This is a genomic window from Dactylosporangium sp. NPDC000521, assembly GCF_042898305.1.
Classification (GTDB): Bacteria; Actinomycetota; Actinomycetes; order Mycobacteriales; family Micromonosporaceae; genus Dactylosporangium.
Map to the genome: position 1 here is coordinate 56,321 of NZ_JBIAYW010000001.1, position 111,529 is coordinate 167,849.

Genomic DNA, 111,529 nt, shown 5'->3' on the forward strand with positions numbered 1-111,529 from the left:
CATCAGCCCGTTGTCCGACTTCAGGTGTTTGAAGTAGACGGCCATGTTCTTTCCGGCCTCTTCGTAGCAGTACTGCGCGTCGCCGAACGTGCGGCCGTACAGGGCCAGGAATGGGAGGGCCATGTAGACCCCGTCGCACCAGAGTTGGCCCTTCGCGTTGATGTTGTGGATCAGGGCGCCGTCGGTGGTGCGCGGGTAGGTGTTGAGCCGCCGCCGGACCTGCTCGGCTGCGGTGCGGTATTTCCGCAGCCCGGTCTCGTTGTACAGCAGCGGCAGAAGTTGTGCGGGGCGCATCGCGTCGAGGCTGTTGAACTGGTTGGTGACGCCGCTGTCAGTGACGAACCGGTCGACCCACGCCTTGATGTAGTCGAAGTACTTCGACTCGCCGGTGCGCCGGTAGAACAGGTACTGGCCGTACAGGTACAGGGCCTTGTGGTACTCCCATCCGCCGAAGGCCGCGGGGGTGAACCGTGCCATCGTCGAGTCGACGATGGCACGCGAAACGTCAGCGGGCAGCTCCGCCGCTCGGGCTTCGCCCGGCAACGCCAGAGCACCCAGTGCAGCGGCTGATCCCGCCAGTACGGACCGTCGGGACAGGTTCATGACGTACTCCTTCTGCTTCGGCTATTCAAAGAACTTCAGGCTGTAGCCGACATCGGTGGTAGCGCCGGGAACGTTGGCGCGCCGATAGGTGGTCTTGCTCCACCAGACGGCCGTGCCGGTGTACCAGTAGCGGTTCGACCAGGAGTACGGCGTACCCTTGGCGACGGCATGGAACATCGTCGCGAACCGCCGGCCGGACGGCGGACTGGCCGCGATGTCCCCACGCTCCAGCACGAAGGTGTGGTGCCCGGGGCCGTCGACCTGCAGCGTCGGGTCCCACCCGGACATCATGTTGTCGGAGTGCGAGCCGAACAGGCAGCCGTTGCTCTTGTACCAGTCCCACACGTTCGTCGGATCCCCGCCGGCGCGTAGTCGCAGGTCGGCCAGACAATAGCGACTGCTCCAGCTGCCGTTGGCCGAGTACACGATGTGCAGCTGCCCGTTGGGGTCGAGAATCGGCTCAGGAGCCTCGTTGATGTAGGGGTTGCCGACAACGCGCTCCCAGGACTCCCGTGGCTGTGAGATGACGTAGCGACCGCCGGTCGTGGTGGTGGGGCTGCTCATCCGCGCGATGTAGAGGTTCTGTTCGACGTTGGTGTCACCGGCCCATCCGGACCACACGAACCATCGCTGCCCCTGGAACGTGAACGGCACGCCGTCGATCGCCCACTTGTCACCGGGCAACGCCACTTTCGTGGCAGGGGTGTAGCTGGAATCCGGGCTGGTCGAGCTGATGTGGTACATCCGGTGTGCACCGCTGCGCCCGGCCGCGAAGTAGATCTGGTAACGCCCGTCCTGGTAGACGATCTCCGGTGCCCATACCTCGCCGAGGTTGCCGGTGTCGCGCCAGACCTGGCGTTTGGGCGCGGTGGCGATGCCGGCGAGCGTGGTGGCGGACCGGACCGCGATGCCGCCGTCGACGGATTTGGCGGAGACGTAGAGCCCACCGACCTTGATGACACTGGGGTCGGCACCACCGAGGGTGGTGGCGGCGGCGTCGGCGTGCCGCACGAAGGTCAGGCTCAGTCCGAGCGTGACAGCGCCGGCGAGCGTGAGCGCGCCGAGGCCTTTGAGGCGGCGGGAAAGGGTTGTCATCGGGAGATCTCCATCCAGTCGATCGATTGGGTGAAGGTCCGCGTCAGCGGCTGTCCACCCGGGACGGGTCGCGGCCCGAGGATCAGGTCCATCGGGTCGGTCGGGATGACGGGCGGGCCGGTGATCGTCGTGAACAGCCGCCCGCTGGGCTATGCGGTGACCGACAGCTCGATGAGCTCCGCGTCGCCGGTGGTCCAGCCCGGCACTGCCACCGCGACGTACCGCGCGGACAACGGCCCGCTGAAGGTGGCGTAGGCCGCGCCGTCGGTCGAGGTCTCGATGCGCGCCGCACGGCGGGTGCCGCTGGTCCAGGTCAGCGACACGTTCGCGACGGCGCGTGACACGCCCAGGTCGACGACCATCCGCCCGTTGGGGCCGGGGCGCCAGGCGGTGCCGGGGTTGCCGTCGACGGCGTACGACGGTTCGCCCATGCCGGCGGGCAACGGCGAGGTGGGGAACGTGGCGCGTCCGCGGGCCAGGTCGGAGGTGGGGGTGACCGGTCCGCTGACCGGCACGGCGAAGCTTCGGCTTTCCCCGGCGGGCACCTGGGCGCGCGCCGACCAGGCGCCCGCCGCGAGGTTCAGGTCGACAGCGGCGCCGGTAGGTGCGGTGATGGTGACGTGGTGTGAGTCGGCGACGGAGAACCGGGTGCCCGCCGGTGCGCGGCCGGTCAGGGTGAACCTGGCGGGACGGACGGCGCCGGTGCCGGCGGGCACCGAGGCGGTGAGGTCCAGGCCGCCGTCCGTGCGGACGACCGACACTCCGCGGTACAGCCGGTCGCCGCGCGGCAGGGTCAGCACCACGCTGTTCACGGCGGTGGGGGAGAGGTTGAGCAGGGTGAGGTACCCGTCGGCGTCGCTCAGGCGCAGGGTGGCCGGCCCGCCGGTCGGAAGCCGTCGGCTTGCCGCGGCAGCCAGGTCGGTACCGGTGCCGGTGTATCCCTCGATGAGGTTGGCGGGTGGGATGGTGATGCTCGCCGCGGACGCCGTGATAGGGCTGGCGGCGCCGTGCGCGACGAGGCCGGCGCGGCCGTCGATGCCCGCCCAGGCGCCCAGTGTCGCGGTCGCGGGTGCGGTGACCGCGGTGGTCCAGGTGGTGCCGTTCGTCGAGGTCTGGATGAGGTACGAGGTGGCGTAAGCGGCCTCCCAGCGCAACCGCACGCCGGTGAGCTGAACGGTGGCGCCGAGGTCGACGGCGAGCCAACTGTCGGCGCGGGTGCGTTCCTCGCGCGAGACCGCCCACCGGGTGCCGGCGTCACCGTCGACAGCGTTGGCGGCCGGGTAGGCCGGGTCGGCCGATGACGCGGTGACCGTGCGGCCGCGCGCCCGGTCGGTGCCCGCGGCGTCGAGGGCCTCGAAGGAGAACAGCGAACAGCCGTATGCGCCGGCGGCCGACCGGCCGAGGAAGCGCACATGCCGGGCAGCGCGAGCGGTGAATGTGACCTCGTCGGTGCCGCCGTCGCCAAGCCCGGGAGGGGGTGTCACGGCACCGCCGGGTCCGGTGAAGGTGCGGCTGCCGTCGAGGCCGGGCACTCCCGGCATGTTCAGGTTGAACAGGGTCAGCGAGGATGGACCAGGCCCGGCGTAGACGACGGTGCCCGTGGGGAGGGTGGCGTAGCCGGCCCACCCGGCGGCGGTCTGCAGCACCGTGATGGTGGCGTCGACGCCGTCGCGGGCCGCGACGTACGCGCCCGTCCACTGTCGGGTCGGCGCCGCGGTCTGGGCCGGGAGGAAGGCCGGCGCCCGGGTGTCGATCAGCCAGTTGTCGTGTCCGGGTTGCCACAGGAACCGGACGTAGCCGGGCTTCGTGACGGCGGCCGCGAAGCCGGTGATGCTCTGGTGCGCGGTCAGCCCGACGGCCGGGCCGAAGTCGCGCACTCCTGCGGCGGCCGCGAAGAACTCGCCGCTGGTCACCGGTTGCACCGGGGTCGCGCGCCAGCGGTGGAACAGGTAGGCGATGGCGAGTTCGGCGCGGGCCTCCGGCTCGTACTTCTCCTCGCCGCTGAACTTCGTCAGCCGGTTCTCCGGCGCGTACTTGAGGTACGGCATCAGCCGCGCCGCGAGGTCGGCCTCGGCGCGGGCGGCGTGCGGGTCGCCCTGGACCTGGGCGAGGAACGCCAGGGGCAGCACGTCGCGACCGTACAGGTGGTAGCGGTCGGCGACCATCGGCATCACCGGCTCGCCCGCGTCGCTGGCCAGCAGGCGCAGCGTGGCCCACAGCTCCCGCCCGTTGGGCTGGCGGGTGAGGACCTGCGGCAGGGGCTTTCCAGCCGCGAGGAAGTGCGCCGCGGCCCGTCCCGCGGTGCGCCACAGTTCGGCCTGGTAGTGCGGGTTGACCGACTCGTGGTTCTCCACCACGAACGTGTCGTGCAGGTTGTGCGCGACGTTCCAGGAGCTGACCGGGCGTCCGTCGATCACGGCCGGGTTGGCCCGGTCGGCGGCGGGCAGCCCGCTGGCGTTGGCGGCCCAGAACACGAACCGCTCCTGCCAGCGGGCGGCCTCGGCGTCGCCGGCCGGGGCCCACGCCAGCCCGGGCGCGATGGCCTGCGCGTAGACGCCCATCTCCTCGAGCTTGGTGTCGCCGGTGTAGCCGCCGCTGCTGCCGTTCGGGCTCCACGAGCCGCTGAGCGGGTCGTTGCCGGTGCCGAGCCCGTACGCGTAGGCGGCCTGCCCGCGGGCGATGGCCTCGACGTTCGCCCGGGTGGTCGCGTTCAGGTCCGCCCACAACAGCCGGGCGGCGAGCACGAAGTACAGCTCGAACGTCGAGTCCCAGAACAGCCGACGCCCCCACTCGGCGCCTCCGGCCAGCCGGTTCGTCGCGGCGAACCTGGTGATCGTGGCGACGGTGCGCGTGCGCAGGGTGGCAGCGTCGACACCAGCGAGGGCCGCGTCATAACCGTCGGTCGTCAGGAGCACGGCGTTGCCGAGGACGGCGGCGAACCGGAAGTCCGCGGCCCGGTACGCGCCGATCGACGCATCCCACTGTTGCTGCACCCAGCGGGTGTGCACGAGCAACAGGCGGTGGTACTCCTCGGCGACGGGGTCGGCGACGGCGGCCGCCGCCGGCAGCGCGGTCGCGGGCAGTGCGAAGGCACCACCGGCGGCGCCGAACGCGGCAAGCAAGGTGCGGCGGGTCAGCATGCCAGTACAGTCGCAACGCGACCGAGTTGGGTCAATATCTGCAAGGAAAGTTTACAAAACCTGCCGCTCCGCCGAACCCCACGCTTCGAGCTGGCACAGGACCACGATCACGATGCCCAGTTCCATGGCGAGCGGTTCGAGATGGCGCGAGATCTCCGCCATCTCGTGGAATCGCTGAGACGTCGGTTGTCCTGCCGTCAGGACCTGCGCCGGATCAATGACGACCAGCTGTACGGCGAGTTCAACGGCAGCGCGGCGGATCTGGCGGCTGACGTTCGCGAGCGTCGGAGTGCGGGCGTCATTGACGACCGGCGGAGCCTCGCTGATGTCGCCCATTCGGCCATCGCCGACTTCCCTGCCGCAGCGCACGTACTCCCGGATGTCTGAACGCGAGCTTGGTGCCGCCCTCGGCGTGTGGTGTCGGCCTGAGGTCGCCGGGGTGACCGGGAACCGCCCGAGCGCATTGTCCGGTGTGGACACTCGCCACGCGGGGCCGTTCGACGCGGTTGGCCTCCGTGACGCGCGCCGCGATGCAGTGCGGAGCGCGGTGGGGGCTTGACGTCTTATTGAAAATGAATATCGTTACGGATAACCCCGCCCCGGGCGGGAGACTGAGGAGGATTGGTATGCGGGTTCGTATCCCGTTGCTGGGTGCTGCCACGACGGCGTTGACGGTCGCGCTGCTGGCCGTCGGTACCCCGGCGCAGGCGGCCGGAGTGGTGCTGTCGCAGGGCCACGTCGACGCCGTCGACGTGGCCTTCGAGGACGGTGCGTTCGAGCTGTCGGTGCATGACGAGACGGTCGATCCGGATGTCGAGCGTGACCCGGCGTCCGTCGTGTTCAAGGTGCCGTCGCAGGCCGCGGTCACGGTGCCGGCGGACCCGGCCTACGCGTTCCTGGGCTCGCCGGGTTCGACCGTCTACGTGCTGCCCGAGGTGCAGGACCCGGCGCTGCTGTGGGCAGGACTCGCCACGGAGGAGCTGGAACCGGGCGTGTTCGCTGGTGACAGCGTCCGGATCCGGTTCCGGCAGGTGCTCGGCCCGGACGGGTTCAGCCTGTTCGCCACCGACCCGGCCGGCGCGCCGCTGGTCGCGGTGGACAGCGAGAACGGCCTGCCCGACATCGTGACGCTGCCGGTGGCGACCCATGCGCACTACAACTGGGCGTTCGAGCGGCCAGGCACGTACCGGATCAAGGTCGACGTCACTGCGCGGCTCGCGTCCACGGGCGTGACGGTCACCTCCGACCCGGTGTGGCTGAAGTTCGTCGTCTGCGCGTGATCCCCGTTCATCGATCGAGAAGGAAGCTCATGAGACTGTTCCGCCGGTCCGTCGCCGTGATGGCGGCCGCCGTGGTGCTGCTGGGCCTGGCCGCCACGCCCGCGTCCGCCGCCACCATCCAGTCCGGGCACATCGACGGCCTCGACATCGACTACGTCAACGGCGCACTGAGCCTTGACATCAAGACGTACAGCCCGGTCAATGACGACCTGTCGCCGTCCGGCACGACGCTGCGGCTGCTGTCGTCGTCGGCGATCACCGTGCCGTCCGGCGCCGCCTGGTCGTGCCTCGGCGCGGCCGGTTCCACGGTGTACGTGGCGCCGCAGACCCAGAACGCGAACCTGCTCTACGCCGGCTGGAACGCCGAGGACGTGCCGGCCGCGCAAGGTCCGGTGAAGCTGGAGCTGGTGAGCTGGACCGCCCCGGCCGGTGGATGGTTCGCGCTGTACACGACCGCCGGTTTCCCGGCGACGCCGACGTTCCGGCTCAGCACGAACACCGCCGCCGGTTGCCCGGTGGCGGTGTGGCCGGGCGGCATCGCCGCCGGTACGCACGCCCACGGCAACTGGGCGTTCTCCCAGCTCGGCACCTACACGCTGACGTTCAAGGCGACCGCGCAGAACGGCGCCGGCGCGACGTCGGGCAACGTCACCTACACGTTCCAGGTGGGCTGAGCGCGACCGGTCCGCCCGGCCGCACCGGTCGGGCGGACCGGCTTCCTCCACTGGCCCTCTGGACAGAACGGTTATTGAAAGTGAAAATCGTTTCGATGTCGAAGTCAGCTGATCTTTCGCTGCACGGCCGCAGGCGCTTCGGCGCGGTGCTCGCCGCGGTCGGGGTGCTGGTCGCGATGCTGGGTTCGGCGGCGGTACCGGTGAGCGCCGCCACCGGTGCGCCGGCGCCGCCCAGCCGCCAGCGGACCGTGCTCAACGACGTGCACACCGACCTGTTGTTCGTGGACCACGCCGACGGCGGGCTCGACGTGCGTACCCGCATCGGCAACGGCGACGAGGCGACGTTCGCCGACCCGGCCGACGTGCTGGTGCAGCTGTTCGACACCGACGCCTCGAGGCTGGCGGTGCCGGACCTGCCGGACTACGCGTTTCTTGGCGCCGCGGGCGACCCGATGTGGTTGGCCCCGGAGATCCAGGACTACGCCCTGGTGTGGCCGGGCTGGTCCACCGAGGGCATCGAGCCGGGCGCGATCGCCGGTGACTCCGTGCGGTTCCATCTGCGGGAGGTGCGCGGGCCTGGGCGGGTCGAGGTGTTCGCGTCAGGTCCGGTGGGGGAGCCGTTGCGCTACTTCAGCTCGACGGATCCGGCGTACACCAGCGGCTCGTGGCCGGTGATGACGCACGCGCACGCGAACTGGGTGTTCACCGCCCTCGGCCGGTACGTGCTCACGTTCGAAGTCACCGCGACACACCCGGACGGCCGGACGATCAGCTCCGGCCCGGTCGAGGTCGCCTGGTTCGTCGGCGGCACATCGACGGCCGACATCCCTGCCACACCGACGTCGACCAGCCTCACGCCGCCGCGGGCCACCTCGGCGGCAGGCGAGCCGGTCACCCTCGCCGCGACGGTCGAACCGGCGGGTGCGGACGGCTGGGTGGAGTTCCTCGACGGCGATACCGTCCTGGGCCACGAGCCGGTCACGGCGGGCGCTGCCACCTTCACCGCCACCGGTCTCGCCGTCGGCGGGCACCAGCTGGCGGCCCGGTTCGTCCCCAGGTACAGCACCGACTTCACGCCGTCGGCCGCCCCGGCCGTCGCCCACCAGGTCACCGGCGGATCTCCGTCCGCCGCACCGAGCTCGTCGCCGGTCCCCAGTTCGACGCCCTCCCGCACGGCCGCGCCGGAGGCGACGACCACCACGCCCGCGACGACACTTCCGGCGACGAGTACGGCCGCGCCACGCCCGACATCGTGCGCGCCGACCACCCGTCCCAGCGGCGTCGTCATCTCCTCAGGACACGCCGACGTCGCCGTCCGCCTGGAGAGCGGCAGACCCGTCACGAGGATCAAGGACGGCACCGGCGGCGGCGCACCGGTCTGGCGTCCTCCGTCGGATGTGGTGTTCCATCTCGGTGACGCGGCGACGGCGACGGTGCCGGCCGGACCGTTCGACTTCCTCGGCGGCCAGGGCGCGAAGGTGTGGCAGGTGCCGCAGACCCAGAAGGCGGGCGTGCCCTGGCTCGGCTGGAACACGGAGGAGGCCGGCCAGAGCGGCGGGCCGGTCACCTGGAGGCTCACCGGCGTCGACGGCCCCGGCACGGTCGCGGTGTTCGAGTACGACGCGTTCGGCCAGCCGAAGGTCATCTTCAACAGCAAGGACGGTCTGCCGGACAGCCTCGACGTGCCGACGGGCACCCACGCGCACGGCAACTGGGCGTTCACCAAGCCCGGCGCGTACCGGTTGTCGTTCAGCCACACCCTCGGCGGCACGACCGCGACCTCCGTGGTGACGTTCGCGGTCGGCGGCACCGACCCGAAGACGCTGCTGCCCCGCACGACGAGCACCGGCTGTGCCGCCGCGGACGGCCGGCTGCCCCGCACCGGGGCGGCGCTGTCGCCGCTGATCGGCGCCGGCGCGGCCATGGTCGGCGCCGGCGGAGTTCTGGTCGCGCTGACGTACCGGCGCCGGAGGACGACGTGAACGGCCGGCGCGTCCTCGGCACGCTGATCACCCTGGCCACGGTCGCCGGCTGCGGCGTCGTCCCGTCCGGCGACGCCGCCGTCAGGGTGGTCGCGACCACCGAGATCCTCGCCGACCTGGTGCGTGCGGTCGGAGGGGACCGGGTCACCGTCGACTCGGTCGTGCCGCCCGGCGGTGACCCGCACTCGTACGAGCCGACCCCCAGCGACGCGAAGACGATCGCGAAGGCGGATGTGACGTTCACCAACCATCTGCTGCTGGAGGAGCACGCGCTCATCAAGGCGATCGACGCGAACGCGCCGAAGGACGCACCCAACGTCTCCCTCGCGGAGTCCGCGGAGGCGTACGGCGCGCAGGTGATCCCTCTCGTGGAGAACATCGCCCTGGATGTGCCGTGGGTCGGGCTCGCGGTGCGTGGTAGCGGCGCCGCCCGCGGCGCGTCCCGCGCGTCGGAGATCAGGCTGACCGCGACACAGCTCGACGGGCCGGGGCGGCTGGCGGTGTACCTGACGCACGCGCTGGGTCAGCCGGAGGTCTACGTCGACTCCGCCGACGGGCTGTCCCCGGCCGACACCGTGGTGCTGCCCCCCGACGCGCACACCCACGTCAACTGGGCGTTCAGCACGCCGGGGATCTACCGGCTGGCCCTGTCCGCGGCCCTGTCCAACCCCGACGGCGTCGTACAACCGGTGGCGGCGGGTACGTTCACGTTCGCTGTCGGCGTGGACCCGCACACCGTGGCACGCGGGGCCACCGTGCTGGACCGCGGCCACACCGATGTGGCCGTCGACCTCGACCGCGGCGAGATGTACGCCTGGACCGACGCGGGCACGCCCGGCACGCAGCAGGCCGTGCCCGCCGCCGACGTGGTCATCGACGTGCCCAACCGTGCCCTGGACACCGTGCCGGACGACCCGCGGTTCGCGTTCCTCGGCAGGGCCGGTCAGAGCATCCACCAGCTGCCGCAGGCGGTCCTCGGCAAGCACGTCCACGGCGAGATCGACCCGCACCTGTGGCAGAACGTGGCCAACGCCAAGGCGTACGTGCAGATCATCCGTGACACCCTCGTCACCCGCGACCCGGCCGGCGCCGACGGCTACCGGCGCCGGGCCACGGACTACCTCGCCGAGCTCGACCGGCTCGACCACGACGTGCGCGCCAGGATCGCCACGATCCCCGCCGGCCGCCGGCAGCTCGTCACCACCCACGACGGGTTCGGCTACCTCGCCAGGGCTTACGGGCTGACCGTCGCCGGGTTCGTCGTGCCCAACCCGGCGCAGGAACCCAGCGCCGCGCAGGTCCGGAAGCTCACCGAGACCATCGCCAACCTGCGGGTGCCGGCGGTGTTCATGGAACCCAACCTTTCCAAACGGGCGAGCGTGCTCACCCAGATCGCGAAGGATCAGGACATCCGCATATGCAAGCTCTACGGGGACGCGTTCGACGACCAGGCCAGGACCTACCTGGTGATGATGCGGCACAACGCCGACGAACTGGCCACCTGCCTCGGTGGTCCGTGATGGCCGCTGTGCTGGCGCTGCTGCCTGCGCTGCTGGGGCTGCCGGCGCGGGCGGCGCGGGCGGCGCCGGCGCCGGTCGTCCTCACCGTGGGCCACGCCGACCTCGGACCGCGCGTCGTCGACGGCGGCTGGCGGGTCCAGGTCCGCGACGACACCGTGCGCCCGCCGGCGTGGCGGGCCCTTGACGAGGTCGTCGTCCATGCCGTCGACGCCACCCGCGCTCAGGTCCCGGCAGCGGCGCAGTTCGCGTTCCTCGGTGCCGCCGGCAGCGACGTGTGGATCCTGCCGCAGGTGCAGCGCCCGGACGCGGTCTGGCTCGGCTGGAACACCCAGGACCCCACCGTCGCCACGACGATCCAGCGGGAGGTGACCTGGCGGGTCCATCAGGTCAGCGGCCCTGGAAGGTTCGCGCTGTTCCTCAACGGCAACTTCGGGGCCCCGCAGGTCGTCTTCGACAGCGGCAGACCGCTGCCCCAGGACAGCGGTGTCGAGGTGAACACCCACGTGCACGGCAACTGGGTGTTCACTGCCCCGGGCGCGTACCGCATCGACCTGGAGATGACCGCCGCCGGCAAGGCCGGGGAGCCGCTCAGCGGACGCGGCACTCTGCGTGTCTACGTCGGCGCCGGCGACCCGGCGACGGCGTTCCCCCCGGCGTCCTCACCCGCAGAGAGCGTCGGCACCGGCCCGGCAGCACCCGCAGCGGTCGCGGTGGCAGGCGACTCGACGGCGGGCCGGGCATGGTTGTGGCCCGCCGTCGGCTCCGGGGTGTTGCTCGTCCTGTTGGCGCTGCTTGCCGTCGTGCTGGTGCGGCGCCGGAACCGCAGGGCCGAGCGGTGAGCGCCGCGACCTTGCTCGTTCGCGGTGTGGGAGCCCGGCTGGCCGGACGGGAGGTGCTCGCCGATGTCGACCTGGCCGTGCACGCCGGCGAGATCGTCGGGCTGATCGGACCCAACGGCGCCGGGAAGACCACGTTGCTGCGGGTGGTGCTCGGCCTGCTCGACCGGCACGCCGGCACGGTCAGCGTCGCCGGGCAGCCGGCCGACCGTGTCCGCGGCAGCATCGGCTACGTCCCGCAACGCCACGAGTTCGCCTGGGACTTCCCGATCACCGTCGAGCGCGCCGTCCGGACCGGGCTCACGCACCGCACCCGGTGGCTGGGCCGTCCGCCCCGCGAACACACCACCGCCGCCCGCGCCGCCCTGGAACGGGTCGGCATGGCCGGGCTGCGGCACCGGCCCGTCGGCGAACTGTCCGGCGGGCAGCGGCAGCGGGTCCTCGTCGCCCGGGCCCTGGTCCTGCAGCCGGCGCTGCTGCTGCTCGACGAACCCTTCACCGGCCTCGACCAACCGACCCAGACCATGCTCACCGACCTGCTGCGCCGCCTCGCCGGCGACGGCACCGCGCTCGTTGTCACCACCCACGACCACACCGCCGCGAACCGTCTCTGCGACCGCATCTGCCTGCTCAACCGCACCGTCATCGCCGACGCGGCCCCCGACGAGCTGCGCGACCCGGCCGTGTGGCTGCGGGCGTTCGGCGTCACCGGAGCGACATCATGACCTTCTTCGACCTCGTCGCCGAGCCGTGGGACCACGCGTTCATGCAACGTGCGCTGCTCGTGGCCGCCATGTCCGGCATCGTGTGCGGTGTCGTCGGCAGCCACGTCGTGCTGCGCGGCATGGCCTTCATCGGCGACGCCGTCTCCCACGCCGTCTTCCCCGGCATCGCCGTCGCCTTCGTCCTCAAGGCCGACCTCGTCATCGGCGGCGCCGCCGCGGGCCTGGCCACCGCGCTCGCGATCGCCGCCGTCGCCCAGAACCGGCGGCTCAAGGAGGACACCGTCATCGGCGTGTTCTTCGCCGCCGCGTTCGGGCTGGGGATCGTCGTGCTCAGCAGCGCCCCCGGCTACAGCGGCTCACTGGAGTCGTTCCTGTTCGGGCAGATTCTCGGCATCAGCGACCGCGACGTGCTCACCGTCGCCGGCACCGGTACGACGCTGCTCGCCGCGGCCGCGATCCTGCACAGCCGGCTGGTCACCGTGAGCCTCGACCGGGAGACCGCCCGCGCCAACGGGCTGCCGGTCGCCGCGCTGGACGTCGCCCTGTACGCGATGGTCGCCCTCGCCATCGTCATCTCCCTGCAGGCCGTCGGCAACATCCTCGTCCTCGCCCTGCTCGTCACCCCGGCCGCCTGCGCCAGGCTGCTCACCGACCGGCTCGGCACCATGATGCTCGTCGCGCCGCTCATCGGGTCGCTCGGCGCCGTGTGCGGCCTGTACCTGTCGTACCACCTCGACCTCGCTGCAGGCGGGTTGATCGTGCTCGTGCTGACCGGCGTGTTCATCGGCTGCTGGCTGCTGGCCCCACGGCACGGGCTGCTGGCCCGGATGCGGCTGCGCCGGGCTGGGCCGCAACCCCGACCCGGCCGGCAGGTTGCTGCCTTCGGAAACGGCGGGCCGGTGACCACCGGAATGCAGCAGCGGGGCGATGACACGTGAGCGCTTCCCCGGCGCCGCACGGAGCGGAGCGGCGGCACGTGGGATGGCCTGTCGACGGCCGCCACCACCGCACCCGTCAGCGTCGTGCGGTGCTGGAGCTGCTCGCGGAGACCGATGAGTTCATCAGTGCGCGGCAGGTCCACGCCCGGCTGCGGGAGCGGGGATCGTCGATCGGGCTGACGACCGTCTACCGCACCGTGCAGGCCCTCGCCGATGCCGGGGAGGTCGACACGGTCCGGGTCGACGGCGGGGAGCAGCGGTTCCGGCGGTGCCGCGAGGAACGTCACCATCACCATCTGATCTGCCGGCACTGCGCCCGCACGGTCGAGGTCACCGGCCCGGGCGTGGAGGCCTGGGCGCGGCAGATCGCCCAGGTACACGGCTATTCGGAGGTCAACCACACGCTTGAGCTGTTCGGCACGTGCACCGAGTGCCGTCAGTCCGGGTGACAGTCCGATCCCTGCAGTATCTTGCCCAACTGTGACGCGTCGACCTGCGCACCCTGTCCGTCTGAGTCGCCGCGGCCGTCGGAAGGTCAGGACTCGTACTGCTCGGCGGGCGTGGCGATCGCCTTCGCCTCGATGACGCGAAGGTACGGAATGCTCTCGGCGTTGACCGGATCCTTGACGGTGCGGTCGTCGTACACGCCGACGACCTCGAACCACTGCTCCTGGTTCGGGTCGCTGCCGAGGCCGGCGAGCAGGTCACCGCCGAGGGCGACCTTGATCGGCCGGGCGTCGGCGGCGCAGCAGCTGACGATCATGCGGGCCAGGATCGGGGTGCCGTCGGGTCCGGGCATGACGAAGCCGGTGAGCTGGACCCGCCGGTCGCCCAGTGAGCGGCCCTGGTCGAAGATCGCGCGGGAGGCGTAGTCGAGCAGCCCGATCCGGACCGGGTCGCCCTCCGGCAGCGGGGCGTAATCCGACGGTGCGGCCAGGGCGGTGCCGGTGCGGCCCGCGGCGTAGGAGCCCAACGCCGGCGGTGCGACGAGCAGGAGCCCGAACGCGGGCAGCAGCAACAGCCAGGCGATGCGCGGGCTGTGATGCTCGTGTTCGTGGCCGTGCTCGCCGGGTGATGTCTGCGCGGTCCGGGCCGGGCGCAGGTCCTGCCAGAGTGTGTACGCGCCGGCGAGCAGCAGCAGCACGGCAGCGGCGATGAGAAAGCCACGCAGGCCGGGTTTGACGTAGTTGAGGTACTGGTCGGTCACGCTGGCGCGCATCACGGAGCCGCCGAGCAGCAGCAGGATGATCGCCTGGGTCTGACGGCTCACCAGATCACCGCCCCGACGATCGCCGACACGGTGACGGCCAGCACGAAGGTGGCGGGCGCGAACCGTAGCGCGAACCCGCGGCCGAGGATGCCAGCCTGCATGGCGAACAGTTTCAGGTCGACCATCGGGCCGACCACGAGGAACGCCAGCCGCGCTGTCAGCGAGAACTGGGTGAGCGACGCCGCGACGAACGCGTCGGCCTCTGAGCAGATGGACAAGATGACCGCCAGCAGGCCGAGCGCCACAACGGCCACGACCGGGTTCGCCGACAGCTGCTGCAGCCACGACTTCGGCACGACGACCGCGACGACCGCGGCGGCGGCCGCCCCGACGACGAGGAAGCCGCCGGCGTGCAGGACGTCATGGCGGACCGACGTCCAGAACGCGGGCCACCGGGCCATGCCGTCCAGATGCGCCCGGGACGGCATGCGCAGCCAGTCGCCCTTGCCGAACACCTGCCAGAGCCAGCCCATGAGGCAAGCGACCACCAGGCTGGCCACGGCGCGAGCGAGGACCATCCTCGGCTGCCCGGGAAACGCCACCGCGGTCGACACGAGCACGATCGGGTTGATCGCCGGGGACGCCAGCAGGAACGCGAAGGCGGCCGCGGGTGTGACGCCGCGGCGGATGAGGGCGCCGGCGACCGGCACGGACGCGCACTCGCAGCCGGGCAGGACCACGCCCGCGATGCCCGCCGTCGGTACGGCCAGCACGGGGTGCCTCGGCAGCGCCTTGGCGAAGAACGAGGCCGGCACGAACACCGCGATGACCGCGGACAGTGCCACCCCGAAGACCAGGAACGGCATCGCCTGGATCATGACCGATACGAACACGGTCATCCACGTCTGCAGGGCGGGGGCCGAGACCGCTGCCGTGATCGGTCCGCGCAGCAGCACCACGACGACCAGCAGCCCGGCGAGGACCTCGACGGACCCGATCCTTCGGCCGCGCCGCGGGGCGGGAGTCTGTGCCGGTTGCTGGTCTGTCAGCGTCACCACCGCAGGTTACCGCCTGCTCGGTTGGTACCGTCTCCTCGTGGAAGCGGTCAGGCAAACCGGACCTGTGCGCGCCGCCGCGATGCTGCTCGCGCTGCTGCTGGTCGGGTGGCTGGTGGTCAGCGGTCCGCCGCGCCGGTCCGCGCCCGCCCGGTCGCAGGCGGCGCCTGCCGGGGCGTCGCTGGCGCAGGCCTGGCCGAAGGCTGCCGTCGTGGACACGCCGGGTGTGCTCCCGGACGGCGCGATCTACACGCCGTGGCTGTACGTGGACGTGTCCACCTCGGTCGGTGTCGCACCGACCCCGGACGGCACCGCGCAGCGGGTCGTCGTGCGGGCCGGCGGCGAGTTCCGGGAGCTGCGCCGGGTCACGCAGGACCGGTATCCGAACTTCCTCGGGTTCACCGGTTCGGGTGATGCCGTGTTCTGGGCCGAGACGACATCCGCGTCGACCACCGAGCCGGCCCAGACGCGGCTGTGGCGTGCGTCGCTGCGTGACACGGGGGCACCGGTTCCGCTGACCGCCGACACCGGTGGCATCGTGTTCCTCAACTCGTAGCATGATCTGCTGGTGCACGGCGATCGGCTGCACTGGGCGGCCGCGGTCGAGTCGGCTGACGGCGTGAGCACGGAGCTGCGGTCGGTGCCGGTCGGCGGCGGGCAGGTGACGGTCCGGCGGATCACCGGCGCCTACCAGCTGTCGGCGTGGCCGTGGCTGTTGAGCGTCCCGGGCAGCGGCCCGGCCGCCGAGCCGCTGGAGCTGCGCAACCTCGACACCGATCAGCGGGTCACCGTCGCGTCGTCGCCCAGCGAATACGTCGCGTGCAGCCCGACGTGGTGCCGGTCCATCGTCACCACCGGCTCCGACGGCAGCACCCGCTACGACATCATGCGGTCCGACGGCACGGGCCGCCGCCGTGTCGGGGGAGCCGTGTTCTCCGCCGCCGTCGCCGATGTCGCGCTGCTGGACCGGTTCGAGCCGGTGCTGGAGATGAGCAACCGGACGTCGGGGGGTGCTCAGCAGCGGCTCGTGCTCTACGACGTCACCACCGGCCGGCTGGTCACCGTCGCCGAGAACGTCCGGGAGGTGCTGGCCCGTCAGCACGTGCTGTGGTGGTCGACCGGCGACCGGCAAAGCCAGGTCTGGCACAGCGTGGATCTGGCCACCCTGGTCCCGTAGCAACGACGTCCGCCGGTTCGAAAATATTTACGCTTGCGAATGTATTCACTTCCTGTCGGGTGCGGTGAATCGCGCTTAGCATCGGGCGGAAGCCGGTAGCCGCGTGGTCGCGGCGCCGGAAGGGCGAATTCGGGCGAACCGCTTGACGGTGAAAATGAAAACCGATACCACTAATGCTGTGAAGACAGCGTTTGTGGGCAAGGGTGGCAGCGGCAAGACGACGCTGGCTGCGCTCTTCGCCCGGTACCTTGCCCAACACCACGTCCCGCTCCTGGCGATCGACGCGGACATCAACCAGCACCTGGCCGTGGCGCTCGGCGCCGAACAGGACGAGGCCGCGTTGCTGCCCGCGCTCGGCGACCATCTCGACGAGATCAAGGAACACCTGCGCGGGGACAACCCGCGGATCGCCTCGGCCGCGGCGATGCTGAAGACCACGCCGCCCGGCGCGGGGTCGCGGCTGGTCGGTGTCGCCGACGGCAACCCGATCTACGACCGCCTCGTCCGGCCGGTCGGTGGCGTCCGGCTCGCCGTGACGGGCCCGTTCGCCGTCGACGACCTTGGCGTCGCTTGCTACCACTCGAAGGTCGGCGCGGTCGAGCTGCTGCTCAACCACATGCTCGACGGGCCGGGGGAGTACGCGGTGGTGGACATGACCGCAGGCGCCGACTCGTTCGCCTCCGGGCTGTTCACCCGCTTCGACCTGACGTTCCTGGTCTGCGAGCCGACCGTGCGCAGCGTCGGGGTCTACCGGCAGTACACCGGCTACGCCCGCGACCACGGGGTGCGGGTCGCGGTCGTGGGCAACAAGGTCGACGACGACGATGACGTGGCGTTCCTGCGCGAGCAGGTCGGTGACGACCTGTTGTGCTGGATCGGCCGGTCCGGGTTCGTGAAGGCCGCCGAGCGCGGCCGGCATCTGCCGATCGGCGACCTTGAGCCGTCCAACGCCGCCGCGCTGCGCACGATGCGCGCCGCGCTGGACGGCTGCGTCAAGGACTGGCATCGCTACGCGGCGCAGGCCGCGGAGTTCCACACCCGCAACGCCACGGCGTGGGGCAACGCCCGCGCCGGCGCCGACCTCACCGCCCAGATCGACCCCGACTTCGTCCTGCAGCCGGCGACCGTCGCCGCGCGCTGACCGTAGAGGAGCAACCGATGTCACTCGACGTCCCCACCGCACTGCTGGAGCGGGCCGAGGCCGGACCTGTCGACGATGCCGAGTTCGTCGCCTGCGTGCGCGACTCCCTGCCGTACGCGTGGACGGTGATCAGCGGCGTCGCCGGCGACCTGCGCGCATCCGGCGGCGACTTCGCCGACCACGAGGTGCCGCCGCCGAGCGAGGCCGAACGCGGGCAACTGCTGCGCGCCCTGGCGAGCGACGCGATCCGCGGCGGCCTGGAGCGGCACTTCGGGGTGAAGCTGGCGTTCCAGAACTGCCACCGGGTCGCCGCGTTCGCCCCGGCCGCAGTCGGCGGCGAGCGCTACGAGGCGTTCATCTCCCCTCGGGGTCAGCTGCTCAACCAGTCGCCGGAATTGCGTGACTGCTGACCTCGGTGCGGCCAGCAGGGAGTTGCGTGTCGACGCCTTCCTGCTGGCCGGCCAGTTCCCCGGCGCCGGCCATGGCGACACGCTGCGCACCGCCGTCACCTACGCGCAGGCTGCGGAGCAGGCCGGCTTCGACGGCGTGTGGCTCGCCGAGCACCACTTCGTCACGTACGGCACGTGCCCGTCCGCCGTCGCCATGGCCGGGTTCGTCCTCGGCCGGACGAGCCGGTTGCGGGTCGGCACCGCTGCGGCGAACCTGTCCAACCGGCACCCGGTCGCGTTGGCCGAGGAGGCGGCGCTGCTCGACGCCGTCTCCGGCGGCCGGTTCGACCTCGGCGTCGCTCGCGGCGGCCCGTGGGCCGACCTCGAGGTCTTCGGCACCGGCCTGGACCGCTACACCCTCGACGGCTTCGCCGAAGCCCTCGGCGTCCTGCTCGCCACGCTCAGCGGCGCCGGTACCGTCCGCGGCGACGAAGCCCGCTTCCGCTTCCGCGACGTGCCGGTCGTACCGCGGCCGCCGCGCGCCCTGCCGGTGTGGGTGGCGGCGACCTCGCCCTCAACGGTGGACCTGGCCGCCGGCCGCGGGCTGCCACTGCTGCTCGGCGTGCACGAGACCGACGTGGGCAAGGCCGATCTGATCCGCCGCCACGCTCAACGGGGTGCCGAGCACGTGTCGGCGCATCTGGCGTACGTCGCGGACACCACCGCGCAGGCCGAGGACGTGCTCCGCGCGACGCTCCCCGGGTGGCTCGCCAGGGCGGCTGAGCACGTCCGCATCGACGGCACCACCACGACCAGGAACCTCGCCGACTACGTCGAGCACCTGCTGGCGATCCATCCGATCGGACCGCCCGACAGGTGCGTGCAGCTTCTCACCGGCACGCTCACCGGCACCGGCGTCCGGCGGGTGCTGCTCATGGTCGAGGCCGGCGGTACGCCGGAGCGCACGATCCGCAACATCGAACGGCTCGGTGCCGAGGTCCTCCCGGCCCTGCGCGCCGCATGACTGCCGGTGCTCGGGGCATACACTGGGCGTCGCCGGCACCGGCCGGCATGATGCCACCGTCCGGTACGGGCGGGCACCGGGTGGAGGAGGGGCGCAGTGAGCGACATGATGGCCGGCGCCACGAGGAACACCCGGCAGCGCAGCGAGGTGCTCGCCCTGCTCGACGAGACGGCGGACTTCCGCACCCCGCAGCAGCTGCACGCACTGCTGGTCCAGCGCGGCGCGAATGTCGGCCTCACCACTGTGTACCGCACGCTGCAGCTGCTGCAGGAGGCCGGTGAGGTTGACGTCACCAGGCTGCCGGGCGGTGACCAGTTGTTCCGCAAGTGCGGCCGCGGCCGCCATCACCATCACCTGGTCTGCCGCCACTGCGGCGCCACCGTCGAGGTCGAAGGCCCCACCGTGGAGCGCTGGGCCGACCGGATCGCGGTCGAGCACGGCTTCACCGACGTCGGTCACACCCTCGAGATCTTCGGCACCTGCCAGGCCTGCGCCGCCTGACGGCGGGCAAGGACCACCCGGGTCGTCGGACGGCGCCCGGCGCCGCTATCCGGAACGAAAGTCATTTGTGGTCGGCGAGCACCGGCGGTGGTCTGCCTGAGTGCCTGCCGCATGCGCACATTGCGATGCGACGTCTCGTTATCGCAAATGAAAACGAGTACCGTCTGGCTCGTTCGGGCGACTGACTGCCCGACGGACGACTCGTATCCGAGGAGCAACCGATATGAAGCTGCGAACACTCGCAGTCGCCGCCACGTTCACCAGCCTGGTGGTCGGGCTCGCCGCGTGCGGCGGCAATGCGGGCACCACGGCCCAACCGGCGGACGCCGCCGGCGCCAAGCTGGCCGTGGTCGCGACCACCACCCAGGTCGCCGACTTCGCCCGCAACATCGGCGGTGACCGGGTCGCCGTCACGCAGCTCATCAAGCCCAACATCGACCCGCACGACTACGAGCCGACCCCGGCCGACCTCACCGCCATCGGCGCCGCCAAGGTGCTCGTCAAGAACGGCGTCGGCCTGGAAGGCTGGCTCGACGCGACCATCAGCTCCGCCGGGTTCAAGGGGACCACGGTCGACGCCAGCACCGGCGTGAAGATCCGCCAGGGCGAGGGCGACGAGGCCGATCACGGCGACCCGCACATCTGGCACGACCCGCGCAACGCCAAGCTGATGGTGCAGACCATCGAGAAGGCGTTCAGTGCCGCGGCGCCGGCGGACGCCGCGACGTTCGCCAAGCACCTCGCCGACTACAGCGCCAAGCTGGACCAGCTGGACGCCGACATCGCCGCGAAGATCGGCAAGCTGCCGGCCGGCGACCGCAAGCTGGTCACCAACCACGACGCGTTCGGCTACTACATCGACCGGTACCAGCTGCAGTTCGTCGGCTCGATCATCCCCAGCTTCGACACCTCCGCGGAACTGTCGGCCAAGGACGTCGAGGACATCGTCGCGAAGATCAAGCAGACCGGCACGAAGGCCGTGTTCTCCGAGAGTTCGCTGCCGCCGAAGACCGCCGAGGCGATCGGCAGGCAGGCCGGGGTCACGGTCGTCGCGGGCGAGGACGCGCTGTACGGCGACACCCTCGGCCCGGAAGGCTCCAGCGGCGACACCTACCTGAAGATGGAGACCCACAACACCGACACGATCGTCAAGGCACTCGGTGGCTGAGCCCACGACCGAGCCGGCGACGCCGACGGCCCTCCCCGTCGGCGTCGCCCTGCGCATCGAGCACGCAACGGTCGCCTACGACGGCACCCCCGTCCTGCAGGACATCGACGCCCACGTGCTGCCCGGCGAGACCGTGGCGTTGATCGGCCCGAACGGTGCCGGCAAGTCCACCCTGATCAGGGCTGTCCTGGGTCTGGTGCCGGTCGCCGCCGGCACGATCACCGTGCTCGGCCGGTCGCCGGCGGACGCCCGCCGCGACGTCGCCTACGTCCCGCAGGCCGACACCCTGGACCCCGAGTTCCCGATCTCCGTGGCGCAGGTCGTGCTCATGGGCCGCTACCGCCGGACCGGATGGCTGCGCCGGCCCGGCCGCGCCGACCGGCGCATCGCCGCGGAGGCCCTCGCCCAGGTGGGCCTCGCCGACCGGGCCAAGGCGAGATTCGGCACGCTCTCCGGCGGGCAGCGCCAGCGTGTGCTGCTCGCCCGGGCCATCGCGCAGCAGCCCCGGCTGCTGTTGCTCGACGAGCCCTTCAACGGCGTCGACGCGCTCAGCCAGGACGCGCTGCTGACCGCGATCGCGGCACGCAAACACCACGGCGCCGCCGTCGTCATCAGCACCCACGACCTGACCCTGGCCCACCTCGCCTGCGACACCGCCTGCCTGCTCAACCGGCACATGTACGGGTTCGGGCCGGTCCATGACGTGCTCACCCCGGACCGGCTGCGCGCCACGTACGGCAGCCAGGCCCTGGAACTGCGCGGCGACCGCGTCATCGTCGCCCACCCGATCGCGAACCGCCATGCGTAGCGCCCTCGTCGAGCCGTTCACCATGCCGTTCATGGGCCGCGCCCTCGCCGAGCTGCTGCTCCTGGCACTGCTCGCCGGCGTCGTCAGCGCGTTCGTGCTGATCCGGCGGCTCGGGTTCGTCGCCGACACCATGACCCACACCGTCTTCCCCGGCGTCGTCATCGGGTTCCTCGCCGCCGGACCGGGCGGCGTCTTCCCCGGCGCGCTCGTCGCGGCTGCGGTGACCGCGGCGCTGCTGACACTGCTCACCCGCTCCCGGCGGGTCACCGACGACACCGCCCTCGCCGTGCTCCTCGCCGCGATGTTCGCCGTCGGCGTCATCCTCGTGTCCCGGCGCAGCTCCTACAGCGCCGACCTCACCGCGTTCCTGTTCGGGCGGCTGCTCGCCGTCACCACCACCCAACTGGCCCAGACCGCCGCCGTCGCCGCCGTCGTCCTGCTCACCCTGGCGCTGCTGGCCAAGGAACTGCGGCTGCGCGCGTTCGACCCGCAGACCGCCGCGGCCATGGGCTACCGCGTGTGGCTGCTGGACCTGCTGCTCAACATGAGTGTCGCCCTCGTCGTCGTCGCGGCCGCCCAGTCCGTCGGCACCATCCTCGTCGTCGCGCTGCTCGTCGTCCCCGCCGCGACGGGCCGGCTGCTCTCCGACCGCCTCGCGGTGATCGCCGCCGTCGGCGTGCTGGCTGCGGCGGGAGCCGGCTACGCCGGGCTCGTCGTCAGCTACCACGCATCCGTCACGTACGGGCTGCGCCTGGCCAGCGGCGGCACCGTCGTACTGGCCCTCGTCGCCCTGTATCTGCTCGCTCTGCTCGTGCCACTCGTGCGTCGGAGGCCGTCCGATGTCGTGGCTTGACCTGGCCCTCAACCAAGCCTTCAACCGGGCCCTCGTCGAAGCGGTCCTGATCGGCGTCGCGACCGGGCTCCTCGGCGTCCAGGTCGTCCTGCGGCGCCTGTCGTTCTACACCATGGCGATGACCCACGCCACGTTCCCCGGCGTGGTCATCGCCGCGGTCGTCGGCGTCGACCTGTACCTCGGCGGCGCCACCGCCGGGGTCCTCGCCGCGCTCGCCGTCGTCGCGCTGTCCCGGCGGCGCGGCCACGACCCGAGCACCGCCACCGCCGTGGCGCTCGCCGCCGGGTTCGCGCTCGGTGTGGTGCTGCTGTCCGCGCAGCGCGGCTTCACCAAGGACCTCACCGCGTACCTCGTCGGCTCGATCCTCACCGTGACCACCGAAGACCTGTACGTCGCCGCGGCGGTCACCGCCGTCGTCGCCGCCGCGCTGGGCCTGGGGCACCGGGCCTTGTTGTTCACCGCGTTCGACCGTGGCGGCGCCCGGGCCGCCGGCTACCGCACCGCCGCCATCGACTTCGGGCTCCTGCTGCTCATCTCGGCGGTGGTCGTCACCGCCGTACCAGCCGTCGGCACCATCCTCACCCTCGCCCTCGTCGTCGCCCCGGCCGGCGCCGCCAGGCTCTGGACCGACCAGATCGCCACGATGACCGCCGTCGCCGTCGGCCTCGCCGTCGCCAGCACCGTCGGCGGGCTGCTGCTGTCACGCACCTGGGACGTCGCTGCCGGCGCCGCGATCAGCCTGATCGCCACCGGCTGCTTCGCCGCCTCGATGCTCATCGGAGTACGTCACAGCCTGCTCGCCCGGTGGCGGCACCGCCGTGCCCTCATGCCACCGTTCGGAACCGGAGCGTCGGTTGCCGGCCAACCCTGAGCAGACACGCGGTCCGCGCCGCGAGGGTGCGGTCGGCGCGGTGACGCTGGCGCGGTACGACGCCGCCAGCTCACTGTTCCGTGCCCTCGCCGCACCGATCCGGCTCGCGATCGTCGAACTGCTGGCGCAACACGACCACCTGCACGTCCACCAGATCGTCGAGGCCGTCGGCGCCACCCAGACCCTGGTCTCCCAGCATCTGCGGGTGCTGCGCCAGGCACAGGTCGTGCAACGCGTCCAGACGGGACGCGACACCACGTACCGGCTGTCGCACCCGGCCGCCCGGCCGATCATCGCCGCAGCCCTGGCCGCCCGCGGCAGCTGACGCCGCCCGCCCATACGGGATGCGTCGTCCGCTAAGAAGTGGGACAACCCCCTATTGGCTGGAGGCCCATAGGACGATGGCGCCGGGGTGCGTGGTCTGACGGGGCTCCACGAACTCCGTGGTCGGGTGGAGTGAGAGACAGTGATCCGCCCAGGTGAAGACGCCGCGGACCGGGCGGCAGCCGGAGGCACCCTCGGTGTTACCGGTCATCGGCCAGCCCTGGTCACGCAGGGCTGCTGCGGTGAGGGTCATGACCTCCGGGTTCGGCGCGCCGTGGCGGCTCCACACCTCGTACAGGCGCAGGCACGGGACGTGAGCGCCGAGGCAGCTGGGGGCGAGCTCGTGGACGTTCAGCTCGTCGGGCAGCGACAGGAAGTCGGCGTCGCGGACCCCCGTCCTCGGTGGGCCGCCTGACGGATTGAGCGGGACGACGAAGAACGAGAGCTGATACCAGCAGGTGAGGAATACCGCCGCGGTCGCGAGCATGGGGATCGTCAGCAGGCCCCGCCAGCCGGGGAGCCGCATGGGGAGCAGCACCAGGCCCACCAGGGTGACCAGGCCGTAGTAGGGCAGCAACCAGTCCTGCGGGGGCGGTGACAGTGCTCCCTGCGGGGGGCCGGCCCAGACGCCGAGCGCGATCAGGCCGACGGCCAGCACGGCCGTGGCGGCAACGGCGGAACGCAGGCCAGGGGCGAGCAGCATCGTGGCGCAAACCGGCACCAGCACTGCCAGCACGGTCCCGATCCGCTCCGACGGCCCGCCGACGCCGAACAGTACCTGCACCAGCACCACGAACAGCGCCACCCCGGCACCCGCCAGCCACGCCTTCCTTCGCATGCCGGGAAGCATCGCACAACATCGAGCACCACATGCGCCGGCGCAGGCGTCTCCGGGGCTTGGCGACACCTCGGCATCGAGGTCCTGGCCGCCAGCTCGAAGCTGCCACAGTTCCTGCTCGACCAGGCGGAACGCGACGACGACGAAGGTGCGTGACCGGCCGGTCCAGGCGGTCGGTGCGGACCGGGCCGCGTTCCCCGGGGTCGTCAGGCGCCGGAGGAGGGGATCGACGCTGATGCCGGCCGCGGCGCACGCGCCGTCCCGTGGCGACGGTGGAGCCGCGTACAGCTACCCGGCGGGGCGTGTGGAGCTCCACAGGTCGTCCCCGTCGTCGTCGCGCCACGGGTCGTCGTCCGGTGGTATGGAAGCCGCCGGTTGCTCCGGTTCGGACGCCGTTTGCTGCTCCACCGAGATGAGCACGGCGAGCGCGGTGGTGATCGGCACGGCGGCGACGATGCCGATCGTGGCCACGACGCTGCGGACGACTTCCTGGGCGAGGAACTCGCTGGTGATCGTCTCTCCGAAGGGTTGGCCGCCGGCCGCGATGAGCAGCAGCACCGGCAGCGACGCGCCTGCGTAGGCGAGCACCAGCGTGTTCACCACGGCGGCGATGTGTGCCCGGCCGACGCGGGTCGCTGCGCGGTACACCTGCCGCCGTGTCATGCCGGGATTGGCGGCTGCCAGCTCGCTCACTGCCGCGGCCTGCGTGACGGTGACGTCGTCCAGCACGCCGAGCGAGCCGATGACGATGCCCGCGAGCAGCAGTCCGTGCAGGTCGACGGCTTGGAAGAACATGGCGAGGGTGGTCGCGTTCTCGCCGCCGTTGCCGGTGAGGTGGGTCAGGTCTACCGACCACACGCCCAGCACGCCGGTGAGGACGAGGCTGGCGAGCGTGCCCAGGACCGCCACGGAGGTGCGCACCGAGATGCCGTGGGTGAGGTACAGCACGGCCAGCATGATGGCCGCCGAGCCGGCCACCGCGACGGCGAGGGGTGGCTGACCGGCGGCGATGGCGGGCACGACGAACAGCAGCAGCACGGCGAAGCTGACCCCGAGCCCGGCCAGCGCGGCCAGCCCGCGCCATCGGCCGAACACCACGATCACGAGGGCGCCGAGGACGGCGAGCCAGATCAGCGGCTTGCCGCGTTGGTGGTCGATGATGGTGTACTGCTGGGCCTCCGGCCCCTCCGGCGTGTCGACGAGCAGCATGACGACCTCGTCGCCGACCGAGACGCGCGGCGCTTGCGGCCCGTCGGGCACCGGGGTACGGATGATGCGGCGTGCGTCGGGTCCGTCCTCGACACGGACGTCCACCGTGCCGCACCGGCTGGTGACGGTGCCGGTCGGGGTCTGGACGACCTCGTCCGGGGTGCAGGCGCGCTCCTCGACCCGGGTGACGGTGCCGAGATGGCGCCTGCCCGTGTCGCCGTCCACGCGGGCCGGCTCGGCGCGGGGCCAGAGCACGGCGATCGCCGCCAAGGTCGCGGCGATCACCGGCAGCATGACGGCGATGATGATGACGCGGATGCGCCGCGACGCCGCCGGTGCGGTGGTGTGGTCGTGCCCGGTTGCCATGCACTCTCTCCTCTTGCAGACGCGCGATCTCGGCGCTGAACGCCTGCGCCTGATACAGATGGGGGAGCCGGCCGGCCCCTGTGAACGTGTGGAACCGGGCGTCGGCCACCAGGGAACGCAGCCGTTCCACGGTGCCCGGATCCGGCTCGGTGACGAAGGAGGCGTACGTGACGTGCCTCTTCGATCAGCGCAGCCACACCTGCAGCAGGGCACGGTCGACCGCCGGGCCCTCGGTTGATCCCGGTGGCTGCGCACCGACGGCCGGCGGCGTGAGTTCGTAGCATCGCGTGCCGGCATCGATCGCCGGCGGAACCACCGTTCGAGCCGAGGAATGGTCGGCGATCGGGCGTTCGGAAGTCTGCGCGGCATCCGACGGGTTCGACGATTCGCATCCGCCGGCGGTGGCGACCAGTTCGGTCAGCGCGTGCGCGCGCTCCGGCAGCAGCACGACGGGATGGACCGTGTAGCCCACGACGCTCAAGGCGAGCAGCAGCCACAACAGCGGCTGCCTGCTGCCCTGACGACGCATTGGATGCCTTTCTCAAGCACGGAGTGGCTGTCACCGTACCTGAAGGCCGCGTGCGGGACCCCGTTGCAGGTGCGGGCGGAGCGCATTGGGTGGTGGCGTCGTCGGTCGTGTGCTGATCCTCATCGAGCAGGCGCTTGGGCTCGAGCCGGTGAGCCCAACACCCTTCTGCCAGTAGGCATGTGGTCATGCGGCGCGGTCCATGTGCAACCGGTGACTGGTGCTGGGTCGTGACGGCGGTCGTGTACCGCCGTACCGTCGTGCCATGGTTCGCCCGCGATTGAGTTTCGCCCGCCAGACGCTGCTGTTGCAGGTCGTTGTGATCACGCTGGTGGTGAGTGTCGGGCTGTTCGTCTTCGGCTGGCTGTTGGACCGTGAGCTGACCGCGCAGTACGGCGAGCGGGCCCGCGCCGTCGCTCATTCCGTTGCCACGGACCCGGCCATCGTGGAGGCCGTGAACCGGATCGACCCCCGAACCGGCCGGCACGACCCGGACGGCGTGGTCCAGGCAAGAGCAGAGGCGGTGCTCCGCAGCACCCACGTGCTCTTTGTCGTTGTCACCGACAAGGACGGCATTCGCCTGTCGCATCCGATCGCCGGCGAGGTGGGGCACCGGGTGAGCACTGATCCTTCTGAGGCGTTGGCCGGTCGCGATGTGGTGACCGTCGAGCGGGGTACACTCGGCGACTCCGCCCGGGCCAAGGTGCCACTGCGCGACCAGACGGGCCAGGTGATCGGCATCGTCAGTGTCGGTATAGGCCTGGATGACATTCAGACGCGCTGGCGAGGGACCGTGGCTGTGGCGGGCCTGTACACCTTGGCGGCGCTGGCACTCGGCGTGGCGGGGGCGGCGCTGCTGACGCGGCGACTGCGGCGGCTGACGCTCGGCCTGGAGCCTCATGAGCTCGCCGAACTCCTACAGGAGCGGGAGGCCGTGCTGCACGGCATCGGTGAAGGGATGCTCGCGGTGGACGCCGCCGGCCGCATCTCCGTCTACAACGGGGAGGCCGAGCGGCTCCTGGGTATCCACTCGACGGTGGGTGCCATGCTGGCCGACATCGATCTGCCCGTGGGTGTCCGATCGGCACTGCGCGACGACGGCGATGCGGACAATCTCGTCACCGTCGCCGGCGATCGGGTACTGGTCGCCAACCGCAGGCAGGTGTGGCGCGAAGGGCGAAGCCTCGGCCGGGTGCTCACGTTGCGCGACCGCACCGACTTCGAGAAGTTGGTCAGCGAGCTCGACGCCGTCCGGACACTGACGGAGGGCCTGCGAGCGCAGCGGCACGAGTTCTCCAACCGGCTGCATCTGATCGCCGGTCTGCTCGAAACCGGACACAGTGCGGAGGCGGTGGAATATCTCCACATGGTGTCGGCCTCGTCGATCGTCACGACGGACGCGGACAGCCAGGCGATCCTGGACCCGTACCTGCGGGCCTTTCTGGCGGCGAAGCGGGCCATCGCCGCGGAGAAGGGGGTAGGCCTGGACATCAGTGAGGGCAGTTGGGTGGACCGGCGAGTGACGGCCCCGGTCGAGGTGATCACCATTCTGGGCAACCTGCTCGACAACGCGATCGACGCCGCACGTCTCGGCGCGATGCGTCCGGCATGGGTGGAGATCGTGCTCGCAGGCGAACAGGACTCACTGCATGTGAGCGTTGCCGACTCCGGTGACGGCATCGCATCGTCGATGGTGGACCGCATCTTCGAACAGGGCGTGTCGACGCGGGCCGGCGACAGCCGAGGGCTCGGGCTGGCTATCGTCCAGCAGTCGGTGCGGGCGCTCGGCGGCATGGTGTGGCTGGCCCAGCCGGGCGGCGACGGCGAGGGCGCGGTGTTCGCCGCCCGCCTGCCGGCTGTTCTGGCTGCTGACACGGCAGCTGATCAGGACTGATCGGGAAGGTCGGCGGGTCCGGCGTGGCGGACCCGCCGACAGCAGAGCTATCGCTCTGGATCGAATCGCCCGGCAGCAGGGGAGCAGGTCGCTGAACGACCGGTCATGCCTTCGGGACCTTGGTCACGAACTCGGTGGTGTACCCCTTCGTCACGTCGATGGACGCCTTGCTGCTGGCGACCTCGGGGATGCCGGCGGCGAGGACGTCGATGACGTTGCGGGCGCCGTCGGCGTCGATGACGCCGTCGCTGGTGAACCCGTCCTTGGTCTCCTTGATCGACGCCACGTACAGCTGCGGGTTCCCTCCCGCGTAGTCGGCCGGCATCTTGGCGGCGATGTCCTCCGCTGAGCTGCTCGCGATGAAGCGCAGGGTCTTGACGAAGGCGTTGGCCAGCTTCTGGGCCTCCCGTGGGTGGGCGGTCAACCAGTCGCAGGGCATGTAGAGGGAACTGGCCGGGTAGAGCCCGCCGAGTGCCGCCTTCGTGCTGTCCACCGTGGACAGGTCGACCAGGGTCGTGGCGGTGCCCTTGCTCAGCAGGGTGGTCGATGTGGGGGGTGTCGTCATGCCCGCGTTGATGCCGCCGTTTTCGATCGAAGCGACGAAGGTGGAGCCTGCGCCGGCCGCGACGCCGATGAAGTCGCCTTCCTTGACGCCCGCCTTCGCCATCAGGGAGTTGATCAAGGCGTTGGTGGAGGATCCCTTGCTGGTGAACCCGACCTTCTTGCCCTTCAGGTCCGCCATCGTCTTCACCGTCGCCGCGTCCTTCGACGACAACATGACCTTCTCCAGCGGCGTGTTGGCGAACTGCACGACGCTCCGGACGCACTTGCCCTTGAGCTGCAGGGTGTAGGCGTGGTCCATGAATCCGACCACCCCCTCGAGATGCCCGGCCAGCATCTCGTTCTCCTGGTTGACCCCGTTCTGCTCGTCGGAGAGCTCGACCTCCAGGCCCTCGGCCGCGAAGTAGCCCAGCCGTTCTGTGAGCATCGCGGGCATGTAGATGACCTTGTTGATGCCGCCGACGCCGATCCGGACCTTCGCCAGCGGACCTTCGGTCTGCGGGGCCGTCGGCCTTTCGGCCGTGCTGCAGGCGGCCAGGCCGGCCGCCAGGCCGACGACGAGGACGGTGGTAAAGAACTTCCGCATGTTCCAGTCACTCCTTTGTGGATGGTCGCTAAACATGGCTGGCTTCGCTCGCCGAAGGCGGACGCCAGCGGAGAAGGCGTTTCTCGAGCGCGGTGAGAAGCCACTCCGCGCCGAGGGCGACGACCGTGATGATGATCATTCCGGCGTAGATGCCGGCCGCGTCGAACGTGCCCTGGGAGTGGGCGATCAGGAGGCCGAGGCCACGTTTGGCGCCGATGACCTCACCGACGACCGCTCCGATCAGCGCGAAGCCGAAGGCGACGTGCAGCGAGGCCAGGATCCAGGAGGTCGCGCTCGGGATGACGATCGAGGTGAGTACCTTCGTCCGGCTCGCCCCCAGGATGCGGGCGTTGTTGACCAGGTTGCGGTCCACCTCGCGAGCGCCTTGGAACGCGTTGAAGAACACCGCGAAGAAGACGAGGACGACGGCGGTGGCGATCTTGGAGGACAGGCCGAGGCCGAACCAGATGACGAACAGCGATGCGAGCACGATCCGGGGAATGGCGTTGGCGGCCTTGATGAACGGGGCGAGGACCTCGGCGGCGAACCGGGCCCGGCCGAGCAGGATGCCGAGCACGACCCCGGCGATCGACCCGATCACGAAGCCCGACGTCGCCTCCCAGAGGGTGACGCCGATGTGCTCCCAGATCGGGCCGCTGCTCGGTCCCACGGTGAACCAGTCGTGCAGGCGTTGCCAGATCTGTGAGGGCTGGGAGTAGAAGAACTGATCGATGCCCCAGCGTTGGGCGTGGTCCTTCCAGTCCAGCGGCTTGCTGAAGTGGGTTCGCCCGTCGAAGTCGACCCAGTAGCGCGCGGCGAGTTCCCACGCCGACAGGCCGACTGCGACCAGCAGGACCCGGACACTCCAGACCACTGCCTTGTGGCGAAGCCGTGATCTGCTCGCAGCCCGGACCGCCGCGCGTTCGGCGTCCGCGGACGGTCCCCGCGCCGGGGTCGGCGGTACGTCGGTGTCAGGCAGCATTGAGCGTCGCTCCTCTTCTTGCCCGGGCGACCTCTTCACGCAGGCAGTCCCAGATCTCGCGGTAGATGTCGAGGAACGCCGTGGTGAGACGGATCTCCTCGACGTCACGGGGCCGAGGAAGATCGATCACGAAGTCGGCCTTGATGGTCGCCGGCACGGCGGTCAGCACGACGACCCGGTCGGCGAGTGCGATCGCCTCCTCGAGGTCGTGCGTCACGAAGATCACGGCCGCGCCGGAACCGGCCCACAGTCGCAGCAGTTCGTCCTGCATCAGGCTGCGGGTCTGGACGTCCAGTGCGCTGAACGGCTCGTCCATCAAGATGATCTTCGGGTCGTTGACGAGTGTCTGCGCGAGCGCCACCCGCTTGCGCATGCCGCCGGAGAGCTGATGGGGGTAGTAGGACTCGAAGCCGGCGAGGCCGACCCGCTGGACCCAGGTCGTCGCCACGGCGCGCGCGTCAGCCTTGCGGACACCGCGGAAACGCGGCCCGGCGGCGACGTTGTCCAGCACGTTCTTCCACGGCATGATCGCGTCCTGCTGGAACATGTAGCCGATGCCTGCCGGGATTCCCCGCACGGGCTCGCCGCCCACCAGGACCTCACCGGAAGATGCCGGTTCGAGGCCCGAAACCAACGACAGCGTGGTGGATTTCCCGCAACCGGTCGGGCCGACCACCGCCACGAATTCACCTGGGTGAATGGCCATGTTGAGGTTTTGAACCGCTGTCATGATTCCGGTCGAGCCGCGGAAGCGCTTGGTAGCCTCCCTCAACTCGATCACGGGTTGGGTCACGTCTCCTCCTTGTGTTGCCCGGCGATTGCAGGGGTGTTTCACCGGGTGTTCGCAGGAGGGTAAGGAACCGGCCGGCCGGGCTCCTAGCCTTGACGTTGTTGCGTACGCAATTGACGTTCTGGAGGTTTCGCGCGTTTTGCTCGCGGCGGTTCACGGGCTGGCTGAGTGATCCGGGATCCGATCGTGCGTCGCTCGTCGTGCCCGCCTGCAACGACGTGTTGACCTGCGCCTTCTGGCGGTGCGTCGTTCGGACTGCTGACGCGCTGCGGTGCGGGCCGGCACGCGTGACTCCACCGAGCTCCCTGACGTGTTGGCCGCTTGCCCACCCCGGCTTCGCCGGCACCACCGAGTGATTGACACGACGCAACGATCAAACCTAATCTGGGCGCCGCAGCCGATCGGTCGCGTGCCGGAGCTTCTCCGTGACTCCTGGCCGCAGGTACGCGGAGCGGCTCACACCCCTGGTCTGGTCGCGCCGTGGATTCCTGGGCCGAGCCGGCGTCGCCCGGCACGCGGTTGACGAGCTCGGCGGAGATGCGTGGCTGGTTCAGCCCGGCGGCGACAGCCGGAGATGCGGTCCTGTCGCACGCCCGCTGACCGAACAGCGGAGGTCGACTGATGATCCGAGTCCTGGTCGTGGAGGACGACTTCCGGGTCGCGAAGGTCCACGTGAGCTACACCGACCGGGTCCCCGGATTCCGGGTCATCGGAACGGCCCTGACGGCGGCCGACGCGCGCCGGATGCTCGCTCATGAGCAGCCTGACCTGATGCTGCTCGACACCTACCTGCCTGACGACTCGGGACTCGCGGTGCTGGCGGAGACCGACGTCGACACCATCATGTTGACGGCGATGTCCGACGCGGCCGCAGTCCGCAAAGCGTTCGCACACGGGGCATTGAACTATCTCCTCAAGCCGTTCACGGCGGAACAGCTGGTGGACCGCCTCACCGCGTACAGCCGCTACCGCGCGGCGCTCGCCGTGTCTGCCAACGGCACGTTCAACCAAGAGGAAATTGACCGATGCCGACGCCATCTCCACTCTGGTGACCGGACGGTCACGCCAAAGGGGCATTCAAGCGTTACCGCCCGGCTCGTGGCGGAACGGCTCCAGGCGCTGCCGCACACCGCGCGAACCGCCGCGGAAATCGCGGCCGAACTCGGCATCGCGCGAGCCACCACGCAACGCTATCTCGCCGTCCTCGAGCAGGACGGCTTGGCGCTGATGAGCCTGCGCTACGGCGCCACCGGCCGGCCCGAACATCTGTACCGCTGGAAGGGGCCGGCCGGCGGCGACGATGCTGTACCTGGGCCAGGCGGTCCAGGACGCTGACACGCGGACCGGCCCCGGCGGGTTCCCGATCGTCATCGGGGTCGTCGCGGCCGGGTTCTGGGTCGGGGTGTGGCGGCTCCGGCCGGGCCACTGATCTCGGCGCGGGCCGGTCACCCCGGGGGCCCATTCGCTTACGCGTCTGTCTCGAGCGGCGGCACCGGACCCCCTCGAAGGAGGCTCTCGCCTTCCGCCACAGCCGCTCGTAGCTGCTCGACGAGCTGGCGCAGGCTCCTGTCGAGATCGACCTGGTCACTCGTTTCCGCGTCGATCGTCGCCCGGACGTCGTCGACGAACGGCTTCCACGCATCGTGAGCGTGCCGCGTGCACTCGGTGACGACCTGGTGAAGCTTCTCGGCCGCCGTCTTGTCCTGGTGCAGGCGTGCGCGATCCGCTCTCAGTTCGCCGATGACGTTCGCCAGGTAGACGGCAAGGGGGAGCGCGGCTTCGGCGACGCCGATGTGCCGTCCCAGGTCGCTGGGCGCCTTCGCCGACTTGGCCGTCCCGCCGGCGGTCGGACCGGACGCCTTGTTCGCTGCCTTCAGCACACCGATCAACATGGTCCCTACCGCCTGGATATGTCCTGCGGCAACGCCGGGTGCTGCCGGGGCTGTGGCGGCGTCGTTCCCGGACCCGAGTGCCGCGACCAGCGAAGCGAAGCCGGCCCAGGAGGGATGGGCGCGCTCCCGCTCCTTGGTCTTGCGGATCGACTGCCGCAACCGCTGGACGCGGATCTCGTGCTTGGTGAACCACTCGTCGAGCGTGCGCTGGATCTCGGCCTGGAGCGCATCGGTGCCGGAGCCCGGCTCCCACGACCGCCGCATCACCTCTTCGACGAGACCGTCGAGGCTGGCCAGGGCTGCCCGGTCGAGCGTGTCGAGTTCGCTCTCCCATGCGTCGCGGCGAGCGACGCCACGGGCGGCTACCTCGGCACGTGCCGTGTAGTCCGCCAGTTGCCTCCGCAACTCGGTCACGGTTTCGGCCAGGATCGCTGTCCAGTACCGCTGCCCGGCCGCATGTCGCCATCCGGGCAGGGCCGAAGGGGACACCGCCGCAACCGCGTCCGCCAGGTCCTTCATGCCGTCCCAGCCACGGAAGTCGTCCCAGGTCTCCCGGCCGAGGTCGGTGTCCTGCCCCGCCGTCTGGAACGGGTCCTGCGCGACGACGAACACCGGTGTCCTGTCGTCCAGTTCGAGCGATTGCCGCAACTCGCGAACCTTGCGATCACCCAGTTCCCGGTACTGCGCGAGGTCGTACTCCGGGTTCACGCCAGTCTCGTCGAACCGCGAGATGACGTACCACGTCGTCCCCAACGGCCATCCGTGCGCGAACAGCTGCCGCAGCACGTCACGTTCGGCGGTCGCCAGCTGCGGAGTCAGCACCACGATGCCGACGTCCGTGAGTCCGACCGCCGCCATCGCCCGGCTCGAATTGTTCTGTGCGCGGATGTCGGACGCACCGACCGCGATTCCGGGAGTGTCGCGGATGATGCACCCACCGACCTCGACGTCGTTGACCTCGAAGGTTTCGTGGCGTGCGCTGATCGTGAGCCAGCCGGGAACGTCACCGCCCGCGTCGACGATCAGCCGGCGGAGCAGCGAGCTCTTGCCGGTGTCGTAGGAGCCGAAGAGGGTCACGACCGGTCGGTCCAGCTTCTCGAACGCGTCCCAGCCGTCAATGTACTGCCCGGCCAGCGATCCTCCGGGAAGTCTTCCCAGCCAATCCCGCACCGCATCGATGTCGACCACGGTCATGCGTTCCCCTCCGGTGTGCCGGTCAATTCGTCCGCGGCCGCGATCAAGGCCCCGGCCACCTCCGCCTGTGCTCTCGCGGAGTCCATCCGTTCCCTGATCGACGAGTCGAGTTCGAGGTGCTCGTCGAGCAGTGTCTCGAGCTCCCCGCTCCGCTGTTCGAGGTACCCGACGGGACCCTCGCCCTGCTCACCGCGCATGATCTGTTGGACGATCTCCGCGGCCGCTCTGTCGATCTCCTGCAACGCCGACTCCTGCTGGCGCTTGTGCTCTCCAGCCTTCCGGCTGTCATTGACCATCGCTGCGGTGTCCACGGCGGCGGCGACGGCCCCGAGGACGACACCGACCTTCGCGACGTTGGCGCCGCCCTTCACCGCGCCCCACGGCTTGAACTTGTACTTGAACAGCTTGCCGATCGCGTAGACCGCGTCCCGCTGTCCCAAGGCTTTCGCAAGTCGCGCCGCGTTACCCGCGACGTTGCCGGCGGTCCCGGCCAGATCCTCGTGCCAGGCGCTTCCCTGGGCCTTGAACTCTGCCGCGAACTCGGGTGCCACCTGGAACTCGGCAGCGCGCATCTCACGTCCGAGCGCTGAGATGTGATCACTGTGCCACTCGTCCAGCTTGCGCGCCGCGTCGGCAAGGTACCGATCGAGATCGGCTTCGAACTGCGGGTCCTTCCACCAGGACTCGACAAGGTCCGTCAGCTTCTGGCCGTCTTTCCGGTCGAGTTCCGCGACTGCGGATTTCGCCGGTACCACGTGGCGGTCCACCATGCGGCGGGCGTCCTCTCGCAGCGAGCCTTCGAGGACCACGGCGTCCTTCACCGCGGCCCGGAGGGCAGCGATCACCGGCTCCGAGCGACGCAGGCGTTCCGTGCCGTCGGTCTGCACCTGGTGCAGCGCGTGCTGGTGACGCTTGAGGTCGGTGACCGCCGCGTCGAAGGCAGCCGACGATGCCGCGGCGGACAGTTGCTCGTCGGAGAGGCCCGACATGGCGCTCGTCAGTGCGGTCACGCCGTCCCACGACCGGTGCTCGTCGAAGTCACCGGGTGCTGCCGCCGGATCGCCCCCGACCAGGCCGAACGGATCGCCGGACAAGCAGTGGATCCGGTCGACCCCGACGTCGATGGCGCGAGTGGCGAAGGCCGCCCGCAGCTCCTCGCGTTTGCGGTGCTGCCGGTTGAGAAACTCCTCGGGTGCGGTCAGCGGATCCTCCCCGCCCAGCTCGTCGCACCGGTTGATGAGGAACACCATCCGCACGCCCTTTGCGGCCATCGTCTCCGAGCCGCGCGAGAGCTCCTCCAGGATGGAGGTGTTGCCGATCAGCAGGTTGATGTGGAGGACGACGAACACGAGAGCGGCCTCGGTGATCGCCTCGAGCGCTGCGGCGTCGTGCTCGTGGTGCCCGCTCTGCAGCCCCGGTGTGTCCACGAGATCGAACCGGGGCAGCTGGTAGCGGCTCGTGGCGGTGGTCGCGGGCAACGCCCGGATGTCGATCGCTGCGCGCGGTTGCCGGCCGCTGTCCACCAGGATCCGATGGATCAACGACGACTTTCCCGAGTTGTAGTCGCCGAGGACGGCGAGCGCTGGTCGCGCCCCGTCGACGCGCCAGAAGGTTCGCGCGATGTCGAACAGTGCCGGGTCGTGCCGGGCCGCGTCCTCGAGGGTGTCTCGCCACGCGTGGATGTCTGCCGCCGGCGGTGTGCTCCACGCCGTGGCTATCGCGCGCGTCAGCCGGTCGCGGTTCTCCTCGCGGCGCCTCGAGTACACCTCGTGGACGGCATGGTCGATCTGCGCCGGCCGGTGGTCGATGCCGGACTCGAGCCAGTCCTCACCCAGCAGCGCCCGGGTCAGCTTGGCCCGGGTTCGCCCCACCCGGCGCTGCGCCCGCAGCAGGACGTCGGTCACCGCGGGGGCTGGGCTGATCGAACCGGCGTAGGTCTGCAGGCTGTCGACCAGCCGCAGGATCCGGCTCTGCGCCAGGCGAAGTTCGATCGCGGTGCGGAGCGCCTCGCCGACCGCAGGAGCCAACGACGTCCACGCCGCTCTCCGGCTGTCGAGGACGAGGGCGTCCTCGACAGCGGCGAACGTCTGATCCACCGCGCGATGGCTCCCTGTGATCGCCTGAGCCTTCGCTTCCCGTGCCTCCGCCGACGCCTTCTCGCTCACCTTCTTGCCGAAGTGCTGCTGGACCTGCCCCACGATCCCGACGCCCACGGTGGCTGCGCCGATCACCCAACCTACGGGGTTCGAGAGGAGAGCGGCTGCCACCACGGGCACCGCGAGGGCGCCCGCACCCACCGCGATGCCTGTCCCTCTGAGGACGCCACCCGTCGCGCCGCCGCCCTCGTCGCCGCGGATCGTCGCCGTGTGCAGTACCGCCGGCCCGTTGTCGAGTGTCTCGAGGTCCACCGCGATGTCAAGCTCACGCCGCAGGAACGCCAGGCGATCCGCCCACACGGCTTCCACCGCGGCGGAGACGGCGCCGTGGTCGTACACGGCCTCCGTGAACGCCGGCTCGTCGATGGCTGTGCGCGACTCGAACGCCTTCCGGATCAGGTCATCCGTGTTCGCCTTCGCCTGCCGGTGGCATCCGGCAAGGTGCGAGGCGGCGAGGTGCCGGACGAAGCGGTCCAAGGTCCCCATGGGCGGCGACGTGTACGGGCGCCCCCTGGCCTGCTCGGACACGTCGATCAGATCCGCGCTGAGCGCCGCGTCCTGCAGCCACGTGGCACGTTCGGCGCCTTCCGGATAACCCAGCACGCCGAACAGCGACTCGACCTCGCGTTCGAGGGACTCCGCTTCCTGCACGATCTCGGCCGCCAGGCCTTCGAGCTCGCCGATCCCTCGGCGGCACCGTGAACGGACGTCCTCGCGCAGCGCGGTCAACCGGAGGTCGGCGCCGCCTTCCGCGATCGAGGCGACGATCAGGCGCTCCAGGGTCCCGAAGTTCGACCAGCGCTCGAGGTAGTCCTTCCCGAACTCCTCCCGTTGTCGGTGGAAGGTCTTCTGGAGCAGGTCTGGGCCGTGGAAGGGAGTCGTGGCGCGCGCGAACAAGGCCCGCTGGCTGTGGATCGCGACGACCGGTGTGTCGGGCAACCCGATCTGCTCGAGGTGAGCCCGAATGTTGTCGGTGTGCTGGCGTACCGCTTCGGACGGACTCCTGCGGCGAGCCTCGGGGACTATCGCGGGGTGGCGCCAGCGCGGGTTGCGGACGTTGAGGACGGCCACTGCCGGCTTCCCGTGGTCGCGGATCCAGGCGGCGACTTTCTCGAACTCCATCTCCTGCTGAGACTGGGTGTCGAAGCACAGCAGCACGATGTCCGCGATCTCGACTGCCTGGCGGGCCTTGGCCTCGAGATCGTCGCGGTTCTCGGTCCGTCCCCAGCCGTTGATCCCGGGTGTGTCGAACAGCCGGCAGTCCCGCCACTCGATGGGACACACCTCGGTGGTCCAATCGCTGTCACCTGGTGAGACGTACGCCCCGTCGAGCCGGCCGAACGCCGACAGCAGGGTGCTCTTTCCGGCGCCGGTACGTCCGAAGAACGCGATGTTGAACGACCCGAGCGACTCACGCTCACGGTCGAGGTGACGTCGCAGCTCGCCCGGAAACCCGCGAGCGAAGTCGTCCAGCCGGGTGATCAAGTCCGACGAGGGCGGCGCGCCGCGCTGCCCTTGCGCGAATGCGCCGGCCAGGTCGTCCGTACTGGCGTCCAGACGCGCCAGTTCCACGTGCCCCTGCTCGACGGCCGATCGAACGGCCTCCTCGAGCGACACCACCTCTGTCGTCAACTCGTCGTCACTTCCCGGAGGACCGGTGGGGTTGGCTGCTCGTCCAGGCCGGCAGCGGCGCCACTGATCGATCGCTGTCGTTCTGCAGTACGTTCGGGAGTCGCCACGTCACGCCAGCAACCGTAGAGGCCACATCCACGGATCGGGAGCACTGACCGGTCCCGAAGGCTCGACGTTCGGCTCACCTGATCCAGATCACCGCATTCTTCGCGACCATGAGCTGCCCTCGCCTTCGCCAGTCCACGGCCGGCCTGCCCTCCAGCACCGTGTGCTGTCTGACCTCGCAGTACCACCCTGTCGTCACCGACTCGCTCCAGCGCTGGCCGGTGACCCACAGCTGCATTCTCATCCACAGCTCATTCGGCCCCAAACGATCCTCCCACCGCATGAGATTCGATACGGCAGGCCGGTTCGCAACAACGGGTATCCGCTGCGTGGAGGAGGGCTATCAAGCCAATTCCACCTACCGATCGGTGGTGTGCGCCGCCGAGATCCCACTGCCCAGGTCATGCTCATCACCACCGGCTCGTACGCCGTGGACATCGCCGGCAAGGGTTGCACGGCCGTCTACAGCACCGTCAAAAGCTGGGAGGGCGGCTTCCAGGGCGAGGTGACCGTGAAGGCGGGGAGTTCGCCGATCACCGGGTGGGCGGTGAAGTGGTCGCTTGCCGGCGGCCAGACCGTCTCGCAGGTCTGGAACGGCAAACTCACCACGAGCGGGTCGAACGTCGCCGTCGCCAACGAGAGCTACAACGGCACGGTGGCGGCCGGGGCATCCACGACCTTCGGGTTGCTCGGCACCGGGACCGCGACCACACCCACGCTGACCTGCATCAGCGCATAGCACACTGTCCGCCCGGCGCCGCGCCACGAGTGTGGCGGCGGGCCGGCACAATCTTTGACGGTGTCAACGGCGGCTGGGGTCTCAGTCCCGGCTTCGGCCAATCGCGGCTCGAGGTACGGCCCGAGGAGGTCCTGCGTGCGTTCCTCTGCCGGGGTTCAGCTCGCTCCGTTGAATCCGCCCAAAACCATGGTGCCGACAAGGCCGCACCACACGATGATGAACAGCCCGTAGATCACGCTGAGGATCCAGCCGGCGATGACGCCTACGTTGGCCAGTTCGATCCCGCGTTCTCCGCTCTGCGCGATCTGCGCCTTGGCCTTGTACCCGAAGTAGATCCCCAGCGGCGGGAAGACGACGAAGGCGAACACGGCGGCGAGGATGGCGTACGTGTTCACGGGCGGAAGCGGGACGTACTGGTACTTCGGTGGTTCGGTCATGTGTCCGTCAGCTCCCTTCGGGGGGTGTTCACGCGATCATGGTCCGGACAGTATTGCAGCTTCTTGATCACCAGGACATCGATGTTTGCGGCAGGGCGCGGCGTCCCCTGACCGCAGGACAACGGCCGAGCGCCCGGCACCGGTGAGGGCAGCCACTGCCCGGCGCCGGCCTGAGCCTGGCCGGTGCCGGCCCACAGCAGCGGGGACCGGAAGCGGTCGGCTACAAACGACCCGGCAAGAACAGGTAATAGCCGAGGGAACAGCAATCCGACTATTGCGGCGCCTGCTGCAATCGCGATTGTTCGTTTACCGGCCGGCATCCGGCCCTCCATGCGTGGGAGGATCATTAACGCATCGTTCAGCAGTCGGGTCGGGCGACCCGGCACAAATAGGCACGCAAATGACGAGCGTCGGAAATGGTGCCGTGCCTGCGCCGCCGTGGCATCCGCCGGCCCGGTCCGTTCCGGGCGCTCAGCGCCACCAGTCGCATCTTGGGAGTGGTTCACGGTCCAGTGGAATCGCGCGACCATGACAAACGCCAACTGTCCACCGCGCCATGAGTCGAATTGCAGGTACGGGGATGGAGCCATCGGGCGGCTTCCGGGAACTTGATCGGTGGCGGGCCAGATCACACCTGCTGGTACTAGGCCAAACGGCTACGTGGCTGTATGGTTTGCGGCATCGCGGAAACGATGAGGATCATCGTCTACGGCCGTACCTCAAACGTGATCTGGGCCACTCCATGCCTGCGCCGAAATGCCCGATCCGGGGCTTACGTGGGCTTTTTTAATCGTACTGCCTCTTAGCCCTGACTTAAGAATGCTAAAGGTAGCGGTTCATCGACCCTGCGGGGGTGCATTCCCTCGGCAAGCCGTGGCATGCTTTCGACCGGAATGGTTACGGCAAGGTCTCGGACGGCGCCAAAACGCCGGTCATGACGCGGCCAATTCGGGTTCGCCGGAATGGGCAAACGCGTTACCGCAGACACTGGAAAGTTGCAGTTAGGGACTGGAATCCCAGCCGACTTTCATGCCGACAAGCTCAGACAGGCCAAAAGCTCCGACAGGCCAATGGCCGTCGACTGACGGATGTCGACTGACCGGGAGGATTTCCCTCAGCATGAACCCGCACTCCATCTCGCATGACTCCGCCGACGGGATCGCCAGCGTTCCCGCGGACGGCTCCCCGTTCCACCCCGCACAGACCATCGCGCAGGCCGCCGCCGGCCGCGGCCCGCGGCGCCGTGCGGGTGTCGGCATCGTGGCGCTGGCACTGCTCGCCACCGGTGGCCTGACCGCGTGCAAGGACACCATCGACCTTGGCGCCCTCCCCGCCTACGGCGCGCAGCCCGGCGCCTCCGCCAGCACGGGCGTCGGCCCGTCCGCGTCCGCCGGTGTGGGTAGCCCCTCCGCTTCGGCTTCGGCCTCCGCTTCGGCCTCCGCTTCGGCTTCGGCCTCGGCCACGGCCTCTGGCTCCGCATCCGCCACGCCGACGAACTCCAGCACGGCGACGCAGGGCGCGGGCGGCAACCCGACCTACACGGTGGCCGGCTTCCCCGCCGCCCACAACACCGGCTATCCGCAGGGCCTGCCGGGCGACACCCGCAAGAAGGTCACCCTCACGCCGTACACCGGACCGATGACCATCACGGTCGCCGGCACCGTCATCGATGGCAAGGACATCAACGGCCACCTGGAGATCAAGGCCAAGAACGTGACGATCCGCAACAGCCGGATCCGCGTCGCGAACGTGCAGGCCGTGACCTCCACCGACGACAACGCCAACCTGCGCATCGAGGACACCGAGATCGACGGCCAGCGCAAGGACGCGTCGACCGGTGGTATCTCGCTCATCGGCCGCACCGGCTTCACCCTGCTGAGGGTCAACGCCCACGGCTCCGGCGACATCCTGCGCATCGACGGCCGCGGCACGGTCCAGGACTCCTGGCTGCACGACCCGGCCGGCGTCGGCTCCGCCCAGCACAACGACGTCATCCAGTCGACCAACGCGACGTACATCCGCATCCTGCACAACCGGCTGGACAACCAGAACACCCAGACGTCCTGCATCCTGCTCAAGGCGGACATCGGCCCGATCAGCGACGTGGTCGTCGACAGCAACCTGATGAACGGCGGCGGCTACTCGTTCTACTGGTACGACGCCGGCTACAAGATCACCAACGGCAAGGTCACGAACAACAAGTTCATGCGGGCGCCCACCGGCGGCTACTGGCCCAAGGGCGGCTACTACGGCACCCAGGCCCTGAACGCGTCGACGCTCCCCACGTGGAGCAACAACTCCTGGAACGACAACAACCAGCAGATCGGCAGGTAAGCCGGACGGGCTTACCAGTCAGGGGGCGCGACCCGGGACTCCGGGCCGCGCCCCCTGACTGTCAGGCGGAGCGGGAGTTTACGAGAGCCGTACTCCTGCCGCGATCGTTCCATCAGGTTGGTCTTCCGGGCGGTCGGGTGGGTGGGCGCGACGCTGGCACGGGTCGGAGCCGTCGAGCCGTCAGGCGTCGCCGACTCGCAGCCGGACGTGTCGCATCCAAAGGTGCCGACGTCCCGGGGAACCGCGTGACAAGGGCTCCGGGGCGGCTAACGTCGACCCCGCCGACCACCCCGCCGCGAGCGACCGGCACGGCGGGCGGGGGTGCGGCGGATCCAACCGATGTGGTGGACAGGAGCACTGCATGGCGCGTATGTCCGGAGCCGATGCCGACGAGCTCGAACGGCTCGGGCACCGCATGCAGGAGGCAGCCGACCGGTTGGAAGTGATCCGCAACGAGGTCGCCTCCGCGTTCGCCCGTACGCACTGGGACGGCGACGACGGCCAGCACTTCCGCGACCTGTGGCAGCACCGGCTGTCGGGCCTGCTGCGCAACGCGGCGGTGGCGACCCGCGGAGCTGGTGCCGTCGCCGTGCGCAACGCCCAGCAGCAGCGCTACGCCAGCGGCGACGACGGCTCGGGTGGTCCGGCCGGGCTCGTGCCGTACACCGGCGGCATCTGCAAACCGGTCGACAAGGGCGGCTGGGGCTGGAAGGAGTTCAAGGACGCCTTCGGTATGGCGCTCGGCGGGGTGACGACCACCGTCGAGAAGCTCGACTGGAAGAAGGTCAAGACCTTCGGGAAGGTCGCGAAGACCGTCGGCACGGTCGGCGACTACGTCGGCGGAGCCATCGATCTTGGGTCCTACGTGCACGCCGTGTTCACCGGTGACGAACGGGGCCGGAAGATCGCCGCCGCGGACCTCGCCGCCGACGTGCTGTTCCCGGTCCTGGAGACGGGCGCGGTCGCGGGCGGGGTGGCCGCCGGTGGGTTGATCGGCGGACCGGTCGGCGCCGTCGCGGGAGGGGTTGGCGGCTACGCCGCCGTGGCCGGCCTCGAGGCGTACTGGAACTTCAAGGTCTCCGACGACTTCAAGGAAGTCGTCGGCGGTGCCGTGGAACGCCAGGCCGTCCGTCAGATCCTCGGGCCGTACGCACCCGCGGTGGACCTCGGCGGGGCGGTTGCGGGCATCGCCTCCGGCGGGATCAACAACGTCAAGAAGCTCTTCGGTCGGTAGGCCGGTTCATGACCACAGAAGGAGCGGTACCGGCCGTGGCCGAAAGCACGTTGATGACGTTCGCCGAGCTCGAGTTCCTGCTGCGCTCGGCCGCCGGGACGAACCAGGCCGCTGTTGACGCCGTCCGTACGCGGCTGGATTTGCGGCCGGAGGCGGCGGGCGACGTCGTCACGGCAGCCGGGGTGGCGTCGCTGCTCGCCCGAGGACTGTGCACGGAACGCGGCGGTGACGTCGTCCCCGGCGAGCAGGTCCTCGGGGTCGTCGCGGCGCTCGCGACGTGGCACACGATGTCGGAGGCGGCCGGCTGGATCGAGGGGCAGCCGGCCGTGGTGCACCTGTTCAGCGGCACCACTGCCCGGCTCGTGGTCTCCCCGGGGAAGTTCGGGCTGTACAGCGTCGAGCTCGTCGATCCGGCCGAGTCGCTCGCCACCCCCTTGATCCGATTCTTCGATCTGTGCACGGCGGGCCAAGGCGAAGCCGCGGTGGTGTTCCGCTCGCGCAAGGGCGACGAGCCGGAGGTCGGGCTCGCCGCCGCCCGCAACGCCGAGGGGCAGTGGCTGCTGTCGGACACCGTCGACAGCCCCGACGAGGGCAGGCCGTCGAGCCGGGACGCCGTCGCCGCGCGGCTCCTGGCGCTCTACGGCGACAAGGTCGGTGTGTGATGGTGGGCCGCGACCCGATCCGGTTCAGCCGCCACGGACGCTCGCTCGATGGCCGTCTATTGGCGACTGATCCCACCGCTTGAATGGGCGACCTGCCGTTTCCGGCCGTCCGGGGAGGGTATGGCGATGACACTGACCGGCGTCAGTGCCGGCGTCCCCCCGAAGAAAGAGCATTGTGATGCCTGAAACCTTGGCGGGTGCGAGTGTCGACGTGGGCGGAGCGGTCACCGACGCGCTGCGCTCGGTGGCGGTGTTCGTGCCCAAGGCGCTGTTGTTCGTCGCCATCCTCGTCGTCGGCTGGCTGGTGGCGCGGCTGCTGCGCACGGCCGTGGACAAGATCCTTGAGCGGGTCGGGTTCGACCGGCTCGTCGAGCGCGGCGGGATCAAGACCGCCCTCGCCCGGTCCCGCTACGACGCCTCCGACATCGTGGCGAAGCTCGTCTACTACGCGGTGCTGCTGTTCACGCTGCAGCTGGCGTTCGGCATCTGGGGCCCGAACGCCGTGTCGACGCTGATCGCCGCCGTGATCGCCTGGCTGCCGAAGGCGTTCGTCGCGATCCTGATCGTCGTGGTCGCCAGCGCGATCGCCGCCGCGGTGAAGGACGTCATCTCCAACGCCCTGGGCGGGCTGTCCTACGGCCGGACCCTGGCCAACATCGCCTCGGTGTTCATCATCGGGATCGGCGTCATCGCCGCACTCAACCAGATCGGTGTCGCGACCACCGTCACCACCCCGATCCTGATCGCCGTGCTCGCCACCGTGGCCGGCATCCTGATCGTCGGTGTCGGCGGCGGGCTGATCAAGCCGATGCAGGCCCGCTGGGACGGCTGGCTGAACAAGGCGGCCGAGGAGTCGGCCCGCGTCGCCGAGCACGCCAAGGCGTACTCCGCCGGCCGGAGCGACGCCGACCAGCTCCTCACGCCCGCCGCCCAACCGGTCGCTCAGCCGGCCCCGGCTGCCGCGTACCCCGCCACGAACCCGGCCGTGAACCCGGCCGGCTACGAGGCCGGGCACGGTGCCCACGCTGCCGCGCCGGCCACGTACGCGCCGGGCACGTACCCGCCGCCGGAGCAGCAGCGGACCCAGATCGTGCCGCCGACGGACGGCCAGTACCGGTCATAGACGACCGGCCACGAGGCGGCGCTGTCCGATTCGGGCAGCGCCGCCCGCCGTCGTGCAGCCGTCGGCCGTTTCGCGCACGGCGGTCGGTCGCTCGGGTCGTATGAGGGGGTCTGAACGGGTGCAAGTCGGGCGCACCGGCTGACATGGGGTTCGTTCCGCGACTGAGCGGGCATACAGTCGGTGCTCATGAAGCGCCGCACCGCCGTTCCGACCAGTGACCCGACACTCGCCCGTGAGCTGCTCGAACGGCTGGCTGCCCGATTCGGCGACGCGGGTCTGGAGGCGGCTGCCGAGCTGCCCGGCCTACTTGCGGCGGTCGACCAGCACGCCGCCGCGGTACGCGCCCGGGTCGCCGCCGGCCCCGCGATGCTCCTCGAACTGGCCAGCTACGCCGACGGCCTCACCGACCGCGCCGCCGAGCTCGGCTGGCAGGCCCCGGACCGGGCCGCCGCGTGGCACACCGCAGAACCGCTGACCGTCCGACTGCTGGCTGTCTGCGCCGTGTACCGCTGGACGGCCGAGGCGGACCGAGCGTCCAGCAGCGCGTAGCAGCTACCGGACCCAGCTCCCGACTGGGGGCGGCGCAGTCGCGGTGCGCCGCGCACCGGCAACCGGCCGAACTGAGCCCTGCACGCGAATCCGGTGTCCGTGCCTCCGCCGTCCGGGCGCGCCGGCCCGGGCAGCGCGGACGTGGCTCAAGCCGTGGCGGGGCCGGGCAGTGCGTCGATGATGGTGAAGAGGCGGTCGAGGGCGGTCAGCCGGAAGATGCGCAGCAGCCGCTCGTGCGGGACGACCAGCGTCAGTCCGCTGCCGCGCTCCTCGTGCAGGCGCTTGTGCACGCCGACGAAAACGCTGAGCGTGGTGGAGTCCAGGAACGCCACCCCGGTCAGATCGACGGTCAGCGCCGCCGTGCCGTCGTCCAGGCGGGCATGGAGGAACTGCCGCAGCTCGGCGCTGTTGGCGACGTCGAGTTCGCCGGTGACTGCCACCACGGCCGGCGAGCCTGGTGCGGAGGTCACGGACAGCTGCATGGCGGGCTCCCAACGGGCACCGGCGGACGCCACATCGTAGCTCTCGCGGCCGGGCGCGCCGGGGTTGCTGCCGGGCTTGGGCGCGTCGCGTGGTGACGATGCCGAGCTTCGGGTCGTCACCACGCGTCAGGCGTGCATCACAGCGGAAGGTCGAGCCACACATCCTTGCCGTCGTCAGGGCCGGGCGACACACCCCAGTCGACGGCCAGCCGACCGAACAGGACGGTGCCGCGGCCGCGCTCGCTGGCAGCATCGGCAGCAGGCGGCCGCCACGGCTCGACCGGCGCAGGGTCGTGCACGACCATGTGCAACACCCGCCTGGTGCAGCAGACCGCGACCCGATCGACGCTCCCGGCGTGCTGCAGCGCGTTGGCGGTGAGCTCACCGAGCAGCAGCTCAGCGTCATCGAGCAGGTCCGGCCGGGGCGGCTCGTCGATCAGGTCCGGAACGACACGCCTCAACCAGGCACGGGCCTGCGCCGCCACGGCGATGTCGTCGGGACACGCCGGACGCCACCGCGCCTCCCTCCCAAAACCTTCGGCCATCGTCGCCTCCTCACCATGCCCTCTTCCCACCTGGTACCCGAATCGGATTCGACATATCCAGCCGGAGTCGCGCGATGCAGCAGGGCCGACCGATCGGGCGTAACCGTCAATGCCGATGCATAAGTCTCAGGAGGACGGGTACGCCGGACAGCACGCCGCCGGCTACCGGTTCCGCAAACCCGTCCCGGCGACGCGCGTTGGGCCGGTCAGCCACTCGCTGACCGGCCCGAACGCCAACTCGGCAACGCACCGCTCGAACCCCGGTGTGTGAGGATGGGCCGATGATCATTGCTCGGCCTGGATGCCTGCCGGACCCGGGACAACGCGCTGCTGCTCATGGAGCTGGAAGACCTCAATCCCTTTCTGTCCCTGGATCGGGTCAGCCCTGCATCGCGTGATCGGTTCGTCGAAGCCATGACGAGCTCGGTTCTGCGGCTGGCCGGGAAGTCGCCGGCCCGACCCTGACGGGCCCCGGAGACTCCCCGCATGTCTTGGTCAGCGACGTCATGGCAGGTCTTGTCGGCGAGTCGCCGCGGTCGTCGCTGCGCCGGAGTGGTCGGCGGCGGTCTGGGTGGTTCGAGTTTGGCGTAGTACTCGATGCTCACCCCGGCGAGCGTGGCGACCTCGCTGCGGCGCAGCCCGGGCACGCGGCGGTTGCCGGTGTCGGGCAGCCCGGCCTGCTGCGGGGTGAGTTTGGCCCGGCGGGAACGAGGAAGTCACGGACCTCGGCGCGATTGTCCATGGTTTCGACGGTACGACCTGGCAGCGGGCCGCTGGGGTGCCCTGGTAGTACACCTCTCGCCAGTGACTCCCCGACGGCCGCCGGATCGGGTTGGCTGGTGTTGTGGCCGTCGGCGGCATACCGCAGCAGCGGGGCGTCGGGACACGGCCGCACTGCTAGCTGAGAGGTCTGCTCGATGACGAACCCCACGTACGATTTCACCGGCCAGGTCGCCTTCGTCACTGGTGCTGGTTCCGGCATGGGTCTGGCGACTGCCCGGGCGTTCGCCGAGGGCGGCGCCGCGGTCACGCTCGCCGACGTCGACGAAGCCACCCTGCAGACCGCCACCGGAACGCTCCGCGACGCCGACCATCAGGTGCTGGGTGTGCTGTGCGACGTTGCCGACGAGGCGAGTGTGGCGGCCGCGATCCGGGCGACGGTCGATCAGTTCGGCCGGCTCGACATGGCGTTCAACAACGCCGGCATCCAGGCGCCGCCGTGCGACGCCGCCGACGAGCCCGCCGAGGTCTTCGACCGGGTCAACGCCGTCAACCTGCGCGGCGTGTGGGCCTGCATGAAGCACGATCTCGCCCAGATGCGCGGTCAGGGCAGCGGGGCCATCGTCAACTGCTCCTCGCTCGGCGGTCTCGTCGGCCTGCCCGGCCGCGCGGCCTACCACGCCTCCAAGCATGGTGTGCTCGGCCTGACGAGCAGCGCCGCGCTCGAGTACGCGCCGCGTGGCATCCGGATCAACGCGGTCTGCCCCGGGACGATCGCCACGCCGATGGTCACCGACATGCTCGACAAGGGTGAGCTCGACCTCGCCGAGGCAGTGGCCAACCAGCCGATCAACCGTCTCGGCGAGGCCGAGGAGATCGCCGCCGCCGTGCTGTGGCTGTGCAGCCCCGGCGCCAGCTTCGTCGTCGGCGTCGCCCTGCCCGTTGACGGCGGCTACACCGCCCGCTGAAGCCCGGGCTTCGGCACCGGCTGAGATCACCGCTCCACCGAACCGAAAGGAAACACCTCCCATGCGAGGAGCCATGCTGTACGCGCCCGGTGACGTCCGCGTCCAGGAGCGCGAAGATCCCCGGATCGCCGAGCCGACCGATGCGATCATCCGGCTGTCCGCTACCTGCGTCTGCGGCTCCGACCTGTGGCCGTACCGCGGGATCGAGCAGGTCGACGGGCCGGCGCCGATGGGCCACGAGTACGTCGGCATCGTCGAGGAGGTCGGCGCCGACGTCCGTACGGTGCGGCCCGGGCAGTTCGTGGTCGGCTCGTTCTTCGCGTCCGACAACACCTGCGAGATCTGCCGGGCCGGCTACCAGAGCTCGTGCGTGCACAGGGTCGGCGTGGGCGGGCTCGGCGCGCAGGCGCAGTACCTGCGGGTCCCGCTCGCCGACGGCACCCTCGTCGCCACCCCGGACCTCCCCGCCGACGACCTGATCCCCGGCCTGCTCGCCGCGTCGGACGTCCTCGGCACCGGCTGGTTCGCCGCCGTGGCCGCCCAGGTCGAGCCGGGCAAGACCGTCGCGGTCGTCGGTGACGGCGCCGTCGGCCTGCTCGGCGTCCTCGCCGCCAGGCAGCTCGGCGCCGAGCGGATCATCGCCATGAGCCGGCACGCCGACCGGCAGAAGCTCGCTCTCGCCTACGGTGCCACGGACATCGTCACCGAGCGCGGCGACGAGGGAGTCACCCGGATCAAGGACCTCACCGGCGGCCTCGGCGCGCACTCGGTCATCGAGGCGGTCGGCACCCAGGAGTCCATGATGCAGTCGATCCGCGCCACCCGTCCCGGCGGGCACGTCGGCTACGTCGGCGTCGCCCACGACGTCGCCCTGCCCGGCGCGGAGCTGTTCTTCTCCCACGTCCACCTGCACGGCGGCCCCGCCCCGGTACGGCGCTTCCTGCCCGAGCTGATCGACCTGATCGTCGAGCGGACCATCGACCCGGGCCAGGTGTTCGACCTCACGCTGCCGCTCGACCAGGCCGCGGAGGGGTACCGGGCCATGGACGAGCGCCGCGCGATCAAGGTGCTGTTGCAGCCGTGAAGGAGCAGGAAATGATCACTCGAAGTGGGTCACAGCCGTCCACCCCGGGTCCCGCCGAGTGCTTCACCGGCGAGGTGCGGATCCAGCCGCTGTTCGGTGCGGAGGACGCCGCGCCGTACACGGGTGCGGTCGTGACCTTCGCGCCGGGCGCCCGGACCGCCTGGCACGTCCACCCTGGCGGGCAACGCCTCGTCGTCACCGACGGCGCCGGCCGGACCCAGCAGTGGGGCGGTCCGGTCGAGGAGTTCCGCGCCGGGGACGTGGTGTGGTGCCCGCCGGGCGTCAAGCACTGGCACGGCGCCGGCCCGGACGGCCCGATGACGCATCTGGCGCTCACCGGCATGCGGGACGGGCAGGTCGTCGAGTGGCTCGAGCACGTCACCGACGAGGAGTACAACGCGATCTGAACCCCGCTCACGGCCGGGCGGTACCTCAGCGTCTCGCCCGGCCGACACTGATCTCCGATGCGGTTCCTCGAGCCGGACCTCATCATGGGAGGCACCGCCACACCGAGGCGTCCGTCTTCGTCAATGAGCCCTCTGGCCGATCCACTCCGTGTTCCCCGCGTGACACGGTAGTGCATTATCGGCATGGGGAGAGGGTTCGATGGTGGCGGGTGAACCGTTCCGGATGCTGGTGGATCCGCTCGCGACGGGCCACTGCGACCAGTGGTTGGACTTGCCGGAGACATCACGGGCCGGGGACGCGGCCGCCCTGCTCGACCTGCTGTTCGGCACCGACGACACGCTGGACCTGGTAGTGCTGCGGGTCGGGACTGTTCGGCACGGAACGGCGAGCCGCAGGCTGCTTCGCGGCGGCGCCAAAGGGATTGACGACGCCGCCGGCCAGACGCTGCCCGGCCACCCGAGGTATGAGCTCATCGATTGGCGCTGCCCGGTCTGCCAGACCTTGGTGTGGCGGATCCACGCCGACCCACGGCGTCCGCCAGAGTGCCCGGAGGGCTGCGGCCCGATGGGGATGCGGCGGACGGGATGAGCTTCGATTCGGTCAAGTCTGGTCTGGACAGCCTGTCGAACCGGTTCCTGCAGGTGAGCTTGCTGCCCGCGATCACTTGTACTCTGCTGCTGACAGCGCTCGTGCTTGCCGGCGCCCCGAGTGCCAGGCTCGACTGGACCGCCGCATGGCGTCGGCTCACCGGCGCGTCTGCGGGCCAGGTAGTGAGCGTGGCTTTTCTCGGACTGCTTGCCGCGCTTCTGCTCAGGCCGCTGCAACTCGCCGCCGTACGCGCGTTCGAGGGGTATTGGCCGGTTTGGCTCCGGCCGTTGGGGGTCCCGGCGCGGGCGGTGCATCAGCGCCGGCGCGCCCGGCTGGTCAGTGCAGCGGAGCGGTTGCCGAGTCACCCGGACGCCCCTGGGGCGGAGGCGATGGTGCAGGCCGCGGGGCGGGCCGGTGCGCTGCTGCGCCAGCGGTACCCCGACGACGCCCGGCTGCTGCCGACCGCGCTGGGCAACGTGCTCGCAGCGGCCGAGGAACGGGCCGGCGCGGCGTACGGGTTCGACGCGGTCGTCGCCTGGCCCAAGCTCTACCCGTTGCTGCCGGCACCGACCAAGGCGATCGTGGACGACCGGCGCAACACCCTCGACGCGGCGGTGATGATGGCCGCGGCGCTGGCGGTTGCCGGCCTGGCAGGGTTCGTCCTGCTGCTCCCGTCCGGCTGGTGGCTCCTGCTCGCCGCAGTGCCGTGGATTCTCGCAGCGGTGACCTACCGGGGCGCCGTCGAGGCGGCGGCGGGGTACGGCGAGGCCATCGACGCGGCGTTCGAGCTGCACCGGTTCGAGCTCTACGCGATGCTGCGCCTGCCGCTTCCCGCAGACCGCGTCGCCGAGGTGAACGTGAACCAGCGGCTCGCCCTGCAGTGGCGGCAGGGCGTGGTGGACCCGGCCCCGCAGTCGTATGTCCACCCTGGATCGTCCGTCAGGTCGGAGGCGTGATGCGTCTACCGTGGGACGACGGCGACATCGAGGAACTGCTGGCGTCGCTGCGCGCCCGGATCCGTGCGCTGGAAACGGTCGGCGACGGTGAGCCCGTCCTCGATCCGGAGGGAACTGAGGAGGCCGAGGAACTCTGGCACGCCGTGTCGTTCCTGGAGCCCGCCCAGCTGCTGGTCGCGACCGTCATCGGCCGCCTGCATTGGTACCGGTATCTGCTGCTGCCCGAGGGTGAGCAGACGCAGGACCTCGTCTCGGGTGAGTTCCTGACCGGCTTCGTCCGGGAGCGTGCCCCGCAGCTGCTGCCAGAGCTGGTGCACCCACTCGTCGGGTACGACGGGCCGGGGCCGGCGGTGTGGCTCCGGCAGGGCAGCGCGCTGCTGCATCAAGGGCTGGTGGAGCGCCCGGCCGTCCTCGACCGCGCGATCGACCTGCTGCGCCGGGCCACCGCGGAGCGAGCCGGCCCGCCGACCGCGGTGGCGGCCGGGTTGTCCAACCTGGGCGCCGCTCTGCAGGATCGGTACCGGCGTGGTGGCAACAAGACCGACCTGGACGAGTCGATCGAACACCTCTGGCGGGCCGTCGCCACCGCGGAGAGCGACGATCACAACCTCGCCGGCTACCTCGGCAACCTTTGCGCCAGCCTCTGCATGCGGTACGAGCGTGGCGACGCAGACCGCGGCGACCTGGACGCGGCGATCGAGGCGGGCGAACGCGCGGCCGCGCTGGTCACGGACGACCATCCGTGGCGCGAGTCGATCCACCGAAACCTGCGGAGCGCGCGGCGGCTGCGGGACGGTGGCGGCGCAGGGGCGGCCCACAGCCGGCGGTTATCGTCCGAGGACCTGAGCGAGGTGGGCGAGCTCGGCGTGATCGGACTGCGCCTTGCGATGGGTTCCACCAACCCGCGCACCCTGGAGCAGGCCATTGACCTGCTGCGGATGGCGACCGCCGTCGACACCGGGCATCCCAACCTCGCCACGTATTTTTCCCGCCTGGCGGTCGGGCTCGGCATCCGCTATGAGCGCGAGCGCCGCCGCACCGACCTCGACGGTGCGGTCGCGGCCGCGCAGCGCGCGCTGGAGCTCACCCCGGCCGGCGACGCGGAACGCCCGGAACGGCTGATCAACGCCAGCAACACCTGGCAACTGCGCTACGAGGTCTCCGGGCAGGTCGGCGACCTCGACGCCAGGATCGGCCTTCTGCGTGAGGCCGTCGAACTCGACCCGGACCCGTCGATGCCGTGGGCGAACTTGAGCAATGCCCTGTTGATCCGGTTTCAGAGCGAGGGGCACTCGGAGGACCTCGACGCCACGATAGAGGCTGCGCGCCGGGCCAACGACCTGCTCAGCAAGCGCGACAGCGACACCGACCGCGCGCTCGCCCTGTCGTGCCTCAGCGACGCGCTGTTCGCCCGCTTCGAGCGGAGCGGCCTCGCACAGGATCTCGATGACGCGGCGGCGCTGGCGCGGCAGGCGGTCGAGGCGCTGCCGGACGGCCACCCGCAGGCCGGGCGCTACGTCGCCGACCTGGCCCGATTCGCCAGGCTGCGGTTCGCGCGCACCGGCGCGATGGCGGACCTGGACGACATGATCGTGGCATACCGGCGGTCGGCCCAGGTGACCCCAGACAGCTGGGCCGACAAGCTGCGTGGACTCTCGTCGCTGGCAACGCAGCTGCTGATCCGGTACGACCGGACCGGCGTGCCGGACGATCTCAGTGAGGCCGTCGCGGCGGCCGAGCAGGCGGTGGCCTGCGAGTCGCCGGACCCCGGACTCCAGGCCGAGGCGCTGACTGTGCTCAGCATCGCCCTGCGCCACCGGCATCGGTCCGTGGCGGCCAGCGCTGACCTGGACCGGGCGATCCTTGTCGCCCAGCGTGCCGCCCGCGTGGTGCCCGCCGGCGAACGCCGCGGTCCTGTGCTGGACGCCCTCGCCAACGCGCTGTTCATGCGGTACATGTCGACGAACGCGATCGCGGACCTCGACGAGGTCGTGGCGGTCCGGCGTGCTGTCCTGGCCACCCGGGCCGAGGGTGCCGCGCCGGACGGTGCGGCGCTGCACAACCTGTCGGTCTCACTCCGCTTCCGCTTCGAGCGCACCGGCGACGTCGCCGACCTCGACGAGGCGATCGAGGTCGGCCGCGCCGCCGCGGACGTCGTCGACCACGACCCAGGCCGCGAGAGTCGACTGTGGACCCTCGGCATCACGCTGCGCACAAGATTCGACCACCTCGGCGACCGGAGGGTCGCGCAAGAGGCGATTACGTTGTGGCAACGAGTCTGCGGCGATGTAGCCGTTTCCCTGCAAACGAGGATCTACGCCGCCCGCGACTGGGGCCGGATGGGCGTACAGCTCGGCGACTGGCCGGGCGCGCTCGCCGGCTACACCGAAGCGATCCGGCTGCTTCCGCTGCTCGCCTGGTGGGGAAAGGGGCGGGCGGCCAACGAGGACGTGCTCGGCACCATGGAAGGCCTGGCCGGCGAGGCCGCCGCGGCGGCGGTCAACTGCGACCGGCCAGACGATGCGGTACGCCTGCTGGAGCAGGGCCGGACGGTGCTGTGGTCGCAGCTGCTCGACACCCGCACCGACCTCGACGCAGTCTGGACAGCCGCACCGGAACTGGCCCGGGAGATGGTCGACATCCGAGCGGTCCTTGACGCGAACACCGACGACGCGACCGCCGACAGCGCGGCCGAGCCGCAGCGAGCCGACGCCGGGCAGCGGTTCGCGCTCGCGTCCCGGTGGCAGGAGATCGTCGCCGAGGTACGCCAACGGCCCGGGCTCGAACACTTCCTGCTGCCGCCGGCACTGGACACCCTCCTGCCACCGCCAGACACCGGGCCGGTCGTGATGGTGTACACCAGCCCGTGGCGGTGCGACGCGCTGGTCGTGCGGCACAGCGGTGTCCACGTCGTCCCGCTGCGCGCGCTCACTGCCGCCGACGCCGACCAACACCTGGGCGAGTACCTCGACGCGCTGGGCCGCTCGGAACGGGAACGCACCGCTGCCGCCCGGCTTTCGGCCGAGATCGCGGTGAACGACCTGCTCGGCTGGGCCTGGGACACGATCGCCGAGCCCGTCCTGGCCGCGCTGGATGTCGGCCGGCACGAGGACGACGGCCGACCGTGGCCACGACTCTGGTGGTGTCCAAGCGGACAGCTGCAGCTTGTGCCGATCCATGCCGCCGGCAAGCACGAGCAGCCCGGCGAAGCGGTGCTCGACCGGGTCGTCTCGTCGTACACGCCAGGGTTGCGCGCCCTCGCACGGGCCCGCACCGATCCGCGGACCCCGGACACCGCGCACGACCTGCTCAGCGGCGAGCGTCTGCTGATCGTCGCCATGCCCACGACCGGCGACGACCGGAGCCTGGACCTGCCTGAGGTCCGGCTGGAGCGTGACCACCTGATCAGCCTGCTGCCGAGCGACAGGTGGACGCTCCTTGAGGGCACTGATGCCACCCGGTCCCGTGTCCTGGCCGCGCTGGGCGACTGCGGCATGGTCCACTTCAGCTGCCACGGCCAGCAGAACCCGCAGCGGCCGTCCGACTCCGGCGTGGTGCTCGACGACGGGACACTCACCGTCGCGGACATCGCGAACGCCCCGCACGACAGGCGGCTGGCGGTGCTCTCCGCGTGCAAGACCGCGACGGTCGGCACGGACGTAGCCGACGAGGTGGTGACGCTGGCCGCTGCGCTGCACTACTCCGGATGGCGTCACGTGGTCGCGACGCTATGGTCGGTCTGGGCCGACGCCGCCGCCGACATCACCTGCGACCTCTACACCCACGCCGCGGCCGGTGGCCGGCTTCGCCCAGACGCTACAGCCCTCGCCCTGCACGAAGCCATCCGCCACGACCGCGAACACTCGCCCGACCACCCGACCCGGTGGGCACCGTTCGTCCACATCGGACCGTGACTTCGAACTCCGATACCACGACCAGCCCCCTGACCACCGTCAGCAATTCCGTCCACGGCGTGTCCACCGATCCGTCGTCGTCGACGTATTGCCGGGTATCAGGTGGTGAGCTTGAGAAACGCAGCCGAGGTTCTGACATGTCATCAGGTAAGTACACAATTCCGATCGGAAATATGCATCATAGTTCTATTCGACCGGTCCCGAATTCCTAGGTGCCTCGCTGTTCCACGGCGTCGACGAGCGGGTGCCGGTCGACGGCCTCGAGTTCGGCGTCCGGGTGCTGACCCGGTTCCTGCTCGCCAGTTGAGTCACCGGCCGGCCCGCCGGCCTCGCGTGCCGTGGTGAACTGGTCCAGGTGCGGGCGGCGCCGACGAACTCCAGCGGGCTGTGCCAGCGAGTACTCGACGTGCGGCGGGTTGGTCCGCAGACCCCTCCGGGCCATGCAGCCCGTCGCGCTGCATGGCCCGGAGGGTTTCGCGGAGCACCGTCGGTGTGACGGCGCGCAGGAGCACCTGCGGCTCGGTGAACCGTTGCGGCCGGTCGGCGAGGCAGACGACGACCATGCCGGTCCAGTCGCCGGCGACTGGACCGGGGCGGGACTGGTTTGCTCCTCAGTGCACCTTGAGGAGGAGTTCGGTGAGCTCGAAGGGCATGGTGATCATGCAGTCGTGGCCGGTCGGCAGTTCCCACACCTCGTCCTGCGGGGGCACGGGGCGCCGCGGCGGAGCGTCGGTGGTGCAGTGGATGTGGGTACGTGGGATCGCGTGCGCGGCCGGATTGTCGAAGGCGACCGGCTGTTGCAGGCAGCGGACCGGTTGGTCGGACAGCATCGTGTCCAGCCAGGCGAGGTCGGCTGGTTCCGTGACGCCGAAGGAGCGGGACATCGGGGGCAGGCGCCATGGGGTGTCGGTCTGTGCCGCCCGGTCGATGAGGTGTTGGGTGGCCGGCATCACGTCGACGGCGCTTTCGCCGTCGTGGGGGACCATGGCATCGAGGAAGACGAGGCGGGCGATCTTGTCTGGTGTGCGGTTCGCTGCTCCGGTGATGACCATGCCGGCGTAGCTGTGGCCGACGAGGATGACGTTGTCCTGGTCGTCGAGCAGGCGCACGACGTCGTCGACATGTGTGTCGAGTCCGACCTCGGGGCTGAGGAGGTGGATGCGGTCACCGTAGCCGGTCAGGGTCGGTGCGAGAACCCGGTGGCCGGCGGCGCTCAGTAGCGGCACGACGCGGTCCCAGGCCGCCCCGCTGTGCCATGCGCCATGGATGAGGACGTAAGTGGACATGCCTGTCCTTCGCTGTGAGAGTGTTCGTTGGAAGCTCCTCATGTTCTGACGGATGTCACGCACCGGGCAATCAGGCACATTCCGGTGCCTCGGTTCTCTGGAGGTAACCATGCGCAGCGGATGTCGCCCGCTGATCGAGGACAAGTGGTCACTGCTCGTCATCTCGATGCTGGACGCGGGGCCGAGACGGTTCAGTGAGCTCAAGCGCGACCTGGACGGCGTCAGTCAGCGGATGCTGACCGTCACCCTGCGCAATCTCGAACGCGACGGCATCCTCGTCCGTACCGTGCTCGAGGTCATGCCCCCGCACGTCGAGTACCGGCTCACCGAGATGGGCGTCACTCTCCACGAAGCGGTCAAGCCGATGATCGCCTGGGGCAGCGAGAACGTGGCCCGGGTGGAGCGATCCCGTGCGGCCTACGACACCCGGACCCTCGTGGAATGACGCCGAGCGGCGACGCCGTAGCCGATCAATACGCGTACCCCGGTTCTGGCCGTGGGGTGAGCGCGCCGATTCCGGGCGGGCAGTACACCCGCCGAAGCTACGGGTACACCGGGAGCGTGGGAACGGCGGCGAGCAGTTCGCGGGTGTAAGGCTCGACGGGGCGGTCGAAAACGTCGTCGGCCGGGCCGCGCTCCACCACAGCGCCGTCCTTCATCACCAGCACCTCGTCGCTGAGCTGCCGGATCACGGCCAGGTCGTGCGAGATGAACAGGATCGCCAGGCCGTGCTGCGCCTGCAGGTCCGCCAGCAGCGCGAGGATCTGAGCCTGGATGGAGACGTCCAGGGCGGACACCGGCTCGTCGCAGACCAGCAGCTCGGGGCCGGTGGCCAGGGCCCGGGCGATCGCGACGCGCTGGCGCTGGCCCCCGGACATCTCGGCGGGGCTGCGGGCGGCCAGTGACGCGGGCAGGCCGACGGCCTCCAGCAGCTCGCCGACGCGCCGGCGCCGCGCGGTCCGGTCGCGCTCGGACCGCAGCGCTTCGGCGATGACCCCGCCGGCGGTGAAGCGGGGGTCGAACGCGCCGAGCGGGTCCTGCTGGATGAGCTGGATGCGGCCGCGCTGCGGGCGGCGGTGGCGCTCCGGCACCGAGCTCCACCGGGCACCGGCGAAGCGGACGTCGCCCTCGTCGGGGCGCAGCAGGCCGAGGGCGATGCGGGCCACGGTGCTCTTGCCGGAGCCGGACTCGCCGACGACGCCGAGCGTGCGCCCGGCGGTGACGGTGAACGAGACGTCGCGCACGGCGGCGTGGTCGGTGCCGTCGGGGCGGCGGTACCGCTTGCTGACCCCCCGCACCTCCAGCAGGGCCGGACGGGCTTCCCCGTCCGGGGTGCGGTGGGGCCGGCCGGTGGGCACCGCGTCGAGGAGCTGACGCGTGTACGGATGGCGAGCTGCCCCGAGCACCGCCGCCGGCGGTCCCGACTCCACGACGACGCCCTCGCGCATCACCAGGATGTGGTCGGCCATCCGGGCCACCACGGCCAGGTCATGGCTGATCATGAGCAGCGCGGTGCCGCCGGCCTTCAGGCCCTCCAGCTCGAGGAGCACTTGGGCCTGCACGGTGACGTCGAGGGCCGTGGTCGGCTCGTCGACGACGAGGACCGGCGGGCCGGCGACGGTGGCCGAGGCGATCAGGGCCCGTTGGCGCAGACCGCCGGAGAGTTGGTGGGGGTACTGCTGCGCCCGCACGGCCGCCTCTGGCACCCCGGCGCCGGTGAGCGCCTCGACCACCCGGTCAGGCCGCAGCGCACGCGGGATCAGCCGGTGCCGGCGCAGCGGCTCCCCGACGTCGCGGCGGATCCGGTGCAGCGGGTTGAGCGAGCCGAGCGCGTCCTGCGGGACGAGCCCGATGTCGCGGCCGCGCAGGCGTCGCCATTGGGCCTCGGTCAGCGTGCTCAGGTCCCGGCCGCAGAGCCGCAGCGTGGTGGCGGTGACGGAAGCGGCCGGGCCGGCCAGGCCGAGCAGGGCACGGGCGGTGGCGCTCTTGCCGGACCCGGACTCGCCGACGATGGCCAGGCACTGTCCCTTGTGGAGGGTGAAGGAGATGCCCCGGACCGCTTCGACGGCACCGCGAGCCGTGCGGAACGTGACGCGCAGGTCGTCGGCGGCCAGGACCGGGTCGGGGCTCATCGCGGCGCCGCCGCGGAATCCCGGCGCAGGTCGGCGATCCAGCGCTCGTCACGTCGCGACTGCCGCCGGTGCTTGCGGTCCGCCAGGATGTCGGCGGCCCGGGCGGCGTCCCCGCTACGGGCCAGCGCGTCGCACAGCGTGTCCACGACGATGTCCTGCTGCAGGCGGCTCCCGCCGACCAGGGCCACCGCCGCGACGACACCGCCGAGGTGCCGGGCGGCCACGTCGTACCGGCCGTCGGCGTGCGCGGTGATCCCGTCGAGGACGGCGAGGATCACGTCGCGGTTGGGCCGCGTGGTCTCGGCTTCCCAGGCGGCGCGGAGCCCGGCCAGGGCCGCGCGGTCGCCGGCGGCGAGCGCGAGGGCGGCGTGGACGTCGAACAGCGCGCCGCGCGGGGCCGCCAGCTGGGCGCGGGCCAGCTCGGCGACCGGCTCCCACGGCAGGCCGGGATGGCCGTCGATGTGCAGCCGCCACAGCACGGCGGCGGCGTCGACGAGCGTGGTTCGGCGGGTGGAGACGCGAGGGTCGATGGCGGCGTGGTAGCGCCGCAGCCCGAGCTCTGGGTCGTCGTTCTCGAGGGCCACGAGCGCGTGGTGCCAGCGCAGGTGCGTCTGCAGCGGCGAGCGGGGGTGCCGGGTGCCGAACCAGCCGTTGAGGAAGGACTCGACGGTACTGATGCGCCCGGTCTCGTGCAGGACGTGGACGTACCCATGGCAGGCGGCCCGGTTGTCCGGCCGGTCCTGCAGCGACCGCTCGGCCGCCCGCTCCGCCTCGGCGAACTGCCAGGCCTCCTCCAGCTCCAGCGCGCGGATTCCGGCGAGGGCCCAGTCCTGCGGGAAGGCGGTGGCCGACGCGGCGGCGAGCGCGAGGACGCCCTCGCGGCCGGTGCCCGCGGCGATCCGCCTGCCGCTGAGCAGGCCGGCGGCGAACCCGAGCACGAGCAGGTCGCCGGGGTGGGCCTCGAGGTGCTCGGCGTACGCGGCCAGGCTGGCCGGCGGCGCGGTGACGAGGTCGATCTGGCGGGTCTCACGCGGGCTGAGCCGGTCGGGGTGCTCGCGGCGGAGCCGGACGGCGGCGGTGAACGCCTCGCGGGCCTCGCCGTCCCGCCCGGCCGCCGCCAGGCTCAGCCCGAGACCGAGGTGGGCGACGGCGAGGCCGGGGTCCAGCGCGATCGCCTTGGCGAAACCGTCGGCGGCGGCGTCGTCGAGGGCGAGGTAGGCGTCGACGGCGTCGAAGTAGGCCGCGGCGGCCTCGGGGTCCACTGTGGACACACGCTGCCCGTAGCGGTCGGTTGGCACGGGACACCTCCAGTAGGGTTCACGGCCGGATCGAGCCGATGCCGAAGCGGTTGCGCAGATCGCGGCCGAGGATGGTGACGGCGACCGCGGTGACGGTGATGAGCAGGCCCGGGAAGACCCCGGCCCACCAGGCGACGGCGAGCGTCGAGCGGCCCTCGGCGAGCATCGCGCCCCACTCCGGGGTCGGTGGCTGGGTGCCGAGGCCGAGGAAGCTCAGCCCGGAGGCGAAGATGATGGCCACGCCCAGGCCGAGGGTGGCGGTCACCAGCAGCGGGCCGGCCGCGTTGGGCAGGATGTGTCGCCACAGCGACGTCCACGGGCCGACGCCGAGTCCGGCGGCCGCCTCGACGTAGCCGGCGGTGCGGACCACGAGCAGCCGGGAGCGCAGCAGGCGGGCGTAGCCGGGCATGTCGGCCAGGCCGATCGCCAGTAGCAGGCTCAGCTCGCCGCGGCCGACGATGGTGACGACGACGAGGGCCAGCAGCAGCGCCGGGAACGACAGCAGCACGTCGAGGACGCGGCTGATGACGCTGTCAGCGAACCGGCCGCCGAGCGCGGCCAGGACGCTGACCGGCACGGCCACGAACAGCGCGACGAGGGTCGCACCGGCGGCGATCCGCAGCGAGTGCCGGGCGCCGTAGACGGCCCGGGCGAACAGGTCCCGGCCGAGCTGGTCGGTGCCGAACCAGTGCCCGGCGCCGGGCGGCCGGAACGAGGCCAGGGGATCGGTCGCGTTCGGATCGTGGCCGGTGAACAGCTGCGGCCACAGCGCGGCGGCCACGGCGGCCAGCACGACCACTGCCGCCGCGGCGACGGTCAGCCTACGTCCCATCGCGACGTACCCTCGGGTCGATGACGAGGTAGGAGACCTCGACGAGCAGGTTCACGACCACGAACACGGCGGCCGCCAGCATGACCACGCCGGTGACCATCGGCAGGTCCTTGTTCGTCACCGCGGTCAGCGCGACCTGCCCGAGCCCGGGCCGGCCGAACACCTGCTCGATGAGGACCGACCCGCCGAGGAGGCTGCCGATGAACCAGCCGGTGAGCGTGGTGGCCGGGACCAGGCAGTGCCGCAGCGCGTGGCCGGTCCGCACGGCCAGCGCGCCGGCGCCGCGGGCCCTGGCCGCGGTCACGAACGGCTGGGCGAGAGCGGTGTCCATCTCCTCGCGCAGCACCTGGGCGAGGGTGCCGGCGATCGGCAGGGCGACCGCGACGGCCGGCAGCACCAGGCTGCGCCAGGTGCCGGCCTCGATGACCGGGAACAGGTGCCAGCGCAGCGACAGGAACGTGATGAGCAGGATGCCCAGCCAGTACTGCGGCAGCGACACGGCGACCATCTCCAGCCCGGAGAACACCGCTCGGGCGACCCGGCTGCGCTCGGGGACCAGCACCGCCGCGCCCACAGCCAGCAGGACCGCGAGCAGCAGCGCTGCCCCCGCGAGCTCGGCGGTGGGCAGCACCTGCTCGGCCAGGGCGCCCCACACCGGCCGCTGCAGCTGGTAGGAGGTGCCGAGATCGCCGCGGACCAGCTCGCCCAGCAGCCGCAGGTACTGCACCGCCACCGGGTCGTCCAGCCCGTACTCGGCGCGCACCTGAGCCTTGAGCTCCGGCGATACCAGCGCCTGGTTGCCCATGATGATGTCGACCGGGTCGCCCGGGATCAGGTGCAGCATCGCGAAGCACAGCGTGGCGGCGCCCCACAGCTGCACGACCGCGACGGCGGCCCGGCGGGCGAGGTGACCGCCGTCAGGCCGGGTGTGCACGGCGCCGCACCGACCGCTCGCCCGCCTCGACCGCGGTCGTCAGCACGTTCTCCCGGGGCGGCAGCGGGCAGTTGTACCAGTCCGAGAACGCGCACGGCGGCAGGTACGCGCGGTTGAAGTCCACCACGTACCCCTCCGGCGTCGCCAGGGCCTCGACGAAGCGGCCGGGCCGGTACGTGCTCACGCCGGTCGTCGCGTCGGCGAACACGAACCACAGGCCGCCGTGGCCCTCGAACGCCCGCACCCGGTGCTCGATGCCGCCGAGGGTGAACGCCAGCTCGCCCGGCACGACGTGGGCGCGCAGGACGTCGTCGCGCTGGTAGGGGATCGGGGTTGCCTCGGGAGTGGCGAAGAGTTCGAAGGTCGCCGGGACGCGGAAGCGCTCGTCGTACGGGTACCGGTCGATGCCGGCGAAACCCGTCCGGCCGGGCGCGGCGTGCTCGTACGTGCGCACCACCGGCTCGTCCTCCCGCACGAACGTCCGGATCGTCACGCCGGGGGCCTCGAGGTCGCCCTCGACGGAGGCGGTTCCGGTCACCGGCACGCCGTCCTTGGTCAGCGGCGCGCCCGGCTCGACGGTGACGGCGAGCCGGCCGTCCTGGACCCTCCAGGTGCCGGGCACGCCGCCGATGACGAGCGGCTCGGCGACCGGGTACGTTCCGGTCAGGGCGGTGTGGCCGGCCGGGCCGGCCACCTCCTCGGCGCGCGCGGCCAGCCAGGCCTCGAAGTCGTCGTCGCTCACTTGGTCCGCCACACGGTGTAGAAGGAGTCCGGGTACCCGGAGACGGTGAACTGCACGCCCTGCACGGCGTTGGAGGCGCCGAGGAGGTACTGCGGGACGTAGATCGGCACCGCCGCGGCGTTGTCGACGACCCACTTCTGCAGCGGCTTGTAGGCCGCCGGCCGGTCCTCCTGCCGCAGCGCCGTGCTGCCCTGGCTGAGCCACTGGTCGACCTGCGGGTCCGTGACGTTGGCGTAGTTGGCGCCGCCGCTGGTCGCCGCGAACTTCGACGACCACACGTTGTAGAGCATGTCCGGGTCGGCCCGCTGGTTGCTCTGGTCGGTGACGTCGTAGTCGCCGGCCTTGGCCCGGGCCGAGAACGTGCCGGCGTCGAGGCCCTGCACGGTGACCTCGAAGCCGAGCTTCTTGGCGTTGTCGGCGACGGCCTGGGCGACGACGTCGCGCTGCTCGCGCATGACGGTGCTGTTCTGGACCCAGACGATGCTCAGGCGCTTGCCGTCCTTGACGCGGTACCCCTGCCCGTCCTTCTGGTTCCAGCCGGCCTCGTCGAGCAGCCGGCCGGCCAGCGTCAGGTCCTGCGGCCAGCTGTTCTCCAGCGTGCTGTCGTACGAGTTCGGCGTGCTCGGCGTGAGCGGGCTCCAGGCGCGCGGGAAGCGGCCCGCGTAGACCGACTTGACGATGTTCTCGATGTCGATGCCGCGCTGGAACGCCTGGCGCACCTTGACGTCGTCGAACGGGGCCCGCTTGGTGTTGAGGTACGCGGTGAACGGCGTGCCGGCCGCGGCCGCGCTGAGCACCCGCACCCCGCCGCCGGCCTCGAACGCGGCCGCGGTCACCGGCGGCACGTTCGCGGCGAGCTGGGCCTGGCCGCTGCTGACCGCGCCGACCCGGATCGCGTTCTCCGGCAGGAACCGGACCTCGACCTTGTCCAGGTACGCGGCGCCCTGGTGCGGCGAGCCCTCGGGCGGCCAGTTGTAGGCGTCGTACCGCGCGAAGGTGAGGCTCTGCCCCTTGGAGTACGCGGCCGTGGTGAACGGCCCGGTGCCCACGGCCGCTCCCGGCCCGCCGGCGCACAGGGCGGCCTGCCCCTTCGCGAGTGCCGCCGGAGACTGGATGCCGAGCACGGAGAACGACACCAGCTGCAGGAACGGGGCGAACGGCGACTTGAGCTTGACGACCAGCGTGCTCGGGTCGGTCGCGGTCGCCGAGGCGAACGGCAGCGAGCCGGCCAGCGGCGCCTTGGTCGCAGGGTCGGTGAAGTGGTCGAAGGTCGCCTTGGCGGCGGTCGCGTCGAACTTCGTGCCGTCGTGGAACGTCACGCCGTCGCGCAGGTGGAAGGTGTACGTCGTGCCGTCGGCCGAGACGTCCCAGGAGCTGGCCAGCCAGGGGTGGAAGGCGCCTTTCGCGTCCTGCTGGATCAGCGAGTCGTACACGTTGCGCTGCAGGATCTGGGTGGCGATCTGGCTGGGTGCCGCCGGGTCGAGGCAGGTGGGCTCGACGTCGGTGGCGAATACGACCGTGCCGCCGCGCACGGGGGCGCCGGACGCCGCGCCGTCGCCGGTTGAGCCGGTGCTGCTGCATGCGGCCAGCAGCGTCGCCGACGCCACCGCCACGACCAGCCTGCGGAACATGTTTACTCCATTATTCAGACTTGTTTGCTAGGGAATTAGCGCGAGCGTATACACGCGTCGACGCTCGGGCAAGAGGCTTTGACCTGTGACGTTTCTTGCTCGACCGGGCTAGGACCCGGCGGCGAGCCGCGCCAGGCGGGCCTCGCGGGACCGGTCCAGGTGGGCGGCCAGGGTCCGCCGCGCCGCCTCGGCGTCACCGGCCTCGATGGCGTCGACCACCCGCCTGTGCTCGGCCGCGGCTTCTTCCTGGTCGGCCAGCGTCGGCTCGGCGTCGTCGTACACGGCCAGCAGCGTGTCGAGCCGCTCCAGCAGCTCGATGATCGTGGCGTTGCCCGCCGCGGCGCGCAGCGCCCTGTGCCAGGCCGCGTGCGACTCGCGCAGCTGCGCCGGATCGCCGGCCGTGGCGGCCTCGCCGGTCAGGTGGCGCAGCCGGGCCAGGTCGAACGCCGAACGTCGCCCAGCCGCCGCGGCCGCGCACGTCGACTCGAGCGCGATACGGGCCTCGTAGATCTCCAGCAGCTCCTGGGGGCTCCGCGTCCGCACCCGGTACCCGCGCCGGTCCCGCTCCAGCAACGCGTCTCGCTCCAGCATCGCGAGCGCCTCACGTACCGGCGTCCGCGACACCCCGAGCCGTTCCGCGAGCACGGTTTCGAGCAGCACCGTACCCGGCGCGATCCGACCGGCGACGATGTCGCCGCGCAACCGCTCATACTGAGTCGAGGCCGAGTCGCGGTTCACCGGGTCTCCTTCGGGCAGCGGCCGCCATGAGTTCGCCGATTATCCCCACCCGCCGCCGTCACGCAACCGGCCCGGCCGACGGCAGGCACCGGCCGCCGCGCCAGTACTCCCGCACTGCTCCCGCCGGACTCCAGGTGATAGCCAGGCAGGTACCTGTTTCGTTGTACATCGTGCCGGTCCGTCCGGTCCGTTGTCGTCGCTGTTGCCGCGAGGGGAGTGCCGTCCGATGCGCCGAACGTTCACCATCGTTGCTGTCTTGGCGTCTGCGCTGGTGACGGCTGCTGGGGTGGCTGTCGCTGGACAGGCGATGCAGGGTGTGGTGTCGCAGCGGCCGGTGGTGTGGACGCCGAACGTGCTCGACGGGGCGATCGCCGGGATGGCGGTGATCGGTGACACCGTTGTGGTCGGCGGGAACTTCACGACGGTCGCTGACGCGGCGACCGGCAGGCGTACGGCGCGCCGGTCGCTGTTCGCGTTCCAGCTCGGCACCGGCCGGGTGCTGGACTTCGCACCTGAGTTGAACGGCCGGGTCACGGCGGTCGCCGCCGGTCCGGGCGGGACGGTCTACGCCGCGGGCACGTTCACGAAGGTCAACGGCGACGCCTGGCCCGGTCTGGCCCAGTTGGACCTCGGCACCGGCCGCCGGGTGGTGGAGTTCACCACCACCGCCGGACCGGGGCAGATCCGTACGATGACCTCGTCTGGCGAATGGCTGTACACCGGAGGCACCTTCACCACCATCGGCGGGCAGCGTCGTGCTGGTCTGGCACGGCTGTCGGCTTCGACCGGCGCGGCGGATTCCGGGTTCGACCTTCGGCTGGCCCGCCGCGACGGCGGCACCGTCAAGGTCGAGTCGGTCGCTGTCACCCAGGACGGTACCCGTCTTGCCGCGGTCGGCGCGTTCGACACGGCCGCCGGCATGCCGCGCGCGCAGCTGCTGCTCGCCGACGTCGGCGGCCCGGCCGCGACGCTGAGCGGCTGGTCGACCGACGCCTACACCCGCAAGTGCAAGACCCTGTACGACAGCTACCTGCGAGGGGTCGACTTCGCACCGGACGGCTCGTACCTTGCCGTCGCCGCAACCGGTGGGATGGCCGGACCGACGCTGATGTGTGACAGCGTCGCCCGGTTCGACGTCGCAGGCACCGGGGTGCACCGGCCGGTGTGGGTCAACCGCACCGGCGGCAACACCCTCTGGTCGGTCGCGGTCACCGACGCCGCGGTGTACGTCGGCGGGCACCAGCAGTGGATGGACAACCCCCGCGGCCGCAAGAATGCCGGCCCCGGTGCCGTGTCGCGGCCGGGGATCGCCGCCGTCGACCCGGTCAGCGGCAAGGCATTGCCGTGGAACCCGACGCACAGCCGCGGTGTCGGCGTCGAAGTCCTCGTCACCTGCCCTGCCGGGCTACTGGTCGGTTCCGACACCGACCAGCTCGGCGGTACCTACCATGGCCGCATCGGTCTGCTCCCCGCCGCAGCGGCCTGAACGCGGCCCACAGCAGTCAGCGAACGGGTACCTCAACGACCGCCGGTCGATCACCGGTGCGCCCAGACGGCCGTGCCAGCATGCTCCGGGCTGGCCGGGCGGGGCGGTGATCGGCACGCTCAGGAGCCCGACGATGACGTCCGCCGCTCGAGGGCCTTGTGCTCGGAGCACACCGTCGCCGCTGCCCGGCGCGAGCGGATTGACGGCGAGGTAGCCCGGCGCCGCGATGACCGGGTCGACGATGAGCGCCGGGGGAGCCAGGGGTGACGGGCCATTCGCTCGTGTTCTCACCTACGCATGGAGGTTTGCGAGGTCCGCTCTGGGCAGATGGCTGTCCGCCGTACGGAGGCGCTGCGCGCCGCCGTACCGACCACCTGACGACCCCGACCGCCGGAGAGGCGACGCGGCCGTGCCCCCAGCAGGAGCTTCGTGATGCTTGACAGGAACCGCATGCCGGCAGTGCGGCTCGACACCTCAGTACCCGCCCTGCTCGTCAGGATCGGCCACTATCCGGTACACGCCGGCACGCTCGGTGTGGTCCGCTCGTTGGGCCGGCTCGGCGTCCCGGTGTACGTGATCACCGAAGACCGCCTCACCCCGATCGCGCTCTCGCGCTACGTCGTCGGCCGCTTCGTGTGGCCGCACAGCCAGTGGCACGACACCGGGCGGCTGGTCGAGAACCTGTGCGCGATCGGCCGCTCGATCGGACGACCCGTCGTTCCGGTGGCCACCGACGACGAAGCCGCCGTACTGCTGGCAGAGCACGCTGCCACGCTCGGGGAGCACTTCCTGTTGCCGCGGGTGGCGCCGACCCTGCCGAGGCGACTGGCGAGCAAACGCGGGCTGTTCGAGCTGTGCGCGGCCCACGACGTCCCGACGCCGCACACCGTCTTTCCCACCTCCCGCGAGGACCTGCTGAGGCTCGCGGGCGAGCTGACGTTCCCGGTGGTCGCCAAGAACGTCGCGCCGTGGACGCGGCTGCGAGCGGCGGCGGTGCCGACGACGACCATCGTGTCCAGTGCACCTGAACTCCTGAACCGCTTCGCCGGGTTCGACGACCTCTCACGCGTGCTGCTGCAGGAGTACATCCCGCACGAGCAGGCCGAGGACTGGTTCGTGCACGCCTACTGCGACGAGGGATCGGCGACGGCGTTGAGCTTCGTCGGCCGGAAGGCATACGCGTGGCCGCCGGGACGCGGGTGCACCGCCGATGCGCGCTCGGCCCGAAACCCGGCGCTGAGCGCTTTGACCGAGAGGTTCTGCAAGGAGATCGGTTACCGCGGGGTGAATGACCTCGACTGGAGGTACGACCGGCGCGACGGCCGCCTCAAGCTGGTGGACTTCAACCCTCGCGTCGGCGCGCAGTTCAGGTTCGGCCAGACCGAGGACGGCGTCGATGTGGTGCGCGCTCTGCACCTGGCCATGACCGGCCGGACGGTGCCGGCGGGCGATCAGGACTGCTCGCGCCGGCTGATCGTGGAAAATCTCTATGCGCCGGCCAGGGTACTGCACCGGCTGGCCCGCCTGCCGGTGCCGGCGGCGACGCCGGGTGTGCGCAGCCATGGTGCCTGGCTCGAAGGGAGTGGGCCGGATCCGTTGCCGGTGCTCGCGATGGTGCTCCGCTTCGGCGGGCAGGCCGTCGCCTCGGTGTCCCGCGCTGCCTACCGCCGGGTGCGGCTGCGATTAGCCGGGCGCTCGCGGACCTCCACCAGGTTCCGATCGCATGCGGGTCGTCCCGGAGGCAGCCGGTGACCTCGCTGCGGACCCCACGGGTCTCCATCGGCATTCCCGCATACAACGAGGCCGCCAACATCGGCCGCCTCCTGCGCGGCCTCCTCGCGCAGGACGAGACCGGCTACGAACTCGTCGAGATCGTCGTCGCCTCCGACGGCTCATCAGACGACACCGCCGCCATCGTGCGGGGCTTTTCCGACCAGCGCGTGAAGCTCCGCGACTCGCGGGAGCGGCTCGGCAAGACGACCCGCATGAACCAGCTCCTGTCGGGCTTCGACGGTGACATCCTCATCCTCCTCGACGCCGACGTGGCGGTCGGCGCGCCGGACTTCGTCTCGTGCGCCGCCCGCGACTTCCGGCCCATGTACGGGGTGATGGCCGTCAACGCCGTGCCGCTCGCTGGCCGCACCCTGGTCGAGAAGTGCGTGGTCGCGGGTTCGTCGGCGGTCGAGCAGGCCGCCGCCCACTGGGACGGTGGCTCGAACTATCTGGCGTTCCGGGGGGCATGCCTGGTCCTGGGGGAGGAATTCGCCCGCCGGCTCGAGCTGCCGGCGTCGCTCGTCAGCAACGACGCCTACGTCTACTTCCGCGCCCGTCAGCTCGGCTACGAACCGAAGTACGCCCGCGAGGTCCGGGTGCGGTTCCGGGTCCCCGCCACCCTTCGCGACCACCTGCGCCAGTCGGAGCGCTTCCAGCATTCGAGCGCCGAGCTGGCTCGGGCGCTCGCGGACCTCAGCATCCCCGCGTCGTACCGCGTCCCCCGCGGCATCCTCGTCCGCGCCTTCCTGGCGCAGCTGCGCAGACGACCCCTCGCGCTCGTCGGATACGTCGCCCTGACCGTCCACACCCGCGTGCACATCGGCAGGAAGCCCGACGTCACCTGGGACATCGCCACGTCGACCAAGGAACTTGGTAACGCGTCATGCACCACCGAGCAGTGAACACGACAATCTTCTTCGACTATGAGAGCACGTGGGGCATGCCCGCCGCGATGCCCTACGACCTGGCCTCCGCCACCACCGCGCTGCTCGGCGTGCTGGGGCGCCACGGCGCCAGAGCGGTGTTCAACACCACCGGCAAGATCGTGGAGGAGCAGCCGGAACTGATCACCCGCATCGCGGACGCCGGGCACGAGATCGCCATCCACGGGTACGACCACACCAACCCGGCACACATGACCGCCGCCGACAACCGGCAGTTCGAGGCCGACCTGGCGGGCGTGGAGGCCAGGATCGTCGAGCTCACCGGCACCCGTCCGGTCGGCTTTCGCTCGCCACACCTCGGCGCGCCGAGATTCTTCGACGCCGCCACGTACGACATCTTCGAGCGCCGGGGCTACGCCTGGGCCTCGAACCGGGAGATCCGCTTCGTCGACGAAGCCACCTCGCCCCTCGTCATCGGCCGTGGCGACGTCATCGGCCTGGCCGGCAAACTCATCAGCCGCCTCGGTCTCGACCGGGTCCGGCTGCTGCGCCGGGCCGGACTCGTCCTGCTCAACCTGGACCTCGTCTGGCGCGATCGGACAAGGCGTCCCGCGAGCCGCGTCGCCAACCTCGTCTGGCTCATGCGGCCAGCTCCGTTCCGGCGCAGGCAGCTGACCGAGATCCCCGTACTGTCACCCCTGGACGTCGACTTCCTGAGCGCTCGCGTCGACCCCGCACAGCCGTCGCCGCAGAGCGTGGTCGACCACATGGTGAACAGCCTCTGCCGTCTCTTCGACGAGGCCCGCGAGCACTTCAACCTCAACTTCCACGACTGGACCATCGGCACATCGAACCGCATCGAAGTGCTCGACCGGACCGTCGCGTACATCGCCGCCAGCGGCCGCGCCCGGTGGGTGCTGGCCCGCGAAGGATCGGCCCCGCGCCATGCTTAGTCTCACCCGGCAGCGCTCGGCCGCGGCCAGCGGGGTCGTGCTCATGCTCCGGTTCGGGGTCGGCGCCGTCCTCAACTACGGCCTCGGGGTCGGCTTGGCCTGGATGCTGACGCCGTCGCAGTTCGGCTCCGTCAGCGTCCTGCAGAACGTCCAGTTCCTCTGCTCCGCCCTGCTGTCCGCCGGCTTCCCTTGGGCCCTCACGGGCGTCATCGCGCAGGCGGACAACCGACTCGGCGTCGACGCGGCGTATCGGGCTGCTCTGGTGGGCAATCTCGGCTTCGGCGCCCTGCTCGCGCTCGTCTTCGTGGGTGCGCAGATCACTCGCGGCGTGGTGCCCGGCATCTCCGTCGCGACGGCCGCGGTGATCGCGGTGACGATCGCGATCGCCTCGGTGAGCACGACCCTGCAGGGAGCATTGCACGGAGAGCGGCGCTTCGACGGCCTGGGCTTCATGCAGACGACGGGCATCGGCGTGAAGGTCGCGTTGACGCTGATGCTCGTGAGCCTGGTGCAGCTGCGGATCGGCGGGGCCGCCGTCGGATTCCTGGGGGGCGCGATCGCGGCGGCGGTTGTCGGCGCCTGGGCGCTGCGGGACCGGCTGCCCCGGCCCGGCCCGATAGCCTGGCGCGCCACCACATCCCGAGCAGTGTCGATGGGCATCGCCACCTCCGCGGTCAGCCTGATCCTGACGACCGATGTCGTTGCCCTGAGCCTCATCGGCCAGCGGCACGGTGTGGGCGCGGGCGACATCGCGGTCTACCAGGCGGCGGCGGTGCTCGCGCGGGCGCCGTACTTCGTGGCCGAGGCCCTCAGCAGCGCCGTGTTCCCATTCATCGCGAAGGCGGAGACCGCGGCCGCGGTGAGATCCTGGTTTCTCGCCGCCTACCGATGGGTGCCGCTCGCGCTGGTGCCCTTGCAGTTGATCCTGCTGGTCGCCCCGGAAACCGCGCTGGCGTTGTTCTTTCCCGCGCCGTACGAACGCGGCGCGGACCTGCTGCGCATCCTTGCCGTCGGCACCCTGGGGCTGCTGACCGCCGACATGCTGCTCAAGACGCTCTACGCGCGCGGCCTGACGGCGTCGTTGGCGCGGCGGGTCCCCATCGCGCTGGCGGTCGAGGCGGTCGCCCTCGTCGTGGCCGTGCCCCGGTGGGGAACGACGGGCGCCGCCGTCGCCTTCGCCGTGGGGAGTTGGACCGGGGCGGTAGTGCTCGGTCAACTCTTCGTCAGCCACTACGGCACGTCCTGGCCGAGCCGGAGGGTCGCCTTGCGATACCCGATGGCTCTCGCGCCGCTGGTGGTCCTGCTCGCGGCAGCCGATGTCGTGCCGGAGCTGCCCGCCCTGGCGGTGATCGCAGTCGGCCTCGCCCTCTATGCGGTCGCCGCCGTCCGGGCCCGGCTGCTGCGGGACGACGAAGTGGCCCGCGTCCGGACGTTCCTGCGGCGGTTGCGACCGAAGCGACGGGCCGCTCAGGCGTGAACAGGCACATGACGAGAATGCGGTGGATCCAGTATGTGTCCATCACGGCCGTGCTGCTGGGGTACGGCTTGTTCGTGCGCGCCACGGGGAGCGGTGGCACCACCGTGGTTCTGGAGGCGGAGTCGATGCGGGTGACGTCCGGCGCGGCCGGCACGTACCGCGATCCCGAGGCCAACGGCGGAAAAGCCCTGCGGATGTGGACGGACGCGACCGCGAGCGCGGAACTCACCGTGCCGGCGGGGGCCCAGCTCGTCGTACGCGCTCGCGGCGACCAGTGCTCCGGCGCCCCGGCCATGCGGGTACAGGTTGACGGCCGGCCGGTCGAGACGGTCCAGGTGCACGCGTCCTCATGGGCCGACTACGCCATCGCCGGCTCATGGGGAGCAGGTGCGCACACGCTGTCCCTGAGCTTCGCGAACGACCTCGTCACCGACGCGTGCGATCGCAACCTCCACCTTGACCGCGCCGCCTTCGATGCGTCGAACCGGGCGTCGTCGCCGCGCGCACAGGCCCGGGTGCTCTGGGGCCTGGGTCCCGGGATCGGGGACGCCGTCGCGGCCCCGCTGTACCGCGACACCGGCATGGGCATGGTCACGACCTGGTACAACGGCCCCGAGGATCTGGCGTGGATCAGCGGGTACGCCCGGCCGTCGACGATTTCCGATCTCTACGGGTCCGGCAAGGCGGTCGAGCTGGTGGTGTGGCTCGCGGACCACCCGGAGTACGCGGTCAGTGAACAGTTTCAACGCGACATCAAGGTCGTCACCTCGGCGTTGAAGGGCAGCGGGCCGCACTTCGGGCCGCTCTACGTCGTCCTCTTCACCGAGTGGGAGACCTACTCGTCCGACCCCGGGTACCCCGGGCGCCTGAAGGCGGCATACCTCGAGGCGGCCGCGGCCGTCCGCGCTGAATACGCTGGTGCACGTGTCGCACTCGGCTTCGGCGGCTACCTGTGGGGCAGTTGGGGCGACCGCGACCTGTCGTTCTGGTCCGACGCGATCGCCGCGAGCGACTTCACCGCGGTCCAGCAGATGCACGCCTGCGACTACGAGCACGACGGGCAGAGCGCGCTGGTCCCCCAGATCCGGACTTCCGTGCGACAGCTGGGCTCGTACGGCAAACCGGTCATGATTTCGCATTTCAAGCTGTGGGGCAGCCCCGAATGCCAGGTGAGAGCCTTCACCAAGTTCACCGGGACGGTGTTGACGGACTCCTCGATGGCGGGGCTGACGAACGACGGGCTCTTCGCGTGGAACTTCATGCCGGATCACTATCTCGACGACCCCGGCCCGATCCGCGGCGCATCTGCGGGCCTGATCGGCAGATATTCGGCATCGCTTCCGCCGTCGCTGAACACTCCGACGGCCGGCCTTCCCGGCTAGGCGAACTCCTCATTCTTCCGCAGGCGGGTACAAGGGGCTGCTAGGCTCGGTGACAAAGCTCAATCATTGTGCGTCGGCCCTGCCGGATGCGGACTCGATGCAAGAGCCGGCAGCAAGGGAATCACCTATTCTTCGGCCATTTACGGCCGCAGCGATCATCGCTCAAATTCCGCACAGGTAAGGTTGTGAAATTGCGCCTTCAGCAACGAGGAATTCAGGAAGACTCTGAACCTCCTGTCGAGGCCGGCGGTGTCGGCGGATCCCTCATTTCCGACGTCGCGCGACCCGCGGTGGACCTCGAAATCATCATCCCGGCATACAACGAGGAAGCCCGCCTCGGCGCGACGCTGCGGGACCTGGCGAACAAGACCGCCCGGCTGCCGTGGAGCGTCGGCATCGTGGTCGTCGACAACGGCAGCACGGATCGGACCGCGGACGTCGCCGACCACGCCTGCGACGGTCTGCGCGTCCACGTGATCGGCTGCTCCCGCCAGGGGAAGGGAGCTGCCGTCCGGCGAGGAATCCTGACCTCGCGGGCGCGTTGGGTCGGGTTCTGCGACGCGGACTCGTCGACACCCGCCGACCTGATCCCAGGCGTCGTCGGGCTCCTGTCCGCCGGTCACCGGATCGTTGTCGGATCCAGGTACTGCAGTGGCGGCCGGCTCCTCGTCCGCCAGCCCTTGATCCGGCGTGTGGGCAGCATCGGATTCCGGTCGCTGAGCCGGGGCATGGTCGGTGACCTGTCCGACACGCAGTGCGGCTTCAAATTCTTCCAGGCGCCGCTCGCCCGGCAGCTCTTCATGCAATCACGTCTGTCAGGATTTGCGTTCGACCTCGAATTGCTCGCCCTGGCGCACCGGGCGAACATTCCGATCACCGAACTGCCGGTCGACTGGACGGAGCGCGGAGGCTCGACGTTGCGTCTGGTCAGAGACGGGGCCCGGGCCTATCTGGAATTGATCAGTCTCCGCATTCTGGGCAGCGGCCCCGGCGACCCTTTGGTGTTGCGACCCGCAATCATCGCCCAGCCGCTGGAGCGGGAAAGAATGCTTCTCGAACCATGATCTGCGTCCGCTGACAGAAACTCGTTCATTCGATCCGGGGAGGAAACGCGGTGACGGTTCAGCACGTCGCTGTGCTCAATTGGCGGGACAGGAGTCACCCGCGCGCCGGCGGCGCCGAACTGTACTGCGAGCAGGTCGCCGAGCACCTTGTGCGGCAGGGCGTGCGGGTCACATACCTGACGGCTCGAGTATCCGGTCGCCCGGGCGTCGAGGAGCGGCACGGCTTTCGCATCGTCCGTATGGGGGGAACGTTCACGGTCTACCTCGCGGTGCTGGTGTGGCTCTGGCGGCACCGCAAGCACATCGACGGTGTCGTCGACTCCCAGAACGGGATTCCGTTCTTCGCCCCGCTCGCGGTCGGGCGGCGGGTCCCGGTGGTTCTCCTGATCCACCACGTCCACCAGCGACAGTTCGCGGAGTACTTCGGCTGGCCGATGCGGTGGATCGGCCGCTGGCTGGAGAAGACCGCCACCGGAGTGGTCTACGGCCACCGTGCGATCGTGACCGTCTCGCCCTCCTCCCGGAACGCGATTCGCCGGGAGCTCGGGCTCAAGGGGAAGGTCTTCATCGTCCCGTGCGGGATGGACCGCCCCGTTGTGCCGGACATCGGACGCCGGGCGGCCCGGCCGCGCATCGTCTGCGTCAGTCGCCTCGTGCCGCACAAACGGATGGACCTCGTGCTCGAGGCCTTCGCCAAGGCCAGGACCGAGGTGGGCGAGCTGGAGCTGCACCTGGTCGGCGACGGCCCCGAGCTCGACGGCGTTCGCGCGCACGTCAATCGGCTCGGGCTCGAAGCATCCGTCGTCATCTACGGACGCGTCACTGATGCCGAGCGGACAGCGGTACTGCAGACGGCGTGGATCACCGTCAGCGCGTCAACCGGCGAAGGATGGGGACTGAGCATCCTGGAGGCCGCCGCGCTCGGCGTGCCGGCGGTGGCACTGCGGGTGGCCGGAGTGCAGGACGCGGTTCTCGACGGTCGAACCGGCGTGCTGATCGACGACGAGTCGCAGCTCGCCGACGCGATCGTCGGCCTCATCGAGCGCCTCGGCCGCTCCTCGGAGGCGGCGGCATGGGCATCACGGGCCTGTGCATGGTCCGCGCAGTTCACCTGGGAGCGGACCGCGGGGCGGATCCGGCTCGTGCTGGCTGCCGAAGCGGCCCGGCTCGCGCTTCGCCGGGCCGATCACCGTACGGGTGGTGACGTCGTGACGGTCGTCGAGCTGTCCGGAGCGGCACTGCCGGACGCCGAGGATCTGCGGATGCGGTGCCGGCATACCGACACCTGGTCGGCGCACGGCGACCGGATCGTCGGCCTCATCCACGGCGCTGACGAGGTCGACGCACTCACCGTGCTGCAACGCGCCGGGGTGCAGCCCAGCGAGCAGGTCTGCGTCCGCCTTCGCGTCGGCCGGCCCCACGACCTGCTGGAGTACGCGTGAGCAACAGCACCGCACAAGCGGCGCCGCCGATCCCGCATGATTCCTCCACTGAACAGCTCGGGACGTCGGCGGCACCGGTGAACCCGGAGCGCGTGGGCAAACCCCGGTCGCTGCGTGTTCCGGCGGCGCTGGCCGTCATCGTCGCGGTCGGGGCACTGCTGCGCGTGGTTCCGCTGCGCAGCGTGTGGCTCGACGAGGCGATCAGCATCGGACAGGCACGCCTGCCGTACCTCACCATGCTGCACGACCTTCGCTCGGCCGACGTCCATCCGCCGCTGTGGGGCAGCGTTCTCTGGCTGGACATCCGCCTGTTCGGCGACGGTCCGCTCGCGGTCCGCATCCCTTCCCTGGTCATCGGCACCCTCTCCATCCCGTTGGTGTACCTGGCCGCCCGTGAGCTCTACGACCGGCGCGCGGGTGTCGCGGCGGCGCTGCTCATCGCGGTGTCTCCCGTCGCCGTCTGGTACTCCGCGGAGGCGCGGATGTACGCGTTCTACATCTTCTGGTCGCTCCTCGCCGTGCTCGGACAGGCACGAGCGATCCGGCGTGGGGGATGGCTGGACTGGGGCCTGTTCGCGGTCGCCTCTGCCGGCCTCGTCTATACCCACTACTTCTCGCTGCTGCAGCTGTGCACCCAGCACCTGGTGTTCGCCGCCATCGTGATCCGGCGCGGGCTCAAGCGCGAGCAGATGGCGCGCAGACTGCTGGTCGGGTGGTTGTCGGCGACCGTGGTGACGCTCGTGCTGCTGCTGCCGCTGGTTCCGTACGCGGGGGAGCAGGTCGGGGACTTCATCGGGTCGAGCGCCGGCGCCGCCGGGAGCAGTACTCCGACGGGCGGCGACGGTTCGCGCTTCATCTCCCTGTACGTCATCCTGGCCAATCTGACCTGGGCGATGTGGGGCTACCACTCCGACGCCGCGATGGAGCAGCTGGTCGCGCTCTGGCCGGTCGGCATGCTCGTCATCCTGCTCCTGCTCGGCCGGGGACGCTCCCGCTCCACCGCTTTGCTGGTGTCGCTCGTCATCGTTCCGTTCGCACTCGCGTACCTGCTCGGCACGAAGCAGCGGTCCTTCTTCGAGCTGCGGTACTTCATCTCGGTGCTGCCACCGCTGCTCATCCTCGCCGCCCGCGCGGCGACCGGCTGGCTGCGAACCACGACCGCGAGAGCGACGGCGGTCGCCGCGATCGCGCTGACCATGATCGTCGGCCTCGGGGACCAGCAACTGAACTCGTCCAATCCGAGGCTCTACGACTACAACGGCGCCTTTCGTCTCGTGAACGAGGAGGCCCGCCCCGGTGACGTCATCCTGTTCGCCCCCGGGTACCTCGAGGTATTGGTGCGCTACTACCACCCCGCCGTCACCGCCGTGCCGATCAGGGGCGGCGTCCCGCTGCCGGCGCAGCACGGTGGCCGCACGTTCCTCATGGCCAGCTATCTCGACAACCCGGACAACGCGAGCCTGGTGGGCCAGGCGCTGGCACAACTCGACACCGGAGGGCGGACAGTGCAGCGGGTGGAGCACCGGGAGAACGTCACGATCTGGATCCTGCAATGACCATGACCATGACCATGACCGAGGCGGAACCCGACCAGCGAGCCGACCCGAGAACCACCGCGCCACGGTGGCAGCCGCGACGCGCCAGCCGGCGTGAGGCGGCGGCGTTTCGGCTGCTGGTCATGCTGAGCCTGACCGCATCGGTGTGGTACTTCGGATGGCTGCTGCAGCCCGGCCGGGTGGGCGATCCGGTCCTGTACTGGGTGCTGGTCCTGGCCGAGACGTTCAATCTGGTGCAGGCGCTCGGATTCTGGTGGACCTGTGCGCACAACCGGACGTCACCGCGGCCCCGGTTCCGCCGGACCCCCAAGGTGTACGTGGATGTGCTGATCCCCGTCTACAACGAACCCGTGGAGATCATCGCGCCCGTCGTGGAGGCCGCGGTCCGGCTCAAGGGCGCACGACCACGCGTGGCGATCCTGGACGACGGGAACAACCCCGAGGTGCGAGCCCTCGCGCAGCGGTTCGGGGCGAAGTACCTGCGCCGCGGGTCGAACCGGGGCGCGAAGGCCGGCAACATCAACGACGCCCTGAAGCGCACGCGTTCGCCGCTGGTCGCGGTCCTCGACTGCGACCACGTGCCCGGCCCGCGGTTCCTCGAAGCCACCGTCGGCTACTTCAAGAGCCGCGACGTCGCGTTCGTGCAGTCACCGCAGTACTACGCGAACGCCGCCGAGAACGCGGTGGCCCAGGCGGCGTGGTCGCAGCAGGCGCTGTTCTTCGGCAGCATCGCCAACGGCAAGGCCGGGCTGGGCTCGATGTTCTGCTGCGGCACCAACATCGTCTTCCGCCGTGCCGCACTCGAGTCAACGGGCGGCTTTCCCGAGGAAACGGTCACCGAGGACTTCGAGCTGTCCGTGCGACTGCACGCGGACGGCTGGAAGTCGGTGTACGTGCCCGAGGTGCTGGCCCAGGGCCTGGGACCGGAGGACATGTCGTCGTACGTGAGCCAGCAGCTGCGCTGGTCCCGCGGATGCATCTCGGCGATCCCGCTCGTGCTGCGCTCGCGGCTGCCGATGCGACTGCGGCTGCAGTACCTGCTGTCCGCCTCGTACTTCCTGTACGGCTGGACCCTCCTCATCTACATGCTGATGCCGTTGGTGCGTATCGCGTTCGGATGGCAGCCATTGGCGTCCGCGAGCGCGGCGGACTTCCTTCTCCACTTCGCGCCATACTTTCTGCTCTCCATCGCCAGCGTCGCGGCCGCCGGATTCGGCACGTACACCTACACCGCCTTCACTCTCGCAGCGACGAGTTTCTGGATAGGCATCGTCTGCACGGTCCGCGCGCTGCTGCGACGACCGGCGAGGTTCGTGGTGACGCCCAAGCGCGGAAGCAGCGGGTGGCAGCCTGCCGCCGTCGCGCCCTCGCTGGCCGCGATCGGCGTGCTCATGGCCGTGTCCGGGTGGGGACTGCTGCGCGACCCCACGCCGGGGATCCTCAACGCCGCCGCTTTCGCGGTGGTACATTCCGCCATCCTGTTGCGGGGCGCCGTGCCCGCGCTCCGGTTGCAGCGGCGGAAGGCCTCCCCGGTTGAGTCAGCTCTCGAACGCACCGGCGTCGGTGTCCGGCAGCGGACGTTCGCTGAGGCCCCGGCATCGTCCGAGCCGTTGCCCGCGGCGGGACGCGCCGTCGAGGGGATCGCCAAACCCCGTGTGCCGCCGGATGGGCTGGCCACGCCGGGCGGCGACGTGACGACACCGACCGGGACCAACGTCAGCGCATGACCGCCGATGGAGCGGCTACCGGGCCAGCCGGCGGCACTGCTCGCCGCGCACCGTCGCGACGACGGGCCGCAAGCTGTGCCAGGGGCGGCGTCGTCAGTGTGCCTTGACGGGGAGTTCGGTGAGGAGCTGTTCGACGCGGGCCTTGATGGCGTCGCGGATGGGGCGGACGGCGTCGATGCCCTGGCCTGCGGGGTCGTCGAGTTTCCAGTCGAGGTAGCGCTTGCCGGGGAAGACGGGGCAGACGTCGCCGCAGCCCATGGTGATGAGCACGTCGGAGGATTCGGCGGTGTCCCAGTCGAGTTTGCGCGGGGTGTTGGCGGTGATGTCGATGCCGACCTCGCGCATGGCTTCGACGGCGACGGGGTTGATCCGGTCGGCGGGGTCGCTACCGGCGGAGCGGACCTCGACGGTGTCGCCGGCGAGGTGGCGCAGCCAGCCGGCGGCCATCTGGGAGCGGCCGGCGTTGTGCACGCACACGAACAGGACGCTGGGCCGGGTGCTCACCTGGTGTCGCCTTCCTGCTGGGGGACGCCGTGGGCGACGACGACGACGTCGTCGGCGGCGCTGCCGACGGACGGGTAGAGCGCGAGGAGCAGCCCGACGCCCACGGCGAGGCCGACGAGTTGGGCGGCGATGAACCCCGGCACGGACGTGAGGGCGATGCCGGCGAAGGTGTCGGTGAGCGCGCGGCCGATCGTCACGGCCGGGTTCGCGAACGACGTGGAAGACGTGAACCAGTACGCGGCGCCGATGTACGCGCCGACCGCTGCGGGTGCCGCGGACGTCCGGCCGGACCGGGCGAGGGCGAAGACGAGCAGGAGCAGGCCGGCGGTGGCGACGACCTCGCCGAGCCACAGGTCGCCGCCGGTGCGCTCCTTGTCGGCGAAGTCGATCGCGGGCAGCCGGAACATGAGGTCGGCCAGCACGGCTCCGGCGATCGCCCCGGCGACCTGGGCGGTGACGTAGCCGGCGAGGTCGCGGGCGGTGAGCCCGGTGCCGGTGCGACGGCCGAGGAACCAGTCGGCGGCGGAGACGACGGGGTTGAGGTGGGCGCCGGAGACGGGGCCGAAGGTGAGGATGAGCGCGCCGAGCGCGAGGGCGGTGGCGACGGAGTTCTCCAGCAGTTGCAGGCCGATGTCGTCGCTGAGGCGGGTGGCCATGACGCCGGAGCCGACGACGGCGGTGACGAGCAGCGCGGTGCCGAGAAACTCGGCGAGCAGCCGTCGCCACAGGGTGGGGTTCACGAGCTTGGGGTTCCTGTCTGGTGTTTGCGTTGTGGGGGAACGGAGTGCACGGCGGGGGCGAGGCGGTCGACCCGGGTAGCGAGGTCGGCGAACGCGGCCTCGAACGCGGCGTCGGTGTCCGCCGGGGCGGGGACCGACCAGTGCAGCCGGGGCCGGACGCCGGCGGTGAGGTCCTCGTGGGCGTTGTCGCAGACGGCGACGACCAGGTCGGCGTCGGTGACGACGTCGGCGACGTGCGCGGTGCCGGTCGCGTCGATGATCAGGCCGTGCCGGCGGGCGACGGCGACGGCGCGGGGGTGGACCCGCTCGGCGGGCTGGGTCCCGGCCGAGGCGGCCGGGATGTCGGCCCGGTCCGCCCACAGGGCGGCGGCCAGTTGTGAGCGGGCGGAGTTGTGCGTGCAGACGAACACGACCCGCGGCACGTCCCGCAGCGGCGGCGGCGTGAGGGAGGCGAGGGCGTCGGGTTCGAGGCGCAGGTAGGTGCGGCGCCGGTCGCCTTCGGAGCGGGTCCGCACGAGCACGCCGGCGTCCTGGAGCACCTTGACGTGGTGGGCGACGAGGTTCGTCGGCAGGTCCAGGGCCCGGGCGATCTCGCCGGGCGAGGCGTCGCCGAGCGTGAGCGTGTCGACGATGGCCAGGCGCGCCGGGTCACCGAGCGCGGCATGGATCCGGGCGCGCCGTTGAACCGAAGAAAGCTCAGCGCTCATTGACTCAATTATTAGTGAGGCAATGGACCTGGTCAAGTGAACAGCAGGTGCCGGCTGCGCGGCCTGGACGGGTCGATTCCGGCGAGTTGGCCACGGGTCTGGGCGAGACGGTATGAGTCGGTGCCGGCCTCGATGATGTTGCCGCCGAAGGTGATCCGGTCGACGATCGCGGCGTAGAGCCATGGGTCGGTGAAGGTTTTGGTCCAGCCGGAGAACGCTTCGTTGGACGCGATCGCGGCAGAGGCCTTCTCCGTCCGGGGCAAGGACTGGCGTGAGGACCGGTTGCCGCTGCTGCGCGATGTCGCTGCTCCACGCAGGCGTCGACACCACCGTCATCGCGCTCTGGCTCGGCCACGCCAGCGTCCGCTCCACCGACGCCTGCGTCCACGCCGACATGTCCGCCAAAGAGCAGGCGCTGGCCCTGACCACGCCCCTGACCGCGAGGCCCGGCCGTTACCGCCCTTCCGACACGACCCTCTCACTCCTCGACGGCCTATGACCAGGACCAGGCACTCCAGCTCAGTCAAAATGCGCACACCTGCCGCCAGGACGGCTTCTATTCTTCACCAGTGCACGTCAACCAGTACGCCTACTTCGCGCTGTTCAGCCGCAGCACCTCGGCGGCCGAGATGGCAGCCATCCTCGGAGTCGAGCCCGACGAAACCGACGTCCGCGGCAGCCGCTGGATAGAACCCAACGTCATCCCGGCCCGACACTGCTGGAGGATCGTCTGCCGCGAACCGGGGCTGTGTGTTGACGATCAGGTCGCCCGCATCATCGAACGACTCGTGCCACACACCGCGGCGATCGCCGCACTGGCCAACCGCTTGGACACCGAGGGCGAAGGATCTGGCGCCGTCCTGGAGGTCGTGCGCTACTTCAACGGCCAGGAGGCCGAGCAGCGCGACCGCAGCGATACCGCCGGCGAGACCCCGAACCTGTTCGGTTGGCATCTCGACCGTGAGGTTCTCGACTTCCTTCAGGCCACCGGAGCGGTCTTGGACGTCGACGAGTACGACATGACTCCCGATCATGCCGAGGACTGGTGCGGAGGAGAGCCCCCAGGCGAAGCGTGATTGACGGCGGCTGGCCGTTGTCTGGGATCATGAGCTCCATGCGGCATGTTGATCGGGCTGATCAGTTCTTGCGCAACGTCGACAAGGCGGTTGCCCCTTACTACTGGTTGTATGCCGCGTTCGGAACGCTGTGTTTCGTGGCTATCGTCACGCTGAACACCGGTTGGATGCGGCTGCTCGCGGTGGTCTGGGTGATCGCAGTGCCGCTCTGGATTCACCGGTACCTGCGTTATCGAAGGACCCGAACGGCGGCCGCCGTCTCCAATTCCCAGGACCAGTAGCGCGTTGGGATGTCCTATCAGCCGCTGCCAGTCATGCCGCCGAGCACGCCCGCCACTGCGCCGGCGGCGAGGCCGAGCGGCGACGACCCGGGCCGCGGTGCGTCCAGGGGCGGGACCCTACGCAACAACGCCAGCGGAGTTGACGGCCGGAGGCGGGGCCGGTGATGCGGCACGGGCCAGTATGCCGGCGGCGGCGGCGAGGCTGCCGATGCCGATCGCGACAAGGACCGGCGGGTAGCTGCCGGTGAGGGTGTACAGGGCGGCCGCGCCGAGCGGTGCGCCGGCCTTGGCGAGCGTGACCGGGGTGTTGAGCGTGCCGGCGATGCTGGCGTAGGCGGTGGTGCCGTACCGGTCGGCGAGCAGGCTCGGGGTGGCGAGGCTGGCCACGCCGAACCCGATCCCGAAGCCGGTCACGGCGACGACCGCACCGAGGCGGGTACCGCCGATGAACGGCAGGCTGATCGCCGCGGCGGCCTGGACGACGAAGATGCCCGCAACGACGACATGGATCCGGAAGCGGCGCCGTGCTGCGGTGAGCAACAGTCGGCCGGTGACCGACAGCACGCCGAGCAGCCCGGCGACGGTGGCCGCGAACGTGGCTGGATGCCCGACGGTGACGAGGAACCCGACGAGGTGCACGGTCATCGCGCTCATCGCGGCGCCGTGGGCGACGAACGCGACCGCCAGGCACCAGAACCGGGCGTCGCGGACCGCTGCCCGGACCTCGGCCCGTCGTGTCGCAGACGTCGACCGACGCGTGGCCGCACCTTGCGAAGGACGGCGGATGACGATCGCATGCAGCGGGACCGTGACGGCAGCGTAGAGGGCGGCGAGGACGAGCAGGGTGCCGCGCCAGCCGTACCGGTGCTCCAGGAGGCCGGTGAGGGGCATGAAGATGGTGCTGGCGAACCCGGCGACGACGATCATGCCGAGGAGCGCTCTCGCGCGGCGCGCCGGATCGAACCAGGCGACGATGACGGCGGTGGCCGGTTCGTACAGCGCCATCGCCATCGCGGCACCGAGGGCGGCGAACACCGCGTACAGCTGCCACAGCGCCTGCACCTGGGACCAGGCGGCGAGCAGGAGTGCCCCGGCGGCGGACCCCGCGGTCATGAGCACTCGGCCGCCGTGGCGGTCCAGCCACCGGCCGACGGGCATCGCCATGGCGGCGGAGGCGAGCAGGGCGGTGGTCAGCGCGCCGGTCACGGCGGCCGTCGAGGTGTGCAGGTCGGCGGCGATCGGGTGCAGCAGGACGGCGAAGGCGTAGTAGAGGCAGCCGTAGCCGGCCGTCTGGGTGACGGCGAAGACGGCGACGATCCGCCAGCCGTGGAACCCGCGGTGACCGCCGCTCACGTCGGAGGCGGCGGTCACCGGAGTGCGGGTGGGTGGCATCAGCCGCAGCAGCCGCTTTGCTGGTCGGACTGCCCGGTCGCCGTGATCAGGGTCAGCGGCGTGGACAGCAGCCCACCCGAGATGCCCGTGGCAAGGCCGCGCCCGGCCGGTACAGGGGCGGGGTTTCCGGCGGGGACGCCGCAGCAGCCGCCGTTGCCCTCGACCGTCGCGGCGTCGAGCGGGGCGTTGCTGTTGCAGACCCCGGTCTCGGGCAGGTCGAGCTGGACGTCGCGGGCGGCGGTCCAGTCGCCGGCGAGGGCGGCGACGACGGAGCGGGCCTGCTCGTAGCCGGTGGCGAGCAGGAACGTGGGCGCGCGGCCGTAGGACTTGACGCCGACGGCGAAGTAGCCGGGCTCGGGGTGCGTGAGCTCGTCGGCACCGTGCGGTGGGACGGTGCCGCAGGAGTGCTCGTTCGGGTCGATCAGCGGCGCGAGTGCCCGCGTGGCGCCGAGGACGGGGTCGAGATCCAGGCGGAGCTCGCTGACGATGCCGTGGTCGGGCCGGAAGCCGGTGGCCGACACGATCCGGTCGGCGGTGATGTCGCCGGTACCGCCGGACAGCCGCACCCGGCCGCCCTCGACCGTGACCGACTGGACCGAGAACCCGGCCACCAGTTCGACGGTGCCGTTCTCGACGTGCTCGCGCAGCCGGGAGCCGATCGCGCCGCGGGCCGGCAGCGCGTCGGCCGCGCCGCCACCGTAGGTGCGGGCCGGGTCGGTCGCGCGGATCGCCCACACGACGCTCGTGCCGGGCTCCTGTCCGGCCAGGTCGGCGAGGGACAGCAGCGTGTTCGCCGCGGAGTGCCCGGCGCCGACGACGACGGTGCGCTTGCCGGCGAACCGGTCCCGGTCGGCGCCGAGCACGTCGGGCAGCGCGTGCTCGACGAACCCGGCCGCCGCCCGCTCACCCCGCGCCGGGATGCCGGACGCACCGAGAACGTTCGGGGTGGTCCACGTGCCGGAGGCGTCGATGACCGCTCGGGCGAGGATGTCGTCGCCGTCGGCGATCCGGACCAGCAACGGCGCCTGCTCGCGCCCGGTGGTACGGATCCGGTCCAGGCCGAGGCGCGTGACGGCCTCGACCCGAGCGCCGTAGCGCACGTGCGGCTTCAGCGCGGGCAGGTCCGCGAGCGGCTGAAGGTAGTCGGCGGCGAGCTGACCACCAGTGGGCAGGACCTCGGCGTCGGGCTCGACCCAGCCGGCGTCGAGCAGGAGACGGCGGGCGGCGGCGTCGACGTTGTACCGCCACGGGGAGAACAGCCGCACGTGCCCCCATTGCCGCACGGACGCGGCGGGGCCGTCACCGGCCTCGAGGACGAGAAACGGCAGGTCCCGTTCGGCGAGGTGGGCGGCGGCGGCGAGACCGACCGGTCCGGCGCCGATGACGACGACTGGCGATGTGTTCACGAAATGGCTCCTGTCTTGAGAAACGTCGAAATATGTGGGCGCAGTCCGGCACTGCCGGATGTGCGGGAGGGGTCGGGTCAGGTGATGTACGGGCTGCGGCGTTCGATGAAGACCACGTCACGCCAGCGGTTGCCGTGCGGCGCGTGCCGGCCGACGCGTTCCCGGACGCCGACGGTGCGGAACCCGGCGGCGTGGTGCAGGGCGAGGCTGGCGGTGTTCTCCGGGAAGACGCCGGACTGGATGGTCCAGATCCCGGCCGCCTCGGTGGAAGTGATGAGAGCTTGGAGCAGCGCCCGCCCGACCCCGCGGCCTTGTGCGGTCGGGTCGACGTACACGGAGTGCTCGACCACACCGGCGTACACCTGTCGCGCCGAGACCCGCGAGACGGCGACCCAGCCGAGCACGGCGCCGGCGCCGTCGACGGCGACGAACCGGTGCCCGGGGAGCTTGCCCGCGTCGAAGGTGGCCCAGTCGGGGGCGGTGTGCTCGAAGCTGGCGTTGCCGCCGTCCAACCCGGCCTGGTAGATCGCCAGCACGTGGTCTGCGTCGCCGGCGGTCATCGCCCGGATCGTCACCGTCGCGCGGGCAGGTGCGGTGGTCATGCGCAGTCTCCGATCGGGGTGGGTGCCGGTCGGCCCATGACGACGTCGGCGGCGGACGGGAAGCAGCCGATGCAGGCCTGGTTGATGCGGTAGTGCCGGGCGTTGCCGACGGCCTCGACGGGCACGAACCGGACCTCGGTGAGGATCTTCAGGTGCTGCGACACCGTCGACTGTGCCAGCCCCACCGCCTTCACCAGGTCGCCGACGCTCATCGGCCGTCCCTGCCGCGCCAGGTACTCCACGATCTGCACCCGTGACGGGTCGGCGAGGGCCCGGAACCACGACGCGTAGGTCTCCGCGGTCGCCCGGTCGAGCAGTTCGGTCACGATCCACCACCGTCATCGTTTATCGCCGATCTACGATGAAACTGTAGCCAACGGTGTGCCGATGAGCCATCCCGGCGCCGACACCGACCGCGGCGAGTCCAGCGGCGGCGTAGCGGCGGTTGTAGCGGCGAAACCGGAACATGGTCGTAGCTCCCTGTTTGGACATCGGTCGAACTAGACGTTTGTCGAATCAAACAGTTGCACGCTGTTTCGAGTTCTGTCAACCTAGAAATATGTCGAAGCAAGCCGGGCTGCTCACCCTCACCGACCTCAACGCCGCCGACGCCCCGTGCTGCCCGCCGATCGCCCAGCGCCGCATCCCCGCCGAGACCGCGACGGTGCTCGCACCCGCGTTCAAGGCCCTCGGCGACCCGGTCCGGCTCCAGCTCATGTCGATGATCGCCTCGGCGGAGGGCGGCGAGGCGTGCGTGTGCGACCTCACCCCGGCGTTCGAGCTCTCCGGCCCGACGATCTCCCACCACCTGAAGACCCTGCGTGAGGCCGGCCTCGTCGACGCCGAACGCCGGGGCACCTGGGTGTACTACCGCGCCCGGCCCGGCATCATGCGCCAGCTCGCCGCCCTGCTCACGGTGGCCGACTAAGCGTCGACCGACGCGGCCCGCCCGCCCGTACGCGACACCGGCCACTACGAACCCGTCGTGTGCGTCGACGAGTTCGGGCCTCTGGACCTGCGACCGCGGGCCGGTAAAGCGTCAACCCGACTGATGGTGATGCCATTCAGGATGCATGTACGTCGCCGGGCGGCGCGGCGACGATGGCCGTGGCGGTGGTGCCGTCCGGTCCGGTGGTGATGGTCAGCTTGCTGAGCTGGCGCACGATCCACAGCCCTCGCCCGTTGAGCGCAGACGGTGACACCTCGGTGCGTCCGGCGTCCTGCGGATCGGGCAGGCCCGGGCCGTGGTCCCTGACGACGCAGACGAGGTCGTTGCCGCCCCGGGAAAGCGTCAGGTCGGCGCGGCCGCCGCCGTGCAGCACCGCGTTGGTGGCGAGCTCGCTGACGATGATCAGCAGCGCGTCGACGGTGTGGCGGGCGACGCCGTCCGCGGTGGCGTGAGCCTCGACGGCCGCCCGCAGCGTGTACAGATCGGCGATGGTGAACGACTGCCGCAGGTCGATCGTCGCCTGGGGAAGCTGATCCGTCGTGGGCGGTGCGGGCGATGGCCGCGCTGCTTCGTTTTCCACGCGGTGTGGCTGGCCGTCGGGCGTGGCGCGGAACCGTGCGGTCCCGGTCATGTCGCCTCCCGTACCGTCAGCCGTGCACTGCCAACCGTGTCCGCGCCGCACAGCCGCAGCATCGTGGCCGGCAGCGACCCGCAGACCACCTCCATGCGCCGCCCGGCCGGCAGCTGCGTGGCGGCGCGCACGATCGCCGCCGCGCACGTCCCGTCCACGTACCGCAGCCGCCGCAGGTTGACCTGCGGGCACTCGTCCAGCCGCAGCGTTTCTGCGAGGGCCTGCTGCAGCACGTCGAGGTGACGGAAGTCCAGCTCACCGGCGATCCGGATCCCGGCCGGACGGTACTGCCGGCAGATCCGCAGCAGCGGGTCCTCGTGATACACCTGCGCAGCGACTGCCTGACCATGGACATCGGCGGCGAACGCCAAGGTGACTGGGTCGAACACCGACCGGTCGTACTGGCAGATCGTGGTCAATCCACCGCCGGTGAGCACGTCACGGAAGCCGTGTTCGAAGCGCAGCAGCTCATGCGCCGCGGCGTGCGGGCGGGCGGCCCATGCCATGTCCGCGGCGACCCGCAGGCCCGAAAAGCCGGCCTCCGCCGCGGAGCGCGCCTGCCCTCGGACCGCGTCGAGCATCTGCTCGGCCGTCGCGGTGTCCGCGCCGAGCCACCCTGCAGCGCAGTCGGCCACCACCAACTGGCCATGCTCCGCGGCCGCGGTGGCCGGCACCGACCGGTGCGTCAGCTCGTCGACGAACACCGCCGGCGGTATCCCGTCGCTGTAGCACACGACCCGCGCGCCGGCGTCCAGCCCGTCGCCGATGAACACGGCAAGCAGGTCGAGGCGTTCGTCCGCGTCCGTGAACGTCAGGCATGCGTGCCCACCCGCCGGCACCTGCTGCACCTGCACCAACTCCGCCACCCAGCTCCTTCCGCCACGCACACGGACCCGAGCCACCTGCAGGTGCCGCAGCCGCGGGGAGGTGCTGCGGTGCCCGGATCGCCGACGCGCAGTTACCCAATCCGTCGACTCGCTACACCGACGCAGTACAGCGCCCACGACCACAGCGGGCGCCGTGCCCTGCAGGTGGCAAGAGCCCGGTCGTCACGATGATCAGCTGAGCGGCGACGCCGGTCAAGCATCCTGACCTTCGGGCGAACCAGGAACGTCAGGCCGTTGCGGCGTACCGCAACGCTGCGGCGACGGCTTCGGTCAGCTGTCGCCGGGTGAACGGTTTCTGGACCAGCTGGTCGCCGTCGCCGAGCACGTCGGTGACCTCTGTCGGTGTCACCGATCCGCTGGCCAGCACGACCGGGATGTCGGCGGTCTCCGACCACTGCCGCAACAGCGCGCGGGCCTGCAGGCCGGTCATCACCGGCATCTGGTTGTCCGTGACCACGACGGCCGGCAGCCGCTTGCGGACCTCGTCGACGAGCTCTGCCCCGTCGGCGCACATCGTGACGTCGTGCCCGGCCCGCCGGAGTATCGCCGACACGCCGGCCCGGATGTCCGGGTCGTCGTCGGCGGCAACGATCACCACCATTCACCCATTCTACCGATGCGCAGATCATCCGAACGGAGGAGTGCCAAGAACAGTCGAACCAACGGCAGTTGCGCGCAGTTGGCAATTGCAACATTGTCGCGTGCGTACATGAGCACATATTGTGGGGGCATGAGCGACGCGCATGGCCACGAGCATGGAGGTTCTCGGTGGGCGGCGGTGCGGCATCGCGCCGGGCACCTGCTGACGCCACACTCCCACGACTCCGCCGGCAAGGTCGACAGCCAGTTGGAGTCCTCCAAAGAAGGGATCCGCGCGCTGTGGATCTCGCTGCTCGTCCTCGGCGCCACCGCCGCCCTGCAGCTCGTCATCCTGCTGTTCTCCGGTTCGGTGGCGCTGCTCGGCGACACGCTGCACAACGCCGCCGACGCGCTCACCGCCGTGCCGCTCGGGGTCGCGTTCATCGTCGGGCGCCGGCTTGCCAACCGCCGGTACACCTACGGTTACGGCCGCGGCGAGGACCTCGCCGGCATCATCATCGTGCTCACCATCGCCGCGTCAGCCTTCTTCGCCGGGTACGAGGCCGTCGACCGGCTGCTCAACCCCGCCGAAGTGACACACCTGCCGTGGGTCGCCGTCGCGGGCGTGATCGGCTTCGCGGGCAACGAGGTCGTCGCCCGGTACCGCATCCGCATCGGCCGGAAGATCGGCTCGGCGGCACTCGTCGCGGACGGCCTGCACGCCCGCACCGACGGGTTCACCTCCCTCGCCGTGCTCGTCGGCGCCGGCGGGGTCGCGATCGGCTGGCGGTGGGCGGACCCGGTCGTGGGGCTGGCCATCACCGTGGCGATCGTGTTCGTGCTCAAGGACGCGGCGCGGGAGGTGTACCGCCGGCTGATGGACGCCGTCGACCCAACCCTCATCGACACCGCGGAGCGGACCCTCGCCGACACCCCCGGCGTGAAAAGGGTCGCCGCGCTGCGGATGCGCTGGATCGGCCACCGCCTGCACGCTGAGACCGACGTCGTGGTCGCGGACACGCTGACCGTCGTCGAGGCGCACGCCATCGCCCTGGAGGCCGAGCACCGGCTGCTGCACGCGGTGCCCCGGCTCACCGCGGCCACCATCCACACCGATCCCGACCTCGTCGACGCGCACGCCTCCGTCGCGCACCACCGATAGTCGCGCGGTTCATACGCCGGGCAGGCCGATCAGCGCCACGGCGAGGCCGAGCGCCGCGCTGACCACCTCCTCACGAGTGACGGCGGCACGTGCTTCAAGCTGCTGAACTGAAGCGCGGGCAGTCCGCCGTACTATGAGTGCTTATGTACGCACTCGACGACGTGGTGACAGGCGGCGAGTCACCGACCGACGCGCAGGTCGACGTGGCCGTGACGGCGTTGCGGATGCTCGCCGACCCGACCCGCCTGCGGCTGCTGTGGGCGTTGCGGGACGGGGAGCAGGACGTCAGCACGCTGACGGCCACAGTCGGCGCTGCCCGGCCGGCCGTGTCGCAGCACCTCGCGAAGCTGCTCCTCGCGGGCCTGGTCAACACCCGGCGGGACGGCCGCCGGGTGCTGTACCGGGCCGCGGGTGGTCACGTCCGCCGGCTCGTGACCGAGGTGTTCCATGCGGCTGATCATCAGCTGACTGGCGCGCCCGAGCACGACTGACCCGTCACCGGCGGCGCCGGTCCTTGAGGGCCAGGGCGCGGCGCTCGACGAGGTGCCACGACGCGTACGCGACGACGGCGGTGATCAGCAGGCTCAGCGCGGTGTATGGCAGGTAGCCCCAGCGGTTGCCGCCGAACGTGGCCAGCAGCTGCTGGACGAGGAAGCCGTAGATGTAGATGCCATACGAGTAGTCGTTGGTGGCGCCGATTCGGCGCAGTCGCCGCGGCGCGCGGACTGCGGCCCACACCAGCAGGTACGCGAGGGTGGGGAAGCCGGCGACGAAGAACCCGCCGAGCAGCAAGGACCCGGCCAGGATGACGAGGCAGGCGAGGGCGAGCCCGTCGTGGATGGGGACGCGGTCGCGGTACAGCTCGATGGTGGCCCCGGTGAGGAACAGCGCGCCGAGGTAGATGAGCCACTGCGCGAAGACGTCGCCGACCAGCGGCGGAACGATGAACCCGTAATGTTCGGCGGGTGGCCCCTCCAGGGTCCAGCCGCGGATCTGGTCGGCGAGGATGCAGCCGTACAGGATGACGGCGATGACCGGCACGAGCCACCGTACCCGGCGCAGCACCGCCGTGACGGCGAGGACGGCGACGGCGGCGTAGCAGGCCGTCTCGTAGACCAGCGACCACAGCGCGCCGTTGAACACGCTGTTGCCGCCGATCTCCCGTCCCCATGGGGTGTCGGCGAGGAGGTCCTGGATGCCGTACTGGCGGACTCCGGTGAACCAGTTGCCAGTGACGTACTGCAGCGGCCCTTTCGGCCCGTCCCAGAACCCGGTGAGGGTGCCCCGCTGGTGCAGCGCGACGACGGGTGCGGCGACGAAGGCGGTGATGAGCAGGCACACCCAGAGGCCGGGCAGGATGCGCAGCGCGCGGTGCCAGGCGAACCGCCCGACGCTCGTGTGCTGCGCGGAGCGGGTGATGAGCAGGCCGGACAAGACGAAGAAGCCGAACACGGCGAGGGTGCCGACGTTGGTCTGGTCCTGGAACAGGCTCTGGCCAAGGTCCTCCCAGCCGAAGCCGAGCGAGGTGGCGTGGGCGAGGACGACGGAGATCGCGAGGCCGAGCCGGATGGCGCCGATGCCGTTGTCGCGGCCGTTCCACAGGTCGGCGAGGGTGCCATGGGCGAGCCGGCGACCTGGGGGACGGACGTCCGGAGCGTGCTGGTCAGTGTCAGAGGCATGGTGCATCGGCCGCCGGTCGGCGGTTGCGGACATATGGAAGCTCCAGGTGAATGGAATTGGTCAGGACACGTCGCGTGCGTCGTGCCGACCTAGATCCGCCATACCTGGAGGTGCGATTGCCGAGGTTTTCCGGTGTCCCGGTCCGGGACGGTGTGCGGTGCGGGCTCGGCGATGACGCCGGCAGGCACCGTGGTGAAGGCCACGGTGCCGCTGATCAGCTTCGGCTGCTGCGGATACGCCGACGTGCCCACGGTGTGCAGCACGGTGTGGTGGTGTTCGTGGGAATGCTCGCCGGCCGCACCGTGATGGTCGTGTCCAGCCGTTGCCGAGTGCACGGCGGGATGCCCGAGCTGCAGATGGGCGGCTTGGGCCTCAGCCCGCGGTGCGAGCAGCAGCGACGCGAGGAGCAGTACGGCGAGCCCGGCACGTGTCAGCCATACCGTCCAGCGCACCATGCCCCGGATGATGACAGCCCGCTGGGCCATGGCAGTGTCGCGGATCTGCCACAGCCCTTCGAATTCACCCGGACGTAACACCGTGCCGCCTGTTCCGCGACCTCGGACCGCGGGTCGGCGAACCGTGCCTTCGTGAACTGCCGCGGGGCGGGCAGGTCGACGACGACCAGGACGATCGAGTTGTCGACCGGCCCATCGGTCCAGGGCCGGTTCGACGCGGGCAGCGCCGACATGACGCCGACCCACACCAGTGACACGGCGACGGTCAGCAGTCCGGCGAGCTAGGGCGCGGGCCGCCCCGTCGCGGAAGGCCGGCGCAAGCGTCCCCGGCCGGCCGGGGACGCTTGCGCCGGCGGAGTCGCGGGCCTTCAGCCGTTGCGCTCCTCCTCCGTGTGGATCTCGATCTTGTGCGGTGCGGACTCCTCGGCCTTGCTGACGGTGATGGTGAGCACGCCCTGCCGGTAGGTGGCGTTCACCTGGTCGGGGGCGATGTCGCCGGGCAGCTCCACCTGGTACTCGAACTCGCCGGCCTGGCGGTCCTGACGGCGCATGATGCCGTCCCGCCTCCGCTGTTCGAACGTGCCGCTGATGCGCAGCTCCTCGCCGCGCATCTCGATGTCCACGTTCTTCGGGTCGACATTGGGCAGGTCGACGTCGACGATGTAGGCGTCGTCGGTCTCCTCGATGTCGACCGGCGCCAGGCTCGACCAGGCGCTGGTACCGGTCGGCGCCGGGGGTCCGCCGAAGAACTCGTTCATGAGCTGGTTGTACCGGGCGGAGATGTCGTCGAGCTCCCGGCGCGTTTCCCACCGGTACCGCGACATCGGCCGCCCACCGGCATAGCGCTGCCGGAAGGAGAACGGTGCGAGCGACATGACGGTTCGACTCCTTTCTGGAAGCCGGTATGCGACCCGCCGACGCGGGGGCGCGGGGCCGCATCGGTGCTGCTTTCCCGCCGGGCGCAGGTGAAACCTCGCCGTGCGTGGCAGGCATGTGCGGCGCCGCGGCGGGCAGTTGCGGACGAGCGCCGCACGAGAAGGAGGCGACGATGCCGACCAAGATTGTCCTCGGGTACGACGGTTCACCGATGGCGAGCGCCGCGATCGAGGTCGGCGCCCAGCTGTTCCCGCGCGCCCACACCTGGGTCGCGCACATGTGGACGCCGCCGTTCGCCAGTGTGAGCCTGCGGGACCGGCTGTGGACCGGCGTCGGCCACATGGACGAGTTCGTCGAGGCGGTCGAGCGGGAGGGCCGACGGGAGGCTGATCGGACGGCGGCCATCGGGGTCACCCTCGCCCGGGCCGCCGGCTGGGAGGCGGAAGCGGTCACCGTGCGCAGTTGCGGCGGGGAAGGGCTGCAGTTCACCGAGCTCGCCGAGAAGGTCGACGCGGACCTCGTGCTGGTCGGATCGCGCGGGCTCGGCGGCGCTCAGGCGCTGCTGGGCAGCGTGTCCGACATGGTTGTGCACTACACGTCCCGGCCGGTGCTGGTGGTCCCGCACCCGATGCTGCTGGAGGAGTTCTCGGCCCTCGCCGCCGGGCCGGTGGTGGTCGGCTACGACGGCTCGGCCGGCGCCGACGTGGCGCTGGCGACCGCGGCGCGGCTGTTCCCGGCCCGCCGGCTGCTGATGGCGAGCGTCGATGAGGGCCGGATCCCGGACGAGGCGGCCGGTCCGCCGCCGCCGGTCGGTGTCGAGGTGGAACGGGTGCGCCTGCCGGGGGGCCGCGGCGCGCACGGCCGCTCGGTGGCCTCGGCGCTGGCCGGATGCGCCCGCAGCCGGACGGCGGGGCTGCTGGTCCTCGGTTCACGAGGACGATCGGCGATACGGGAGGTCCTGCTCGGCAGCGTCGCCATGGCCGCGCTGCACCACGCCTACCTGCCGGTCCTGGTCGTACCGTCGGCGGCCGGCGACGGCACGGACGGCCGCGGCGCGGTGACCGAAGGCGGGTGAGGTCGCGCGGTACCGGCGCGGGGAACAGCCGGACAGGTGGCCGCAGACGCGCTGAGTCGGGCCCACGAGCAGGGACCGCTCATCACCGACGTCGTAGGCGACCCGGGGCCAGTGGCACAGAGTCAGTCATCGTCCGAGGAGAATGCACGGGCCAGCAGCGCAGCGACGGCGACGCCGATCACGGCGATACCCACCTGTACACCAAGGACCAGCCAGTCGTACCGGTGACCGGCCACCACGAGGACCTTGTCGCTGCTGATGTCCCACCGGTCAGCGGCCCACGTGCCGGCAACAGCGGCACCCATCCCGATCAGCACGGTCAGGATCAAGCCGATCGGTTGGCGTCCCGGCAGCAGGATCCGCGCGACGACACCGATAACCGCACCGAACACCACCGCTGACAGGTAGTCCTGAGCACTCACCGCGCGACCTCCTCGCCTTGGATTCGAGTCGCATTGTGTCTCCATCACGCAAGCCCTGGAGCCGGCGTCGCGGACAGAGCATGCTGACCACAGCGACCAGCACCAGGAACGCGGAAGGGAACCCGGACCGGAGCAGGGGACCGGAGTCCGCGCGGCGGCGCGTGCCGGCCCGCCGCCCCAGGCCAAGGGATGAACCGGCAGTCCGCATCACCTACGCGGCAGCAAGTTCCTCGGCGAGCTCCTTCTCATCGCTCTCGGACAGTGAGGTCTTGAGGATGACGCCGTTGAAGGGCCGCATGGCGTTTGCGAACCTGTCCTCGGTGATCTTCAAGGCCATGATCACCACGGCGGAGTGGCCGGGCTCGAGCAGGTGCTCCACGCGGTTGCGGAACTCGGCGTTGATGCCAGATTTGTTGAGTCTGCCCATCAGCGCGCCGATCGCGCCACCCAGCAGCACCATGCCCGGGACGAAGAACAGGAGGCCGAGCAGGAGGCCGAATAGGGCACCGCCGGCCGCGGACGTACCGATGATCCGCTGAGGTGTGTCGACGTGAGTCTTACCGTTGGCGTCGACGTCGACGATGGCGAGTCCGCGTAGGTCGACGACGAAATCCTGCTGCAGGCGCTGCACCTGCTCGTACGCCTGTCGAGCGTTCTCCGGGTTGTCGTACCCGATCACGATCAGATCCGACATGCGCTTGTGCCTCCGTCCGCTGTCCAAGGGTTTCGGCTCCCGGTACCCACCGCTTCGCGACTTACCACTGGCCCGGAGGGCGATGTCTCGCCGGTCCGCTTGTCAGGTGGGCAAGCTCGCCGTGGGCTCCAAGCCTCAGGGCTCGATGAGCGGACCGTCCTGCCGGCTGAGCGCGAGCAGGAGCTGCCGGGACGCCTGCAGCTCCTGCTGGTTGGTGCCGCCCTCGAACAGGCCGGCGACGGCTGTGCCATCGGCTGCCCGCACGATCATCAGGACCCGCTGGGGATGGAGCCCGTCGGCCTCGAACGCCTCCGCCCACTGGCGCGTGTCCCGCTGCAGTACCTCGGCGACCCCGGGTGCGGTGGCGAGGGTGGCGACGAGCACGGCGTGTTCGGAGGCTGCGGAGCCGTCGAGCAGGTCGTCGAACGTGGCGTTGATGTAGCCGCGCACCAGCCGTCCCGGCGCGTTGTCGCGGGGGTCGACAGCCGCGCGCACGGCAGCCCACCACTGCTCGGCGAGGTCTTCGGCCAGGGCGAGCAGCAGCTGGTCGCGTGACTTGAAGTGGTGCAGGAGCCCGCCCTTGGAGACCCCGGCCGCCTGGGCGATCGCGTCGACGCTGGCCCCCTGGCCGCGCTTGCCGACGACCGTCGTGGCGGCGTCCAGGATCGCTCTGCGCGTCCTGATGGTGTCCCGCTCCCGACCCTGCACCCCGCACCTCCCGATATGGCGCTTCCCGGCGACGTCCGCGTGCGCCTGACCTCACAGTGTACGAACCGACCATATGGTTTGCACTGCCGACCATATGGTCGGTAGCTTGGACGCATGGCGAGCCGCATGCAAGGTCCAGTCGAGGCGCCGGCGATCGCGAAGGCCGGCACCCGGCAGTGGGCTGCCCTGGCCGCACTCTCCCTCGCGGTGACGCTGCTGGCGGTGGACGCGACCGTACTGGCGCTGGCGCTGCCCGCACTCACCGCAGACCTGGCGCCGACCGCGACGCAGGTGCTGTGGATCGGCGACGTCTACTCCTTCGCGCTGTCCGGCCTGCTCATCAGCATGGGCACGCTCGCCGACCGGATCGGGCGCAAGCGGCTGCTGCTCATCGGCGCCGCCGGCTTCGGCGCCGCGTCGCTGCTGGCCGCGTTCGCGCCCACCGCGGGCTGGCTGATCGCCGCCCGCGTAGTGCTCGGTGTCGCGGGATCCACCATCATGCCGTCAACGCTGTCGATCGTGCGCAACATGTTCACCGATCCGAAGCAGCGCACCCGCGCGGTCGCGGTGTGGTCGGCCGGCGCGGCCGGCGGCGCGGCGCTGGGCCCGCTGGTCGGCGGCGCCCTCCTCGAGTACTTCTGGTGGGGGTCGGTCTTCGTCATCAACCTGCCGATCATGCTGCTCGTCCTCGTCAGCGTCGCGCTGGTGGTGCCCGAATCGCGCAACCCCGACCCGGGACGGTTCGACCTGGCCAGCGCGGCGCTCTCGGTCGCCGCGATCGTGCCGCTGGTGTGGGCGGTCAAGCACGCGTCCGGCACCGGCATCGACGCCGCCGGCGTGCTGGCGGCCGCGTCCAGCATCGTCGCCGCGGTCGTCTTCCTGCGCCGCCAGCGCACCCTGCGGATGCCGCTGGTCGACGTCACGCTGTTCTCGAGACGGGCCTTCACCGGCACCGTGCTCGCGTCGACGGTCGCCGTGTTCGCCTTCAGCGGCCTGCTGTTCTTCTTCTCCCAGTACCTGCAACTCGTCCGCGGCTACTCGCCGCTGCAGGCCGGACTCCGGGAACTCCCCGGCACCGTCGCGGCCATCGTGGTGGTCGTCGTGGCCGCACGCATCATCACCCGCTTCGGTGTCGGGCACGTGCTGGCCGCGTCCTTGCTGTTCACCGCGGCCGGTTTCGGCCTGCTCGCGGTGGCCGAGGGGTCCCGAGGCTACACCGGCCTGGCAGTGGGCCTGGTGGTGATCGGCCTCGGCGTCGAACTCACGTACACCGCGGCCACCGACGCCGTTCTCAGCTCGGTGCCCAGCGAACGGGCCGGAGCCGCCTCGGCGATCTCCGAAGTGTCCTATGAACTCGGTGTGGCGCTGGGCATCGCCCTGCTCGGCACCCTGCACACCGCCTTCTACCGCAACGGCCTGCCGGACCTGAGCGGCCTGCCCGACCCGGCCCGCCAAGCCGTGACCGAGTCACTTGCTGCCGGCGCCCACGTCCTGACCGGAGACGGGCCGCACGCCCAGATCCTCGCCGACGCGCGGGACGCGTTCGCGCACAGCATGCAGCTCACCTCGATCATCGCTGCGCTGCTGCTCCTCGTCTCCGCCGTCATCGCCTGGAAGGTCATCCCTTCCCGCCGCGAACCCGATCGGTGAATCCACCGCGCCGCGAGGACGTTCGCGGACCGTGCAATGCTCGACGGCGGGTGCGGCGACGCCCCAGTGCTGACGGGTTGCCGCGCATCGAGTGCGGCGGTTGCGAGACGATCCCGGTCGCGCCGGCGCATGATGGGAGGACGACGTCCACCGGCTCATTCGACTGCGCTCAGCAGGGGAGTACCGCCATGGCCAAGGACATCATGTACCGCCGGGTCTACGAGGAGTCCTCGCCGGACGACGGCAAGCGGGTGCTCGTGGATCGCGTCTGGCCGCGGGGGATGCGCAAGGCGGACGCGCATCTGGACGAGTGGCTGCGTGACGTCGCCCCCTCCACCGAGCTGCGCCGCTGGTACGGCCACGAGCCCAGCCGTTTCGACGAGTTCCGCCGCCGCTACCTCAACGAACTGCGCGAGCCCGAGCGGCGGCAGGCCGCGGAGCATCTCCGGGACATCGCCGACCACGACAAGGTGACGCTGCTGACCGCCACCCACGACGTCGACCACAGCCAGGCCGCTGTCCTCACCGAGTGGCTGACCAGCCGGCGAGGAGTTTGAGTCGGTCTTCGGACGCGGTGCCGGGTTCGGCGGTGTAGATGATCAGGTTGTGCACGGCTCGGCTGGACAGGGGCAGGTCGAGGTGCATCCCCGCAGTCCCGGCAGGCCGGAGACGCAGGCGGCGCTGCGCGCCTACATTGAGGACATCGTCCGTGATCTCGACCGCACCGGCGTCGGGCAATACAAAATCTGTCCGGACGCGATCTGGACCGCGCGCGGCGATCCTGATCCGGACGAGCGACGGACAGTTCATCACCGCGCTGCGGGAAAGTCGCGGCCGAGCGACCTCCAACGCGCCATGGAAGGCGGAAGGAACCACTGATGCAGGCGGTTGACGTCGTGCGGTCCCTCGCGGACCGGGTCGCCCCGGTGACGATCAGCAGGATCGGCCGGGTCGCCATGACGACCGCCGACGGGGCGATCGAGATGCCCAACACCGTCGTTCTGGTGACCGGGCAGAGCACGTACATCTTGATCCGGTACAGCTCGGATGGCCTGGATTGCGCCTCCGGCTCCGACCTGACGGCCCTGTGGCCGACCGACGACCGCGAGCCGGGCGAGTGGCTGGAGGTCGCGGCCATGCCGGAGGGGCCTCCGCCGTCGGCGTTCCCGGCCACCGTCACGCAGGTGTCGGCCCACATCGGCACCGTGACGTACGAGGACGTCCTCGGCCTGACACTGCGCACCTCGACCGGGGCGGAACTCGTGCTCAGCACGGGCGAGGACCAGCTCGACGTCGTGTCGGCGGACGCGATGCTGCTGTCGGCGCAGAAGGTCGCGGAGTGGGCGAAGATGCGTGTCGAGCAGGTCACCTTCATCCCGGGCCACTGACGACGTCAGGACCCGCCGGGTCGCACAACCGCCGCATGGGCCGTTGCCGGTGCCCGGGGAATGCTCGTGCTGTCCCCGTTGGTCGCGCGACAGAGCGCGACGACTCAGCGGGCTTCTGGCTGCCAGGCTTTCACCCTGGCCGGCGGTGACATCGCGATCGAACGCCACATCTGGATGCGCCACAGGTCGCCCGGTGTGGTTGTTCCGGGCCATCCGCGGTTGACGAAGCCACGGCCGCAGATCGACATGGTGTAGGTGCCGCCCGGCACGTCGAAGGTGACCTCCTCGGCGGCGGATGACTGGTAGTACATGCCGTCCTCGCCGACGGTCAGGCAGCACCGGAAGACTTCCTGCCATGCCGCCTGGTCGTCGGCCGGCGGGCCACTCCACAGTTCGACTCGCAGCGGCATCTCGAAGTTGTTCTGATGCGGTGGGCACACGACGACGGCGTGGTCGTCGCCGGCGATACCTTCGATGAGGGCGGCCTCGAGGTAGGTCATGTAGTCGCCGGACCCGCCTGGGATGCCGACGAGGCAGAACTGCCCATGGTCCATGGTCACGATGCGGTCGTGGACTCGCAGCAGGTTCGCTGTCGTCACGCGTCCACGGTATCTGTCATGCGGTGCGGCAGACTCGACGGCATGGATGCTGCGCAGTGGCTCGCCGCCGTGTTCACTCCGGCGCTGGGACGTGACTCCCTGGCGTACAGTGCCGACGCTGACCTGATCCGCGGGCAACTCGCCGCGCTGCACGCCTGCGACGTCCTCGACGACGCTGCCCACGCCGATGCCCTGGCGCGTCTCGCCGCGGCGGTGCAGGCCGCCGAACGCCGCGCCGGCTTCGACGTCCAGCCGCCGCGCACGCCGCGCCTGGTGCCACCACCGGCCGCGGGGCTGCCCCGCGTGTTCGCCGTCGCCGAGCCGCTCGCCACGGCCGACGGCATGCCGCTCGTCCTGACCAGCGTCGAGCTGTGGCCGACCCGGATCGACCTGTTCATCGCCGGCATCCCGACCGCCGAGGCCGAGCAGCACCGCCGCGAGCAGGACGCGAAGTTGCAGGAGTGGGCCGCCGCGCGAGCAACCGGCCACAGCGGCGAGGGCGTCCTGAGCCCACCGATGCCCCGCGGCCACCGCCTGTTCGACGTCGACATCCGCGTCCGCGACGACGTCGGGACCACCTACCGGACGACGGGCGGCAGCTCAGGCGGCAGCGGCACCGACTGGCGCGTCCACCGCCACTACGAACCGTCCGTGCCGCCCGCCGCCACCCAGCTCGCCATCGAGGCCGCCGACCGCCACGGACACGTCGTGGGGAGCCTCGAAGTCCTCCTCTGAACACACCGCAGCGCGTGACGACGCCGTCGGCAACGGGACGGTCGTCTGGACGCCGTCGTGCATCGGCGTGGGCGTAGGAGATCCGTTGTCCGGACGGCGCCGTGCGGTGCGGCAGTGATGCCGTACCGTCGCCGCCGTGTACTTCGTTCATCGCTCCGGCTACGACGGTCCGTTGAGCAAGCGTGTGGTCCGGTTGCCCGACTCGACGGTGCTCGGCTGGTTCCAGCGGGTCTGGAACCGCCCTGAACCACGCGAATGGATCAAGGCCGAATTGGGCCTGGTGTACGGCTTCGGCACGATCTTCGAGGCGGTACATGATCACGGCCTGCCGTGTCCGGGCACGACGGACGAGCTGCGGGCGCTGCTGCACGAGCACCTCTACGTCGAGGGCGACGCAGCGGATTTCATCCGTCTCGACGAGCACAGTCTGCGGGTCCGGACCGACGACGACGAGACCGACCTCGCCTACTACTTCTTCGATGATGAGATCGTCGCCGCCGCGCAGGACCGGCTGGCGTACCTTGTGCACGAGGCCTGGCCGTTGCCGGCGGACGTCGACGAGTCGGTGCACCCAGACGTGGTCCACACGTACGCGGTGTTCATCAGCTCCTTCGACCGGGAGTTCCTGGACGGGGTGAAGCCTGCGGTGCTGGCCCACGCCGGGCTGCCACGGGCAGCCAGCCACCTACGCTTCGCGGACCCGCGGATGCATCCGGACTGGCCGGACGAGCTGCTGGTCCTGAGGGCGCTCGTGGCGCCTGACGACGTGGCGATCGACTCGGCGCTGCAGCGCTGCAACCGGTGGCCTGAATTTCATCTCGACGGAACGCCGCCGGACCTGCCGGCCGAGCACGCGGACGCGCACGCCCAGGCGATGCGGTTGCTCGCCCGCAGTGGCCCGAAGACTTCGCTGCTGCGCGTCGGCGATCACCTGGCGCAGTTCGCGCTGCACTACGACGAGACGTTCGGGTATCAGCAGTGGTTCCTGTTCGACACCGTGTGGGCAGCGAGCCATCCAGCACTCGCTCGGTCATTGACGCACGCCGCCGAGCACTGGGACCCGTTCGCGGACCGATGACGAGTTGTACCCGGCGGCCGTCGGCGCGGTCGCTGCTCGGCCAGCAGCCGGGTGGTCGGCAGGCGGCGCAGCGTGCGGATCGGCACGAGCGTGGCGAGCACGGTGAGCAGCACGCCCGCCGCGGCCGCGACCCCCGCGGCGGCGTACGCGCTGCCCGGCAGGGCGCCGATCAGCAGCCACAGTTCAGCCCGGCGGTGACCATTCGGGCGCTCGTACCGTCCGTGCGTCATGGCGTGCGCAGGTCGGGTCTGAATCGGCAGAGCGGCATCTTGCCCGTCGACCGGAGCGGTGATCGCGGCGTCATGCGTGGGGCGGCAGGCCAGCACGAAGGCGTTGCTGCTCACGGGGCGAGGGCGGTGGCGTGCTGATGGACGACGTCGCCGGTGCGCTGGTACCGCGGGAGTATTGCCGAATTTGTCATGCCTCGATCAGGTGAGCGCCAGCCGGACCGGGTAGCGGCGCAGCCACAGGTTGAGGCCGAGCAGCAGCTCGACCGAGCGCCGGCTCATTCCGAACCCGCTCTCCTCCAGCGGAGCGGCCAGCGTCTCCCGGACTCGCGGCGGGTTGATCAGCTCCGCGATCGGTGCCTGCGGGTCGTCGACGACATCGAGCAGCGACTGGCGCAACGTCCGTTCGTACACCGGATCCTGCGTCGACGGGTACGGGCTCTTCCGCCGGCGCAGCACCGACTCGGGCAGCAGGTCGGCGACGGCGGCGCGCAGCACGCTCTTCTCCCGGCCGTCGAATGCCTTCATCGACCACGGCGTGTTGTAGACGTACTCCACCAGCCGGTGGTCGCAGTATGGCACTCGGACCTCCAGCCCGTGCGCCATGCTCATCCGGTCCTTGCGGTCCAGCAGGATCTGCAGGAACCGGGTCAGGTGCAGGTAGGAGATCTCGCGCATCCGGTGCTCGGCCGGCGACTCGTCGGGCAGGTGATCGACCTCGGCCAGGGCCTGCCGGTAGGCGGCGTCCCGGTACCCGTGCAGATCCAGCGCGCGCTCCAACTCCGGGACGAACAGCCCCTGTGTGCTGCCCGGTCGATCCGGCAGCGCGGTCAGCCAGGGGAACCCGTTGGCGTTGACCGCGGTGGGGTCGTGGAACCAGCGATACCCGCCGAACACCTCGTCCGCCGACTCGCCGGACAACGCGACGGTCGAGTGCTCCCGCACCGCGCGGAAGAGCAAGAACAAGGAGGTGTACAGGTCGCCGAGGCCGGTCGGGATGTCGTTGGCGACCAAGACCTCCGTGCGGTACAACGAATCCGTCAACTCGCCGCTGTTCAACACGATGTCGGCGTGCTGGGAGCCGACGTGCTTCGCGACCTCGTGGACGTAGGGCGTGTCCGGCTCCGGCCGCATCGCGTCCGGGTGGAAGTGCTCAGTCTGCCCGACGAAGTCGACCGCGAACGAGCGCACCGGCCCGAGCCCCTGTTCCCGCAGTCCGAGAGCGGCGAGCGCGGTGACCGCCGATGAGTCGAGCCCACCGGACAGCAGGGTGCACAGCGGTACATCCGCTATCAACTGCCGACGAATGATGTCTTCCAGCAGGTCTCGCACGGTGTGTACGGTCGTGTCGAGGTCGTCCGGATGTGGCCGCGCCGACAGCCCCCAGTAGCGGCGCGTCCGAGTCCCGTCCCGGTCGACGACAACAACGTGGCCCGGCCGGACCTCGTGCACCCCGCGATAGACGCCATGCCCAGGCGTCTTCACCAGCGCCAGCAGCTCCCGCAGCCCGTCAAGGTCCACCTCGGCCGCCACGTCCGGATGGGCCAGAATGCTCTTCGGCTCCGAGGCGAAGAGCACCCCGTCCGGCGTCGGATGGAAGCACAGCGGCTTCACCCCCATCCGGTCCCGGACCAGCAACAGGCGCTGCTGGCGGCCGTCCCACACCCCGAATGCGTACATGCCGTTGAGCCGTTCGGCGAAATCCTCGCCCCACTCGAGGTAGGCGTGGAGCACGACCTCGGTGTCGGAGTCGGTCCGGAAGTCGTGTCCGAGCGCGCGCAGCTCCGCGCGCAGCTCCCGGTAGTTGTAGACCTCCCCGCTGTAGGTGAGGGCGACGGCCGGCTGCCGGTCCTCTTCGGCGAGCATGGGCTGGACGCCGCCCGCCAGGTCGATCACGGCCAGCCGGCGATGGCCGAAGCCGCAGTGCTGATCGAGCCAAAGCCCTTCGGCATCGGGTCCGCGGAGCGCGGCGGTGGCCGTCATGGCCCGGAGCGCCGACTGCTCATGGACAAGATTCCGGTTGTACGCGACCCACCCGACAATTCCGCACATTGTTGGCCGGTACCCATCCAGCGCCGGGCACAATCGCCCGCAACGCCTGACTTGCGACGCGCGGCGCGGGCCGGGCCAGGCCGGCCGTGGTCCAGCGGGTGCCCCGGCGATGGCAGGCCGCCAGACGGCCGGTGTACGTGGTGTCGCTGTTCAGGATGAAGGGCTCCGCCGTGCCCTTGTCGGTCAGGCCCGGCGGCTCGTCGTTCAGCGCGGCGTATCTCGCACACCGGCTCAACCGGGGTCACTGTCCGGCCCGGCCCTGGCGCAGCGACTGCTGCCAGGCCGGGATGACGGTGCTGGGAAGGGCGCCGGTGATGCCGAGGTCGTGGCGGGCGGCCCGGTAGTACTCGGCTCTGGCGAGGCCGAACTCGCGTCTGGCCGGCGGCCAACCGGCGGGGTCGGTGAGGCGGCCGCGAGCGAAGCACTCCAGGTGCCAGACCGCCTGGTGCCAGCGGCGGGCAGCGGCGACGGTGGCTGGATTGCCGAGCAGGAGGACCGCCTCGAACCTGGCCGCCCGCTGCGCCTCGGCGGCCGCCAGCGCGGCGCCGGCGTCCGGCGGCCGGTCCGGCTGGGCCGGGTGGTCGCCGTAGCCGTGGTGGGACGCGACGCTCAGCACGACGCGGTACATGTCGCGCACGGCGAGCCCGTAGTCCGCGTAGACGCGCATGCGCTCGGCGTCCCAGCGGACGGCCTCGTCACGGCGCCACCGGGTCCGCTCCGCGAAGGCCGACAACACAAAGGACAGCAGCGCGCCAACGACGACGCCGGCAAGGGCGGGGGTCTGCTCCAGCAGTGCGTTCACGTGCGTTCCCCGGCATGCGGCGGCCAGATGTCCGCGGCCCAGTCGGCGGCGGCGGCGATCAGCTGGTCCAGGGACGTGTAGCGGTAGCCGACGAGGCGCGGCGCGGCGCGGTCCGGTGATGCGGTCGCGACCGTGAAGCCCGACACGGTCGCGAAGTGGATGTGCCCGTCGGCGAGCCAAACCAGCTGCAACTGCACCGCGGGAAAAGGCTCGTGCGGATCGGGCACGGCCCGCAGCCAGCCCTCGGCGTCGGCGACGCCGGGCAGCTTGGCAACCATGTCGGAGAGCATCCCGGTCGGGATCCAGCTGCCCATGCCGGGGTGCTCCGGCCACGGCGGAAACTCCAGCTCGCTCATGACCGTGGGTCCGTCTCCGCGGCCGCGGCAGGCCGCACGGCGAGGATCTGGTCGACGCCCATCCGGCCCTCCTCGAAGGCACGGGCTCCGCCGGCGAGGTAGAGTCGCCACACCCGGGCCCGTTGCACGCCGACGAGGTCGACGGCCGCCGGCCAGTGGCGCTCCAGGTTCGCGGCCCAGTGCCGGATCGTGCGGGCGTAGTGCTCGCGCATCGCTTGCATGCCGCGGACCTCGAGACCGGCCGCTTCCAGCAGTGCGATCGTCGCGCCGACCGGGCGCATGTGCATGTCGGGGGCGATGTAGGCCTCGATGAAGGCGCCGCCGCCCGGCCGGTGGCGTCCCCGCGACATCTGCTGCACCAGCAGCCGCCCGCCCGGCCGCAGGAGGTGGTGGAGGCGGGCCGCGAACGCCGGGTATTCGTCCGCGCCGACGTGCTCGCCCATCTCGATCGCGGCGACGGCGTCGTAGCCGCCGCCGGCCAGGTCACGGTGGTCCTGGAGCCGCAACTCGACGAGGTCGGTCAGGCCGGCGGCGGCGATCCGCGCGGACACGAACGCGTGCTGCTGCCGTGAGATGGTGACCGCGGTGACGCGGGCACCGTGGTTTCGCGCGGCGTGGCAGGCGAGGGCGCCCCATCCACAGCCGACGTCGAGCAGCCGCGCGCCCGGCCGCAGGTCCAGCTTGCGGCAGATCAGGTCGAGCTTCGCCACCTGAGCCCCGGCGAGATCCTGGCCGCCGCCGATCGCGTGGGTGTTCGCAGCGTCACCCGCATCGGGCCACCAGGCGCATGAATAGGCCATCGACGGGTCGAGTACCAGCTCGTAGAAGTCGTTGGACAGGTCGTAGTGGAACGCGATCACCGCCTGGTCCCGGCGCCTGCTGTGCCGGCTGCCGGTCAGGGTCGCCTGCACCGCCGGCGCCGGCGGACGGCCTCCGGCAAGGCCCAGGCGGAGGACCATTGCGGCGCCGCCCAGCGCGACCCGGACCCGGGTGCGGCGGGGCGCGCGGCGCAGCCGGGCGAGCATCTCCCGCAGGCGGCGCAGCGCCTCATCCAGGTCACCGTCGACGTCGATCTCACCGGCGACGTACGCCTGCGCGAGACCGAGCTCGCCGGGGTGCCAGAGCAGGCGGCGCACCAGCGCCCTGTCGCGGAGCACCAGGACCGGGCCGTCCGCGGGGCCCGCCTCGCTGCCGTCCCAGGCCCGCAGCCGCACCGCTGCCGGCTCCCCGGTCGCGGCGTGGACCAGGCCGAGAAGGCGGTCGGCGACGCCTGCCCGGCTCCCGGCCGCCGTGGGCAGCGCGGTCATGACGCACGGTCCAGCAGGAGGTGCTCCACGTCCAGGTGCCCGCTGGCGAACCCGGCCTCGGAATACGCGAGGTACAGGCGCCAGGTCCGCCGGAACGCCGCGTCCAGGCCGAGCGCCGCGACCTCATCGGCGCGCCGGTCGAAGCGCTGCCGCCACAGGCGCAATGTGGCCGCGTAGTGCGGGCCGAACGCGGCGACCCGGTGAACGCGCAGCCGAGTGTGTTCGCGACAGGTGTCCTCGATCGCCCGTACCGATGGGATGACGCCACCGGGGAAGATGTATCTGCGGATCCAGGTGTCCTTCGCGCGGGTCGACAGCATGTCCTCGTGCCGCATGGTGATGGTCTGCAGCGCGATCCGGCCGCCGGGTGCGAGGAGCCGGTCCAGCGTGGTGAAGTAGTCCGGCCAGTACTCGTGGCCGACCCCTTCGAGCATCTCGGCGCTGACGATCGCGTCGTACCCGTCGGGGTGCTCCGGCCGGATGGCGCGGTAGTCGCACAGCTCGATTTTGACCCGGTGCGCGACGCCGGCCGCGGCGGCCCGCTGCCTGGCGGCCTCGTGCTGGTTGACCGACAGCGTGACGGTGTGTACGTCGGCGCCGCGACGGGCGGCGGCGACCGCGAGGGCGCCCCAGCCGGTCCCGGTCTCCAGCACCCGGGTGCCGGGCCCGACCCCGGCCAGGTCGAGGAGCCGGTCGATCTTGCGGTGCTGCGCGACGGCGAGCAGCGACTCGTCGGCGTGTGGCCGGCCGTCCTCGTCGGTCGTGAAGATCGCCGCGGAGTAGGTCATGGTCTCGTCGAGGAACAAGGCGAACAGCTCGTCGGAGAGGTCGTAGTGGTGGCGGGTGTGGCGCACCGCGGCCGGTGGCGTGTTGCGGTCGTCGGGGGACCGGCGCCGGTCGGCCTGGAAGCGGGTCAGCCACAGCAGGGGCCTCGGGGCGATCGCGGTCAGGTGCCGGGCCACCGCGCTGAGCAGCGCGGTCAGGTTGTCGGCGTCCCACTCGCCGGCCTGAAACGACTCGGCGAACCCGATCGGCCCGAGCGCGCCGAAGCGGTGGTACAACGCCTCCGGCCGGTGCAGGCGCATGAGCGGCGCGGCCGGGTCGGTGCTGCCGACGACCCGCCCGCCTGGCAGCGCGACCCGCACGCCGAGCCGCCGTGCCATCGGCGCGACCGTCAGCCTGGTGAGGCGGGCCCGTACCGGTGCCCGGGGGATCGTCTGCGGCGGCCGCCACCACGCGGCGGTTTCCGGAGCGAGCGGCCGGGCCTGTCGGACGTTCATGGTTTCTCCTCGTGGGTTCGGGATGCGCGGTAGTGCGAGGCGGCGGGTTGGGGCTGGTGCGGGTGGACCGGCAGGCCACGTAGGTACAGGCGGACACCGTGGAAGCGGATGCCGGCGCTCACCGCGAGTGTCACCAGCGGATGGCGGGCGGCGAGGCGCAGCAGCGCGCCGGTCGTCGCCTGCCGTCGCCGGCCGGTGAGGCTCGCGACGAACACGGTGCCGCCCTCCCGGTGGAGCGTGACGCCGACGGCGAGCCGCTCGCCGGGCGCCGGGACCCGGATGCGGTACGAGCCGTCGACGGGGAAGAACGGCGACACGGGGAAGTCCTTGTCCACCTTGGCCCGCGGCCGCCCGTCGGGGCGCAGCAGATAGCGGTGCCGCCCGCCGTACGTGTTGTGGACCTCGGCGACGACACCCGCCGGTGTGCCGTCCGCGTGGTCGCACCAGTAGAGCGTCAGTGGGTTGAAGACGTGCCCGAAGACGCGGGCGTGTGCCAGCATGCGGATCCGCCCGCCGCGCAGCTCGATGCCGTGAGATGCCAGGTACTCCTCGACCCCGGCGCGGATCGTGCCGCCGGTGCCGGCGTGGTCCTCGGTGCGGAACTCGGCGAGCCGGCGCAGCCACCACGGCAGGGCCGGCAGGTCGTCGAGGTCGACCAGCCACAGGTAGGTCCGGTGCCGGAAGCCGTAGCGGACCGGGGCCAGCCGCTGGTGGCGCACCTGGCACAGGTAGAGGTCGGCGCCGGTCACCACCGGGCACCCCAGTGCGCCGCCGCCGCGGCCCCGGCACGGCACCCGTCCTCGTGGAAGCCCCAGCCGTGATACGCGCCGGCGAAGGCGACCACGCCCCGGTTGAGGTCCGGCAGGTGCCGCTGCGCCTCGACCGCCCGCCGCGTGTAGATCGGGTGCCGGTACCGCATCCGGGCGACGACCCGGTCGGGCGCGACGGTGTCGCCGCCGTTGAGGGTGACGACCACCGGCGTTGTGGTCGGCAGCGACTGCAGCAGGTTCATGCTGTAGCTGATGCGCACGCCGCCGGTCTCCGGGCGGCAGGCCGGCTGGGTGTAGTTCCAGCCGGCCCGCAGCGCGGCGCGGACCGGCAGGACCGACCCGTCGGTGTGCAGCACCGCCTCGTTGGTGGCGTAGCTGAACTCGCCCAGCAGCACCCGCTCCCGCATGCGCGGCCGGTCCAGCACGCGCAGCGCCTGGTCGGCGTGCGTGGCCATGACGACCCCGTCGAAGTCGCGGGTGTCGTCGGCAGCGTCCCGGACGGTCACCCCGTCGGTGTGGCGGTGCACGGCCCGGACCGCGACGCCCGCGCGGACCGCGCCGAGCTTCGCGGCGACGGCCCGCACGTAGGTGCGCGACCCTCCCGTCACGGTCCGCCAGCCGGGCGACCGGCGGACCTGGAGCATGGTGTGATTGGCCAGGAACGCGAAGAGGTACCGGGCCGGGTAGTCGGCCGCCGCCTGCGGTCCGCAGCTCCACACCGCGGACACGAGAGGCGCGACGAAGTGTTCGGTGAAGAACCGCGTGTGCCGCGTGCCGGCCAGGAACTCCCCGAGTGTCGGCTCCGGCGCGCCCGTCCTCGTGGTGTCGGCGAGCAGCCGCCGCGCCCGCCGGTAGAACACCGGCACCTGCGCCAGCATCGACAGGTAGCGCCCGTCGAGCCGGTGCCCCCGCGGCGGTGTGAGCCCGAGCGGTCCGCGGGATCCGGCGTACTCGAGCCCGCAACCGCCGCACCGCACCGACATGCTCATCGCCGCGGGCTGAGTCGCGACGCCGAGCTCGGCGAAGAGGCGACCGAGGAGTGGGTACGTGTGCTCGTTGTGGACGATGAAGCCGGAGTCCACGGGCAGCGTCCCGTCGGCGGTGACGACGTCGTGCGTGTGCGCGTGGCCGCCGAGCCGGTCGTCGGCCTCGTACAGGGTGACGTCCGCGACGCGTTGCAACAGGTAGGCGGCGGTGAGCCCGGACACCCCGGCACCCACCACCGCGATGCGGCGGCGACCGGACATGGACGGCATCCGGCTCACCCGACCCTGCTGGGCGGGGCGGTCGTCAGCCCGTAGGCGGCGCGGACGCGGCGGCAGGTGTCCAAGGCCACCCGGGCCGCGCCCTCGCCGGAGTCGACGGGGTAGCTGTTGCGCAGGTACGAGCCGGCGAAGAACAGTCCTGGCACGGTTTGCGTCAGCATCGTCTCCGGGCGCAGGTAGGTGGCGGACCAGACGGCCTCCCGCGCCAGCTGGTTCGTGCGGACACGCACGCTGCGCAACGGGTACCGCAGCCCGAGGTACTCCCGGACCTTGCCGAGCACGAAGTCGTCGGCGCTGCTGGCCGCCCTGGTCACCAGCACCAGGCACCGCTGGTGGCTGGACTGGAGCACGATGTTGATGCCGTCGCGGCAGTACATTGCCGGGCCGGTCACAGCGAGGGCGGGCTCGGCCGGGTCGAGCTCGACGGTGAACGCCTTACAGTGGGTGTGGCTGAGCGGTCGCACCGCGGACGGCAGGCGCGACGCCCTCAGCAGCGGGAGCACATCCGGGACGAAGGCGGCGACGACGACCGCGTCGAAGCGCTCGGTGCCTGTCCCTTTGCCCGGACCGCTGCGGGCGTCGTAGCTGACCGCGATCCCGTCCGGCAGCGGCGTCAGGGCGGTCACCGTCGTGCGGTTGCGCAGCTTGACGCCCCGGCCGGTCAGGTGCCGCACCCACGGGTCCACCAGATGGTGCTGGGTCGGCCCGTCGAAGGCGAACGCGGTCCGCGAGCGCAGGAGGCTCGTCGCCATGCGCAGCAACGCGAACCGGGAGAAGTTCCGCAGCGGCCCGTACCGATTCGCGTTGGCGCCCGGGTACAGTTCGGCGACCAGCGGGGTCCTCGGCCGCAGCCGGATCATCCGCAGCCGCTGCCCGAGCGGGACCTCCTTGGCGAACACCTGGTACAGGTGGGAGACCTCGATCCAGCCGCGCGCGTGGGCGTAACTGAAGCGGCGCAACCGGCGCAGGTGCGCGTGGACGCTCAGGCCGTCCGGGCCGGGGATGCGGCGCAGGGTGTCGAAAAGGGCGTGGTAGTCGTCGAGGAAGATGCGGGGGCAGTGCTCGCCGTCGGCGTCGGTGTTGGCGCGGCCGCCGAAGACGTCGTCGCGCTCGAGGACGGTCACCTCGACGCCTTCGTGTTCGGTGAGGTGAAACGCACAGCTCAGGCCGGAGATTCCGGATCCGATGACGCAGACTCGCACGCTCGCCTCCTGCTGGGTTGACCGGCCGGTCGGGCTGGCCGTGGACACCCGCATGGAAGCGGTGGCGGAGGTGGTGGCGGAAGCGGGACGGTGCGGTCCGGACGGGACCCGGACAGGCCCGTACAGGGGCCGTCGTGCGGTCAGGTGCCTTTGCGCAGGTGAGCGGTGATGTCGAGGCCGACGACCGGGTCGAGGCCCACGAGGAGCCGCGGCAGCCGGGCGGCATGCAGGTCGAACGCCGACTCCACCAGGTCGGCCCGGTAGGCGACGGCGGCCCGGCCGCGGTGCCAGCCGGCCACGGCCAGCACGGCCGCGACGCCGAGGAACGGCCACCACGCGGCGCCGAGGGCGCCGAACGGCACGGCCCACGCCGCGAGCTCGGCGCTGCGGTCCCAGCCGGACTTGGCGGCGCGCAGCTCGGCCCGGGCGGGCTCCGGCAGCGCCAGCCACAGCCGCGGCCAGACGGTCACGACGTCCAGCCCGTACGCGGTGCCGATCCGCTGCTCGATCGCGCTCCAGCGGTCGCCCATCCAGGTGGGACGGCACGGCCGGGCGAGCGCTATCGCGGCCCGCCGGCGCATCGCGTCGGCGACCGCCTCGGGTCCGTCCGGGCCGCCGGGATCGATGTCGCGGACCCGCTGGTCGGCGCGGTCCCAGCGGGCGCGGCGGTGCGCGGTGAGCGGCCCGCCGCCGACCGGCCAGCGGCCGAGCCAGATGCCCTCGACGGCGGGCGCGAGCAGCGGCGTCAGCAGGCCGGCCGCGGTCCACGCCAGCATCAGCGCGGCGGTGGCGAGGACCGGGCCGGTCCAGCCGGGACCCGGGTCGAACGCCAGGCGGCGCGGATCGTGCCCCGGCGCGACCGCGACGAGCCCGCCCGCCACCCACAGCGCGCCCAGCGGGCCGAGTGCCCGCCGCCACCGGTCCGGCCGTGCCGTGCGCTCGTCGCCGGTCACGGGCTACCGCAGCGTCCGCGGCATGGCCGTGCCCCGCACCAGGCAGCGCGGGACTGCGCCGCTGGGCTGCCGCCGGGTCTCCCGGCCGCATGGGCGCGACAGCGGGCAGACGAACACCTCGCCGGCGACCGGGGTGCCGCCGCCGAGTCCGGTGAGGCCGTGCCGGACGTCCTCGTCCTCGGCGGCCAGCAGCCTGAGGAGCGCGGCGTAGTCGGCCGTGATGTCCTGGCCGAGTCTTGCCCGCACCACCAGGTCGTCGACGACGGGGAGCAGGTCGCGCCGGCGGGCGGCGTCCCGCAGCGCCGGCAGATTCGCGCAGAACTGGGAGACCAGATCGGCGCCGGTGTCGCGCCGGGCACCGGCGGTCCGGCCGGTCACCACATTCCTGGGCGCGGTGGTCCCGGTTGCGCCAGTCGCGTCGTTCAGGTCGTGCAGGTCGCCGCCGGTCTCGCCGTCGAGGAAGGCCGCGGCTGCCCGGGCGGCCAGCCGCAGGTACCACTCCCGGTGCGTTGGCGCGGTTGTCGGGCGGGCCAGGAACATCAGCGCGCAGGCCGACAGGGACAGCAGGGACTGCTGCCGCCACTCGTCGACGAGGTTGTAGTCGCGGATCCAGGCGAGCTGCACGTCCCGCAGCCGGTCGGCGAATTCCGGCAGCCACCGCGGCAGCAGGTCCCGCCCGTCGGTGCCGCGGCCGACGAGAAGGTCCAGCAGCAGCTCGCGTTGCTGGTCGCTGCGCTCGTCCATCGTGCGGTCCAGCACCGTCAGCATGAGCTGGACCGGGTCGCGGGTCAGGGGCGCCCGCGGCTCGTACCGGGAGAGATCGATGAGGTGGTGGTCCTCAGGGTTGAACGCGGTGCTGACCAGGATGTTCTCCGGGTGCAGGTCGCCGTGTGCGGGGCCGACCACCACCTGCA

113 protein-coding genes and 1 pseudogene (2 of these 114 cut by a window edge) are annotated in these 111,529 nt (G+C 71.0%); 57 read left to right on the top strand and 57 right to left on the bottom strand.

The genetic code is table 11. The annotated features are described in order from the left end of the window. The 4 genes from ACFY3L_RS00275 to ACFY3L_RS00290 form a co-directional block, all read right to left on the bottom strand. On the bottom strand, nucleotides 1-603 hold the 5' portion of the coding sequence (locus ACFY3L_RS00275; RefSeq protein WP_389316712.1) for a glycoside hydrolase family 105 protein. It extends 537 nt beyond the left edge of the window; 603 of the gene's 1,140 nt are visible here — the first part of the coding sequence; its start codon is at nucleotides 601-603; the stop codon falls past the left edge of the window. A 21-nt stretch (nucleotides 604-624) separates the two neighbouring features. After that, entirely contained in the window at nucleotides 625-1,698 is a 1,074-nt protein-coding gene (locus ACFY3L_RS00280) for a glycoside hydrolase family 43 protein (RefSeq protein ID WP_389316715.1), read from the bottom strand. Nucleotides 1,699-1,847: 149 nt separating this feature from the next. Then, nucleotides 1,848-4,838, bottom strand: coding sequence for a discoidin domain-containing protein (locus ACFY3L_RS00285; protein WP_389316718.1), 2,991 nt, complete (start codon nucleotides 4,836-4,838; stop codon nucleotides 1,848-1,850). A gap of 51 nt (nucleotides 4,839-4,889) precedes the next feature. Further along, nucleotides 4,890-5,174, bottom strand: a complete 285-nt coding sequence (locus ACFY3L_RS00290; protein ID WP_389316721.1) for a DnaB-like helicase C-terminal domain-containing protein — start codon at nucleotides 5,172-5,174, stop codon at nucleotides 4,890-4,892. 290 nt (nucleotides 5,175-5,464) lie between these two features. Between ACFY3L_RS00290 and ACFY3L_RS00295 the strand changes: the two genes are divergently transcribed. The 8 genes from ACFY3L_RS00295 (at nucleotide 5,465) to ACFY3L_RS00330 (ending at nucleotide 13,242) form a co-directional block, all read left to right on the top strand. After that, on the top strand, nucleotides 5,465-6,118 hold the full coding sequence (locus ACFY3L_RS00295) for a choice-of-anchor M domain-containing protein (protein WP_389316723.1): 654 nt from the start codon (nucleotides 5,465-5,467) through the stop codon (nucleotides 6,116-6,118). A 29-nt stretch (nucleotides 6,119-6,147) separates the two neighbouring features. Beyond that, complete coding sequence (locus tag ACFY3L_RS00300; protein WP_389316726.1) at nucleotides 6,148-6,792, top strand: choice-of-anchor M domain-containing protein; 645 nt, start codon at nucleotides 6,148-6,150, stop codon at nucleotides 6,790-6,792. A 95-nt stretch (nucleotides 6,793-6,887) separates the two neighbouring features. Beyond that, nucleotides 6,888-8,774, top strand: a complete 1,887-nt coding sequence (locus ACFY3L_RS00305) for a TIGR03773 family transporter-associated surface protein (RefSeq protein ID WP_389316729.1) — start codon at nucleotides 6,888-6,890, stop codon at nucleotides 8,772-8,774. Next, nucleotides 8,771-10,294 (top strand): anchored repeat ABC transporter, substrate-binding protein, encoded by a 1,524-nt coding sequence (locus ACFY3L_RS00310; protein WP_389316731.1) that lies wholly within the window; start codon nucleotides 8,771-8,773, stop codon nucleotides 10,292-10,294. The genes ACFY3L_RS00305 and ACFY3L_RS00310 overlap by 4 nt, the downstream gene beginning before the upstream one ends. Beyond that, entirely contained in the window at nucleotides 10,294-11,133 is an 840-nt protein-coding gene (locus ACFY3L_RS00315; RefSeq protein ID WP_389316734.1) for a choice-of-anchor M domain-containing protein, read from the top strand. The genes ACFY3L_RS00310 and ACFY3L_RS00315 overlap by 1 nt, the downstream gene beginning before the upstream one ends. 26 nt (nucleotides 11,134-11,159) lie before the next feature. Next, nucleotides 11,160-11,855 (top strand): anchored repeat-type ABC transporter ATP-binding subunit, encoded by a 696-nt coding sequence (locus ACFY3L_RS00320; RefSeq protein ID WP_389316737.1) that lies wholly within the window; start codon nucleotides 11,160-11,162, stop codon nucleotides 11,853-11,855. Then, entirely contained in the window at nucleotides 11,852-12,793 is a 942-nt protein-coding gene (locus ACFY3L_RS00325; RefSeq protein WP_389316740.1) for an anchored repeat-type ABC transporter permease subunit, read from the top strand. Before ACFY3L_RS00320 ends, ACFY3L_RS00325 begins: the two co-directional genes overlap by 4 nt. Nucleotides 12,794-12,831: 38 nt before the next feature. Next, nucleotides 12,832-13,242: a Fur family transcriptional regulator gene (locus tag ACFY3L_RS00330; RefSeq protein WP_389316743.1), complete on the top strand. Its 411-nt coding sequence runs from the start codon at nucleotides 12,832-12,834 to the stop codon at nucleotides 13,240-13,242. Between the two features lie 86 nt (nucleotides 13,243-13,328). Here the strand turns inward: ACFY3L_RS00330 and ACFY3L_RS00335 are convergent, their stop codons facing one another. Together ACFY3L_RS00335 and ACFY3L_RS00340 are read right to left on the bottom strand one after the other, a co-directional pair. After that, nucleotides 13,329-14,063 (bottom strand): TIGR03943 family putative permease subunit, encoded by a 735-nt coding sequence (locus tag ACFY3L_RS00335; protein WP_389316745.1) that lies wholly within the window; start codon nucleotides 14,061-14,063, stop codon nucleotides 13,329-13,331. Further along, the gene (locus ACFY3L_RS00340) at nucleotides 14,060-15,058 is read right to left on the bottom strand and encodes a permease (RefSeq protein WP_389316748.1); all 999 of its coding nucleotides are present in this window, start codon (nucleotides 15,056-15,058) and stop codon (nucleotides 14,060-14,062) included. The genes ACFY3L_RS00335 and ACFY3L_RS00340 overlap by 4 nt, the downstream gene beginning before the upstream one ends. A 40-nt stretch (nucleotides 15,059-15,098) precedes the next feature. Between ACFY3L_RS00340 and ACFY3L_RS00345 the strand changes: the two genes are divergently transcribed. The 11 genes from ACFY3L_RS00345 to ACFY3L_RS00395 all read left to right on the top strand — a co-directional run bounded on the left by ACFY3L_RS00345 (nucleotide 15,099) and on the right by ACFY3L_RS00395 (nucleotide 23,315). Then, a complete protein-coding gene (locus ACFY3L_RS00345) occupies nucleotides 15,099-15,614 on the top strand; it encodes a hypothetical protein (protein ID WP_389316751.1) in 516 nt (171 codons plus the stop codon). A gap of 12 nt (nucleotides 15,615-15,626) precedes the next feature. Next, complete coding sequence (locus ACFY3L_RS00350) at nucleotides 15,627-16,235, top strand: hypothetical protein (protein WP_389316753.1); 609 nt, start codon at nucleotides 15,627-15,629, stop codon at nucleotides 16,233-16,235. A gap of 178 nt (nucleotides 16,236-16,413) precedes the next feature. Beyond that, nucleotides 16,414-17,376 (top strand): ATP-binding protein, encoded by a 963-nt coding sequence (locus ACFY3L_RS00355; protein WP_389316755.1) that lies wholly within the window; start codon nucleotides 16,414-16,416, stop codon nucleotides 17,374-17,376. Nucleotides 17,377-17,393: 17 nt separating this feature from the next. Continuing rightward, complete coding sequence (locus tag ACFY3L_RS00360; protein WP_389316758.1) at nucleotides 17,394-17,786, top strand: SCO5389 family protein; 393 nt, start codon at nucleotides 17,394-17,396, stop codon at nucleotides 17,784-17,786. Then, a complete protein-coding gene (locus tag ACFY3L_RS00365; RefSeq protein ID WP_389316761.1) occupies nucleotides 17,776-18,789 on the top strand; it encodes an LLM class flavin-dependent oxidoreductase in 1,014 nt (337 codons plus the stop codon). The genes ACFY3L_RS00360 and ACFY3L_RS00365 overlap by 11 nt, the downstream gene beginning before the upstream one ends. 105 nt (nucleotides 18,790-18,894) lie before the next feature. After that, on the top strand, nucleotides 18,895-19,290 hold the full coding sequence (locus tag ACFY3L_RS00370) for a Fur family transcriptional regulator (protein ID WP_389319113.1): 396 nt from the start codon (nucleotides 18,895-18,897) through the stop codon (nucleotides 19,288-19,290). 223 nt (nucleotides 19,291-19,513) lie between these two features. Then, nucleotides 19,514-20,458 (top strand): metal ABC transporter substrate-binding protein, encoded by a 945-nt coding sequence (locus ACFY3L_RS00375; protein ID WP_389316763.1) that lies wholly within the window; start codon nucleotides 19,514-19,516, stop codon nucleotides 20,456-20,458. After that, on the top strand, nucleotides 20,451-21,266 hold the full coding sequence (locus ACFY3L_RS00380; protein ID WP_389316766.1) for a metal ABC transporter ATP-binding protein: 816 nt from the start codon (nucleotides 20,451-20,453) through the stop codon (nucleotides 21,264-21,266). Before ACFY3L_RS00375 ends, ACFY3L_RS00380 begins: the two co-directional genes overlap by 8 nt. Then, nucleotides 21,259-22,119 carry a metal ABC transporter permease gene (locus tag ACFY3L_RS00385; RefSeq protein ID WP_389316769.1) on the top strand — a complete coding sequence of 287 codons (861 nt, stop codon included), beginning with the start codon at nucleotides 21,259-21,261 and terminating at the stop codon, nucleotides 22,117-22,119. Before ACFY3L_RS00380 ends, ACFY3L_RS00385 begins: the two co-directional genes overlap by 8 nt. Next, on the top strand, nucleotides 22,106-22,990 hold the full coding sequence (locus ACFY3L_RS00390) for a metal ABC transporter permease (RefSeq protein ID WP_389316772.1): 885 nt from the start codon (nucleotides 22,106-22,108) through the stop codon (nucleotides 22,988-22,990). Before ACFY3L_RS00385 ends, ACFY3L_RS00390 begins: the two co-directional genes overlap by 14 nt. Before the next feature lie 40 nt (nucleotides 22,991-23,030). Beyond that, nucleotides 23,031-23,315, top strand: coding sequence for an ArsR/SmtB family transcription factor (locus ACFY3L_RS00395; RefSeq protein ID WP_389316775.1), 285 nt, complete (start codon nucleotides 23,031-23,033; stop codon nucleotides 23,313-23,315). 51 nt (nucleotides 23,316-23,366) lie between these two features. Here ACFY3L_RS00395 and ACFY3L_RS00400 read toward each other — a convergent pair whose 3' ends face one another. The 3 genes from ACFY3L_RS00400 to ACFY3L_RS00410 form a co-directional block, all read right to left on the bottom strand. Next, a complete protein-coding gene (locus ACFY3L_RS00400; RefSeq protein WP_389316777.1) occupies nucleotides 23,367-24,152 on the bottom strand; it encodes a hypothetical protein in 786 nt (261 codons plus the stop codon). Between the two features lie 288 nt (nucleotides 24,153-24,440). After that, nucleotides 24,441-25,727, bottom strand: a complete 1,287-nt coding sequence (locus tag ACFY3L_RS00405) for a YibE/F family protein (RefSeq protein ID WP_389316780.1) — start codon at nucleotides 25,725-25,727, stop codon at nucleotides 24,441-24,443. Nucleotides 25,728-25,911: 184 nt separating this feature from the next. After that, nucleotides 25,912-26,226 (bottom strand): hypothetical protein, encoded by a 315-nt coding sequence (locus ACFY3L_RS00410; protein WP_389316782.1) that lies wholly within the window; start codon nucleotides 26,224-26,226, stop codon nucleotides 25,912-25,914. Between the two features lie 292 nt (nucleotides 26,227-26,518). Between ACFY3L_RS00410 and ACFY3L_RS00415 the strand changes: the two genes are divergently transcribed. Continuing rightward, nucleotides 26,519-28,147, top strand: coding sequence for an ATP-binding protein (locus tag ACFY3L_RS00415; RefSeq protein WP_389316785.1), 1,629 nt, complete (start codon nucleotides 26,519-26,521; stop codon nucleotides 28,145-28,147). 103 nt (nucleotides 28,148-28,250) lie between these two features. On the opposite strand, the gene ACFY3L_RS00420 is transcribed toward ACFY3L_RS00415, so the two are convergent. The 3 genes from ACFY3L_RS00420 to ACFY3L_RS00430 form a co-directional block, all read right to left on the bottom strand. Further along, nucleotides 28,251-29,294, bottom strand: a complete 1,044-nt coding sequence (locus tag ACFY3L_RS00420; RefSeq protein ID WP_389316788.1) for an ABC transporter substrate-binding protein — start codon at nucleotides 29,292-29,294, stop codon at nucleotides 28,251-28,253. A gap of 28 nt (nucleotides 29,295-29,322) precedes the next feature. Next, a complete protein-coding gene (locus ACFY3L_RS00425) occupies nucleotides 29,323-30,168 on the bottom strand; it encodes an ABC transporter permease (protein ID WP_389316791.1) in 846 nt (281 codons plus the stop codon). Between the two features lie 97 nt (nucleotides 30,169-30,265). Continuing rightward, a complete protein-coding gene (locus ACFY3L_RS00430) occupies nucleotides 30,266-31,069 on the bottom strand; it encodes an ABC transporter ATP-binding protein (RefSeq protein ID WP_389316794.1) in 804 nt (267 codons plus the stop codon). Nucleotides 31,070-31,687: 618 nt separating this feature from the next. Here ACFY3L_RS00430 and ACFY3L_RS00435 point away from each other — a divergent pair. Beyond that, nucleotides 31,688-32,401: a response regulator gene (locus ACFY3L_RS00435; protein WP_389316797.1), complete on the top strand. Its 714-nt coding sequence runs from the start codon at nucleotides 31,688-31,690 to the stop codon at nucleotides 32,399-32,401. A gap of 131 nt (nucleotides 32,402-32,532) precedes the next feature. Here the strand turns inward: ACFY3L_RS00435 and ACFY3L_RS00440 are convergent, their stop codons facing one another. The 3 genes from ACFY3L_RS00440 to ACFY3L_RS00450 all read right to left on the bottom strand — a co-directional run bounded on the left by ACFY3L_RS00440 (nucleotide 32,533) and on the right by ACFY3L_RS00450 (nucleotide 38,289). Beyond that, entirely contained in the window at nucleotides 32,533-34,152 is a 1,620-nt protein-coding gene (locus ACFY3L_RS00440) for a GTPase domain-containing protein (protein ID WP_389316800.1), read from the bottom strand. Next, entirely contained in the window at nucleotides 34,149-37,925 is a 3,777-nt protein-coding gene (locus ACFY3L_RS00445; protein ID WP_389316803.1) for a GTPase, read from the bottom strand. The genes ACFY3L_RS00440 and ACFY3L_RS00445 overlap by 4 nt, the downstream gene beginning before the upstream one ends. A gap of 196 nt (nucleotides 37,926-38,121) precedes the next feature. Next, on the bottom strand, nucleotides 38,122-38,289 hold the full coding sequence (locus ACFY3L_RS00450; protein WP_389316805.1) for a hypothetical protein: 168 nt from the start codon (nucleotides 38,287-38,289) through the stop codon (nucleotides 38,122-38,124). 159 nt (nucleotides 38,290-38,448) lie between these two features. Between ACFY3L_RS00450 and ACFY3L_RS00455 the strand changes: the two genes are divergently transcribed. Beyond that, nucleotides 38,449-38,784 carry a cellulose binding domain-containing protein gene (locus ACFY3L_RS00455; RefSeq protein WP_389316808.1) on the top strand — a complete coding sequence of 112 codons (336 nt, stop codon included), beginning with the start codon at nucleotides 38,449-38,451 and terminating at the stop codon, nucleotides 38,782-38,784. A gap of 155 nt (nucleotides 38,785-38,939) precedes the next feature. On the opposite strand, the gene ACFY3L_RS00460 is transcribed toward ACFY3L_RS00455, so the two are convergent. Beyond that, nucleotides 38,940-39,221: a DUF4190 domain-containing protein gene (locus tag ACFY3L_RS00460; RefSeq protein WP_389316810.1), complete on the bottom strand. Its 282-nt coding sequence runs from the start codon at nucleotides 39,219-39,221 to the stop codon at nucleotides 38,940-38,942. After that, nucleotides 39,218-39,553, bottom strand: a complete 336-nt coding sequence (locus ACFY3L_RS00465; protein WP_389316813.1) for a hypothetical protein — start codon at nucleotides 39,551-39,553, stop codon at nucleotides 39,218-39,220. The genes ACFY3L_RS00460 and ACFY3L_RS00465 overlap by 4 nt, the downstream gene beginning before the upstream one ends. Before the next feature lie 787 nt (nucleotides 39,554-40,340). Here ACFY3L_RS00465 and ACFY3L_RS00470 point away from each other — a divergent pair. The 5 genes from ACFY3L_RS00470 to ACFY3L_RS00490 all read left to right on the top strand — a co-directional run bounded on the left by ACFY3L_RS00470 (nucleotide 40,341) and on the right by ACFY3L_RS00490 (nucleotide 45,123). After that, nucleotides 40,341-41,555 (top strand): hypothetical protein, encoded by a 1,215-nt coding sequence (locus ACFY3L_RS00470; protein ID WP_389316815.1) that lies wholly within the window; start codon nucleotides 40,341-40,343, stop codon nucleotides 41,553-41,555. 370 nt (nucleotides 41,556-41,925) lie between these two features. Further along, nucleotides 41,926-42,789 carry a WXG100 family type VII secretion target gene (locus ACFY3L_RS00475; protein ID WP_389316818.1) on the top strand — a complete coding sequence of 288 codons (864 nt, stop codon included), beginning with the start codon at nucleotides 41,926-41,928 and terminating at the stop codon, nucleotides 42,787-42,789. 35 nt (nucleotides 42,790-42,824) lie between these two features. After that, complete coding sequence (locus ACFY3L_RS00480; RefSeq protein ID WP_389316821.1) at nucleotides 42,825-43,451, top strand: hypothetical protein; 627 nt, start codon at nucleotides 42,825-42,827, stop codon at nucleotides 43,449-43,451. Between the two features lie 178 nt (nucleotides 43,452-43,629). Then, nucleotides 43,630-44,574, top strand: coding sequence for a hypothetical protein (locus ACFY3L_RS00485; protein WP_389316824.1), 945 nt, complete (start codon nucleotides 43,630-43,632; stop codon nucleotides 44,572-44,574). Between the two features lie 186 nt (nucleotides 44,575-44,760). Next, nucleotides 44,761-45,123 carry a DUF6401 family natural product biosynthesis protein gene (locus ACFY3L_RS00490; RefSeq protein ID WP_389316826.1) on the top strand — a complete coding sequence of 121 codons (363 nt, stop codon included), beginning with the start codon at nucleotides 44,761-44,763 and terminating at the stop codon, nucleotides 45,121-45,123. Nucleotides 45,124-45,269: 146 nt separating this feature from the next. Here ACFY3L_RS00490 and ACFY3L_RS00495 read toward each other — a convergent pair whose 3' ends face one another. From ACFY3L_RS00495 to ACFY3L_RS00505, 3 genes and pseudogenes are all read right to left on the bottom strand, one after another. Then, on the bottom strand, nucleotides 45,270-45,605 hold the full coding sequence (locus ACFY3L_RS00495) for an STAS domain-containing protein (RefSeq protein WP_389316829.1): 336 nt from the start codon (nucleotides 45,603-45,605) through the stop codon (nucleotides 45,270-45,272). Nucleotides 45,606-45,742: 137 nt separating this feature from the next. Then, nucleotides 45,743-46,150, bottom strand: a complete 408-nt coding sequence (locus tag ACFY3L_RS00500; protein WP_389316832.1) for an ATP-binding protein — start codon at nucleotides 46,148-46,150, stop codon at nucleotides 45,743-45,745. 575 nt (nucleotides 46,151-46,725) lie between these two features. Then, nucleotides 46,726-46,892 (bottom strand): annotated as a pseudogene (locus ACFY3L_RS00505) (transcriptional regulator); the annotation flags it as partial. 175 nt (nucleotides 46,893-47,067) lie between these two features. Between ACFY3L_RS00505 and ACFY3L_RS00510 the strand changes: the two are divergent. The 6 genes from ACFY3L_RS00510 to ACFY3L_RS00535 all read left to right on the top strand — a co-directional run bounded on the left by ACFY3L_RS00510 (nucleotide 47,068) and on the right by ACFY3L_RS00535 (nucleotide 54,788). Then, a complete protein-coding gene (locus tag ACFY3L_RS00510; RefSeq protein WP_389316834.1) occupies nucleotides 47,068-47,838 on the top strand; it encodes an SDR family NAD(P)-dependent oxidoreductase in 771 nt (256 codons plus the stop codon). A gap of 61 nt (nucleotides 47,839-47,899) precedes the next feature. After that, nucleotides 47,900-48,922 carry a zinc-dependent alcohol dehydrogenase family protein gene (locus ACFY3L_RS00515; protein ID WP_389316837.1) on the top strand — a complete coding sequence of 341 codons (1,023 nt, stop codon included), beginning with the start codon at nucleotides 47,900-47,902 and terminating at the stop codon, nucleotides 48,920-48,922. Between the two features lie 11 nt (nucleotides 48,923-48,933). Beyond that, complete coding sequence (locus ACFY3L_RS00520; RefSeq protein ID WP_389316839.1) at nucleotides 48,934-49,329, top strand: cupin domain-containing protein; 396 nt, start codon at nucleotides 48,934-48,936, stop codon at nucleotides 49,327-49,329. A gap of 199 nt (nucleotides 49,330-49,528) precedes the next feature. Next, a complete protein-coding gene (locus tag ACFY3L_RS00525) occupies nucleotides 49,529-49,918 on the top strand; it encodes a hypothetical protein (RefSeq protein ID WP_389316842.1) in 390 nt (129 codons plus the stop codon). Further along, complete coding sequence (locus ACFY3L_RS00530; protein ID WP_389316844.1) at nucleotides 49,915-50,874, top strand: hypothetical protein; 960 nt, start codon at nucleotides 49,915-49,917, stop codon at nucleotides 50,872-50,874. Before ACFY3L_RS00525 ends, ACFY3L_RS00530 begins: the two co-directional genes overlap by 4 nt. Then, nucleotides 50,874-54,788: a CHAT domain-containing protein gene (locus tag ACFY3L_RS00535; protein WP_389316847.1), complete on the top strand. Its 3,915-nt coding sequence runs from the start codon at nucleotides 50,874-50,876 to the stop codon at nucleotides 54,786-54,788. The genes ACFY3L_RS00530 and ACFY3L_RS00535 overlap by 1 nt, the downstream gene beginning before the upstream one ends. Before the next feature lie 308 nt (nucleotides 54,789-55,096). Here ACFY3L_RS00535 and ACFY3L_RS00540 read toward each other — a convergent pair whose 3' ends face one another. Both ACFY3L_RS00540 and ACFY3L_RS00545 read right to left on the bottom strand, forming a co-directional pair. Further along, the gene (locus ACFY3L_RS00540) at nucleotides 55,097-55,351 is read right to left on the bottom strand and encodes a hypothetical protein (protein ID WP_389316849.1); all 255 of its coding nucleotides are present in this window, start codon (nucleotides 55,349-55,351) and stop codon (nucleotides 55,097-55,099) included. A gap of 48 nt (nucleotides 55,352-55,399) precedes the next feature. Continuing rightward, on the bottom strand, nucleotides 55,400-56,074 hold the full coding sequence (locus ACFY3L_RS00545; RefSeq protein WP_389316852.1) for an alpha/beta hydrolase: 675 nt from the start codon (nucleotides 56,072-56,074) through the stop codon (nucleotides 55,400-55,402). Between the two features lie 109 nt (nucleotides 56,075-56,183). Here ACFY3L_RS00545 and ACFY3L_RS00550 point away from each other — a divergent pair, with 109 nt between their 5' ends. Beyond that, complete coding sequence (locus ACFY3L_RS00550) at nucleotides 56,184-56,519, top strand: winged helix-turn-helix transcriptional regulator (RefSeq protein ID WP_389316854.1); 336 nt, start codon at nucleotides 56,184-56,186, stop codon at nucleotides 56,517-56,519. 97 nt (nucleotides 56,520-56,616) lie between these two features. On the opposite strand, the gene ACFY3L_RS00555 is transcribed toward ACFY3L_RS00550, so the two are convergent. The 7 genes from ACFY3L_RS00555 to ACFY3L_RS00585 all read right to left on the bottom strand — a co-directional run bounded on the left by ACFY3L_RS00555 (nucleotide 56,617) and on the right by ACFY3L_RS00585 (nucleotide 64,381). Then, a complete protein-coding gene (locus ACFY3L_RS00555) occupies nucleotides 56,617-58,206 on the bottom strand; it encodes a dipeptide ABC transporter ATP-binding protein (RefSeq protein ID WP_389316856.1) in 1,590 nt (529 codons plus the stop codon). After that, nucleotides 58,203-59,504, bottom strand: a complete 1,302-nt coding sequence (locus ACFY3L_RS00560) for a hypothetical protein (RefSeq protein ID WP_389316859.1) — start codon at nucleotides 59,502-59,504, stop codon at nucleotides 58,203-58,205. The genes ACFY3L_RS00555 and ACFY3L_RS00560 overlap by 4 nt, the downstream gene beginning before the upstream one ends. A gap of 19 nt (nucleotides 59,505-59,523) precedes the next feature. After that, nucleotides 59,524-60,336 carry an ABC transporter permease gene (locus ACFY3L_RS00565; protein ID WP_389316861.1) on the bottom strand — a complete coding sequence of 271 codons (813 nt, stop codon included), beginning with the start codon at nucleotides 60,334-60,336 and terminating at the stop codon, nucleotides 59,524-59,526. Then, the gene (locus ACFY3L_RS00570) at nucleotides 60,326-61,270 is read right to left on the bottom strand and encodes an ABC transporter permease (RefSeq protein WP_389316863.1); all 945 of its coding nucleotides are present in this window, start codon (nucleotides 61,268-61,270) and stop codon (nucleotides 60,326-60,328) included. Before ACFY3L_RS00570 ends, ACFY3L_RS00565 begins: the two co-directional genes overlap by 11 nt. Beyond that, on the bottom strand, nucleotides 61,254-62,012 hold the full coding sequence (locus tag ACFY3L_RS00575) for a DUF1684 domain-containing protein (protein ID WP_389316865.1): 759 nt from the start codon (nucleotides 62,010-62,012) through the stop codon (nucleotides 61,254-61,256). Before ACFY3L_RS00575 ends, ACFY3L_RS00570 begins: the two co-directional genes overlap by 17 nt. After that, on the bottom strand, nucleotides 62,009-63,643 hold the full coding sequence (locus tag ACFY3L_RS00580) for an ABC transporter substrate-binding protein (RefSeq protein ID WP_389316867.1): 1,635 nt from the start codon (nucleotides 63,641-63,643) through the stop codon (nucleotides 62,009-62,011). Before ACFY3L_RS00580 ends, ACFY3L_RS00575 begins: the two co-directional genes overlap by 4 nt. 108 nt (nucleotides 63,644-63,751) lie before the next feature. Next, nucleotides 63,752-64,381 carry a GntR family transcriptional regulator gene (locus tag ACFY3L_RS00585; protein WP_389316870.1) on the bottom strand — a complete coding sequence of 210 codons (630 nt, stop codon included), beginning with the start codon at nucleotides 64,379-64,381 and terminating at the stop codon, nucleotides 63,752-63,754. Nucleotides 64,382-64,637: 256 nt separating this feature from the next. Here ACFY3L_RS00585 and ACFY3L_RS00590 point away from each other — a divergent pair, with 256 nt between their 5' ends. The 10 genes from ACFY3L_RS00590 to ACFY3L_RS00635 all read left to right on the top strand — a co-directional run bounded on the left by ACFY3L_RS00590 (nucleotide 64,638) and on the right by ACFY3L_RS00635 (nucleotide 78,125). Then, entirely contained in the window at nucleotides 64,638-65,867 is a 1,230-nt protein-coding gene (locus ACFY3L_RS00590; protein WP_389316873.1) for a PKD domain containing protein, read from the top strand. Nucleotides 65,868-66,299: 432 nt separating this feature from the next. Next, a complete protein-coding gene (locus tag ACFY3L_RS00595; RefSeq protein ID WP_389316875.1) occupies nucleotides 66,300-67,619 on the top strand; it encodes a hypothetical protein in 1,320 nt (439 codons plus the stop codon). Then, a complete protein-coding gene (locus tag ACFY3L_RS00600; protein ID WP_389316878.1) occupies nucleotides 67,616-68,542 on the top strand; it encodes a glycosyltransferase in 927 nt (308 codons plus the stop codon). The genes ACFY3L_RS00595 and ACFY3L_RS00600 overlap by 4 nt, the downstream gene beginning before the upstream one ends. Beyond that, nucleotides 68,539-69,477 (top strand): polysaccharide deacetylase family protein, encoded by a 939-nt coding sequence (locus ACFY3L_RS00605; protein ID WP_389316881.1) that lies wholly within the window; start codon nucleotides 68,539-68,541, stop codon nucleotides 69,475-69,477. Before ACFY3L_RS00600 ends, ACFY3L_RS00605 begins: the two co-directional genes overlap by 4 nt. Then, nucleotides 69,470-70,954, top strand: a complete 1,485-nt coding sequence (locus ACFY3L_RS00610) for a lipopolysaccharide biosynthesis protein (RefSeq protein WP_389316884.1) — start codon at nucleotides 69,470-69,472, stop codon at nucleotides 70,952-70,954. The genes ACFY3L_RS00605 and ACFY3L_RS00610 overlap by 8 nt, the downstream gene beginning before the upstream one ends. An 8-nt stretch (nucleotides 70,955-70,962) precedes the next feature. Next, nucleotides 70,963-72,336 (top strand): carbohydrate-binding domain-containing protein, encoded by a 1,374-nt coding sequence (locus ACFY3L_RS00615; protein ID WP_389316887.1) that lies wholly within the window; start codon nucleotides 70,963-70,965, stop codon nucleotides 72,334-72,336. A gap of 191 nt (nucleotides 72,337-72,527) precedes the next feature. Beyond that, nucleotides 72,528-73,400, top strand: coding sequence for a glycosyltransferase (locus tag ACFY3L_RS00620; protein ID WP_389316890.1), 873 nt, complete (start codon nucleotides 72,528-72,530; stop codon nucleotides 73,398-73,400). A gap of 50 nt (nucleotides 73,401-73,450) precedes the next feature. Continuing rightward, nucleotides 73,451-74,842 (top strand): glycosyltransferase family 4 protein, encoded by a 1,392-nt coding sequence (locus tag ACFY3L_RS00625; RefSeq protein ID WP_389316893.1) that lies wholly within the window; start codon nucleotides 73,451-73,453, stop codon nucleotides 74,840-74,842. After that, nucleotides 74,839-76,398: a glycosyltransferase family 39 protein gene (locus ACFY3L_RS00630; protein ID WP_389316896.1), complete on the top strand. Its 1,560-nt coding sequence runs from the start codon at nucleotides 74,839-74,841 to the stop codon at nucleotides 76,396-76,398. The genes ACFY3L_RS00625 and ACFY3L_RS00630 overlap by 4 nt, the downstream gene beginning before the upstream one ends. After that, complete coding sequence (locus tag ACFY3L_RS00635) at nucleotides 76,395-78,125, top strand: glycosyltransferase (protein ID WP_389316899.1); 1,731 nt, start codon at nucleotides 76,395-76,397, stop codon at nucleotides 78,123-78,125. Before ACFY3L_RS00630 ends, ACFY3L_RS00635 begins: the two co-directional genes overlap by 4 nt. A gap of 93 nt (nucleotides 78,126-78,218) precedes the next feature. Here the strand turns inward: ACFY3L_RS00635 and ACFY3L_RS00640 are convergent, their stop codons facing one another. Genes ACFY3L_RS00640 through ACFY3L_RS00655 form a run of 4 tightly spaced genes read right to left on the bottom strand, consistent with a single transcriptional unit; the run spans nucleotide 78,219 to nucleotide 80,339 of the window. After that, on the bottom strand, nucleotides 78,219-78,629 hold the full coding sequence (locus ACFY3L_RS00640) for an arsenate reductase ArsC (RefSeq protein WP_389316902.1): 411 nt from the start codon (nucleotides 78,627-78,629) through the stop codon (nucleotides 78,219-78,221). Next, entirely contained in the window at nucleotides 78,626-79,369 is a 744-nt protein-coding gene (locus tag ACFY3L_RS00645) for an MIP/aquaporin family protein (protein ID WP_389316905.1), read from the bottom strand. Before ACFY3L_RS00645 ends, ACFY3L_RS00640 begins: the two co-directional genes overlap by 4 nt. Further along, nucleotides 79,366-80,076, bottom strand: a complete 711-nt coding sequence (locus ACFY3L_RS00650; protein WP_389316907.1) for a helix-turn-helix domain-containing protein — start codon at nucleotides 80,074-80,076, stop codon at nucleotides 79,366-79,368. The genes ACFY3L_RS00645 and ACFY3L_RS00650 overlap by 4 nt, the downstream gene beginning before the upstream one ends. A 32-nt stretch (nucleotides 80,077-80,108) precedes the next feature. Next, the gene (locus tag ACFY3L_RS00655) at nucleotides 80,109-80,339 is read right to left on the bottom strand and encodes an ATP-binding protein (protein WP_389316910.1); all 231 of its coding nucleotides are present in this window, start codon (nucleotides 80,337-80,339) and stop codon (nucleotides 80,109-80,111) included. Between the two features lie 8 nt (nucleotides 80,340-80,347). On the opposite strand from ACFY3L_RS00655, the gene ACFY3L_RS00660 reads away from it, so the two are divergent. The 3 genes from ACFY3L_RS00660 (at nucleotide 80,348) to ACFY3L_RS00670 (ending at nucleotide 81,433) form a co-directional block, all read left to right on the top strand. Beyond that, nucleotides 80,348-80,575, top strand: coding sequence for a hypothetical protein (locus tag ACFY3L_RS00660; RefSeq protein WP_389316913.1), 228 nt, complete (start codon nucleotides 80,348-80,350; stop codon nucleotides 80,573-80,575). Between the two features lie 70 nt (nucleotides 80,576-80,645). After that, nucleotides 80,646-81,152, top strand: coding sequence for a DUF4279 domain-containing protein (locus ACFY3L_RS00665; RefSeq protein ID WP_389316916.1), 507 nt, complete (start codon nucleotides 80,646-80,648; stop codon nucleotides 81,150-81,152). A 38-nt stretch (nucleotides 81,153-81,190) separates the two neighbouring features. Then, nucleotides 81,191-81,433 (top strand): hypothetical protein, encoded by a 243-nt coding sequence (locus tag ACFY3L_RS00670; protein ID WP_389316919.1) that lies wholly within the window; start codon nucleotides 81,191-81,193, stop codon nucleotides 81,431-81,433. A 117-nt stretch (nucleotides 81,434-81,550) separates the two neighbouring features. Here the strand turns inward: ACFY3L_RS00670 and ACFY3L_RS00675 are convergent, their stop codons facing one another. The 4 genes from ACFY3L_RS00675 to ACFY3L_RS00690 all read right to left on the bottom strand — a co-directional run bounded on the left by ACFY3L_RS00675 (nucleotide 81,551) and on the right by ACFY3L_RS00690 (nucleotide 85,162). After that, a complete protein-coding gene (locus ACFY3L_RS00675; RefSeq protein WP_389316921.1) occupies nucleotides 81,551-82,825 on the bottom strand; it encodes an MFS transporter in 1,275 nt (424 codons plus the stop codon). Next, a complete protein-coding gene (locus ACFY3L_RS00680; protein ID WP_389316924.1) occupies nucleotides 82,825-84,231 on the bottom strand; it encodes an FAD-dependent oxidoreductase in 1,407 nt (468 codons plus the stop codon). Before ACFY3L_RS00680 ends, ACFY3L_RS00675 begins: the two co-directional genes overlap by 1 nt. A gap of 77 nt (nucleotides 84,232-84,308) precedes the next feature. Beyond that, nucleotides 84,309-84,833, bottom strand: coding sequence for a GNAT family N-acetyltransferase (locus ACFY3L_RS00685; RefSeq protein WP_389316927.1), 525 nt, complete (start codon nucleotides 84,831-84,833; stop codon nucleotides 84,309-84,311). Beyond that, complete coding sequence (locus tag ACFY3L_RS00690; RefSeq protein WP_389319115.1) at nucleotides 84,830-85,162, bottom strand: ArsR/SmtB family transcription factor; 333 nt, start codon at nucleotides 85,160-85,162, stop codon at nucleotides 84,830-84,832. Before ACFY3L_RS00690 ends, ACFY3L_RS00685 begins: the two co-directional genes overlap by 4 nt. 230 nt (nucleotides 85,163-85,392) lie before the next feature. Here ACFY3L_RS00690 and ACFY3L_RS00695 point away from each other — a divergent pair, with 230 nt between their 5' ends. Continuing rightward, on the top strand, nucleotides 85,393-85,761 hold the full coding sequence (locus ACFY3L_RS00695; RefSeq protein WP_389316930.1) for an ArsR/SmtB family transcription factor: 369 nt from the start codon (nucleotides 85,393-85,395) through the stop codon (nucleotides 85,759-85,761). A 136-nt stretch (nucleotides 85,762-85,897) separates the two neighbouring features. Here the strand turns inward: ACFY3L_RS00695 and ACFY3L_RS00700 are convergent, their stop codons facing one another. The 3 genes from ACFY3L_RS00700 to ACFY3L_RS00710 all read right to left on the bottom strand — a co-directional run bounded on the left by ACFY3L_RS00700 (nucleotide 85,898) and on the right by ACFY3L_RS00710 (nucleotide 87,901). Then, nucleotides 85,898-86,413: an ATP-binding protein gene (locus ACFY3L_RS00700; RefSeq protein WP_389316933.1), complete on the bottom strand. Its 516-nt coding sequence runs from the start codon at nucleotides 86,411-86,413 to the stop codon at nucleotides 85,898-85,900. Beyond that, on the bottom strand, nucleotides 86,410-87,279 hold the full coding sequence (locus tag ACFY3L_RS00705) for an MEDS domain-containing protein (protein ID WP_389316936.1): 870 nt from the start codon (nucleotides 87,277-87,279) through the stop codon (nucleotides 86,410-86,412). The genes ACFY3L_RS00700 and ACFY3L_RS00705 overlap by 4 nt, the downstream gene beginning before the upstream one ends. A 247-nt stretch (nucleotides 87,280-87,526) precedes the next feature. After that, nucleotides 87,527-87,901: a response regulator gene (locus ACFY3L_RS00710; RefSeq protein WP_389316939.1), complete on the bottom strand. Its 375-nt coding sequence runs from the start codon at nucleotides 87,899-87,901 to the stop codon at nucleotides 87,527-87,529. A gap of 129 nt (nucleotides 87,902-88,030) precedes the next feature. Between ACFY3L_RS00710 and ACFY3L_RS00715 the strand changes: the two genes are divergently transcribed. Together ACFY3L_RS00715 and ACFY3L_RS00720 are read left to right on the top strand one after the other, a co-directional pair. Beyond that, nucleotides 88,031-89,041, top strand: a complete 1,011-nt coding sequence (locus ACFY3L_RS00715; protein WP_389316942.1) for a cation diffusion facilitator family transporter — start codon at nucleotides 88,031-88,033, stop codon at nucleotides 89,039-89,041. Nucleotides 89,042-89,184: 143 nt separating this feature from the next. Continuing rightward, nucleotides 89,185-89,532: an ArsR/SmtB family transcription factor gene (locus ACFY3L_RS00720; RefSeq protein ID WP_389316945.1), complete on the top strand. Its 348-nt coding sequence runs from the start codon at nucleotides 89,185-89,187 to the stop codon at nucleotides 89,530-89,532. A 4-nt stretch (nucleotides 89,533-89,536) separates the two neighbouring features. Here ACFY3L_RS00720 and ACFY3L_RS00725 read toward each other — a convergent pair whose 3' ends face one another. From ACFY3L_RS00725 to ACFY3L_RS00735, 3 genes are all read right to left on the bottom strand, one after another. Next, entirely contained in the window at nucleotides 89,537-90,754 is a 1,218-nt protein-coding gene (locus ACFY3L_RS00725; RefSeq protein ID WP_389316948.1) for an acyltransferase family protein, read from the bottom strand. A gap of 56 nt (nucleotides 90,755-90,810) precedes the next feature. Continuing rightward, on the bottom strand, nucleotides 90,811-91,176 hold the full coding sequence (locus tag ACFY3L_RS00730) for a hypothetical protein (RefSeq protein WP_389316951.1): 366 nt from the start codon (nucleotides 91,174-91,176) through the stop codon (nucleotides 90,811-90,813). A gap of 368 nt (nucleotides 91,177-91,544) precedes the next feature. Beyond that, the gene (locus tag ACFY3L_RS00735) at nucleotides 91,545-92,051 is read right to left on the bottom strand and encodes an Hsp20/alpha crystallin family protein (RefSeq protein WP_389316954.1); all 507 of its coding nucleotides are present in this window, start codon (nucleotides 92,049-92,051) and stop codon (nucleotides 91,545-91,547) included. A gap of 173 nt (nucleotides 92,052-92,224) precedes the next feature. Between ACFY3L_RS00735 and ACFY3L_RS00740 the strand changes: the two genes are divergently transcribed. Then, nucleotides 92,225-93,127: a universal stress protein gene (locus ACFY3L_RS00740; RefSeq protein ID WP_389316957.1), complete on the top strand. Its 903-nt coding sequence runs from the start codon at nucleotides 92,225-92,227 to the stop codon at nucleotides 93,125-93,127. Between the two features lie 122 nt (nucleotides 93,128-93,249). On the opposite strand, the gene ACFY3L_RS00745 is transcribed toward ACFY3L_RS00740, so the two are convergent. The 3 genes from ACFY3L_RS00745 to ACFY3L_RS00755 form a co-directional block, all read right to left on the bottom strand. After that, on the bottom strand, nucleotides 93,250-93,549 hold the full coding sequence (locus ACFY3L_RS00745; RefSeq protein WP_389316959.1) for a GlsB/YeaQ/YmgE family stress response membrane protein: 300 nt from the start codon (nucleotides 93,547-93,549) through the stop codon (nucleotides 93,250-93,252). Nucleotides 93,550-93,760: 211 nt separating this feature from the next. Next, a complete protein-coding gene (locus ACFY3L_RS00750) occupies nucleotides 93,761-94,243 on the bottom strand; it encodes a DUF1269 domain-containing protein (protein ID WP_389316962.1) in 483 nt (160 codons plus the stop codon). Between the two features lie 135 nt (nucleotides 94,244-94,378). After that, a complete protein-coding gene (locus ACFY3L_RS00755; RefSeq protein ID WP_389316965.1) occupies nucleotides 94,379-94,951 on the bottom strand; it encodes a TetR/AcrR family transcriptional regulator in 573 nt (190 codons plus the stop codon). Nucleotides 94,952-95,065: 114 nt separating this feature from the next. On the opposite strand from ACFY3L_RS00755, the gene ACFY3L_RS00760 reads away from it, so the two are divergent. The 4 genes from ACFY3L_RS00760 to ACFY3L_RS00775 all read left to right on the top strand — a co-directional run bounded on the left by ACFY3L_RS00760 (nucleotide 95,066) and on the right by ACFY3L_RS00775 (nucleotide 97,989). Further along, on the top strand, nucleotides 95,066-96,601 hold the full coding sequence (locus ACFY3L_RS00760; RefSeq protein ID WP_389316968.1) for an MFS transporter: 1,536 nt from the start codon (nucleotides 95,066-95,068) through the stop codon (nucleotides 96,599-96,601). 188 nt (nucleotides 96,602-96,789) lie between these two features. After that, on the top strand, nucleotides 96,790-97,158 hold the full coding sequence (locus tag ACFY3L_RS00765) for a DUF488 domain-containing protein (protein WP_389316971.1): 369 nt from the start codon (nucleotides 96,790-96,792) through the stop codon (nucleotides 97,156-97,158). Nucleotides 97,159-97,207: 49 nt separating this feature from the next. Then, a complete protein-coding gene (locus ACFY3L_RS00770; RefSeq protein ID WP_389316974.1) occupies nucleotides 97,208-97,480 on the top strand; it encodes a hypothetical protein in 273 nt (90 codons plus the stop codon). After that, nucleotides 97,480-97,989, top strand: coding sequence for a hypothetical protein (locus ACFY3L_RS00775; RefSeq protein WP_389316977.1), 510 nt, complete (start codon nucleotides 97,480-97,482; stop codon nucleotides 97,987-97,989). Before ACFY3L_RS00770 ends, ACFY3L_RS00775 begins: the two co-directional genes overlap by 1 nt. A 104-nt stretch (nucleotides 97,990-98,093) precedes the next feature. Here ACFY3L_RS00775 and ACFY3L_RS00780 read toward each other — a convergent pair whose 3' ends face one another. Beyond that, nucleotides 98,094-98,588, bottom strand: a complete 495-nt coding sequence (locus ACFY3L_RS00780; protein ID WP_389316980.1) for a hypothetical protein — start codon at nucleotides 98,586-98,588, stop codon at nucleotides 98,094-98,096. Nucleotides 98,589-98,630: 42 nt separating this feature from the next. On the opposite strand from ACFY3L_RS00780, the gene ACFY3L_RS00785 reads away from it, so the two are divergent. Then, entirely contained in the window at nucleotides 98,631-99,323 is a 693-nt protein-coding gene (locus ACFY3L_RS00785; protein ID WP_389316983.1) for a hypothetical protein, read from the top strand. 136 nt (nucleotides 99,324-99,459) lie between these two features. Continuing rightward, on the top strand, nucleotides 99,460-100,401 hold the full coding sequence (locus ACFY3L_RS00790; protein WP_389316985.1) for a hypothetical protein: 942 nt from the start codon (nucleotides 99,460-99,462) through the stop codon (nucleotides 100,399-100,401). Between the two features lie 428 nt (nucleotides 100,402-100,829). On the opposite strand, the gene asnB is transcribed toward ACFY3L_RS00790, so the two are convergent. The 10 genes from asnB to ACFY3L_RS00840 form a co-directional block, all read right to left on the bottom strand. Next, the gene (gene asnB, locus ACFY3L_RS00795; RefSeq protein ID WP_389316988.1) at nucleotides 100,830-102,680 is read right to left on the bottom strand and encodes an asparagine synthase (glutamine-hydrolyzing); all 1,851 of its coding nucleotides are present in this window, start codon (nucleotides 102,678-102,680) and stop codon (nucleotides 100,830-100,832) included. A 241-nt stretch (nucleotides 102,681-102,921) separates the two neighbouring features. Next, the gene (locus tag ACFY3L_RS00800) at nucleotides 102,922-103,482 is read right to left on the bottom strand and encodes a hypothetical protein (RefSeq protein WP_389316991.1); all 561 of its coding nucleotides are present in this window, start codon (nucleotides 103,480-103,482) and stop codon (nucleotides 102,922-102,924) included. Next, nucleotides 103,479-103,838 (bottom strand): hypothetical protein, encoded by a 360-nt coding sequence (locus ACFY3L_RS00805; RefSeq protein ID WP_389316994.1) that lies wholly within the window; start codon nucleotides 103,836-103,838, stop codon nucleotides 103,479-103,481. Before ACFY3L_RS00805 ends, ACFY3L_RS00800 begins: the two co-directional genes overlap by 4 nt. Further along, nucleotides 103,835-105,145: a class I SAM-dependent methyltransferase gene (locus ACFY3L_RS00810; RefSeq protein ID WP_389316997.1), complete on the bottom strand. Its 1,311-nt coding sequence runs from the start codon at nucleotides 105,143-105,145 to the stop codon at nucleotides 103,835-103,837. The genes ACFY3L_RS00805 and ACFY3L_RS00810 overlap by 4 nt, the downstream gene beginning before the upstream one ends. Further along, nucleotides 105,142-106,425, bottom strand: coding sequence for a class I SAM-dependent methyltransferase (locus tag ACFY3L_RS00815; RefSeq protein ID WP_389317000.1), 1,284 nt, complete (start codon nucleotides 106,423-106,425; stop codon nucleotides 105,142-105,144). Before ACFY3L_RS00815 ends, ACFY3L_RS00810 begins: the two co-directional genes overlap by 4 nt. Further along, the gene (locus ACFY3L_RS00820; protein ID WP_389317002.1) at nucleotides 106,422-107,174 is read right to left on the bottom strand and encodes a DUF1365 domain-containing protein; all 753 of its coding nucleotides are present in this window, start codon (nucleotides 107,172-107,174) and stop codon (nucleotides 106,422-106,424) included. Before ACFY3L_RS00820 ends, ACFY3L_RS00815 begins: the two co-directional genes overlap by 4 nt. Further along, nucleotides 107,171-108,451 carry an NAD(P)/FAD-dependent oxidoreductase gene (locus ACFY3L_RS00825; protein ID WP_389317005.1) on the bottom strand — a complete coding sequence of 427 codons (1,281 nt, stop codon included), beginning with the start codon at nucleotides 108,449-108,451 and terminating at the stop codon, nucleotides 107,171-107,173. Before ACFY3L_RS00825 ends, ACFY3L_RS00820 begins: the two co-directional genes overlap by 4 nt. A 5-nt stretch (nucleotides 108,452-108,456) precedes the next feature. Continuing rightward, nucleotides 108,457-109,716: an FAD-dependent oxidoreductase gene (locus ACFY3L_RS00830; protein WP_389317009.1), complete on the bottom strand. Its 1,260-nt coding sequence runs from the start codon at nucleotides 109,714-109,716 to the stop codon at nucleotides 108,457-108,459. 86 nt (nucleotides 109,717-109,802) lie between these two features. Continuing rightward, nucleotides 109,803-110,615 carry a hypothetical protein gene (locus ACFY3L_RS00835; RefSeq protein WP_389317012.1) on the bottom strand — a complete coding sequence of 271 codons (813 nt, stop codon included), beginning with the start codon at nucleotides 110,613-110,615 and terminating at the stop codon, nucleotides 109,803-109,805. 3 nt (nucleotides 110,616-110,618) lie between these two features. Further along, a protein-coding gene (locus ACFY3L_RS00840; RefSeq protein WP_389317015.1) for a hypothetical protein crosses the window boundary here: on the bottom strand, nucleotides 110,619-111,529 show its 3' portion. 718 nt of this gene lie beyond the right edge of the window; 911 of the gene's 1,629 nt are visible here — the last part of the coding sequence; its start codon lies beyond the right edge, outside the window; the stop codon is at nucleotides 110,619-110,621.

Coding starts and splice junctions, on each gene's coding strand:
- ACFY3L_RS00530 (WP_389316844.1), top strand. CDS start 49,915: ATGAGCTTCGATTCGGTCAAGTCTGGTCTGGACAGCCTGTCGAACCGG.
- ACFY3L_RS00765 (WP_389316971.1), top strand. CDS start 96,790: ATGGCCAAGGACATCATGTACCGCCGGGTCTACGAGGAGTCCTCGCCG.
- ACFY3L_RS00325 (WP_389316740.1), top strand. CDS start 11,852: ATGACCTTCTTCGACCTCGTCGCCGAGCCGTGGGACCACGCGTTCATG.
- ACFY3L_RS00400 (WP_389316777.1), bottom strand. CDS start 24,152: ATGCGAAGGAAGGCGTGGCTGGCGGGTGCCGGGGTGGCGCTGTTCGTG.
- ACFY3L_RS00360 (WP_389316758.1), top strand. CDS start 17,394: ATGTCACTCGACGTCCCCACCGCACTGCTGGAGCGGGCCGAGGCCGGA.
- ACFY3L_RS00420 (WP_389316788.1), bottom strand. CDS start 29,294: ATGCGGAAGTTCTTTACCACCGTCCTCGTCGTCGGCCTGGCGGCCGGC.
- ACFY3L_RS00805 (WP_389316994.1), bottom strand. CDS start 103,838: ATGAGCGAGCTGGAGTTTCCGCCGTGGCCGGAGCACCCCGGCATGGGC.
- ACFY3L_RS00550 (WP_389316854.1), top strand. CDS start 56,184: ATGCGCAGCGGATGTCGCCCGCTGATCGAGGACAAGTGGTCACTGCTC.
- ACFY3L_RS00775 (WP_389316977.1), top strand. CDS start 97,480: ATGCAGGCGGTTGACGTCGTGCGGTCCCTCGCGGACCGGGTCGCCCCG.
- ACFY3L_RS00535 (WP_389316847.1), top strand. CDS start 50,874: ATGCGTCTACCGTGGGACGACGGCGACATCGAGGAACTGCTGGCGTCG.
- ACFY3L_RS00740 (WP_389316957.1), top strand. CDS start 92,225: ATGCCGACCAAGATTGTCCTCGGGTACGACGGTTCACCGATGGCGAGC.
- ACFY3L_RS00485 (WP_389316824.1), top strand. CDS start 43,630: ATGCCTGAAACCTTGGCGGGTGCGAGTGTCGACGTGGGCGGAGCGGTC.
- ACFY3L_RS00720 (WP_389316945.1), top strand. CDS start 89,185: ATGTACGCACTCGACGACGTGGTGACAGGCGGCGAGTCACCGACCGAC.
- ACFY3L_RS00750 (WP_389316962.1), bottom strand. CDS start 94,243: ATGTCGGATCTGATCGTGATCGGGTACGACAACCCGGAGAACGCTCGA.
- ACFY3L_RS00415 (WP_389316785.1), top strand. CDS start 26,519: ATGGTTCGCCCGCGATTGAGTTTCGCCCGCCAGACGCTGCTGTTGCAG.
- ACFY3L_RS00375 (WP_389316763.1), top strand. CDS start 19,514: ATGAAGCTGCGAACACTCGCAGTCGCCGCCACGTTCACCAGCCTGGTG.
- ACFY3L_RS00435 (WP_389316797.1), top strand. CDS start 31,688: ATGATCCGAGTCCTGGTCGTGGAGGACGACTTCCGGGTCGCGAAGGTC.
- ACFY3L_RS00725 (WP_389316948.1), bottom strand. CDS start 90,754: ATGTCCGCAACCGCCGACCGGCGGCCGATGCACCATGCCTCTGACACT.
- ACFY3L_RS00495 (WP_389316829.1), bottom strand. CDS start 45,605: ATGCAGCTGTCCGTGACCTCCGCACCAGGCTCGCCGGCCGTGGTGGCA.
- ACFY3L_RS00385 (WP_389316769.1), top strand. CDS start 21,259: ATGCGTAGCGCCCTCGTCGAGCCGTTCACCATGCCGTTCATGGGCCGC.
- ACFY3L_RS00700 (WP_389316933.1), bottom strand. CDS start 86,413: ATGACCGGGACCGCACGGTTCCGCGCCACGCCCGACGGCCAGCCACAC.
- ACFY3L_RS00810 (WP_389316997.1), bottom strand. CDS start 105,145: ATGACCGCGCTGCCCACGGCGGCCGGGAGCCGGGCAGGCGTCGCCGAC.
- ACFY3L_RS00525 (WP_389316842.1), top strand. CDS start 49,529: ATGGTGGCGGGTGAACCGTTCCGGATGCTGGTGGATCCGCTCGCGACG.
- ACFY3L_RS00370 (WP_389319113.1), top strand. CDS start 18,895: ATGATGGCCGGCGCCACGAGGAACACCCGGCAGCGCAGCGAGGTGCTC.
- ACFY3L_RS00450 (WP_389316805.1), bottom strand. CDS start 38,289: ATGAGAATGCAGCTGTGGGTCACCGGCCAGCGCTGGAGCGAGTCGGTG.
- asnB (WP_389316988.1), bottom strand. CDS start 102,680: ATGTGCGGAATTGTCGGGTGGGTCGCGTACAACCGGAATCTTGTCCAT.
- ACFY3L_RS00390 (WP_389316772.1), top strand. CDS start 22,106: ATGTCGTGGCTTGACCTGGCCCTCAACCAAGCCTTCAACCGGGCCCTC.
- ACFY3L_RS00715 (WP_389316942.1), top strand. CDS start 88,031: ATGAGCGACGCGCATGGCCACGAGCATGGAGGTTCTCGGTGGGCGGCG.
- ACFY3L_RS00785 (WP_389316983.1), top strand. CDS start 98,631: ATGGATGCTGCGCAGTGGCTCGCCGCCGTGTTCACTCCGGCGCTGGGA.
- ACFY3L_RS00305 (WP_389316729.1), top strand. CDS start 6,888: ATGTCGAAGTCAGCTGATCTTTCGCTGCACGGCCGCAGGCGCTTCGGC.
- ACFY3L_RS00675 (WP_389316921.1), bottom strand. CDS start 82,825: ATGCCACCCACCCGCACTCCGGTGACCGCCGCCTCCGACGTGAGCGGC.
- ACFY3L_RS00565 (WP_389316861.1), bottom strand. CDS start 60,336: ATGGGACGTAGGCTGACCGTCGCCGCGGCGGCAGTGGTCGTGCTGGCC.
- ACFY3L_RS00280 (WP_389316715.1), bottom strand. CDS start 1,698: ATGACAACCCTTTCCCGCCGCCTCAAAGGCCTCGGCGCGCTCACGCTC.
- ACFY3L_RS00615 (WP_389316887.1), top strand. CDS start 70,963: ATGACGAGAATGCGGTGGATCCAGTATGTGTCCATCACGGCCGTGCTG.
- ACFY3L_RS00510 (WP_389316834.1), top strand. CDS start 47,068: ATGACGAACCCCACGTACGATTTCACCGGCCAGGTCGCCTTCGTCACT.
- ACFY3L_RS00405 (WP_389316780.1), bottom strand. CDS start 25,727: ATGGCAACCGGGCACGACCACACCACCGCACCGGCGGCGTCGCGGCGC.
- ACFY3L_RS00440 (WP_389316800.1), bottom strand. CDS start 34,152: ATGACCGTGGTCGACATCGATGCGGTGCGGGATTGGCTGGGAAGACTT.
- ACFY3L_RS00300 (WP_389316726.1), top strand. CDS start 6,148: ATGAGACTGTTCCGCCGGTCCGTCGCCGTGATGGCGGCCGCCGTGGTG.
- ACFY3L_RS00735 (WP_389316954.1), bottom strand. CDS start 92,051: ATGTCGCTCGCACCGTTCTCCTTCCGGCAGCGCTATGCCGGTGGGCGG.
- ACFY3L_RS00315 (WP_389316734.1), top strand. CDS start 10,294: ATGGCCGCTGTGCTGGCGCTGCTGCCTGCGCTGCTGGGGCTGCCGGCG.
- ACFY3L_RS00475 (WP_389316818.1), top strand. CDS start 41,926: ATGTCCGGAGCCGATGCCGACGAGCTCGAACGGCTCGGGCACCGCATG.
- ACFY3L_RS00295 (WP_389316723.1), top strand. CDS start 5,465: ATGCGGGTTCGTATCCCGTTGCTGGGTGCTGCCACGACGGCGTTGACG.
- ACFY3L_RS00455 (WP_389316808.1), top strand. CDS start 38,449: ATGCTCATCACCACCGGCTCGTACGCCGTGGACATCGCCGGCAAGGGT.
- ACFY3L_RS00710 (WP_389316939.1), bottom strand. CDS start 87,901: ATGGTGGTGATCGTTGCCGCCGACGACGACCCGGACATCCGGGCCGGC.
- ACFY3L_RS00540 (WP_389316849.1), bottom strand. CDS start 55,351: ATGGTCGTCGTCTGCCTCGCCGACCGGCCGCAACGGTTCACCGAGCCG.
- ACFY3L_RS00670 (WP_389316919.1), top strand. CDS start 81,191: ATGCGGCATGTTGATCGGGCTGATCAGTTCTTGCGCAACGTCGACAAG.
- ACFY3L_RS00650 (WP_389316907.1), bottom strand. CDS start 80,076: ATGAGCGCTGAGCTTTCTTCGGTTCAACGGCGCGCCCGGATCCATGCC.
- ACFY3L_RS00695 (WP_389316930.1), top strand. CDS start 85,393: ATGTCGAAGCAAGCCGGGCTGCTCACCCTCACCGACCTCAACGCCGCC.
- ACFY3L_RS00555 (WP_389316856.1), bottom strand. CDS start 58,206: ATGAGCCCCGACCCGGTCCTGGCCGCCGACGACCTGCGCGTCACGTTC.
- ACFY3L_RS00290 (WP_389316721.1), bottom strand. CDS start 5,174: ATGGGCGACATCAGCGAGGCTCCGCCGGTCGTCAATGACGCCCGCACT.
- ACFY3L_RS00760 (WP_389316968.1), top strand. CDS start 95,066: ATGGCGAGCCGCATGCAAGGTCCAGTCGAGGCGCCGGCGATCGCGAAG.
- ACFY3L_RS00815 (WP_389317000.1), bottom strand. CDS start 106,425: ATGAACGTCCGACAGGCCCGGCCGCTCGCTCCGGAAACCGCCGCGTGG.
- ACFY3L_RS00635 (WP_389316899.1), top strand. CDS start 76,395: ATGACCATGACCATGACCATGACCGAGGCGGAACCCGACCAGCGAGCC.
- ACFY3L_RS00520 (WP_389316839.1), top strand. CDS start 48,934: ATGATCACTCGAAGTGGGTCACAGCCGTCCACCCCGGGTCCCGCCGAG.
- ACFY3L_RS00830 (WP_389317009.1), bottom strand. CDS start 109,716: ATGCGGGTGTCCACGGCCAGCCCGACCGGCCGGTCAACCCAGCAGGAG.
- ACFY3L_RS00515 (WP_389316837.1), top strand. CDS start 47,900: ATGCGAGGAGCCATGCTGTACGCGCCCGGTGACGTCCGCGTCCAGGAG.
- ACFY3L_RS00545 (WP_389316852.1), bottom strand. CDS start 56,074: ATGTCCACTTACGTCCTCATCCATGGCGCATGGCACAGCGGGGCGGCC.
- ACFY3L_RS00610 (WP_389316884.1), top strand. CDS start 69,470: ATGCTTAGTCTCACCCGGCAGCGCTCGGCCGCGGCCAGCGGGGTCGTG.
- ACFY3L_RS00730 (WP_389316951.1), bottom strand. CDS start 91,176: ATGGTGCGCTGGACGGTATGGCTGACACGTGCCGGGCTCGCCGTACTG.
- ACFY3L_RS00285 (WP_389316718.1), bottom strand. CDS start 4,838: ATGCTGACCCGCCGCACCTTGCTTGCCGCGTTCGGCGCCGCCGGTGGT.
- ACFY3L_RS00460 (WP_389316810.1), bottom strand. CDS start 39,221: ATGACCGAACCACCGAAGTACCAGTACGTCCCGCTTCCGCCCGTGAAC.
- ACFY3L_RS00490 (WP_389316826.1), top strand. CDS start 44,761: ATGAAGCGCCGCACCGCCGTTCCGACCAGTGACCCGACACTCGCCCGT.
- ACFY3L_RS00595 (WP_389316875.1), top strand. CDS start 66,300: ATGCTTGACAGGAACCGCATGCCGGCAGTGCGGCTCGACACCTCAGTA.
- ACFY3L_RS00825 (WP_389317005.1), bottom strand. CDS start 108,451: ATGCCGTCCATGTCCGGTCGCCGCCGCATCGCGGTGGTGGGTGCCGGG.
- ACFY3L_RS00500 (WP_389316832.1), bottom strand. CDS start 46,150: ATGGCCGAAGGTTTTGGGAGGGAGGCGCGGTGGCGTCCGGCGTGTCCC.
- ACFY3L_RS00685 (WP_389316927.1), bottom strand. CDS start 84,833: ATGACCACCGCACCTGCCCGCGCGACGGTGACGATCCGGGCGATGACC.
- ACFY3L_RS00470 (WP_389316815.1), top strand. CDS start 40,341: ATGAACCCGCACTCCATCTCGCATGACTCCGCCGACGGGATCGCCAGC.
- ACFY3L_RS00580 (WP_389316867.1), bottom strand. CDS start 63,643: ATGTTCCGCAGGCTGGTCGTGGCGGTGGCGTCGGCGACGCTGCTGGCC.
- ACFY3L_RS00465 (WP_389316813.1), bottom strand. CDS start 39,553: ATGGAGGGCCGGATGCCGGCCGGTAAACGAACAATCGCGATTGCAGCA.